At 38.0% G+C, this 115,343-nt stretch carries 105 protein-coding genes and 2 riboswitches (1 of these 107 running past the window's edge); of the genes, 73 read left to right on the top strand and 32 right to left on the bottom strand.

Annotation, left to right across the window (positions count from 1 at the left end; genetic code table 11):
• Together OSO01_RS15535 and OSO01_RS15530 are read left to right on the top strand one after the other, a co-directional pair.
• Window positions 1–127: the 3' portion of a glycoside-pentoside-hexuronide (GPH):cation symporter gene (locus tag OSO01_RS15535; protein WP_147211386.1), read on the top strand. It extends 1,256 nt beyond the left edge of the window; only the last 127 of its 1,383 coding nucleotides appear in the window; its start codon lies beyond the left edge, outside the window; its stop codon occupies window positions 125–127.
• Between the two features lie 63 nt (window positions 128–190).
• Window positions 191–1,294: a Gfo/Idh/MocA family protein gene (locus tag OSO01_RS15530; protein WP_147211385.1), complete on the top strand. Its 1,104-nt coding sequence runs from the start codon at window positions 191–193 to the stop codon at window positions 1,292–1,294.
• A 100-nt stretch (window positions 1,295–1,394) separates the two neighbouring features.
• On the opposite strand, the gene OSO01_RS15525 is transcribed toward OSO01_RS15530, so the two are convergent.
• From OSO01_RS15525 to OSO01_RS15495, 7 genes are all read right to left on the bottom strand, one after another.
• Complete coding sequence (locus tag OSO01_RS15525) at window positions 1,395–1,928, bottom strand: phosphoribosyltransferase family protein (protein WP_147211384.1); 534 nt, start codon at window positions 1,926–1,928, stop codon at window positions 1,395–1,397.
• 18 nt (window positions 1,929–1,946) lie between these two features.
• Window positions 1,947–3,017, bottom strand: a complete 1,071-nt coding sequence (locus OSO01_RS15520; RefSeq protein WP_147211383.1) for a solute carrier family 23 protein — start codon at window positions 3,015–3,017, stop codon at window positions 1,947–1,949.
• A 208-nt stretch (window positions 3,018–3,225) separates the two neighbouring features.
• Window positions 3,226–3,327: riboswitch (purine riboswitch) on the bottom strand.
• Window positions 3,328–3,435: 108 nt separating this feature from the next.
• On the bottom strand, window positions 3,436–4,488 hold the full coding sequence (locus OSO01_RS15515; protein ID WP_147211382.1) for a YkvI family membrane protein: 1,053 nt from the start codon (window positions 4,486–4,488) through the stop codon (window positions 3,436–3,438).
• A gap of 13 nt (window positions 4,489–4,501) precedes the next feature.
• Window positions 4,502–5,608, bottom strand: a complete 1,107-nt coding sequence (gene menC / locus OSO01_RS15510; protein ID WP_147211381.1) for an o-succinylbenzoate synthase — start codon at window positions 5,606–5,608, stop codon at window positions 4,502–4,504.
• Window positions 5,605–6,423, bottom strand: a complete 819-nt coding sequence (locus OSO01_RS15505) for a GNAT family N-acetyltransferase (protein WP_147211380.1) — start codon at window positions 6,421–6,423, stop codon at window positions 5,605–5,607. Before OSO01_RS15505 ends, menC begins: the two co-directional genes overlap by 4 nt.
• Entirely contained in the window at window positions 6,410–7,558 is a 1,149-nt protein-coding gene (locus tag OSO01_RS15500) for an amidohydrolase (RefSeq protein ID WP_147211379.1), read from the bottom strand. The genes OSO01_RS15505 and OSO01_RS15500 overlap by 14 nt, the downstream gene beginning before the upstream one ends.
• A 5-nt stretch (window positions 7,559–7,563) precedes the next feature.
• The gene (locus tag OSO01_RS15495) at window positions 7,564–8,433 is read right to left on the bottom strand and encodes a MurR/RpiR family transcriptional regulator (RefSeq protein ID WP_246145185.1); all 870 of its coding nucleotides are present in this window, start codon (window positions 8,431–8,433) and stop codon (window positions 7,564–7,566) included.
• Between the two features lie 361 nt (window positions 8,434–8,794).
• Between OSO01_RS15495 and OSO01_RS15490 the strand changes: the two genes are divergently transcribed.
• Window positions 8,795–10,003 carry a CDP-diacylglycerol diphosphatase gene (locus OSO01_RS15490; RefSeq protein ID WP_147211378.1) on the top strand — a complete coding sequence of 403 codons (1,209 nt, stop codon included), beginning with the start codon at window positions 8,795–8,797 and terminating at the stop codon, window positions 10,001–10,003.
• Window positions 10,004–10,177: 174 nt separating this feature from the next.
• On the opposite strand, the gene OSO01_RS15485 is transcribed toward OSO01_RS15490, so the two are convergent.
• Window positions 10,178–10,936: a MurR/RpiR family transcriptional regulator gene (locus OSO01_RS15485; protein WP_147211377.1), complete on the bottom strand. Its 759-nt coding sequence runs from the start codon at window positions 10,934–10,936 to the stop codon at window positions 10,178–10,180.
• Between the two features lie 150 nt (window positions 10,937–11,086).
• Between OSO01_RS15485 and OSO01_RS15480 the strand changes: the two genes are divergently transcribed.
• From OSO01_RS15480 to OSO01_RS15465, 4 genes are all read left to right on the top strand, one after another.
• Window positions 11,087–12,667, top strand: coding sequence for an alpha-glucoside-specific PTS transporter subunit IIBC (locus tag OSO01_RS15480; protein WP_147211376.1), 1,581 nt, complete (start codon window positions 11,087–11,089; stop codon window positions 12,665–12,667).
• 24 nt (window positions 12,668–12,691) lie between these two features.
• The gene (locus OSO01_RS15475) at window positions 12,692–14,017 is read left to right on the top strand and encodes a 6-phospho-alpha-glucosidase (protein WP_147211375.1); all 1,326 of its coding nucleotides are present in this window, start codon (window positions 12,692–12,694) and stop codon (window positions 14,015–14,017) included.
• Window positions 14,018–14,256: 239 nt separating this feature from the next.
• The gene (locus tag OSO01_RS15470; protein ID WP_147211374.1) at window positions 14,257–16,650 is read left to right on the top strand and encodes a penicillin acylase family protein; all 2,394 of its coding nucleotides are present in this window, start codon (window positions 14,257–14,259) and stop codon (window positions 16,648–16,650) included.
• Window positions 16,651–16,915: 265 nt separating this feature from the next.
• The gene (locus OSO01_RS15465) at window positions 16,916–17,482 is read left to right on the top strand and encodes a hypothetical protein (RefSeq protein ID WP_147211373.1); all 567 of its coding nucleotides are present in this window, start codon (window positions 16,916–16,918) and stop codon (window positions 17,480–17,482) included.
• A gap of 57 nt (window positions 17,483–17,539) precedes the next feature.
• Here OSO01_RS15465 and OSO01_RS15460 read toward each other — a convergent pair whose 3' ends face one another.
• A complete protein-coding gene (locus tag OSO01_RS15460) occupies window positions 17,540–18,304 on the bottom strand; it encodes a DeoR/GlpR family DNA-binding transcription regulator (RefSeq protein WP_147211432.1) in 765 nt (254 codons plus the stop codon).
• A gap of 248 nt (window positions 18,305–18,552) precedes the next feature.
• On the opposite strand from OSO01_RS15460, the gene OSO01_RS15455 reads away from it, so the two are divergent.
• From OSO01_RS15455 to phnX, 5 genes are all read left to right on the top strand, one after another.
• The gene (locus OSO01_RS15455; protein ID WP_147211372.1) at window positions 18,553–19,305 is read left to right on the top strand and encodes an ABC transporter ATP-binding protein; all 753 of its coding nucleotides are present in this window, start codon (window positions 18,553–18,555) and stop codon (window positions 19,303–19,305) included.
• Window positions 19,298–20,923: an ABC transporter permease subunit gene (locus tag OSO01_RS23570; protein WP_222595739.1), complete on the top strand. Its 1,626-nt coding sequence runs from the start codon at window positions 19,298–19,300 to the stop codon at window positions 20,921–20,923. Before OSO01_RS15455 ends, OSO01_RS23570 begins: the two co-directional genes overlap by 8 nt.
• A 9-nt stretch (window positions 20,924–20,932) precedes the next feature.
• Complete coding sequence (locus OSO01_RS23565) at window positions 20,933–21,916, top strand: extracellular solute-binding protein (RefSeq protein WP_222595738.1); 984 nt, start codon at window positions 20,933–20,935, stop codon at window positions 21,914–21,916.
• 77 nt (window positions 21,917–21,993) lie between these two features.
• Window positions 21,994–23,088 carry a 2-aminoethylphosphonate--pyruvate transaminase gene (phnW, locus tag OSO01_RS15445; protein ID WP_147211371.1) on the top strand — a complete coding sequence of 365 codons (1,095 nt, stop codon included), beginning with the start codon at window positions 21,994–21,996 and terminating at the stop codon, window positions 23,086–23,088.
• Window positions 23,085–23,879 carry a phosphonoacetaldehyde hydrolase gene (phnX, locus tag OSO01_RS15440; protein ID WP_147211370.1) on the top strand — a complete coding sequence of 265 codons (795 nt, stop codon included), beginning with the start codon at window positions 23,085–23,087 and terminating at the stop codon, window positions 23,877–23,879. The genes phnW and phnX overlap by 4 nt, the downstream gene beginning before the upstream one ends.
• Window positions 23,880–23,992: 113 nt before the next feature.
• On the opposite strand, the gene OSO01_RS15435 is transcribed toward phnX, so the two are convergent.
• The gene (locus OSO01_RS15435; protein WP_147211369.1) at window positions 23,993–25,546 is read right to left on the bottom strand and encodes a histidine kinase N-terminal 7TM domain-containing diguanylate cyclase; all 1,554 of its coding nucleotides are present in this window, start codon (window positions 25,544–25,546) and stop codon (window positions 23,993–23,995) included.
• 739 nt (window positions 25,547–26,285) lie between these two features.
• Between OSO01_RS15435 and OSO01_RS15430 the strand changes: the two genes are divergently transcribed.
• Genes OSO01_RS15430 through OSO01_RS15415 form a run of 4 tightly spaced genes read left to right on the top strand, consistent with a single transcriptional unit; the run spans window position 26,286 to window position 30,402 of the window.
• Window positions 26,286–27,515, top strand: coding sequence for a hypothetical protein (locus OSO01_RS15430; RefSeq protein WP_147211368.1), 1,230 nt, complete (start codon window positions 26,286–26,288; stop codon window positions 27,513–27,515).
• Between the two features lie 59 nt (window positions 27,516–27,574).
• On the top strand, window positions 27,575–28,735 hold the full coding sequence (locus OSO01_RS15425; RefSeq protein WP_186813677.1) for a hypothetical protein: 1,161 nt from the start codon (window positions 27,575–27,577) through the stop codon (window positions 28,733–28,735).
• A gap of 27 nt (window positions 28,736–28,762) precedes the next feature.
• Entirely contained in the window at window positions 28,763–29,662 is a 900-nt protein-coding gene (locus OSO01_RS15420) for an ATP-binding cassette domain-containing protein (protein WP_147211366.1), read from the top strand.
• A gap of 17 nt (window positions 29,663–29,679) precedes the next feature.
• Window positions 29,680–30,402, top strand: a complete 723-nt coding sequence (locus OSO01_RS15415; RefSeq protein ID WP_147211365.1) for a hypothetical protein — start codon at window positions 29,680–29,682, stop codon at window positions 30,400–30,402.
• A 276-nt stretch (window positions 30,403–30,678) separates the two neighbouring features.
• Here the strand turns inward: OSO01_RS15415 and OSO01_RS15410 are convergent, their stop codons facing one another.
• The gene (locus tag OSO01_RS15410; protein WP_147211364.1) at window positions 30,679–32,283 is read right to left on the bottom strand and encodes an FMN-binding glutamate synthase family protein; all 1,605 of its coding nucleotides are present in this window, start codon (window positions 32,281–32,283) and stop codon (window positions 30,679–30,681) included.
• Between the two features lie 431 nt (window positions 32,284–32,714).
• Here OSO01_RS15410 and OSO01_RS15405 point away from each other — a divergent pair, with 431 nt between their 5' ends.
• The 6 genes from OSO01_RS15405 to OSO01_RS15380 all read left to right on the top strand — a co-directional run bounded on the left by OSO01_RS15405 (window position 32,715) and on the right by OSO01_RS15380 (window position 37,632).
• The gene (locus OSO01_RS15405; RefSeq protein ID WP_147211363.1) at window positions 32,715–33,425 is read left to right on the top strand and encodes a Crp/Fnr family transcriptional regulator; all 711 of its coding nucleotides are present in this window, start codon (window positions 32,715–32,717) and stop codon (window positions 33,423–33,425) included.
• A gap of 297 nt (window positions 33,426–33,722) precedes the next feature.
• On the top strand, window positions 33,723–34,331 hold the full coding sequence (locus OSO01_RS15400; protein ID WP_147211362.1) for an ECF transporter S component: 609 nt from the start codon (window positions 33,723–33,725) through the stop codon (window positions 34,329–34,331).
• Window positions 34,324–35,064 carry an energy-coupling factor transporter transmembrane component T gene (locus OSO01_RS15395; RefSeq protein ID WP_147211361.1) on the top strand — a complete coding sequence of 247 codons (741 nt, stop codon included), beginning with the start codon at window positions 34,324–34,326 and terminating at the stop codon, window positions 35,062–35,064. Before OSO01_RS15400 ends, OSO01_RS15395 begins: the two co-directional genes overlap by 8 nt.
• The gene (locus OSO01_RS15390; protein WP_147211360.1) at window positions 35,061–35,912 is read left to right on the top strand and encodes an energy-coupling factor ABC transporter ATP-binding protein; all 852 of its coding nucleotides are present in this window, start codon (window positions 35,061–35,063) and stop codon (window positions 35,910–35,912) included. Before OSO01_RS15395 ends, OSO01_RS15390 begins: the two co-directional genes overlap by 4 nt.
• Window positions 35,913–36,725 carry an energy-coupling factor ABC transporter ATP-binding protein gene (locus OSO01_RS15385; protein WP_147211359.1) on the top strand — a complete coding sequence of 271 codons (813 nt, stop codon included), beginning with the start codon at window positions 35,913–35,915 and terminating at the stop codon, window positions 36,723–36,725.
• Window positions 36,706–37,632: a nucleoside hydrolase gene (locus OSO01_RS15380; RefSeq protein ID WP_147211358.1), complete on the top strand. Its 927-nt coding sequence runs from the start codon at window positions 36,706–36,708 to the stop codon at window positions 37,630–37,632. The genes OSO01_RS15385 and OSO01_RS15380 overlap by 20 nt, the downstream gene beginning before the upstream one ends.
• 221 nt (window positions 37,633–37,853) lie before the next feature.
• Here the strand turns inward: OSO01_RS15380 and OSO01_RS15375 are convergent, their stop codons facing one another.
• Both OSO01_RS15375 and OSO01_RS15370 read right to left on the bottom strand, forming a co-directional pair.
• The gene (locus OSO01_RS15375) at window positions 37,854–38,768 is read right to left on the bottom strand and encodes a carbohydrate kinase family protein (protein WP_147211357.1); all 915 of its coding nucleotides are present in this window, start codon (window positions 38,766–38,768) and stop codon (window positions 37,854–37,856) included.
• Window positions 38,769–38,885: 117 nt separating this feature from the next.
• Window positions 38,886–39,632 carry a MurR/RpiR family transcriptional regulator gene (locus tag OSO01_RS15370; protein WP_147211356.1) on the bottom strand — a complete coding sequence of 249 codons (747 nt, stop codon included), beginning with the start codon at window positions 39,630–39,632 and terminating at the stop codon, window positions 38,886–38,888.
• A 260-nt stretch (window positions 39,633–39,892) separates the two neighbouring features.
• Between OSO01_RS15370 and OSO01_RS15365 the strand changes: the two genes are divergently transcribed.
• The 8 genes from OSO01_RS15365 to OSO01_RS15330 are packed head-to-tail and all read left to right on the top strand — an operon-like array spanning window position 39,893 to window position 46,522.
• Window positions 39,893–40,741 carry a class II fructose-bisphosphate aldolase gene (locus OSO01_RS15365; RefSeq protein ID WP_147211355.1) on the top strand — a complete coding sequence of 283 codons (849 nt, stop codon included), beginning with the start codon at window positions 39,893–39,895 and terminating at the stop codon, window positions 40,739–40,741.
• An 11-nt stretch (window positions 40,742–40,752) separates the two neighbouring features.
• Window positions 40,753–41,757, top strand: coding sequence for a zinc-dependent alcohol dehydrogenase family protein (locus OSO01_RS15360; RefSeq protein WP_147211354.1), 1,005 nt, complete (start codon window positions 40,753–40,755; stop codon window positions 41,755–41,757).
• Between the two features lie 26 nt (window positions 41,758–41,783).
• Window positions 41,784–43,436 carry a PTS system mannose/fructose/sorbose family transporter subunit IID gene (locus OSO01_RS15355; protein WP_147211353.1) on the top strand — a complete coding sequence of 551 codons (1,653 nt, stop codon included), beginning with the start codon at window positions 41,784–41,786 and terminating at the stop codon, window positions 43,434–43,436.
• 15 nt (window positions 43,437–43,451) lie between these two features.
• Window positions 43,452–43,898 (top strand): PTS sugar transporter subunit IIA, encoded by a 447-nt coding sequence (locus OSO01_RS15350; RefSeq protein ID WP_147211352.1) that lies wholly within the window; start codon window positions 43,452–43,454, stop codon window positions 43,896–43,898.
• On the top strand, window positions 43,867–44,340 hold the full coding sequence (locus OSO01_RS15345) for a PTS sugar transporter subunit IIB (protein WP_147211351.1): 474 nt from the start codon (window positions 43,867–43,869) through the stop codon (window positions 44,338–44,340). Before OSO01_RS15350 ends, OSO01_RS15345 begins: the two co-directional genes overlap by 32 nt.
• Before the next feature lie 13 nt (window positions 44,341–44,353).
• Window positions 44,354–45,139 carry an SDR family NAD(P)-dependent oxidoreductase gene (locus OSO01_RS15340; protein WP_147211350.1) on the top strand — a complete coding sequence of 262 codons (786 nt, stop codon included), beginning with the start codon at window positions 44,354–44,356 and terminating at the stop codon, window positions 45,137–45,139.
• 23 nt (window positions 45,140–45,162) lie between these two features.
• Complete coding sequence (locus tag OSO01_RS15335; RefSeq protein WP_147211349.1) at window positions 45,163–45,894, top strand: GntR family transcriptional regulator; 732 nt, start codon at window positions 45,163–45,165, stop codon at window positions 45,892–45,894.
• Window positions 45,895–45,910: 16 nt separating this feature from the next.
• Window positions 45,911–46,522, top strand: coding sequence for a P-loop nucleotide/nucleoside kinase family protein (locus OSO01_RS15330; protein WP_147211348.1), 612 nt, complete (start codon window positions 45,911–45,913; stop codon window positions 46,520–46,522).
• A 327-nt stretch (window positions 46,523–46,849) separates the two neighbouring features.
• Here the strand turns inward: OSO01_RS15330 and OSO01_RS15325 are convergent, their stop codons facing one another.
• Complete coding sequence (locus OSO01_RS15325; protein WP_147211347.1) at window positions 46,850–47,536, bottom strand: RraA family protein; 687 nt, start codon at window positions 47,534–47,536, stop codon at window positions 46,850–46,852.
• A gap of 21 nt (window positions 47,537–47,557) precedes the next feature.
• Window positions 47,558–48,490, bottom strand: a complete 933-nt coding sequence (locus tag OSO01_RS15320) for a hydroxyacid dehydrogenase (protein WP_186813676.1) — start codon at window positions 48,488–48,490, stop codon at window positions 47,558–47,560.
• A gap of 142 nt (window positions 48,491–48,632) precedes the next feature.
• Here OSO01_RS15320 and OSO01_RS15315 point away from each other — a divergent pair, with 142 nt between their 5' ends.
• On the top strand, window positions 48,633–49,496 hold the full coding sequence (locus tag OSO01_RS15315; RefSeq protein WP_147211345.1) for a LysR family transcriptional regulator: 864 nt from the start codon (window positions 48,633–48,635) through the stop codon (window positions 49,494–49,496).
• Between the two features lie 34 nt (window positions 49,497–49,530).
• Here the strand turns inward: OSO01_RS15315 and OSO01_RS15310 are convergent, their stop codons facing one another.
• Window positions 49,531–50,859 carry a 2-hydroxycarboxylate transporter family protein gene (locus OSO01_RS15310; protein WP_147211344.1) on the bottom strand — a complete coding sequence of 443 codons (1,329 nt, stop codon included), beginning with the start codon at window positions 50,857–50,859 and terminating at the stop codon, window positions 49,531–49,533.
• A 1,113-nt stretch (window positions 50,860–51,972) separates the two neighbouring features.
• Here OSO01_RS15310 and OSO01_RS15300 point away from each other — a divergent pair.
• From OSO01_RS15300 to OSO01_RS15265, 8 genes are all read left to right on the top strand, one after another.
• Window positions 51,973–53,967, top strand: a complete 1,995-nt coding sequence (locus OSO01_RS15300) for a BglG family transcription antiterminator (protein ID WP_186813675.1) — start codon at window positions 51,973–51,975, stop codon at window positions 53,965–53,967.
• The gene (locus OSO01_RS15295) at window positions 53,945–54,418 is read left to right on the top strand and encodes a PTS sugar transporter subunit IIA (RefSeq protein WP_147211341.1); all 474 of its coding nucleotides are present in this window, start codon (window positions 53,945–53,947) and stop codon (window positions 54,416–54,418) included. Before OSO01_RS15300 ends, OSO01_RS15295 begins: the two co-directional genes overlap by 23 nt.
• A gap of 1 nt (window position 54,419) precedes the next feature.
• On the top strand, window positions 54,420–54,698 hold the full coding sequence (locus tag OSO01_RS15290; RefSeq protein WP_077602637.1) for a PTS sugar transporter subunit IIB: 279 nt from the start codon (window positions 54,420–54,422) through the stop codon (window positions 54,696–54,698).
• A 23-nt stretch (window positions 54,699–54,721) separates the two neighbouring features.
• Window positions 54,722–56,074 (top strand): PTS galactitol transporter subunit IIC, encoded by a 1,353-nt coding sequence (locus OSO01_RS15285; RefSeq protein WP_147211340.1) that lies wholly within the window; start codon window positions 54,722–54,724, stop codon window positions 56,072–56,074.
• Window positions 56,075–56,259: 185 nt separating this feature from the next.
• Window positions 56,260–56,478, top strand: a complete 219-nt coding sequence (locus OSO01_RS15280; protein WP_147211339.1) for a hypothetical protein — start codon at window positions 56,260–56,262, stop codon at window positions 56,476–56,478.
• Between the two features lies 1 nt (window position 56,479).
• A complete protein-coding gene (locus tag OSO01_RS15275) occupies window positions 56,480–57,400 on the top strand; it encodes a 1-phosphofructokinase family hexose kinase (RefSeq protein ID WP_147211338.1) in 921 nt (306 codons plus the stop codon).
• On the top strand, window positions 57,400–58,047 hold the full coding sequence (locus OSO01_RS15270) for a class II aldolase/adducin family protein (protein WP_147211337.1): 648 nt from the start codon (window positions 57,400–57,402) through the stop codon (window positions 58,045–58,047). Before OSO01_RS15275 ends, OSO01_RS15270 begins: the two co-directional genes overlap by 1 nt.
• Before the next feature lie 28 nt (window positions 58,048–58,075).
• Window positions 58,076–58,705 (top strand): class II aldolase/adducin family protein, encoded by a 630-nt coding sequence (locus OSO01_RS15265; RefSeq protein WP_186813674.1) that lies wholly within the window; start codon window positions 58,076–58,078, stop codon window positions 58,703–58,705.
• Window positions 58,706–59,187: 482 nt separating this feature from the next.
• Here the strand turns inward: OSO01_RS15265 and OSO01_RS15260 are convergent, their stop codons facing one another.
• The 9 genes from OSO01_RS15260 to OSO01_RS15220 all read right to left on the bottom strand — a co-directional run bounded on the left by OSO01_RS15260 (window position 59,188) and on the right by OSO01_RS15220 (window position 67,607).
• A complete protein-coding gene (locus tag OSO01_RS15260; protein WP_147211335.1) occupies window positions 59,188–59,979 on the bottom strand; it encodes a Cof-type HAD-IIB family hydrolase in 792 nt (263 codons plus the stop codon).
• A gap of 9 nt (window positions 59,980–59,988) precedes the next feature.
• Window positions 59,989–61,083 (bottom strand): M42 family metallopeptidase, encoded by a 1,095-nt coding sequence (locus tag OSO01_RS15255; RefSeq protein WP_147211334.1) that lies wholly within the window; start codon window positions 61,081–61,083, stop codon window positions 59,989–59,991.
• A complete protein-coding gene (gene rpe / locus OSO01_RS15250; RefSeq protein WP_147211333.1) occupies window positions 61,080–61,763 on the bottom strand; it encodes a ribulose-phosphate 3-epimerase in 684 nt (227 codons plus the stop codon). The genes OSO01_RS15255 and rpe overlap by 4 nt, the downstream gene beginning before the upstream one ends.
• A gap of 23 nt (window positions 61,764–61,786) precedes the next feature.
• Window positions 61,787–62,275, bottom strand: a complete 489-nt coding sequence (locus tag OSO01_RS15245) for a PTS sugar transporter subunit IIA (protein ID WP_147211332.1) — start codon at window positions 62,273–62,275, stop codon at window positions 61,787–61,789.
• 36 nt (window positions 62,276–62,311) lie between these two features.
• Entirely contained in the window at window positions 62,312–63,655 is a 1,344-nt protein-coding gene (locus OSO01_RS15240) for a PTS galactitol transporter subunit IIC (RefSeq protein WP_147211331.1), read from the bottom strand.
• A gap of 20 nt (window positions 63,656–63,675) precedes the next feature.
• Window positions 63,676–63,954, bottom strand: a complete 279-nt coding sequence (locus tag OSO01_RS15235; protein ID WP_147211330.1) for a PTS sugar transporter subunit IIB — start codon at window positions 63,952–63,954, stop codon at window positions 63,676–63,678.
• A gap of 58 nt (window positions 63,955–64,012) precedes the next feature.
• On the bottom strand, window positions 64,013–64,834 hold the full coding sequence (locus OSO01_RS15230; protein WP_147211329.1) for a BtpA/SgcQ family protein: 822 nt from the start codon (window positions 64,832–64,834) through the stop codon (window positions 64,013–64,015).
• 18 nt (window positions 64,835–64,852) lie between these two features.
• Complete coding sequence (locus OSO01_RS15225) at window positions 64,853–65,644, bottom strand: DeoR/GlpR family DNA-binding transcription regulator (protein WP_147211328.1); 792 nt, start codon at window positions 65,642–65,644, stop codon at window positions 64,853–64,855.
• 253 nt (window positions 65,645–65,897) lie between these two features.
• Complete coding sequence (locus OSO01_RS15220) at window positions 65,898–67,607, bottom strand: ABC transporter ATP-binding protein (RefSeq protein ID WP_147211327.1); 1,710 nt, start codon at window positions 67,605–67,607, stop codon at window positions 65,898–65,900.
• Window positions 67,608–67,987: 380 nt separating this feature from the next.
• On the opposite strand from OSO01_RS15220, the gene OSO01_RS15215 reads away from it, so the two are divergent.
• The 30 genes from OSO01_RS15215 to pdxA all read left to right on the top strand — a co-directional run bounded on the left by OSO01_RS15215 (window position 67,988) and on the right by pdxA (window position 102,223).
• Window positions 67,988–69,400 carry an ABC transporter permease gene (locus tag OSO01_RS15215; RefSeq protein ID WP_246145182.1) on the top strand — a complete coding sequence of 471 codons (1,413 nt, stop codon included), beginning with the start codon at window positions 67,988–67,990 and terminating at the stop codon, window positions 69,398–69,400.
• Between the two features lie 17 nt (window positions 69,401–69,417).
• A complete protein-coding gene (locus OSO01_RS15210) occupies window positions 69,418–70,911 on the top strand; it encodes an ABC transporter permease (protein ID WP_147211326.1) in 1,494 nt (497 codons plus the stop codon).
• 319 nt (window positions 70,912–71,230) lie between these two features.
• Window positions 71,231–73,033, top strand: coding sequence for an ABC transporter substrate-binding protein (locus OSO01_RS15205; RefSeq protein ID WP_147211325.1), 1,803 nt, complete (start codon window positions 71,231–71,233; stop codon window positions 73,031–73,033).
• Window positions 73,034–73,345: 312 nt separating this feature from the next.
• Window positions 73,346–74,470, top strand: a complete 1,125-nt coding sequence (locus OSO01_RS15200) for a M20 peptidase aminoacylase family protein (RefSeq protein ID WP_147211324.1) — start codon at window positions 73,346–73,348, stop codon at window positions 74,468–74,470.
• A gap of 665 nt (window positions 74,471–75,135) precedes the next feature.
• Window positions 75,136–76,236: an AAA family ATPase gene (locus OSO01_RS15195; protein WP_147211323.1), complete on the top strand. Its 1,101-nt coding sequence runs from the start codon at window positions 75,136–75,138 to the stop codon at window positions 76,234–76,236.
• Between the two features lie 106 nt (window positions 76,237–76,342).
• Window positions 76,343–77,530: a TadA family conjugal transfer-associated ATPase gene (locus OSO01_RS15190; protein ID WP_147211430.1), complete on the top strand. Its 1,188-nt coding sequence runs from the start codon at window positions 76,343–76,345 to the stop codon at window positions 77,528–77,530.
• An 18-nt stretch (window positions 77,531–77,548) separates the two neighbouring features.
• On the top strand, window positions 77,549–78,478 hold the full coding sequence (locus tag OSO01_RS15185; RefSeq protein ID WP_147211322.1) for a type II secretion system F family protein: 930 nt from the start codon (window positions 77,549–77,551) through the stop codon (window positions 78,476–78,478).
• Window positions 78,479–78,508: 30 nt separating this feature from the next.
• The gene (locus OSO01_RS15180) at window positions 78,509–79,375 is read left to right on the top strand and encodes a type II secretion system F family protein (RefSeq protein ID WP_147211321.1); all 867 of its coding nucleotides are present in this window, start codon (window positions 78,509–78,511) and stop codon (window positions 79,373–79,375) included.
• Window positions 79,376–79,398: 23 nt separating this feature from the next.
• The gene (locus OSO01_RS15175; RefSeq protein WP_147211320.1) at window positions 79,399–79,575 is read left to right on the top strand and encodes a Flp1 family type IVb pilin; all 177 of its coding nucleotides are present in this window, start codon (window positions 79,399–79,401) and stop codon (window positions 79,573–79,575) included.
• A 253-nt stretch (window positions 79,576–79,828) separates the two neighbouring features.
• Window positions 79,829–80,485, top strand: a complete 657-nt coding sequence (locus OSO01_RS15170) for a DUF4352 domain-containing protein (protein WP_147211319.1) — start codon at window positions 79,829–79,831, stop codon at window positions 80,483–80,485.
• Window positions 80,486–80,512: 27 nt separating this feature from the next.
• A complete protein-coding gene (locus OSO01_RS15165) occupies window positions 80,513–81,136 on the top strand; it encodes a TadE/TadG family type IV pilus assembly protein (protein ID WP_147211318.1) in 624 nt (207 codons plus the stop codon).
• A gap of 1 nt (window position 81,137) precedes the next feature.
• Window positions 81,138–83,285, top strand: a complete 2,148-nt coding sequence (locus tag OSO01_RS15160) for a hypothetical protein (protein ID WP_147211317.1) — start codon at window positions 81,138–81,140, stop codon at window positions 83,283–83,285.
• Between the two features lie 16 nt (window positions 83,286–83,301).
• Window positions 83,302–83,883 (top strand): DUF4352 domain-containing protein, encoded by a 582-nt coding sequence (locus OSO01_RS15155; RefSeq protein ID WP_147211316.1) that lies wholly within the window; start codon window positions 83,302–83,304, stop codon window positions 83,881–83,883.
• Window positions 83,884–84,401: 518 nt separating this feature from the next.
• Window positions 84,402–84,995, top strand: a complete 594-nt coding sequence (locus OSO01_RS15150) for a TadE/TadG family type IV pilus assembly protein (protein WP_147211315.1) — start codon at window positions 84,402–84,404, stop codon at window positions 84,993–84,995.
• A gap of 20 nt (window positions 84,996–85,015) precedes the next feature.
• A complete protein-coding gene (locus OSO01_RS15145; RefSeq protein WP_147211314.1) occupies window positions 85,016–85,534 on the top strand; it encodes an A24 family peptidase in 519 nt (172 codons plus the stop codon).
• A 37-nt stretch (window positions 85,535–85,571) separates the two neighbouring features.
• Complete coding sequence (locus OSO01_RS15140) at window positions 85,572–87,005, top strand: DUF6382 domain-containing protein (protein WP_147211313.1); 1,434 nt, start codon at window positions 85,572–85,574, stop codon at window positions 87,003–87,005.
• Complete coding sequence (locus tag OSO01_RS15135; RefSeq protein WP_147211312.1) at window positions 87,002–87,862, top strand: PP2C family protein-serine/threonine phosphatase; 861 nt, start codon at window positions 87,002–87,004, stop codon at window positions 87,860–87,862. The genes OSO01_RS15140 and OSO01_RS15135 overlap by 4 nt, the downstream gene beginning before the upstream one ends.
• 2 nt (window positions 87,863–87,864) lie before the next feature.
• Entirely contained in the window at window positions 87,865–88,677 is an 813-nt protein-coding gene (locus OSO01_RS15130) for a serine/threonine-protein kinase (RefSeq protein WP_147211311.1), read from the top strand.
• Between the two features lie 22 nt (window positions 88,678–88,699).
• Window positions 88,700–90,058 carry a type VII secretion protein EssB/YukC gene (locus tag OSO01_RS15125; RefSeq protein WP_147211310.1) on the top strand — a complete coding sequence of 453 codons (1,359 nt, stop codon included), beginning with the start codon at window positions 88,700–88,702 and terminating at the stop codon, window positions 90,056–90,058.
• Between the two features lie 245 nt (window positions 90,059–90,303).
• Entirely contained in the window at window positions 90,304–91,407 is a 1,104-nt protein-coding gene (locus tag OSO01_RS15120) for an amidohydrolase/deacetylase family metallohydrolase (protein ID WP_147211309.1), read from the top strand.
• Window positions 91,385–92,491, top strand: a complete 1,107-nt coding sequence (locus OSO01_RS15115) for a DgaE family pyridoxal phosphate-dependent ammonia lyase (protein WP_147211308.1) — start codon at window positions 91,385–91,387, stop codon at window positions 92,489–92,491. The genes OSO01_RS15120 and OSO01_RS15115 overlap by 23 nt, the downstream gene beginning before the upstream one ends.
• A complete protein-coding gene (gene dagF, locus OSO01_RS15110) occupies window positions 92,491–93,243 on the top strand; it encodes a 2-dehydro-3-deoxy-phosphogluconate aldolase (protein WP_371863305.1) in 753 nt (250 codons plus the stop codon). Before OSO01_RS15115 ends, dagF begins: the two co-directional genes overlap by 1 nt.
• Window positions 93,236–94,249, top strand: a complete 1,014-nt coding sequence (locus tag OSO01_RS15105) for a sugar kinase (RefSeq protein WP_147211306.1) — start codon at window positions 93,236–93,238, stop codon at window positions 94,247–94,249. The genes dagF and OSO01_RS15105 overlap by 8 nt, the downstream gene beginning before the upstream one ends.
• Window positions 94,250–94,543: 294 nt before the next feature.
• Window positions 94,544–95,053 carry a DinB family protein gene (locus tag OSO01_RS15100; RefSeq protein ID WP_246145181.1) on the top strand — a complete coding sequence of 170 codons (510 nt, stop codon included), beginning with the start codon at window positions 94,544–94,546 and terminating at the stop codon, window positions 95,051–95,053.
• The gene (locus OSO01_RS15095) at window positions 95,053–96,051 is read left to right on the top strand and encodes an asparaginase (RefSeq protein ID WP_147211304.1); all 999 of its coding nucleotides are present in this window, start codon (window positions 95,053–95,055) and stop codon (window positions 96,049–96,051) included. The genes OSO01_RS15100 and OSO01_RS15095 overlap by 1 nt, the downstream gene beginning before the upstream one ends.
• Before the next feature lie 64 nt (window positions 96,052–96,115).
• Window positions 96,116–96,802 (top strand): copper homeostasis protein CutC, encoded by a 687-nt coding sequence (locus OSO01_RS15090; protein ID WP_147211303.1) that lies wholly within the window; start codon window positions 96,116–96,118, stop codon window positions 96,800–96,802.
• Between the two features lie 213 nt (window positions 96,803–97,015).
• Window positions 97,016–98,689 (top strand): PrpR N-terminal domain-containing protein, encoded by a 1,674-nt coding sequence (locus OSO01_RS15085; RefSeq protein ID WP_147211302.1) that lies wholly within the window; start codon window positions 97,016–97,018, stop codon window positions 98,687–98,689.
• 200 nt (window positions 98,690–98,889) lie between these two features.
• On the top strand, window positions 98,890–99,876 hold the full coding sequence (locus tag OSO01_RS15080) for a 2-keto-3-deoxygluconate permease (RefSeq protein ID WP_147211301.1): 987 nt from the start codon (window positions 98,890–98,892) through the stop codon (window positions 99,874–99,876).
• A 55-nt stretch (window positions 99,877–99,931) separates the two neighbouring features.
• Window positions 99,932–101,215, top strand: coding sequence for a four-carbon acid sugar kinase family protein (locus tag OSO01_RS15075; protein WP_147211300.1), 1,284 nt, complete (start codon window positions 99,932–99,934; stop codon window positions 101,213–101,215).
• Window positions 101,216–101,218: 3 nt separating this feature from the next.
• Window positions 101,219–102,223, top strand: a complete 1,005-nt coding sequence (gene pdxA, locus OSO01_RS15070; protein ID WP_147211299.1) for a 4-hydroxythreonine-4-phosphate dehydrogenase PdxA — start codon at window positions 101,219–101,221, stop codon at window positions 102,221–102,223.
• Window positions 102,224–102,318: 95 nt separating this feature from the next.
• On the opposite strand, the gene OSO01_RS15065 is transcribed toward pdxA, so the two are convergent.
• From OSO01_RS15065 to OSO01_RS15055, 3 genes are all read right to left on the bottom strand, one after another.
• Complete coding sequence (locus tag OSO01_RS15065) at window positions 102,319–103,638, bottom strand: GntP family permease (protein WP_186813673.1); 1,320 nt, start codon at window positions 103,636–103,638, stop codon at window positions 102,319–102,321.
• 33 nt (window positions 103,639–103,671) lie between these two features.
• On the bottom strand, window positions 103,672–104,955 hold the full coding sequence (hisD, locus tag OSO01_RS15060; RefSeq protein WP_147211298.1) for a histidinol dehydrogenase: 1,284 nt from the start codon (window positions 104,953–104,955) through the stop codon (window positions 103,672–103,674).
• A gap of 150 nt (window positions 104,956–105,105) precedes the next feature.
• Window positions 105,106–106,092, bottom strand: a complete 987-nt coding sequence (locus tag OSO01_RS15055; protein WP_147211297.1) for a LacI family DNA-binding transcriptional regulator — start codon at window positions 106,090–106,092, stop codon at window positions 105,106–105,108.
• A 479-nt stretch (window positions 106,093–106,571) separates the two neighbouring features.
• Here OSO01_RS15055 and codB point away from each other — a divergent pair, with 479 nt between their 5' ends.
• Window positions 106,572–107,846 carry a cytosine permease gene (gene codB, locus OSO01_RS15050; RefSeq protein WP_147211296.1) on the top strand — a complete coding sequence of 425 codons (1,275 nt, stop codon included), beginning with the start codon at window positions 106,572–106,574 and terminating at the stop codon, window positions 107,844–107,846.
• Window positions 107,836–109,104 carry a cytosine deaminase gene (locus OSO01_RS15045; RefSeq protein ID WP_147211295.1) on the top strand — a complete coding sequence of 423 codons (1,269 nt, stop codon included), beginning with the start codon at window positions 107,836–107,838 and terminating at the stop codon, window positions 109,102–109,104. Before codB ends, OSO01_RS15045 begins: the two co-directional genes overlap by 11 nt.
• A gap of 30 nt (window positions 109,105–109,134) precedes the next feature.
• On the opposite strand, the gene OSO01_RS15040 is transcribed toward OSO01_RS15045, so the two are convergent.
• From OSO01_RS15040 to OSO01_RS15025, 4 genes are all read right to left on the bottom strand, one after another.
• On the bottom strand, window positions 109,135–109,911 hold the full coding sequence (locus OSO01_RS15040; RefSeq protein WP_147211294.1) for a sulfite exporter TauE/SafE family protein: 777 nt from the start codon (window positions 109,909–109,911) through the stop codon (window positions 109,135–109,137).
• 119 nt (window positions 109,912–110,030) lie between these two features.
• Window positions 110,031–111,359, bottom strand: coding sequence for an amidohydrolase family protein (locus OSO01_RS15035; RefSeq protein ID WP_147211293.1), 1,329 nt, complete (start codon window positions 111,357–111,359; stop codon window positions 110,031–110,033).
• A 72-nt stretch (window positions 111,360–111,431) separates the two neighbouring features.
• On the bottom strand, window positions 111,432–111,881 hold the full coding sequence (locus OSO01_RS15030; RefSeq protein WP_147211292.1) for a hypothetical protein: 450 nt from the start codon (window positions 111,879–111,881) through the stop codon (window positions 111,432–111,434).
• A complete protein-coding gene (locus tag OSO01_RS15025; RefSeq protein ID WP_147211291.1) occupies window positions 111,878–112,741 on the bottom strand; it encodes a DUF3100 domain-containing protein in 864 nt (287 codons plus the stop codon). Before OSO01_RS15025 ends, OSO01_RS15030 begins: the two co-directional genes overlap by 4 nt.
• 283 nt (window positions 112,742–113,024) lie before the next feature.
• A riboswitch (purine riboswitch) is annotated at window positions 113,025–113,126 on the bottom strand.
• Window positions 113,127–113,542: 416 nt separating this feature from the next.
• Between OSO01_RS15025 and clpP the strand changes: the two genes are divergently transcribed.
• Complete coding sequence (gene clpP, locus OSO01_RS15020; RefSeq protein ID WP_147211290.1) at window positions 113,543–114,115, top strand: ATP-dependent Clp endopeptidase proteolytic subunit ClpP; 573 nt, start codon at window positions 113,543–113,545, stop codon at window positions 114,113–114,115.
• Window positions 114,116–114,321: 206 nt separating this feature from the next.
• Window positions 114,322–115,278 carry a mannose-6-phosphate isomerase, class I gene (gene manA, locus OSO01_RS15015; RefSeq protein ID WP_147211289.1) on the top strand — a complete coding sequence of 319 codons (957 nt, stop codon included), beginning with the start codon at window positions 114,322–114,324 and terminating at the stop codon, window positions 115,276–115,278.
• The last annotated feature ends 65 nt before the right edge of the window (window positions 115,279–115,343 follow it).

The raw sequence follows: 115,343 nt of genomic DNA, 5'->3' as shown, positions 1-115,343 counted from the left end.
TATGATAAGAGTTATTATGTATGCTGGTTTGATTGTCCTGACTATTGCTCAAATTATAGCTCTCTTTTTTTACAAATTGGATAAATTTCACGCTTCTATTGTTGCTGATTTAAGGAACAGGGACTAAAATAATTAGATTATGAAGAGTTTAAAATAGGCTTTTTAAAAGTAGAAAGAAAGGATCTTAAATATGCAAAAAATAAATGTGGGAATTATCGGTTGTGGAAATATTAGTTCTATTTATTTTGAGAATTTGAAAGCGTTTTATAACATAGAGGTATTAGCTTGTGCTGATTTAGATATTTCCAGAGCTGAGGAGAAAGCACAGGAATTTAGTATACCGGCAGCTTGTACGGTTGAAGAGCTCTTAGCTAATCCGGATATTGAATTAGTAGTTAATTTGACCAATCCGAATTCACATGCGGAAATTCATCTTAAAACACTTGATGCTGGCAAGCATAGCTATAGTGAAAAACCTTTAGCAACAGAATTAAAAGATGGCGAAGAGATTATGCGTTTGGCAAAAGAAAAGAATCTGTTAGTTGGGGTAGCTCCAGATACTTTTTTAGGTGCCGGAATTCAAACAGCACGTAAATTAATTGATGACGGATGGATAGGCGCTCCCCTTGCTGCTACTGCATTTATGATGTACCGTGGACCGGAAAGCTTTCATCCAAGCCCGGGATTTTTATATCAGCAAGGGGCGGGACCGCTATTTGATATGGGACCTTATTATTTAACTGCACTAGCTGCTTTGTTAGGGCCGATAAAGAGTGTGGCAGGTATGGCAAAGATATCCTCTCCTAAGCGGGTAATTACTGGAGAAATTAACTACGGTGAAGAAATCGATGTCGATGTACCGACACATGTAGCAGGTTTATTGGATTTCCAAAACGGAGCGATAGGTACACTTATTACGAGTTTTGATGTGTGGGGAACGAGAAGCTCTAATATTGAAATTCATGGTACCACCGGCAGTCTTATCGTTCCGGATCCTAATAATTTTTCTGGTTCAGTTTACGTGAAAAAACAGGGCCAATTAGATTTTGAAGAAGTACCGCTTACACATAGCTTCAGAGGAAATAGCAGGGGAATAGGAGTTTTAGACATGGCTGATGCTATCCTCAGGCAAAGGCAGCATCGGGCAGATGGTTTACTTGGCCTTCATGTATTAGAAGCAATGCAGGGATTATATACTTCCAGCAAGGATCAGAAATATTATAATATGAAATCGAATTTTGAGACGCCTTCTACTTTACCAATGGATATTTTAAAGAGCGGGAAAGGTATCTAAAGGCAAGCCGGCAAATAATTCAGGCTTATCATTCTAATCAAAAACATCCGGATCTAAAACAAAATTTCGTTTTAGGATTCGGATGTTTTTATATTCTTACCTAAAATAAAGGCAATTCCTCTAAAAAGATAATATCTTTCCTTTCGGCAGCACTGCCCTCTGCTAAAAGAGCAGCTTTTGCTGTAACATTTGCACCTGCTCCTTCCAAAAGCTCCTCCAGAGCACGTACAGATTCACCTGTACTGATTACATCATCGATAATGGCAACTCTTTTTCCATGAAGTAAATCAGCATCTTTTCCATCAAGACACAAGGTCTGTTCCTTTTGTGTTGTAATGGAGGTTACCTTTTTAATCAGCGGGTTCTGCATATAAGGTTTAATGCTTTTTCTCGCAACAATGTATTTATCCATTTTTAACACTTTTGAAATTTCATGAATTAACGGGATACCTTTTGCTTCAGCTGTTACGATATAGTCAATTTCCGGCAGCTTTTCTGCTAATAATGGAGCAAGATAAGTGACTAATTCCGTATCTCCCAGAATATCAAAACTGGCAATCTTTAAATCCTCTGCTACAGCAACTATTGGCAATACTCTTTTCAAGCCTTTTATATCAATCTCAAATGTTTTCATTCTGTCCACCTCGTTTTATTAGAATCCGAATAAATTAATTAAGAACTGCATGACGACACCTGCGACCATACCGACAAAAGGATCGGTGATGGATGTTACCACAATCGTAGTTGCTCCGACGATGCCGCCAGAACCATCTGCTGTTAAAGATTCGATTGCATTACCCGGTAATGTAACGATTGCTCCCAGAACAAACAAGAAGCCTGCAATCGATGCGGTCGGTATGTATTTCCCTATTTTCGGCAGGATGCCAAAAAGAAGAATAATTGCCATGATAACCATCATTAAGACGCCTGACCAGACGGCATGAGGAGCGCTGGCTGTGGCAGAAATAACAACTTCAACAGGACCGCCGCCGAATAGAGCAGAGACCATAGAAGCAACACCGCTGATGACAGTAAGAACATCAAGATTTAAGCTTTTTTCAGCAATCGCACTATTAATATTACCAAAGGCGATATTAGCACCAATGTTTAAACAGGCCAATGCCAGAGCTCCACGGATAACAGCTGGATTAAAAACAAAGGGCTGGAGTGCTATCTTCTCTTTAGGAAGAGATTGAGCTGCGCCGGCAGTATCATTTTTGTGAACAAAATAGTAAATCAAGCTGGAAAGAATCACTGAAACGGCGATGGTATAAACGAGATCCTGCGTCGCAATATAAGTAACCAGTGCACTGGCAAAGGAGATAATTCCAGCCAGTCTATCTTTCTTAGCCATATCCCAGGCTACCTTTGTCAGCATCAGACCAACTCCTGCCATCATACCTGTTGTAACAACGGGGCCAATCCATTCCACGATGCGCTCCAGTAAACCGAAGGCACCAATGATCACCATGAAACAGGCTCCAAAGAAAAGCATAGACAGCCTTTCCTTCATATTTTTCCCTAACGTACCGGCAACAGTAATAGACTCTGCTTGAAATGAAATGACTGCTACTGTTCCAGTAAAGGCATTTCCCACAGCTCCGACAATAAATGCTAAAGCAGTAGGGACTGAAGCAAAGCCGAATGCTAATGCTAACAGGCCTTGAGGCAGTCCATTCAGCACACCGCTTAATGCTGCCAGAATATCCTTTAAAATATCCATGCATTTCCTCCATTTGCACCCGCATATCTGCATTAATTAAATAGAGGTTGGTTTTATCAGTAATTATAATAGAATGATCCCAGCCGCCAATTAGATGTAATCAGGTTGTATATAGAAAAAGCCGCCTATTTTAGATAGACGACCAGATAACTAGAATCAACAACAAAAAATCAGTACACTCCGTGTGTACTTGCTCAGTCAGTGTGTTCTATTATAATTAACCGTCCATAGTAGAGTAATTATCGGTTACTCTGTAGAGACTCCCGGACCATATTACCAGGAATATACGGGGTGCTATTTATTTTTTGATTACGAATAAAATTTATCACAATAAAATGATAAAGACAATAAGAATTGATAATTACTTTAAAAGAAGATATTTTAAATAGCTTTGTTTTGAGAATGCCGCTTCAAATATTTATACCTTGGCCTTACCTCTTCTGAACCAGGCAATAATCGCTGCAATAATCAAAGCAAATCCCAGATAACCCATCGTAGAATATACCTTTCCGACAAGTGTTGTAAATCCGGCAAAACTTGCCACAAATCCAAGTAACCCAATAATAACCACAGCAGGCTTATAGGCTTTTCTATCAGGTGCGATAAATCGTACGGTAAAGGAGTAAAACATACCAACTGCCGTATTATACATCATACCAAGCAGGGCAATGGCCATCAGAATACCAACAATAGGGTGAATTTGTTCCGCTAATGCAAGGGTTGGCATGTCCATTCCCGCAACTACATCTATTTTTACGAACATACCGATGTGAATCAGGATAATTAAACCGCCAAGCATAACGCCTCCTAAAATACCTCCAAGACCGGCAATTTTACGGTCTTTCTCGCCGCCGCTCATAACGATTAGCAATGCTGCACCTGCTGCCAGGTTGTAAGATACATAGAGAAAAGCACTTAACAGCCAGTTCGATGCTGCAGAAGTTTGTTCTTTTGCTATGGCATCTGCTTCAGTAAGGGATAAATCCATTGTGAAAATAGAATAGATTAAAATGATAAAGATAATCGCAATTAAATAAGGTGTAATGGCTGCGATGATGCCGATAATCTTTTGTGTATTTAATAGTAATGTCAGAATAGTCAATGCCACCATAATGATGCTTCCTGCCATTGTATTAATTCCAAACATTTGCTCAAAGGTGGATCCGGAGCCAGCAAACATAACGACGGCTACACCGAATAAGAAAAAGGTAATCAAGATATCCAATATTGCTCCGATATAACGTCCGCCTATATAATAAATAACGCCTTTATGGGAGGCTGCCTGCAGGTCGGTTCCCAGCTGGGCAAAGGTGTAGCCTAAAAAGACGAAGAGAAGGGTGGCGATAATTCCGCCGACTGTTCCCCAAATACCAAAACTGGTAAAGTATTGCATAACTTCCTGCCCTGATGCAAATCCAGCTCCGACAATAAGACCAACAAAGGCGCTTCCTATTTGAAAACTCTTTTTCATCTGACTATCTCCCTTATCTGTAATCTTTCTTTGCTACGGTGTAAGCCTCTACAGCTTCCCGGTCTACTTCATAACCAATTCCAGCTTCTGTTGGAACGGTAATATAACCATTTTCTGCAACAACTTCCGGTGTAATAATATCTTTTTCCCAGTAGCGGCTGGATCCGGCAGTATCACCAGGTAAAATAAAGTTTGGCAGAGTTGTTAAGGCAACATTATGTGAACGGCCGATTCCTGATTCCAGCATACCGCCGCACCACACTGGAATACCGTTTTCTGCACAGTAATCGTGGATTTTCTTCGCTTCAGTTAATCCGCCGACCCGGCCGATTTTAATATTAATAATTTTTGTGCTTCCGAGCTCGACTGCTTTACGTGCATCTTCTAATGAGTGAATGCTTTCGTCTAGGCAGATTGGTGTTTTGAGTTCCTTTTGCAATTTTGCATGATCAATAATATCGTCGGATGCTAATGGCTGTTCAATCATAGTCAGGTCAAAGTCATCTAACTGTTTTAACAGGTCAATATCCGCTAAACGATAGGCAGAATTAGCATCTGCCATAATGGCTGTGTCCGGGAATTTTTCACGTAATGTACGCATCACATCTACATCCCAGCCGGGCTTAATTTTTACTTTCATGCGTTTATAGCCTTCTTGAATGTAGCCATCTACTAATTTGACGAGATCATTAATGGATTTTTGAATGCCGATACTGATACCGACCTCAATTTTTTCTTTTGCTCCGCCTAATACTTTTGCGAGAGGCTGGTTGGTCTGCTGTGCATAAATGTCCCAGACGGCTCCTTCGAGTGTTGATTTTGCCATGTTATTTTTCCGGATGGCTGAAAAGATTTCATTTACTTCATCAGGGTGTTTTAATTCTTTATTTAAAATAAGCGGGATTAGAAAATCCTCCAGCATGTGCCAGTTGGTTTGCAATGTTTCCTCATTATACCAAGGTGCGTGAAATGCAACAGATTCCCCCCAGCCGATGGTGCCATCCTCATCTTTTGCTTCCAGTAATAAAAAGTCCCGGTTCGTAAATGTGCCAAAGCTTGTAGTGAAAGGTGCTTTTAATTTCATTTGCAAATGACGAATAGTAATTTCTTTTATTTTCATGATTGATCTCCTCCAAGGTCTAAGTTTTCTTTCCTTACAAAAATATATTTTCCGTAGTTTTCAAGGGCTTTCAGTCGTACAGCTGCGTAGCCAGCCTTAAAAAGTTTCTGAAACAATTCCCTTGTCTGCAGTCTCCAATCCATCGCTAAATCTTGACTTGCTGCTTTTAGACCTTGAAAATCCTTAGGTATATTTATGGAATAGGAATATTCAGTTAATTCAGGTGGTTGTTTTCCTTTGTGAAAGGCGGGTAAGCCTGCCTGATTATAGGTTAGTGTATTTAAAGCTATCGGGTTTTCTGGGTTTACCAATTGTTTTTCAACCACGTATGGGCTTTTCAGATGCCAATGGATTTCAAAGCGGTCTGAAGGAAGCCCTTTATTAAAGCCATCCTGCATTTCGCCGTAACAATTTTCAATATAGGTGTTGCAAATACCGTTCAGCTTGGTGAGATTAAGATAGGCATTACGTGTTTCCAGCGGATCATATGTCCACTTCATCATGTCATAACCTTTCTGGATGGCGATTTCCCGTTGTCTTTGCTTCAGCGTTTCTCCGATACCCTGGGAACGGTATGCCGAGTCAATACCAAGCATATGAGAGCATAGATAGCTTTTGCCGTTATCGAAGCCTGCAAATCCATAGCTGAAGCCGACTAGTTTGCTGTCTGCATAAGCTCCGACAATGATGCCTCCGTTTTTGACTGCGGTAAGCGTCTGGTGGGTGGGGAGAGTTGCCATTCCCCACACTCTTCCTTCAAGCTCTTGCATTTGTTCCATTTCTGCCATTGTTTTCAGTTCTTTATATTGAATCATTTTGGATCGCTTCTTTCTTTGTCTGTTGTAATGCCAGAACAAGTGCCCGTGTAATAATTTCAGCTCCGGTCGGCAGGCGTTTTCGATTAAATGTCATTTTTGGATGATGGAGTCCTGGTGTAACCCCGCATCCGAGACCAAGCATCGTTGTTTGCAGCTGCGGCTTGGAATACGTATAAAAATGAAAATCTTCTCCACCTGGTGTAATGACTTCCGGCACGCAATTTTCTTCTCCTGCCACATCGATAATTGCCTGCTTCATAATGGATTTGGCTGTGTCGTCCACTTGAGCTGCAGCAATATGTGCATCTACTTTGTAATCAATGGAAACATCATACAGTGTACTGACAGCTTTAACAGCCTTTTCAAAGCCTGCGGTCAAAGCATCCATTGTTTCATTTGTTTGTGCCCGTGCATCAATACTGAATGCTGCACTGCCCGGAATGATATTTGTTGATGTTCCGCCTGCCTGTATTTGTGTCATTTTGATAGAAGCAGATTCAGCAGGGCTGATCCAAATACGCTTAAGGCCGTCAATCAGCGCTGCTGCAGCCTCAATAGCATTTGCTCCCTGCTCCGGTCTTGCACCGTGTGCTTCTGCACCATGGATCTCTCCAGTGAAAAGCTTAGCTGCGCCATGATGCAGTGCTGGTGCGTAGGTTCCATCTTCTAATTCTATGAGAGGGCGGACATGTGTACCGAATAAAAACTGGAGCGGATCGATAACACCCTGATCAACAAAAGCCTTTGCCCCCTGTGCCTTTTCTTCGGCCGGTTGGAAAAGGATGCGAACAGCTCCTGGCAAGGTAGGCTCGAGCTCTTTTAATAAAAGGACAGCACCGAGAGCTACGGTCATATGACCATCATGACCGCATGAATGGTTTGCCTGGAATGCTCCATCGACCTCTTGCCATAAAGCATCTATATCGGTTCTGAACCCAACCTTGGGAGTCCCTTTCCCGATGTCTACATATAATCCTGTCATATTATCAAATGTATGCGGTTCTAAACCCTGCTGGCGCAAAAAACGCACCAGATATGCTGTTGTTTCTACTTCGTTCCAGCTTATTTCCGGGTTCTTATGAAAATGCTCAAAGATTGGCTGTAATCGTTCTGCTAATTGTTGATTTGTCATTACTCTCAACTCCATCTGTCAGAAATAAAACTATTGTTAAAATCATCGAAGTTCACGCGCTGCTTATCATAATAATCCGGATCAAATGTCATCATTCCTGTTACCATTAAATTAAGGAAGGAAATAAGTGATGGCATTAAATCAATTGTTGATTTTTCGGTTTGCTCCAATATAAAAGCATGGGTACAGTGTTTTTGAATCGGCGCCAGCTTGGAATCAGTTATGGCAAGCACAGTTACTCCCTGATTATGAAGGGCTTCCGCGATATGAATCGGTTCTTTAAAGTAGCGGTGTAAGGAAATAACGATGACGACAGAGTCCTCATCTATTTCCTGCATTGTCCGAATAAGCTCCGGTGTATCTGTTTGAATAATTGATACATTTGGCCTCAGGATATTTAATGTAAAATGGAGCCACTGGACAGGGAACTGTGATGCACCGGCTCCGATAATATATATTTTTTTTGCTTGATGTAATTGATGAGTGGCTTTATAGAATAATTCTTTATCTATTTGTTTAGCAATTCTGTCAATTTGCGCTATATCTTTTTCCATTGCTTTCTCAATCAGATGGTGATCATTAAACAGCTTCCTTTTAGCTGAAAAATAATTCCCCAGTGTACTGACACTATTTTGGTTAAAAACAAATAAGGTGATTTTCTTTTGCAGCTGCGCGTAGCCCTCAAGCCCAAGTGCATAACAGAAGCGAATAACTGTTGTTTCACTTGTGTCGGCCTTCTTTCCAACCTCAGCTGCGGAATGTGTACCAACAAAGGTTGGATTATTTAATACGAAATTCGCTACCTTTTGCTGTTTTTTTGATAAGGTATTAAAATGCATTTCAATTAATTCTTTAATTGGTTGGTCATTTTCCAAAAAGAAGTCCCTCCTTCATTTTTAAGAAAAAGAAGTTTAAACTTTTTAAAACTTTAACATAAATATAGAGGGATAACAAGTAATTTTCAGAAAAAATAATATAGAGTTATTATTATGACAGCGTATCCAGATGCTGATGAATTATGAGGAAAAGGGCAAATTCAGGTTAGTAGAAGTTTTATTTTTAATAAAGATGTATTTTTTCAAGGTTAATTAATATTTATTACATGATGGGTAAGGTTAGACAGAAGTCAGATTCATTTTAATTCTAGGAGTGAAGTGTTTAATCTTTCCGTTTTTCGGTTAAAGGAACATAGTTATACCAGAAGATAGCAGACAAAAAAATAGAGGTGAAACTAATTTGAGTGAAACAACAGAATATATCGGTCTAATAACTGCACCTGGTTATCCAAAAGAAATAGGAGCAAGGCTGCAAAATGAATTGCCATCATTGCTGGATTATTATGTAAAAGAAGAAGTAGAATGGAAAATTGATTATATAGAAGATCCCTTGCTCGGCGGGGGAGCAAATTCTAAAGAAATACTGGAGGCAACAAAGGAAAAGAAAGAGGAGAAGGAATGGGATTATGCGGTCTGTCTGACGGACATTCCATTGTTTATAGAAAATCGAATGATTGTGGCTGAGGCAAATGAGGATGAAAATATAGCGCTGATTAGCATGCCCAGCTTTGGCTCTACCTTTATGATCAGGCGTTTGCGGGAATCTATCATGCAGCTCGTTAATGAAATGTACTATGGGAGCTCAGAGGAGAGCCGGGAGCGTTCTGCATTGCGTATTGAGTCAAAGAGAAGCAAGCATAAAGGGATTGATGTGGATGATTCGAAAAATCTAATGACGAGCAGATTTCTTGGCTGGCTGTCTCCGCTTAAGCGTGAAACACCAAATGATGGGGAAGAGGAATACCTGGATGTGCGTTTTACAGTCGGACGCAGAGGAAGTATTTCTATCCGTTTATTGGCTGGAATGGTACGAGCCAATCGGCCCTGGTCTCTGTTTCCGTCGTTTATGAAAATCCTGATCATTGCTTTTGCTACGGGTTCTTATGCACTTGTTTTTCCAACCCTGTGGCTATTAAGCGAGCATTATACGATTTTCAGAATGTGTTTGCTTACTGTCTTTTCTATATTGGCGATGACAGTATGGATTATTTTGATTCATCGGTTATGGGAGAGGAAGCGGGATCAGAATATCAGCTATGTGCGAAGGCTGTATAATGCGACGACATTTTTTACTTTATTGATTACGGTGTGTATTTACTATGTCATGCTGTTTGGTTTATTCCTTGTCGGTGTATTTGTTTTTATTCCAATGGGGATGCTGGAGGATCAGCTTACGGGGACCCCAGGGCTAAGTAATTATTTCTATATTGCCTGGATTGCTGCCAGTGTGGCTACAGTTATTGGTGCGCTGGGTACAGCGTTAGAGGATGAAGATGTTGTGCTGAATGCGACTTATGGCTATCGGCAGCGTCAGCGCCAGGAGCGGTTGAAAAAGGAAAGGGAGAAGGAAGAGGAGGAGAATAAGGAGAAAGAATCATTTACCAACTAACATAAAAAGGAAGAACAGCTTTTCTGTCATGCTGTTCTTCTATTTCTTTCTAATAATTGACCTCCTGCATAATAATGGAGCACATCAGCAGTGCAAATTTATTATGCAGGAGGTTCTTTGGTTTAAATAAGGAGGATACAGGGCTCCTCCTAAGCGCTGCTTGTTAATTAATTTTTATTTCTTCAGCTGTTCCATCTTCCACTCACTAAACTTTCTGAGAATAATATCAAAAACAATATAGAACGGCAGAAAGCTCGAGTTGTCCACTTTATTATACAGATAAAATGGTGTGCTGTTTACATAGATATTAAACATTGCGTTTTGAGCAAGTAAATTATTACGCAATGTTGTTACGCTGATATATTTAATATTTCTTGTTTTAATCATATGAATGATTTCATCCAGGTTTTTCGATTCTCCAGATAAAGAAATAATAAATAACAGATCGTCCTTATCAATTTCCCCAAGTCCATCTGTAAAGTCCCGCTCACTTCGCATTACCTGGGATTTCTTATGGAGCGACCATAATTGCCTCTGTACATCATTGGCTAAATCCAGCTGTGCCGTTCCTGTGCCGTAAATATAGATATAAGGAGCGCGATCAATCAGCTGATTTAGCTGGTAAAAGTCCAGCTGCTCCATGTACTTCATTGTCTGCTGTATATCCTGGTTGAGCAGCTCCATTAAATCCTGAGTTGTCTCTTCGGTGAAACTATTTAATTTAATATAAGATTTTAAATCGCTATAGCCATCTAAACCTATCTTTCTGGTAAGGCGATGGATGGAAGAGATGGAAGTATGAGCATAGTTAGCCAGATCCTGAATTTTCATCGTCTTCATTTCATCAATATGTTCATGAATCGTTTTAATAATATGTAAGTCGTTCTCATTTAAATCATCAAAGTATTGGTTTACCAGTTTATCTAAAATCATCTCGTTCACCCCTTCTGCTGAAAATATTTTCGTTCTATGAAAATATAATCTAATGTTACTATGCTATTTCTAAACACGTCAAACCTATTGGAATTTGTAAGCGCTGCCTATATATTGGAATTACAGATTAAGACGAAGGAGTTTTTGTTTATGAATGCAATTAAGCGGTTTGGCAGTGCGATGATTGTTCCTGTTCTTTTATTTGCGTTCTTTGGTATTGTTGTCGGACTTGCAACTTTATTTAAAAATCCGGCTATCATGGGGAGCATCGCTGAAGAGGGTACGATGTGGTATAACATCTGGTCGATTATTGAAAGTGGAGGATGGACAATTTTTGATCATATGGAGCTGGCTTTTGTTATTGGGCTGCCCATTTCACTTGCTAAGAAAGCGCAAGCACGTGCAACACTTGCGGCGTTGATGGTTTATCTGGTTTTTAACAATTATATCAATGCTATTTTAACCCTTTGGCCATCTACCTTTGGAGTAGATTTATCCCAGGGAGTTGAAAACTTAACAGGTGTAAAAGAGATTGCAGGTATCCCGACTTTGGATACAAATATTATTGGTGCTATTGCAATATCAGGCATTGTCATTTGGATTCACAATCATTTTTATGATAAAAAATTGCCTGAAATGCTGGGAATTTTCCAAGGCCTTGTATTCGTTACCATTATTGGCTTTTTTGTAATGATCCCTTTTGCTTTTCTTATTGCATTTGTATGGCCGTATGTGCAGCAGGGAATCGGCTCATTACAAGGATTCATTACACAGGCTGGTTATCTCGGTGTCTGGCTATTTCATTTCCTGGAACGAGTTTTAATTCCAACGGGTCTGCATCATTTTATCTATACACCGTTTGAATATGGACCGGCAGCTGTCAATGAAGGGTTAAAGCCATACTGGATTACCCATTTAAATGAATTTGCTAACTCAACAGCAGCCTTAAAGGATCTCTATCCATATGGATTCTTAATGCATGGAAACATTAAAATGTTTGGCTGTTTAGGTATTGCCCTCGCCATGTACTATTCAACACCTAAAGAAAACAGAAAGAAAGTACTTGCGTTAATATTGCCGGCTACATTAACAGCAGTATTTGCAGGCATTACCGAACCGCTTGAATTTACATTCTTATTTATTGCGCCATACCTATTTGTTATCCATGCGCTTCTTGGAGCGACAATGGTGACGATTATGAACATGTTTGGTGTCGTTGGCATGATGGGCTCCGGCTTTATTGAGATAGCTGCATTGAACTGGATTCCGCTCTCTTCCAATCATGGAGGAATTTATATAGTCCAAGCTATTATAGGGTTTATTTTTGTAGCATTGTACTTTGTCATATTCAGATGGCTTATTGTTAAATTCGATATTCCATTGCCAGGCCGTAAAAACGAGAAGGAGGTTAAATTATACACAAAACAGGATTATCAAAATGCGAAACATGATGGTAATCATGCAGAGGAAGCTCCTAAATATGATTCTGAGTATGAAGAGAAGGCGGTCTATTACTTAGAAGGACTTGGCGGCAAAGAAAATATTAAAGATGTTACAAACTGTGCAACACGACTGCGTGTGACAGTCAATGACCCTGATTTGGTCAAAGGAAATGATTACTTTACAAATAATCAAATGGCGCACGGAATAGCTCAAAGCGGTCAAAGTATACAGGTGATTGTTGGCCTGAGTGTACCGCAAGTAAGAGATTATTTTGAAGCGAAACTTTAAACATATATGAGGAGGAGTTTTATTATGAAAAAGTTTAACATTACCATTGCTGGAGGCGGAAGTACATTTACACCGGGAATTATTTTGATGCTGTTGGATTATCTGGATGAGTTCCCGATTGATACGATTAAACTCTATGATAATGATGGGGACAGACAAAAAACGATTGCAGATGCTTGTGAGATTTTATTAAAAGAACGTGCACCGGAAATAAGCTTACTGGCCAGCACAAATCCTGAAGAAGCATTTACTAACGTAGACTTTGTCATGGCACATATTCGTGTCGGCAAATATGCCATGCGTGAACAGGATGAGAAAATCCCATTGAAGCATGGGGTTGTAGGGCAGGAAACATGCGGTCCAGGCGGAATTGCTTATGGTATGCGTTCCATCCCGGGAGTGCTGGAATTGGTAGACTACATGGAAAAGTATTCCCCAGAAGCCTGGATGTTAAATTATTCTAACCCGGCAGCTATTGTTGCAGAGGCAACACGTAAATTAAGACCAAACTCTAAGATCTTAAATATTTGTGATATGCCAATTGGTATTGAAGAATTGATTGCGAAAAACTTAGGGTTATCATCACGTAAAGAGATGGAAGTAGATTACTATGGATTGAATCACTTTGGCTGGTGGACAGATATCCGTGACAAGCAAGGAAACAGCCTGATGTCCAAAGTGACAGAGCATGTGAGTCAGCATGGTTACGCAACGGATGGAACGTCTGAATTGGAACAGCAGGAGAGCTGGAACAGTACACTTAAAAAAGCAAAGGATGTTCAAGTGCTTGATCCTTCAACAGTACCAAACACGTATTTAAAATACTATCTGTATCCAGACTATGAAGTTGCTCATTCCAATAAAGAATATACACGTGCTAATGAAGTAATGGCAGGCCGTGAGAAATTTATTTTTGGTGAGTGCCGGGATATTATCGAGAAAGGTTCAGCGGAGGAAACAAAGCTGACCATCGATGAGCATGCTTCTTACATTGTTGACTTGGCAAAAGCGATTGCCTTTAATACAAAAGAACGTATGCTGATGATTGTAGAGAACAATGGGGCAATTATTAACTTTGACCCGACAGCAATGGTGGAGGTTCCTTGTATCGTCGGCAGCAAAGGGCCGGAAAAGCTGGTTGTAGGTGAAATACCGAGATTCCAAAAAAGCCTGATGGAACAGCAGGTTGGCGTGGAAAAATTAGTAGTAGAAGCGTTTGAAGAAGGCTCTTATCAAAAATTATGGCAGGCTATCACTTTATCTAAAACTGTGCCGAGTGCAAAAGTAGCAAAAGATATTTTAGATGACTTAATCGAGGTGAATAAAGCATTCTGGCCGGAGCTGAAATAGATTTTTTAAACAGTGCAATATGGGTGAAACTGCTCATATTGCACTGTTTGTTTGATTTCCAGATATACCTTTAAATGAAGCTGTGCGTCTCTTACCTTTTTAACCAGTTTCCGGGATATAAAAATGAATCAGGCAGCATATATTCCATAATATAGCAATCTTGACATCCCAATCCAACATGCTATGCTTCTCATTAGAGACAGACATTAAAAAGAGAGTTACTAAGGGGGATTTTGTAATTGGGAAAGAAAGTCTATGAAACATCGCCTAAGAAAAATAGATTCAGTAAAAAGAAAATCCTGCTCAGCATATTTGGATTTATTGTTATTCTTGGACTTGCTGCGTTTTTGTTTGTAAACGGGTACATAAATAAATCCCTTCCGATAACAGAAGGAACAGTAGAGCTTTCTGTACTTGAGAATGAAGTTACGGTTATAACGGATGAAGACGGAGTACCGCATATTCAGGCGGATAATGCCCGGGATTTGTATATTGCGCAGGGATACATCCAGGCAGACCGGCGGATGTTTCAAATGGAGCTCTCGCGAAGACAGGCTTCGGGAATGTTGAGTGAAGTGATTGGCGAGGATGCTGTCAATCAGGATAAATATTTCCGGACACTCGGTTTAAGACGTGCTGCAGAGGAATCCTATGAGGTTTATTCTGAAGAATCCATAGAAGTTCTGGAGGACTTTGCTACAGGTGTAAATGCTTATATAGAGGAAGCGAAGGCAAATAACAGCTTACCAATTGAATTTAAATTAATGGGGTTTGAGCCGGAGGAATGGACGCCGGTGGATTCATTGACGATAGGAAAATTTATGGCATTTGATCTTGGCGGACATTGGGAACAGCAGGCCTTTAATTATTATCTGCTCAATGAATATGATGAGGAAAAAGCATATGAATTATTCCCGGCATACCCAGAAAACAGACCGGCAATTATTAAAGAGGAGGAGCTGGATATTGCGGCAAGCTTTGAGGATGCAATTATTCCTCATCCTTTTAATGGCAGTAATAACTGGGTTGTCAGTGGTGATAAAACAGCGTCAGGGATGCCTCTTTTGGCAGATGATCCGCATCTTGGACTGGCTACTCCATCCATTTGGCTGCAAATGCATTTGGAATCAGAGGATGGGCTGAATGTGAGCGGGGTTATTTTCGCCGGTGTGCCTGGGATTATTCTTGGTCATAATGATCAGATAGCATGGGGCGTAACCAATACGGGTCCAGATGTACAGCAATTATATATTGAGAAGCGGAATCCGGATAATGCTAATGAGTTTTTATATGAGGATGAGTGGGAAGAGGCTGCAATCATTGAGGAGCCGATTAAAGTAAAGGATGGAGAAACGATTCATTATGAAGTGACAGAAACGCGCCATGGACCTGTTATTTCAGAGTTTGCTGAAGATACCGGGAAAGAGACGGTACTTTCTTTAAGATGGACAGCGCTTGATGCGAGTACGGAATTAGAGGCAATTATGGAGATGAATCGTGCAGCTGATTGGGAGGAATTTGAAGAAGGTCTGGAGAAGTTTCTAGTTCCGGCACAAAATTTCGTGTTTGCATCTCAGGATGGAACCATTGCCTATAAAGCAAATGGTAAAATCCCGATTTATGAGGATGGAAAAGATGCTCTATTACCGTTAAACGGCTGGGAAGCAGAGAATGATTGGCAGGATTTTATCCCATTTGATGAGCTTCCTGCTGTTGTGAACCCGGAGAAAGGCTTCATTGCAACTGCCAATAACAAAATTGCGCCGGATAGCTACTCTTATCATATCAGCAATGTGTGGGCGCAGCCATATCGCTATGAACGGATTGAGGAAGTGCTGGAATCCGGAGATAATTTTACAGTGGAAGATATGCAGAATCTGCAAATGGATCAGACGGATTTAAGAGCACGGGAATTTGTTCCTTTCTTTCAGGAAACTTTGAATGATGCGGAATTGACAGAACAGGAACAAGAAGCTCTAAAGCTGCTGGCAGATTGGAACTTTACAGCAGATAAAGATAAGCCGCAGCCGCTGATTTTTGAGCATTGGATGCAGGAGATTCAAAATGAAATCTATGAAGGGAAAATCCCTGATACGATGAGAAGCTTATTTTCAACAGAGTCCCAATCGATAGATAATATGCTGCGATTGGCTAGAGATGGAGAGCAGTCGATCTGGCTGGGTGAAAATGGCGGGGTAGAAAATGTATTGCATGGATCTTTGCAAGCAGCCTTAGAAAAGCTGGCAGAAGATTATGGAGAGGATATGGCGGCCTGGACATGGGGCGACTACCATCAGGTTGAATTCAATCATCCATTATCAGGAGTCAGCCCATTTTTAGCATTTTTCTTTAATAATGAAGATGCTATACCAGTTGGAGGAAGTAGTGTGACACCAATGGCTGCCAGTTATAATTCCAAAACAGGTGTAGTAGATCACGGCGCTTCCTGGCGCTTTGTGATAGATGCCGGAGATATGAATGCAGGATATCATATTGTCGGGCCTGGGCAGGACGGACATTTCAGAAGTGAGTGGTATCATGACCAGATGAGTGATTGGGTTGATGGGAATTATCATGAAACGAGGATGGATAATGCGGAAGGTTTGGAATTGAAGCTGATGCCGCAGAAATGAATAGATGAGGATGAAAAATAATGGTTTTCCGCATGCAGTTTAAGGCGGGAGTCATTATTTTTTATTTTCAGATATAGACCAAAAAACGTTTGTGGTTTTTAATAACTTGTTTATTAGATAACGGTATAGTTATAATGGCTCGATTTATAAAAATGATGAAATAAATTACATGCTTTGTAGTATAATTGTATCAGGTCATTAGTTTCAGTTTATGAACTGATATAAATAATTACCCTATGCTTTTATAGGGAGAAAGGAGAGAAGAATGGAGATTTGGCCAATATTTTTGCTCGTGGCAGGTCTGGTGGCATTTCTTGTTTATTTATTCGTAGTGGTCAACAGGTTATTTTTTATAAAAAAAGAAGCAATTACATTTGGTACAGCAAGTTTATTATTCATTAGTTTTATTTTGGTAGCGAGCAGTTTTTATATGGTTTTGACAGAGAAAAATGGCGTTTTTCCAATTGAGAACATGGTTTTGTCTAAAACGGAGCAACTGGATGCAGATGGGGGAAAGATACAGGAGCTGACAAGTGGTAACAATAAAATGAAAGCGGATTCGTTAGAGGCGTGTCTGCAAAGTGAAAGAACAGATATGCTTTTTGAAGAATCCCCTTTCCAAATAATAGATGTTTCTTTGTTAGAAGAATTGGAAGATCAGAAAGGTAGCCTATTTACAGAATCAAATATATTAGCCAGGTTTTCTTTAGGGGAGGACGATTTTATCATAATGGAAAGCTTCGAAGGATTTCCTGCGGAACAATCCGAGCTTGATATGCTGGATAAAGATGCTCTTAAGTCTTGTTTATCTGAAGCTGATGAAATGGAATAGTTATCGAGGATTACATATCAGAATGATCTGTATATGCATTCTGATATGTAATCTCAATTATTCCTCTGAAACAACCAGCTCCGTCTCCACCTCATCAAATTGCTTGATAACCTCTTGATCCACCTTTTGATCTGTTACAACATAATCAATCTCATCCAGCCCGGCAATATTCACCGTAACATTCTTTCCAAATTTGGAGCTGTCCGCAGCAACATAGACCTCATGGGAAAGCGCAACAATCTTTTTGCGGGCAAGGGCCTCCTCCACGTTATAATCCGAAATCCCCTTATCCATCGTAATTCCGCTTGCACAGATAAAGGCTTTCTGGATGTTTAATTGATGAAAGTTAAATAAGTAATCATAGGTTACAACAGATCGCTCCTTTTTTCTGACCTTTCCGCCTATTACAATGAGTTCAATAGCACTGTTCATTAATTCCAGGATGACAGGAACAGAGTTTGTAATGACTGTCAGATTCCTTTTTTCCTTAATATATTTTGCAATTTGATAAGTCGTCGAGCCACTGTCTAAATAAATGCAGTCCCCATCCTCAATAAATGCATCACATTTTTTTGCAATGGCAGTTTTCTCGTCCAAATGGGTGATCATCCGCTCTTCCATGGATGCTTCGCCAAACTTAGGCTCGACCAATTTAATGCCTCCATATATCTTTTTAAGTTTTCCTTGTTCAGCAAGAGCATTTATATCTCTGCGCAGTGTGTCTATTGAGATACCTAATTCTTCCCGAAGCTCTGGCATCTTCATCACTTTTTTAATCGTTAATAAATCAATCATTTTCTTCTGTCTCTCAACTGGAAGCATTTTATCCTCCTCATATAACGTTTTGATTGGATTATTCTTTATACCAAGTTTACGGGCAATTTGCAGTATAATCAATCTATTTACATAAAATTTAGAATGAATCATGCATAAATGCAAGTATATAAAATTATATTTTATGCATAAGTTATGCTTAATATATTCATAATTTACATATTCTTAACACGATAAGTGATTTATCTTAATATTCGTTTTATATGATGGAGGTAATTCAGGAGGAGGTGGTCAGTTTGTTGGAGCTACAAAATATTAGTAAACAATTCGACCAGAAAGTTGTTTTAGAAAATATTGATCTTAAGATTAACAGCGGTGAAATTGTATCGCTACTTGGACCCAGCGGAAGCGGGAAGACAACCTTATTGAATATTATCTTGGGACTGACCAGGATTGACCAGGGAAAAGTTATCTTTAATAACGAGGATTTGAGTAATGTAGATATGAAAAATCGTGGATTTAATATAGTATTTCAAGATTATGCGCTGTTTCCCCATTTAAATGCATATGAAAATATTGTTTATGGACTGCGAAATAAAAAAGATACTGCATCGGCAGAGGAAGTCAGGGAATATATTGAATTTCTGGAGCTAAAGCCGCATTTGAAAAAGAGAATTGGAGAGTTGTCAGGCGGACAGAAGCAGCGGGTTGCCTTGGCTAGAACTTTAGTTACGAAACCAAAGCTGCTGCTTTTGGATGAACCTTTAAGTGCGTTAGACGGTGTGATTAAGGAATCGATAAAAGAAAGAATTAAGTCGATTGCCAAGGAGTTTAACCTGACAACGATTATTGTGACACATGACCCGGAGGAAGCTTTAACCATATCGGATAAAATCTTGATTATTAATCAGGGAAATATTTCGCAGTTTGGCACACCATTTGAAATTATTAATCAGCCAAAAAATGATTTTGTAAAGGAATTTATTTTAAGACAGCTGCAGATTAAACGGCAAAATATCTATAATTTATTTGGTGAAAAATATGCGTAATGCAAAACCGGAAATGCGGGTTATCTTTATCATTATCTTAATACTGTTTTTTGCCTTTCTGATAGCTCCGCTGCTTGTCTTATTTTTCCGCTCATTTGTCACCGACGATGGAGGAGCAGGGTTTTCAAATTATATGGAAGCTTTGTCAAATAACACATTAATCAGTGCAATAGGCAATAGCATCAAGGTTTCAGGGGCTACAGCCATTATTACTACGATGCTGGCATTTACTTTAGCATATGCCGTCAATTTTACAAGAATTTATCAGCCTTTAAAAAGTGCTGTGAAAGTTGGAATTCTCATCCCGATGCTGATTCCCACAATTACTTACGGGTTTGCAATTATGTACACCTTTGGAAATCAGGGATTATTGACAAAGCTTTTTGGGAGAAATTTATTTGAAATCTATGGATTTAACGGACTGCTGATTGGATATGTTATCTATACGTTGCCGGCAGCGTTCCTGCTAATCCATAATTCTTTCAAATATATTGATAAGAAATTTATCATTGTGTCTAAGCTGATGGGGGACAGGACATTAAGGAGTTTTCTGAACACCGTTGTCCGTCCATTATTAGGAGCTTTGGGAGGAGCATTTGTTTTATCCTTTATCCTCAGCTTCACAGATTTTGGGATACCAGCATCCGTAGGCGGGACATATGACGTTGTTGCAACGCAGCTTTATCAGGCAATGCTTGGTTCGATTCCGGACTTCAGTCAGGGTGCTGTGATTGCTGTAATGATGTTATTTCCGGCAGTCGCAGGTGTTATTCTATTGAACTATCTCGAAAGATTTAATTTTCATTATGATAAGTTCAGTGAAACAGAACTGACACCAAGTAAATTCAGAGACAGTTTTTTTGGAGTTACCTCTGCTGTTGTTCTGCTGGCAATGCTTTCTGTGTTTGTGGTAATGTTCATTGCGCCATTTGTGACGGCTTTCCCTTACGATTTAAGCTTTACATGGCAGCATATTACAGGTATCTTCCAATCGAATGATCTGGTATCGGTTTACAGAAATTCACTTATTGTGGCGGTATTAACTGCTGTGTTAGGAACGATTATTACGTACGGATCAGCGCTTCTTAATGCACGTACACCGATAAAAGGGAAACAAACTGTAGATATTTTTTCGATGATTACCAATACAGTTCCTGGTATGGTGCTGGGATTATCCTATCTACTGCTTTTTAATGACAGCAGTTTAAAGGGAACCTTTATCATTATTGTTTTATGTAATATCATGCATTACTTTACAACACCATATTTAATGGCAAAAAATGCTTTAACAAAGATGAATCCGGACTGGGAAACTTCAGGGGAATTACTGGGGGATAACTGGATTAAAACGGTCTATCGTGTTATTTTACCGAACTCTGTATCTACGGTTTTAGAGATGTTCAGCTACTATTTCATCAATGCGATGGTAACAATCAGCGGCGTTATCTTCCTGGTATCTGCCCAGACCACTGTTGTAGCAAGCAAAATTAATGAACTGCAGCATTTTGCAAAGTTCAATGAAATATTTGTTTTGTCCGTACTGATTTTCTTAACCAATTTATTGGTCAGAGCTGTGTGTGATGCTCTTCAGAAAAGAGCTGCAATCTATAAAAAGTGAGGGAAAAACATGTTGAAATCAATGAAAAAGTCAATCATAGGAGCAGGAATTGGTTTAGCGTTTGTCTTAGCAGGATGCGGTACTCAAAGCAGTGATGATGTCGTCATTTATACCAATGCAGATGAAGAAGCAACGTCAGCAATGGAGGCTGCATTAGATGATGCAGGCTATGAAGGGGAATATATTTTGCAGTCTCAGGGGACATCTGAATTAGGAGGTAAACTGCTGGCAGAAGGAGACAAAATTGAAGCAGATGTAGTAACCATGAGCTCTTATTTCCTGGACAGTGCCCAGGAACAGAATGATATGTTTGAAGATTTAACTTATGAAACAAGTGCACTCGAAGAACATCCTCCATATTATACCCCGATTTTGGGAAATACAGGTGCCATTTTTGTAAATACCGAGGTACTGAAGCAGCATGGATTAGCAACTCCAGAAAGCATTGCTGACTTAGCAAAGCCTGAATACGAAGGACTTGTATCGATTCCAAATATTGATGATTCTTCGACAGCATGGCTGATGGTACAGGCAGTAATCAGTGAGTATGGAGAAGAAGAAGGGAAAGAAATTTTCCAAAAGCTAATCGCGAATGTAGGACCGCATCTGGAGAGCTCTGGTTCCGGTCCAATCAGCAAGGTGCAGGCCGGAGAAGCGGCTGCCGGTTTCGGGCTTAGGCATCAGGCAGTTGTAGCAAAAGAATCAGGAGCACCAATTGCCTTTGTTGATCCGACAGAAGGGAACTTCTCACTAATGGAAGCAGTAGCAGTAGTGAAAAAGGATAATGATGAAAAAACGCAGAAGGCAATGGATATGGCAGAGGTTATCTCGACAGACGCAAGAGAAGAGCTGTTAACCTACTATCCTGTCGCTCTTTATGAAGGAGAAACAGTTGACGAGGCACATAAACCCGCACATTCCAAAACATTTGAACAGCCGCTAGATGTAGAGTTATTGGAACAGCACCAGGAATTCTTTCATTCAGCAAAATAAGTGGCAGGATGAGGCTATTAAAATGTTTTTATCGGAATCTTTAAACCTTCCTATTTTATAAAAAGGAGCGATATATTTTGGAACAATATAAACTATTAACACCAGGTCCATTAACAACAACGGCCGCAGTGAAGGAGGAAATGCTCTTTGATCGCTGTACATGGGATCAGGATTACAAGAAGATTACCCAGAAAATCCGGGCGCAGCTGCTTGATTTGGCGAAAGCTTCCCCAGAGGATTATACAGCTGTACTGATGCAGGGAAGCGGTACATTTACTGTTGAATCTGTCATGACAACTGCAATAAGTAAGAAGGAAAAAGCATTAATTATCACGAATGGTACCTATGGGGAACGAATTGTAGAAATGGCTGATTATATCGGTTTAAATTATAAGCATTACAGTGTGGCATATAATGCTTATCCTGATGAATTGGAATTAAGGTATATTTTAGAAAATGATTCTGCGATTACCCACCTGGTAATGGTGCATTGTGAAACAACAACAGGTATATTGAACCCGGTTGAAATGATTTCCCGACTTGCTAAGGCCTATCAGAAGACACTGATTGTTGATGCAATGAGCAGTTTCGGCGGTGTAGAAATGGATATTCCAGATCTGGGCATCGATTATTTAATCAGTAGTGCGAATAAATGCATCCAGGGGGTGCCGGGCTTCGGTTTTGTCATTGCAAGGCTGAACAAACTGCAGGCTTGTGAGGGAAATGCAAGCAGTCTTTCCTTAGATTTATATGATCAGTGGAAGACAATGAATAAGGATGGGAAATGGCGTTATACTTCGCCGACTCATGTGGTAGCAGCATTTTCTAAAGCAATTGATGAATTAATTGCAGAAGGAGGGATTCCGGCAAGATTTCAGCGTTATCAGCGTAATAATCAGCTGCTGCGGGAGGGCTTGGAAAAGCTGGGATTCCGAGCTTATATAACGAATAAGAGACAGTCGCCGATTATTACGACATTCCTGTTCCCGGAAGACACGTTTGTATTTGAAGATTTTTATCATTATGTGAAGGAAAGAGGCTTTGTTCTTTACCCAGGCAAGCTGACAGAAATCGATACGTTCCGGATCGGCAATATTGGAGAAGTCTATGAAGAAGATATAGAAAGATTATGCAATGTAATCCAAGAATATATAGGAGTGGTGGTTAAATGAGTAAAGTAGAAGGCGTCATCTTTGATTGGGCAGGAACAACAGTTGATTTTGGCTGTTTCGCCCCGGTAAATGCATTTGTTACGGTATTTAAAAAGGCAGGAATAGAAGTAACTATTGAAGAAGCAAGAGAGCCGATGGGACTGACGAAGATTGATCATATCCGGACAATGCTGTCTATGCCGAGAATTTCAGCTTTATGGAAAAAGGAATATGGACGAGAGTTTACGGAGCAGGATGTAGAGAACTTAAATGCTGATTTTGAAACTGCTCTCCTGGAAACATTGGCAGCATATACAGATCCAAAGCCAGAGGTATTGGAAACGATAGAGCAGTTAAGGAAGCAAGGCTTGAAAATTGGCTCCAGCTCAGGCTATACGCAAAAGATGATGGAAGTGGTTGTTCCAGAAGCGGAGAAAAAAGGATATCGGCCGGACTTTTATATTACCGCTGACGGAACAAGTGGATTGGGACGAGCATATCCATATATGATTTATCGGAATATGGAAGCTTTGAAACTCACAGCTGCCCGCTATGTGGTTAAGATTGGAGATACTGTTCCAGATATAGATGAAGCACTAAACGCAGAAGTCTGGTCTGTAGCGGTCGTTATCGGCAGCTCGGAAATGGGATTAAGTGAAGAAGAATTTCATGCGTTATCAGAACCAGAGCAGGAGGAATTGATTAGTGGAATAGAGAGGACTTTTATAGAGCATGGAGCTGATTTTACGATCCGGACTCTTGGGGAGCTGCCTGGAATTATTGAGGAAATTGACCAGCGGCTTGAGAAATAAGTACATTCTTTTTTTGCAAAATAATGTATTTGTATTTTATGATGAAAATAGCTGTGCTGTACTTTTTACAAAGTATCAGGTACAGCTATTTATTTGTTTTAAGCATCAGCCTTTTAAAACACATCTTTATCAACCTGTACTTGATTGCGGCCGCTCTCTTTAGCGATATACAACGCTTTATCAGCTCTATTCAGGAGTTCTTCCAGCGTGAATTCTCCAGCCGGCAGGTTAGTTCCCGCTACTCCCATACTGATGGTAATAGTGATAGACCCGTCTTCAATGGAAAATAGATGTACTTCTATTTTTTTTCGAATCATTTCAGCTAATTGCAGTCCTTCTTCCACACTTCTTCCAGGCAGAGCGAGTATAAATTCTTCTCCGCCATAACGGGCAAAAATACATTGTGCAGGTGTTATTTCCTGAATCCGCCGGCTTAGTTCACTTAAAACCAAATCGCCGCTATAGTGACCATACGTATCATTAACATATTTAAAATAATCAATATCAAAGAGAATCACCGTAAACTGCTTTTTCTCTTCCATGAAAGCGGATTTCGTATACTTGAAAAATGCTCTGCGGTTAAATATATTTGTTAATTCATCATAGTAAGCGAAATACTCCAATTGATTTTGCAGCTTTTTCATCTCTGTAATATCTGTGAAGATAAGCAAACTTCCACTATTTTTCTGAGAGATAGATAGGTTAGATATGCGTAAATGAAAAACATAGTTTTTTTGATGAAGTGTTTGCGTCATTTCCACAGTAAGCGGAGCGCTGGAAAGATCATATGAAAAATCTGTATCTGTAAGTCCTTTCCAAAAAGAATAAAAGTCCTGTCCATACATGTTTTTATGAATATCCGTAAACAAGTGTTTAGCAGCCTGATTAAATTCGATTAACCGCTGGGAGTCATCCAGAACAATAACAGCATCTGCTATTCTTTGGAAAATAACATCTTTGGCAACGGGGACAAGGGTAAACATAGAAGAACTGTTGATTGCCCAGAAATATAGTATGGATGTCAGCCATAAATATAGTGGAACGGAGTCAATTCCTGCAGGAGACAGCCCAGTTAAATAGAAAAAAGCAAGCAAAATCGGTATACATTGACCAAATGCTAAAATAATAATTTGTTTACGGTAAATCGGAGCTGCAGACCGAAGCTGTAATAGAGTCAGACAAAGCGCCGTGAACATACAGGCAAAGATGAACATGCCATGTATGATATACCATGGACCAATAACCAGCTCAATATAGGGTGCGCCTAAGACAGGGTGGGTATCTATTGAACGGTAATGAAGATGATGAAAATCGTTGGTAGCTACCATCGCAACTGTAACAGCCGGGATAGTAAGTAAAAGACTTGTCCGCTTAAAAGCCTTCTCCATTCCAAAATAGCGCAGAATAAATAGAAGTCCGAGTAATGGGGCAAAAGCAATCCCGATATATTGAATAACGGTCCATATTTTTATTTGTTCAAGGCTTGTTGCAAGCAGACCAAATGCAGCTGCGAAGCAATAAACTGTCACCGTGCCGGTATAAAGAATAAATATGGGAGCGATGCGTTTGTAATAATGTCTTCGGACGTAGGAGAATATAGCCAGATATAAATTAAAAACACCTGAAGCTGACATAATAGCGATATAAGCTGTGACTGTTGCTCCCATAGGCTTCCCCCGTTTTTGCTTTTATTTATCGCAGTGTAACTGGCTGGGACTGGGACTGCGATTACTCGTCCCACCGGAAACATTTACGATTACTCGCCCCATCGAAGAGCTTTTGTAAGACTCCCACTTCAAGAAATGGAGGAAACATGTTATTTCTAAGTGGGAGATCCAACAGCCAGTAACAGCCCGATTGGTTCAACTAACCCTCAGTGGAGGATGAAAGAAAACCCTACTGAGGGAAGTTTCACTTTATATAATGTAGCATAAATGTGCGGAAAGGAGGAGGATTTTATATTCGTTTATGGAGAATATTTCGGAAAATATCAGATAGTATTACCTATTTTTTCTAAGGAATGTTAAATACGCTTTAGTTTCTCGTGGCAATTATGTAAAAAATTTAGAGTTTTTTCAATCCTATTTACAATTAATAGGCATTAAGCTACACTATAGAAGATAATTAAAATTTCTATAATTTAAAATTTTTACATAAAAATAGTATGCAGAAAGGATCGAATTAGAAGTAGCTAGTTGAAGTTATAATGATTTTTAGCAAAGCAGGTAATTATGATTCAAGCTCCAGTCTTACCAGAAAAAGCCTGCCACCCAGACTCCATAAATTGTGGTGACTTCCAGGTTGCTGCACTCCACGACGTGAGCGGTTCTCACCATTTATCATTCAGTACTTTTTAAACGCATATTAAAATGCATTCATTAATTTGTATCAAAAGGGGAATTATGAATGACTATATCCATGATAATACATGAATTTAAAATGATGCTCCGAAGCAAAAAGAATGTTTTATTTATTATCGCATTGATTAGTCTTATCGTTGCTTATTGTTTTTTAATTTTACCTAATAGGGAAACAGCTGATTCCTTTGATATAGAAGAGAAGGAGGCTGAAATGGAGAACTTGGGAGCTATGCGGCAGGGGATGATTGATAGAGGAGGAACCGGCTTCAATCGTATGACCGGAACCCCATATGCCCAAAATACATATGAATTTCAAGTGAAAAGCCGGCTGGTGCATGCTTTCAAAGACCAGAATTTCCACCGTTTTGTTCAATTGAAAATGAAAGAAAACGATTATGACACGCGTATAGCAAGTCTGGATTGGAATCTGATTGCCGATGCGCCTTATCCAAGTCTGGATATGGAACGTAATATTGAATTAACAAAGCTTCGTTATCAAGGTTATTTAGATGCAGACGTATCGATTACATATGAAATGATTGAACAAAAAACAGCCTTGCAGACGTCTGTGAAATTTATCCTTGATACGACTGCTGCTATCCTACTATTTTGTGCAATTTATTTCAGCAGTGACATGATAACGAGGAATAAAGAACATCGCAGTGTCTTGCAGGGAGTACCGGTTGGCTGGTATCGTCTGATTAATGTGAAGTCATTCGTTGCTTTCCTGTATACACTTGTCATTTTGCTTGGATTATTCCTGCTGGCAATGCTTCTGATTGCTATCCAGAATGGCTTTGGTTCGTTCAAGCTGCCGGTGCCGATTACATTGCCGAGCTCACAGCCGGATGATTATATGGGCTACCGGTTCAGTGAATTTGATAACATGACGATTGCAAAATTTCTACTTTTGTCACTGGGCATTATCCCGGTTCTTATTTACCTGTTCATCCGGTTAAATGCTATTTTCAGTCTATTATTTAAGAACCCCTGGATTGTTATCATGGTCAGTACAGTTCTTCTGTTTGTGGAGAGAATCTACTATTCCAGGACAACAACAGAGCTTTTTGGAATCGATCTGAGTTATTTCCCGCAGACCTATTTTGATTTTGGACGGGTCATTTCCGGTGAAAAATATTACTTGATACATTTAGAGTCCATTACCTATCAGCAGGGGATTATTGTCTTGTTAAGCAGCATTGTCGTACTGGAAATCATTCTGTTTGTAATTTCCCGAGCGATAAACAAACGTAAATTTTATCGCAAAGCGGCATAATTGGAAGATATGTTCATCGGACAATGATGAAATCACACTAGCCGGAGAGGATAATTCATATGTTTCGGAAATTTAGCCTTTTTGAAATCAAGCTATTATTGAGAAATCGGAAAAGCGCCTTTATCGCTCTATTTCTGCTGCTCTTCTTCCCTTTGTTTTTTATGTACTATAGTCAGGAGGAGCCGGAAACCTTAACAGAGCAGAAAAGAGCAGAAACACAGGCCTCCTATGCCATTTTTTATCATCTCGATCAAAAGCGTCATGATATGCCAGAGGTAGCGGAGGTATATGATTATCATACACAAATTCAAAGTCTGCTCGGTATGCAGGTGTGGAATATTGGCAGCGGAAAAGATGGAGAGCAATACGTTGAAGACGGGCTTGAGATTAATCAATTAAGACTGAAGGTGCATGAGTTAGGAAATGAAGGTATTCCAGATTATTTAATCATTCCAGAGGAAGAAATATTAAAGGAAAATGCATTGCTGGAGTATATTAAACAGAACGATTTACCAATTGATTCAGAATCATTTATGACCAACAATTATTTTGCAGATGCCTTTGCAATGGTGTCCGGTCTGGTGTTTTTGGTTATTATGTTAATAAGCGGGAATGAATTACTTGTTTATGAGCTGAAGCACCAGTCAGTGATGCGCGGCTTACCTTTAGCATTTATGCGGAAGGTAACAAGCAAGATTATGGTTTATGGCATATTTATTTACTTGCTTCTTCTCCTCGGATTTTCGATAGGCAGTCTGTATCTATCGTCGAAAATGGAAGGAAATGAATTCTCCTTTCCCATACTTATCTATCAAAATGAGGAATATACAGCGATTTCAGCCAGCCAGTACCTTCTTTATCTCTTTTTAGGGATGGCTCTGGTTATCATTCTCTTATTATTGCTATCTATTTTGTTAAACATGCTTTTCAAGAATGCTTTTGCAAATATACTGGTCGGCCTCGGTATTTATCTATTACCTGATATTGCAATGGCTGCCGGGTTCAATTGGAACTTCTTGCATCCAGTTAAATTTATTGATATGAGCAAGGTCCTGTCCGGTGAACTTGCTGTTGAACTGGAGAACAGCTTTATTGATTATTGGAATGCAATGGCTGTATTAGGTGGTCTCAGTCTACTCTTAATCGGTGTAATTTATGCTATTAATAAAATTAATTACCAGAGAGTGCCTAAGGATATGCCGCTGGAAAAAACATTCTAAAATAAACAAAGAGAAAAGAGGTTTATCATGCTGAAGCTGAAAAATATTTCTGTAAGCTATAAAGATAAAGTAGTATTAGATAACCTTTCACTTACGGCAGAAAGCGGAGAAATCATCGGTTTAGTAGCTCCAAATGGAACTGGGAAGACAACCTTATTTCATGTGATTTCTAACTTCTTAAAGCCCAATAATGGTACAGTTATCTTTCATGACAAGCTGCAATATAAAACGGAAAGAAATGAAATAGCGATTCATAAGCAGCTGACGACCTTTCCGGAACAGAGAGATTTATTTGAAGAGCTGAGCGGTATAGATCATATGAAGCTGTATGCAAATATGTGGAAGGGAAGCACGGGGAATGTTCAGAAGATTTGTAAACAGCTCCATATGGAAGGGTACGTAAAAAAGAAGGTAAAAACATATTCCCTGGGGATGCGTCAGCGATTATGTTTTGCTATGGTTGCTGCTGCAGATACACCTGTTATGCTGATGGATGAATTAATGAATGGGCTGGATGTAGCGAATGTTGCCCTTATTTCAGAGTATCTGATGGAGATGAAAAAAGAAGGAAAGCTGATATTTGTAGCATCGCATTTGCTTTCCAACCTAGATTTATATGCAGATCGTGTTCTTTATTTAAAAGATGGTAATATTATTCATCAGCAGGATTTCAGCCGTGCAGATGAGAAATTTATCAAAATAGATCTATCCTCTGAGGAGTATGGAGCATTAAAGGAATCTTTGCCGGAGGACCATCTTTATATTGCGAACCATCTATGCTGTATTCCTCTTGCAAAATTGGATGAAGCTGAAAAGAATGCCTGGATTACCAGACTGTCTTCTTATGAAGATAAAGAATTAACAATTGGACCGCTCGGAACAGCTGAATACTACGAAAAATACTATCATGAAGATAGTAAGCTGTAATGCTATGAGGAAGGAGCGTGGATGTAGTGAAACAGATGTATTTCCTCATTATTGTTCTAATTTGTTTGTTTGTGCTGGCTGGATGCAGTCAAAACTCCCCTAAATCAAAGAAGGTATTAAGCTATCAGGAAAATAGTGAAATTATTGGAGAAGAAAAGGAAGAGATTATTGGAGAAATCAGTGATACGATGTATGAATCTATTGACCGCAGTAATGCAGAAGCAGAAGAAATTGTCATCGGTCCACTCCCAAGAGAGGGAGAAGAAATTACTCCACCGGAAGGCAGATACAGCATTGGTATAAGCCCCGAAGATTATTATCAATCTGGCCGCGTGCTTGTATATGATGAGGAGGATATGCTTCTGATAGAGGCGTTGGTGGATGGTTATTATGGAGTGAGCAGCATAACTGTAGATTTAAATGGTTCTCATACTGTCTATGCAGATGGAATTGACGAGCTTATCCTGATTCCAGAAGAGACAAATAGTTCCAATGAATTAACAGCGGGTATTTCGGAAGTCGGGAAAGATATTGAACCTGGAAATTATTCTGTTGTAACAGACTCGGAGTATGGAATGGGCTACCTGGAGATTTTTGAAGAAGGAGAGCAGCCGCAGGTTTTTGAAGTTTTGATTGATCCGCTGGAGCCGGATATTGATGTGGAATTGAAGGAAGGACAGAAGGTGAAGATTACCGGTTGGAATGGTTTGTATACTCTGCAGTTTGAACCGCAGTTTTAAAGAAATATTATGGGGATTTGAATGTATTCGAAGTTCTTTTTTCATAGAGAATTATTTGAAACTCTCCCGGCTAAAAAGAGTGACTGATAATAAATTTATGAAGCCGGGAGATATTGAACACTAATCCTATGAGCCTTTCAACTAACAAAAACCTTAATGGAGTGAAAAAATCACGAGACTTTGTGAGAGAAAAGCAATCATTCCTACAAAAAGGAATTTTCGTTTTATAATAATAAAAGAAGGCTGCGCTAAAAGCTCTACATGAAAAAAGCCTGACTAACTAGAAACCGAAACGGGAAAATCTTTCGCAATTAAATCATCCAATGAACAAACGCGCTGATAGTCATCTTTATATTGAATATGTGATGATTGAATCAGTATTGGTGAAGTGACACCCGCAGCTGCCGATATACGAAACAGGCTTTCACGGAGAGTAACGAGATAGTTCAATGCCCGGTAAGCCTTTTCATCGACAACAAGTGCTTTTTGTAGCTTTGGGTCTGTGGTGGCTACACCGACAGGACAGCGATTGGTATGACAGATTTGCGCCATAATACAGCCGACTGTAATCATGAATGCACGCGCAATCTGAACGAGATCTGCGCCCATACCAAGAATGACGGCAATCCGATCTGCCGTAAAAAGCTTTCCGGAAGCGATTAATTTAACGCGGTCGCGAATCCCGTACTTTTTCAATGTCTGGTCTGCAATGATAACCGCAGATTTAATGGGAAGACCAACCCGGTCTGCCAGTTCCTGAAAGGTTGCACCTGTTCCTCCTTCTGAACCATCTACCGTAATAAAATCAGGACCTGTACCGGATTCTCTCATATAACTGGCAATGTCTTCTAATGCGTCCGGGCTGCCGATAACTAATTTAATGCCAACGGGTAACCCAGTATGATTACGAATCTGCTCGATAAAAGAGAACATAGACGGAACATCATCAAATTCATGGAAGCGATTCGGACTGTTTATCTCCTGATAGGGCGCAACATTACGTATAGCAGCAATTTTTTCTGTTACTTTTTCTGCATCGACATGCCCTCCACGGGTTTTTGCTCCTTGCGCAAGCTTAAGCTCAAAAGCTTTGACCTGCGTGATTTCGCTCTTTTCCTTTAGTAAATCCCAGCTGAAATCGCCTGCTCTTGTACGGACACCAAAAAGCCCGGGACCAATTTGGGCAATGATATCTGTATTCCCGGCTAAATGATAATCAGACAAACCCCCTTCACCAGTATTCATCCAGGAGCCCCCAGCCATTCCAATCCCTTTAGACAAGGCAGAAATTGCATTTTCACCTAATGCGCCATAGCTCATCGCAGACATACCAATCAGTCCCTTTACACGAAAAGGTTCTCTACAGTGTGGGCCAATAACTACTGCATGTTTGTCGTTTAAAAGCCAGGGCTGAATTTGTTTATTCTCTAATTTTTCTTTGCGGCTTAATAAATTATCTTCTTGTACGGCGTAAATTTTTGAATCAATCTGTTTTGTATTATCTACATCTAATTCCTCCTGCTGTTTAGGAAACACAGCATTTTTTACATAAAAATCCGCCTTCTCAAAATCACGCCGGGAACCAAAGCCGATCATATTTTTATGATATTTGGCAGGCATAATAATATCGCGATAATCATCACGGGAGAATGGTTTACCAGAGGTGTCTGCATCAAATAAATACTGTCTGAGCTCTGGACCTGCTTTTTCCAGTACATATCGTATCTTGCCAAGCAGCGGGAAATTGCGCAAAATGGCATGTTGTTTTTGCTTTCGATCCTTCCAGTATATGTAGATAAATAAGACGATTGGAACAAAAATAATAGCAAAAACCAAAACGGCTAAAGAAAGCAGAATAAATATCAGAGAAGAAAATTCCATGTTGAATACCTCCTTTACTTGCTTTGCTAAAAAGATAAAGATGTTAATGAATATGGAAATTTTCTAAAGTGCTATAGTATCTTGATACCCTTTTTGAGAAGGATTACACGTATATTTTAGAGGACAGGTAATCGTAGTTTCAGGCCCATTCACAGGAGGATAAAGAGAAAAAATCCCATTGAATAAAAGCCCACTTTACCAGGAAAATTGCAGTACAACCAAAAAAGAGTATGATAAAATAAAAAACTAAAATTAATATGCGATATATATCCTAAGATAGGTATACGCATCTTAGTGTATTTTTTTCTGGATCGAAATTGGCCAATGTTCCATCAAGCGTATACTCTTGTAATATAATTATTCATTTATTAGTGTCGACCCACTGATATAAACATAAAACCATTTAGTATAGAGTACAGGAGAGATATCGAATGAAATTAAAGAGAGTGTGGGATAAGTACGCAGACGAAACCAAGTTTAATTTTTCAATTATCTCGGAATTCCTTGATGAGTTTGGCAAGGAGATGGTTTTGAAACCAGATACTGTCATTGTCTCCAGGGGTGATTTCCCGACACATGTTTACTTTATTAAAGAGGGAGTAGCTACCGGTTTAAGAGATTATGAGGATGGAAAGGACTATAATTATTTTCAGGTGGACCAGACGAACGGGAATATAGGATTGCTTGAAGTCATTTCCAGGAGGGAAAAGTATATTGCTACCATTACATGTTTAACCAAAGTTACATTAATCAAGGTTGATTCTGCAATGGTCTATCAATTAATAATGTCTGATATTTCACTATTGCGAAGGTGTTCTGTCCTGCTGGCGGAAGATTTATATAGCAGATCTGGAAATGATGGTCTGTTTTATCATTATCAGGGGATTGATCGAGTCCGGTATTATTTAACCCGATATTATGAAGATAAAGCGATGAAACAAGCAACGGATAGCATTTATATCGGTGATTATTATAAAGATATTGCCAGCCAAACAGGGATAAGTCTTCGCACTGTGGGGAGAAGTATACAAAAATTAAAAGCACTTGATGAGATAACTGGTTTAAATAGAAAATTAATGATGACAAAACAGCAGTATATTAAGATGAAACAGCATATTTGGGTTAGCGAAGATAAGTTATAACATTAACAAATACTTATATCAGGATTAAATACAGACGATTCACAAATTGGCAGGGCATATTTCCTGCTTATCCCAATGCCATTTTACTTGAATAGTGAAGATAAAAGTTACATCTGAAAGGACATTTGACCTTTCAGTTTTTTTCTATAGGAGGATATACTGGGGTTAAACATAGAGAACCTTCCAGGAAATGAGAGCGCTTTAAGTATATTCAATTACAAATCTTTGGCAAGGAGATTATCCTGGATGCCATTGATGGATATACATTATAAAATCTAATAAAAAAGGAGCAGGATGATGAAAAGAGGGATAAAGCATGATTTCTCGTTACTGGCACTGTTATTAATTCCAGTAGGTGTTTCATTGAATGTGGTAGGGTATCAACTATCAACCATTCTTAAGCTGCCTGTGTTTATTGATCAAATCGGAACCATCATGGTATCAATGATTGCAGGTCCATGGATTGGACTTTTAGCGGGACTTTTAGGGAATGTTGTTAATGGAATGCTGAATCCAATTGCAATAGGCTTTAGCATTGTGTCAGTAAGTGTTGGCCTTGTATCAGGATACTTTTCCAAATGGAGATTCTATACAAATATTTTCGGAATCATTATAGCCTGTGTTCTTTTGACCATTGTACAGGCATTTTCTGCAGCTATTGTAACTGTTTTTCTTTTTGGTGGTGTGACCGGTGCGGGAACAGATTTAATTACAGCAACATTTCTTGCAACAGGCAGGGAATTATGGAATTCCGTTGTATCTACAAATCTCATTTCAGGAGCAGTCAATACCATTATTAATTTTGGAATCAGCTGGCTGATTATCAGAAAAGTACCAGACAGATTTTTAATTAAATTAAATTACGGTGCACCTTATATTAAGAAAGAGGTGAACGTAAATGGATAGCCGCATAGGGAATTTGTATCCTTCTTCCAAATTTACTTTTATAATACTGATTATTCTGTTGAGCATGTTTGTACCCGGATTTATATTTCAGTATATGATTTTTCTATTCATCTTTCTAATAAGTCTCTTTTCAGGGACAGCGATAAAATTTTTAGCAACGTTTATGAAATCTATTCCAATTCTTATAATATTTATTTTTATCTTTCAGGTTTTTCTTATTGTGAATGAGGATTCTCAACAAATATGGGCATTTATCCATTTCTCTCAAATAGGCTTAATGACAAGTTTAACGATGACATCCAAAATCGTTGCCATCAGTTCAAGCATCATTTGGTTTTTCCAGGTCACACGAGTTAAAGATATCGTTTATGCTTTAGAGCAATCAGGTGTTTCGCAAAAGGTAACCTTTGTGATTGCTTCTACGATTCAACTTATTCCTCAGATGCTGAACTTATCTAGAACCATTGCAGATGCTCAGAAATCACGGGGAATTGAAACGGAAGGAAACCTGTTCGTCAGAGCGAAGGCATTTATTCCTATGATTGGCCCTCTAGTTCTGTCTTCTATTCAGCAAATCGAAGAAAGAGTACTTGCTTTAGAGTCACGTGCATTTTCTTCAAAAGCCAAAAAGACATCGATTTATGAGTTGAAAAAACAAAAATTCGATTATATTATCATGATATTTTGTATACTTGTTCTCATCGTGTATATTGTTTGGAGGATAAAATTATGAGTATTATATCATTAAAAAATATTAACTACACTTATCCCTTAGAAGAAAAACAGACCATCCATTCCTTTTCTCTGGACTTGGAAAAAGGATGTGTTTACGGTTTAACAGGGGCAAATGAATCCGGAAAAACAACAATATGCAATATCATCAGAGGGTTTATACCTGAGTTATATAAAGGGGAATTGACTGGAGAGGTTATGATAAAGGGGAAAAATATCAATGATTATAACATTGGTGATCTGGCAACTATTATTGGTTATTCATTCCAAAACCCTTTCACACAATTATCCGGAGTAAAAGATACTGTCTATGAAGAAATCGCCTATGGCATGGAGAATATAGGTGTCTCACGTGACAAGATGATCCAGAAAGTTAATGAGATTTTGAAAATGTTCCAATTAGAAGACTTAATAGATAAAAACCCTTTTGAACTATCCGGAGGACAGAAACAAAGGGTAGCTATTGCATCAGTTGTTGCACTTGATCCAGAAATAATTATTTTAGATGAACCAACTTCACAATTGGATCCTAAAAGTACCGAAGATATTTTTGAAATCATTCAGTTATTAAAAAAACAAGGTAAAACAATCTTACTGGTAGAACATAAGGTAGATTTACTGGCTGCATATTGTGATGAAATTTTATTAATTAGTTGTGGAGAACTTGTTATGCAGGGGCCGGTGAAAGAGATACTATCGGATCCCAAAGTAGTAGAGTATGGGGGACAATTACCTCAAGTGGCTTTATATTTTATCAAAAAAGCAGAGGCGAATGGTTCATCAGCAAGTCAGGTACCATTAACGGTTCAAGAAGTTTATGATCATTTAAATAAGGATGGTGAAGCATAAATGTCCTACCTTTCTCTAAAAAATGTATCGTATTCTTATGCGAATGGGTATGAAGCTGTCCAAAATATGAATTTAGATTTTGATTTAGGTGAATCAGCCGCTATTATCGGACAGAATGGTGCTGGTAAAACAACAGCAGTTAAATTAATGAACAGGCTGCTGATACCAACAGAAGGCGAGGTATTCGTCAATAACCTTTCTACAAAAAAAGCGACAACAGCAGAGATTTCTAAAATGATCGGTTATGTATTCCAAAACCCGGATGATCAAATTTTTCAAGATACTATTTATAAAGAAATTGCGTATGGCCTGAAAAATCAAAAGCTAGAATCAGCTGTGATGAAGAACAAAGTGGAGGCTGCAGCCGAAATTTGCGGATTGAAAGAATCCTTAAATGAACATCCATATAATCTGCCATATTCTAAAAGGAAATTCATTACCATTGCAGCAGTGTTGGCTACTGATCCAAATGTAATTATTTTAGATGAACCCACGGCAGGGCAGGATAGAGAATCAATAGAACGCTTAGGCAAGCTGATTAGTCATTTAGCAAATCAAAACAAGACAGTTATTACAATTACACATGATATGGAATTTGTTGTTCGTGAATTTAAGCGAGTTATTGTTTTGGCAAATAAGCAAAAAAGAAGAGATGCTTCGCCAAGAGAAATTTTCTGGGATAAAGAACTTCTGAAATTAAGTGATTTAAAACAACCGTTTATATGTCAATTAGCAGATACCTTGGGATATAAAGGAATTCTCACGATAGAAGAACTGCTGGAAAGGGATAAAAATGAAACATATTATAATTGATTGCGACCCGGGACACGATGACGCATTAGCCATCATAACTGCGATTGCTAATAAAAAGAAAATAAATATTCTAGGTGTGACAACCATTGGTGGAAATCAGACATTAGAAAAAGTCACTGCTAATGCAAAAAATATATTGGAGTATGTTGATTCTAGTATCCCTTTAGCGACCGGGCAAGCAGAACCTCTAACGAAAAGTTTACGTATTGCTCCGGAAGCACATGGAGACAGCGGAATGGATGGCCCTTACTTTCATGGTGAAAAATACCCGATTGCTTCCGATAATGCTGTTCTATTTATGTACAATAAAATTATGGAATGTGATCACAAGGTGATTTTAGTCGGGTTAGGTCCTTTGACAAATATAGCATTGCTGCTAAAAGTGTTTCCTCAGATAAAAAATAAAATAGAATATATCAGCATTATGGGGGGAGGGCTGGATCATGGTAATATAACCCCCCTTGCTGAATTTAATATCTATGTAGATCCGGAAGCAGCGAGGATTATATTTCAATCAGATCTTCCCATTGTCATGTCTGGATTGGATGTTACCGAGAAAGCAGAAATAACAGTAGATGAAATTGAATCATTGCAGCATAAAGGCAGAGTGAGTCATCTGGCCTATGAACTGCTCCATTTCTATAATCAATCTGGGAGACAATTTGGCTTTACTAACAGTCCGATACATGATCTATGTGCTATCGCATATATATTAAATCCGGACATATTTTCTGGATGCTTCTATTCAGTTGATGTTGTGACAGATGGAACCGCAAGAGGTTTGACCTTTGCCGATAAAAGATTCGTTTCCGATAAAACAAAAAACACTTTGGTATTGGACGAAGTAGATAGAGATAAGTTTGTAGATTTGCTGATAGAGGCCTTAGCAGTGTTGGATAAGAATTAGTAGATGGATAAATGGAAAATCACAGGAAAACAGTGTATTTTCATTGTTTTTCTGTGATTTTTATGAGGGCGTTTGAACTTTGAGTTTCTATACTAATAATTTTCATTATAAAAAATAGCCATTTCTACTAAATATAAACACTTTCTTGCTCATGCAGTTTTTATTGTAATTCTTGGTCAATATAACCCTTTCAACATTTTACCTTGATAAATGGAAGTTTATCAAATATTTATTTCTATTCCCCTTTCTCTTTTTCGATTCCGAACGTTCTCTAAAGTTGGAATGGAGAGCTGTCCCCCAAGCGATTCCACAGAAATGGAAGAGGTTAGTGAAGAAATCAGTATAGTATCTTCTAAAGAATAATTATTATCTAAGCAATAGGCAAAAGCCCCATGGAATATATCTCCTGCCCCCGTAGTATCAACAGCCTCTGTGGTAAAAGGGGGAATATGATAAATATTTTCTCCCTTTTTGTAGATAGACCCATAACTCCCAAGGGTAATTACGATCGTATTTGCGTTTATTTCCTCCAGTCTGGAAAAGGTGTCCTTCCAGGTTTGATCATCATTCATATCGATAGTTACTCCAGAATATTGATAGGCGAAGTCTTTGGAACAGACCAGATAATCAACAGCTTTAATAATATCTAAAAGTTCCGGTTTAAAAGTTCCGGCGTCCATTAGCGTAATTGCCTGCGGGTATCTTTCGACTGCTTTAAGAATACTTTCTTTTTCATGCCCGTCAATGAGAATGACGTCTGGTGAGTGATCCGGCCATTTTATCTCAAAATTTTCCTGAGGCAAAGGATTATTTAGAATGGTCCGGTGACCATTTTGCTGATTAACAATGATACAGCTGATACTGGTAGCCAGCTGATTATCCATTTTTAATGAGCCAGTATCAACTCCGGCAGTCCTTAATTGCCCCATTATTTTCTGGCCGAATAAATCCTCTCCAATACGTGCTATAAGTGAAGTCCTGCTTCCCCACAGTGCGCACAGATAAGCTGCATTTGCAGCAGGTCCTCCCATACATTCTATTCTTTGCGGAATACGGTATTTTTGATTTTCAACAATCGGTGTATCGGCAGGGAATGTTATATCGTAAACTGCCTGGCCGATAGAAAGAATACTCATTTGATTACCTCCTTGCCATTCATATTGAGAATTTCATTACTAATATAATTGTACTCAATTTTGCAATGTAAATGGTTCCATAAATAGAAGGAATAAGAAAGCATTATGAAAATCTATTCATTTACTGATATATTCTATAATTGTCCGGGTAATGATGTTTAAAGGGATTCTGGAATAAACATCCAATCCTTTAATCTTCATAATATTTTCGGTATGTCCAAGAATGGTTATATCTGATAGTTCCTCTAATTTTGTTCCCGGTTTACAACAGATAGTAACTATTTTGGCATTATTAGTCTTAATAGCCTTTGCAGCACGTGCTAATTCAGGAGTGGTACTTTGAATCGTAATAAAAATGGCTAAATCTCCTTCTTTGACAATTTTCCCTGCATTAAGCATCCACATAACATCCTTGACAATTACCGTATTAAATCCTACCAGCTGTAAATACATTTGGAACTCTTCTGCTACCAGAGCTGTAAATCCTCTTGAAAAAATATATACACGATTGGCGTTTTCTATGAATTTAATCGTATCGAGTATGGCAGTGGTGCTTATATTGTCTATCGTATAAGTACATTCACGAAAAGACTTTGCCAAAATTTTATTGACTTCATAAGGAGAATGGTTTTCTCCTTTTTTTTGTTTTTGTTCTGAAATTTTGAACTTTAACTCTGAAATTCCTGAAAAGCCGCATTTTTGTATGGTCCTGGAAACGGTAGCTGAAGAGGTGAACGATTTTTCAGCAATACTGGTAATCGACATTACAGGAATTTTATCTTCATTTTGATTTATATAATCTATTACAAGAGCTTCAGATTCTGAAAGTCTTTCGTAAATTTCTTTATCCAGCTGGATAATCATCTTAAATCCTCCTAATTCTGTAATCAGCAATCTATGAAAAACAAAGGTGCTATATGATGAATAAGTTTTCAAAATTGCCTGCTTTAGCTGATTTTTCGGGAAACATTTTCACTTAATCAGCGACTGAAAGCGTTTTTATTACTATATAATGAAATTAATAAATATACGTATATTTAAATATTATAACATCCGGATGTTTAGGTCTATCCGGGATTTAGAGAGTATCTGAAGTAAATAAGCAGGTTGGAGGATTATAAATCATGTATGTCACATTAAAAGAAGTTTTACAAGAAGCTGATGACTTAAATATGGCAATAGGGGCTTTTAACACGCATAATTTAGAAATGTTTCCATCAATTATCAAGGCTGCATATAGACAGAAATCACCAGTCATTGTTCAAGTCAGCAGCGGAACTGCCAATTATATCGGCTATCAAAATTTGGTGGCTGTATGTAAATCGATGACAGAAGAATATGGTGTCGATGCAGTATTGCATCTGGATCATGCTAAAGAATTTGATGATATTCGTAAGGCAATTGATTCGGGATTCAGCTCTGTAATGTATGATGGTTCTTCCTTTCCCTTAAAAGAAAATATTCTGGGGACAAAGCGCGTGGTAGAGTATGCTAAAAGATTTGGCGTAAGTGTGGAAGCCGAATTAGGAACGATTGGTGGCGCAGAGGAGGGCATTATCGTTAATCAGGATGAGGTGCAATTAACGAATCCTAAGGACGCAGCTGACTTTGTCAAACTGACAGGGATTGATGCACTTGCTGTCGCTATCGGCACCAATCACGGGCAATACAAATCAAAAACATCTATCCATTTTGAGCAGCTTGAAATGATAAAAGATGCAGTAAGTATCCCATTAGTTATTCATGGAGGAACAGGAGTTAAAGATGAAGACGTTAAAAAAGTCATTGATTTAGGTATTAGAAAATTTAATGTAGGAACCGAATTATTAGTTGGATGGAATCAAAAATCAAAGGAATTGTACGATAAGAATAAAGAAAATGTATCGAGCAGAAATAATATTATTCCCGGATTAGAAGTGATTGAAGAAATTGTTGAGAGGAAGATACAGCTATTCAAAAATATAGAAGGGTGAGGTAATACATCGTGAAGGCTGGATTTTATATTGGAGATTATAAATATGAAGTAAGAGATATTCCAAATCGGGAACCAAAAGAGTCTGAGGTGAAAATCAAAGTCGCCTGGTGCGGACTCTGTGGCACGGATATTCATAAATTCCAGGGGATGAACGGTGCAAGTGTGGTCATCCCTCCCATTATCCTGGGGCACGAATGCTCAGGCGTCGTTGAAGCAGTTGGACCTGATTGTACTTTATTTAAACCGGGAGATCGTGTAGCCTGTGATCCGAGCTATGGATGTGGAAAATGTAATTGGTGCAAGCAGGGATTCCCTAACTTTTGCCATGAACGGCACGGGGTAGCAAAGGGGTTTAGTGAGTATGTATACCCTCCTGAGAAAAATGTCTACCTTATATCAGATTCGCTTGATTTGAAAAGTGCTGCTTTTACAGAGCCGCTATCATGCGCTGTCCATGGACTGGATCTAATAGAAATGGAAAGCGGGAAAACAGTTGTCATGTATGGTATGGGCGCAATAGGCTCTTTAATGCTGCAGTTGCTCTCCCTTTCTGGGGCAGCAAAAATTATTGTAGTGGAGAAAGAAGCAGAGAAGCGAAAGCTGGCAATCGAGTTAGGAGCTTCAGAAGCAGTAAATGATATGGAAATTGAAGATATCAGTCAAGAGATAAATGTTGATTATGTCATTGAATGTATCGGCTTGAAAAAGACAATGGAGCAGGCGATAAGAATAGCAGGTAAGAAAGGGAAGGTACTCCTATTTGGATTAGGTAATCCAGATGAATTCGTAAGTTTTAATCAATTTGAAGCTTATAAAAAAGAGGTAAGTATTTATACTTCCTATTTAAATCCTCATACCTCCCAAAGAGCAATTAACTTATTAGAAGAAGGAAAAATTGATACAAAGAAAATTATTAGTGCCGAGCTTAACTTAGATGAAATTGGAACCGAATTACAGAACCTGACACATTCAAAAAAAGGTAAAGTAATGGTTTATCTGAGCGGAGAATATTAAATTAATCCATTAGAGGGGTGAATCAAATGGTTTTATCGGGGATATTGATAGCTTTACTGGCAACATTAGGACAATGGTGGTTTTTCGGGCCTATCACAAAATGTCTGGTATATCCATTAGTAACAGGGACGCTTGTCGGAGTATTTATGGGCGATCCGATGGTGGGAATGTTAGCCGGAGCAAATATACAATTGATTTATCTGGGCTGGATTTCCGCAGGCGGGACAATGCCCAGCAATACAATCGTTGCAGGTGTATTCGGTACAGCTATGACATTATTATCTGGAGCAGAGCCTACACTGGCTATTACATTTGCTATACCATTCAGTATGTTTGGCTTATTGTTAAACCAGGTGTATATGACTGTAAATGCTGCATGGATTCATCGGGCAGATAAATTGCTGGAAAAAGGTAATCTGCGTGGAGTGCGGCTGATGAATTATGTACCTTCGTTTTTTGTAGCTTTTATATTATATGGTGTGCCGGCATACTTATTGGTTGTTTCAGGAAGCAGCTGGGCACAGAATTTAATAGAAACTGTTCCCGAAAGTGTTATCAGTGCTTTAGAGGTTGTCGGGGGAATCATGCCAGCTCTTGGTATTGCCATGCTTTTGAATTATTTAGGAAAGAAAAAGCTTCTTCCATGGTTTATCGGCGGTTTCTTCCTTACTGTATACTCCGGCCTGGGAATAACGGGAGTCTCAATATTCGCAGCGGTTATAGCTATTATCTTATATTATAATAGCAGCAAGCCTGCAGAAGAAAAGAAAGGAAAAACAGTAAAACGGCTGACTGTAGATAAAAAAATCAATCCAGTTACCGTTACTGGCGATGCAAATGCGATACAGCCGGCAGAGGAATATACGAAGAGGTTATCGAAAGCGACCTTGGTTAAAACATGGTTATGGTCTACCTCTGCAGAATCTTGTTATAATTATGAGAGATTACAAGCCTTGGGATCTGCCAATCTCATGTTAACACCGATACGAAAATTATATGATACCAAGGATGAGCAAGTAGAAGAGCTGAAAAAGTATATGATCTTTTATAATACGGAGCCTCATACAATTGGCCCGATTATTAACGGTATAGCTTGTTCGATGGAGGAAGCACGTGCCAATGGGCAGGATATAGGTGAAAATGATATTAATTCAGTGCGGACAGGACTAATGGGACCTGTAGCTGGTATTGGAGACACGGTGATGCAAGGAATTCTTTTCCCTGTTATCTTCGGGATTGGCGTTTCGCTGGCCTTGGAAGGAAGTTATCTAGGTCCAATTCTGGCAGTGTTAATTTTTGAATTACTCATTTATGGATGCGGTTACATGATGTTCTTCACTGGATATAAGCAAGGAAAGACATCATTGCTTAAAATACTGAAAAGCGGGACGATTGATCGTATCATTAATTCCTTCAGCATAGTGGGATTAATGGTAGTCGGAGCTTTAGCAGCCAGTCTGGTCAAAGTGATGACACCTTTATCAATAGATATTGGAGAAGGAACGACCACCTTTCAAAGTGTTTTAGATTCCCTTGCACCGGGATTGATCCCGTTAGGAATTACACTATTTGTCTGGTGGATGTTGAAAAGAAAAGTCAATACTGGCTGGATTATACTGGCAATATTCGTACTGGGGATTGCCGGCTATTATTTAGGGATTTTAGGATATAACGGATAACAATGAGGTGAATGTATGGTCAATGTTATATTAATCAGTCATGGAGCTTTTTGCCAAGGTTTATTACAAAGCTTAAAAATGGTGGCAGGAGAGGACTTTGGTGTTAAAGCGGTCTCTTTAAATGAAGGAGAAGCGCCGGAAGAGTTTAGGGTAAAGCTGGCGGAGGCCATCAAAGAGAATCATACAGATAGTGAACAAGAAACAATTATATTATCTGATATTCCAGGAGGCACTCCTTTTCAAAGTGCGGCATATTTGGCGAAGCAGTATAAGATCGGTTTAATTTCAGGGATGAATTTACCGATGCTGCTGACGCTGTGTTTTGAAAAATCACGAGATAAAAGCTTAGAAGAATTGGTCAATAAAGTAACAAGTGAAGGCTCATTAGGTGTTCAGGCGAAATTATTTAAAGAAGGGGAGAAAAGTAAACGTGAAAAACTTAGTGTTGACAAGAATCGATGATAGGCTTATTCATGGGCAGGTTATGACAGCCTGGATAAAAAACAGAGGAGCAGAGCAGGTAGTTATTGTAGACGATGACACGGCAAATGATGAATACATGATTGAAGTGCTTGAAATGGCTGTGCCGGAAGAAATAGCAATCGGCATTTTTACAAAAGAGGATGGCGTGCGATTTTTTGAGCAGGGTTTAGATGCACCCACTATCCTGCTGGTAAAAGGCCCGAAAGTATTAAATTATTTAGTGGATAACGGTATTAATATTGATGAAATAGACGTAGGAGGAATGGGAGCAAGAAAGGATAGAACCGTTTTATATAAAAATATTTCAACAAACGGTGAAGAAAAGGAACAATTTAATGAGCTCCTGGACAAAAAGGTAAATGTATATATACAGGTGATGCCGCAGGATAATCCTGTCAGTATTTCCGAGTACTTGAGATAGGCAGTGTGAGCATATGAATACAGAGAGATTAGACGGAAAAGTATTTGTAATCACTGGTGGAAGCAGTGGCATGGGAGCAGCACTGGCTAAAGATTTTTGTAATAGAGGTGCAAAGGCAGCAATCTTTGATCTAGATGAAGTAAAAGGAACAGAAGTCGTTGAAGAGATAAGAGCTTCAGGAGGAAGTGCCGAGTTTTTTCCGTGCGATGTGACAAGTAAAAAGCAGATTCATGAGCGGACAAATGAAGTGGAGGAGAAACTGGGATTGATTACTTCGTGGATTAACTCTGCTGGAGTCTCTCAAATGAAACCATTTCTTGAAAGTGAAGAGGAATTTTGGGACTTAACCTTAAATGTAAATCTGAAAGCGACATTTTTATGCTGCCAGGTTGCAGTAGAAAAAATGTTGGAAAACGGGGGTGGGGAAATCCTGAATATGGCTTCCCTGTCCGGGAAAAAAGCCAGCTCCTGGCAGACGGTATATTGCGCAAGTAAATTTGGAGTCATGGGGTTAACACAGTCTATTGCAAAAGAATTCGCCGACAAAGGCATTCGTATAAATTCCCTCTGTCCAGGTATTGTTCATACAGAGATGTGGGAAAAATTAAAATATGATTATGCAAAAAAACGGGATATTGAACCAGATGAAGTAATGGATTATTTTAAGAAAAATATTCCGATGCATCGACTGGTAGAAATAAAAGATGTAATAAACGCTGCCATATTTCTTTTAACGGATAATTCAAGTTATTTAACTGGTCAATCTATTAATCTGGCAGGTGGTGAATGGATGGATTAGTAGATGGCCAGGGAGGTTGGAATATGAATAAATTAGATTTCAGTGGAAGAGAACAATTATATTATCAAATATACAGTTTATTATTTCAGGATATCATGAATGGGAAATATCGTGTCGGTGATATGATTCCTGCTGAAAGTGAACTGATGGAAAGCTACCATGTGAGCAGAGCAACTGCCAGAAAAGCAATGGAGATGCTGGCAAACGACGGATTAGTCAAAAAAAGAAGAGGAATAGGAACATTTGTTACAGCCTTGAAACCTAAAAATGATTTGAACAGAGTAATCAGCTACAGTAAGAAGAATCAGGCGGATTCAACAATAGTAAGTAAGCATACGGTTGATGTGAATATTCAGCCGGCAGATGATGAACTTGCATTAAGACTGAAGGTTGAGGTAAATACTCCTTTAATTTGCTTGAAGAGGTTACGGTGCGCAGACAAAGAACCGTCCTATCTGGAATTAAATTATTACGAGTATAACTTTGTTCCAGAAGTATATAATCGGGACTTTTCAAAAGAGTCATTGAGAGCATTCTTGAAAAACTTTTATAATATACAATGGTCCTATGCTCAACAGGAAATTTATTCTATTCTGGCTGAAGAGAAGCTGTCCGATCTTCTTCAGGTAGATATAGGCAGCCCTATCATTCAAATAAAACGTGTCTCCTATGATATTAATAATGTGCCCAGAGAATTTGTTTCCACATTTTACAGAGCAGACAGGCATCACCTGGAAATCGAGCTATCTATATGAGTAAAGGATAGATAAAATGAGTCAACTTATTTTAATAGGCGGTTATCCTGGAACAGGGAAGACCTATTTATCAAAAAAAATACAACAGAGGTTTCCTATTTTTCAAATGTTATCACTGGATGAAATGAAGGAGGAGAATTGGGGTTTGTTCGGGTTTAATAACCTGGAGGAAAAAGAAGTACTTAATAAAAAAAGTGTTGATGACTATTACACAAAAATGGAGGAACATTTTCAACAGAGGGATTATGTATTATCAGATTATCCGTTCAGTGAAAAGCAAAAGAACCGTTTGGAATTTCTGGTTCAACATTATAATTACCAAGTAATGACCATTCGTCTGACAGCGGATTTAAATGTTTTATTCGACAGACAGAAAAAAAGAGATCTGGAGGATGACAGGCACCCGGGGCATTTACTGACGGTATACCGTAAAGGAGATGTGCTTTCTGAGGGTTTGCGAAGAGATAATTTGCTGGAGTATAGCGAGTTTGTAGAAAGATGTAAAACGAGAGGATATGATCGTTTCTCTCTTGGATATTTATATGAGGTGGATGTTACTGATTTTGCGGATATTGATTATGAAGGATTGTTTTCAAGGATTTCGGGGTGCATTCAAGCAAATGAATAATTTTTGGATTTACCATGTAATATCTTAAATATTAATAGAGAGATGGAAAGCAACGATGTAAAAGATTGTTTTCGTCTGTAATTGCGTGTTATAAACGCATATTCTATAAAAAAAGCCCTTGTCTTTTTTTATCACAACTATCGAGATTTAAGTTTAATAAGCTGTATAGGAAAAATCCTATTTATGCTCTTCACTCCTAACAAAAAATAAGGAATGAGGCTGTATATAATATAAATAGCCCCGTTCCTTATTATTGAAGAAAATACAGATATCATCACACAATATACCGTATAGTTTTAAAAGAAAAGGAGAGAGAATCTTACAAAATTATAAAAACAAGTACCCATCCTTTTTTAATTGTTCACCAACTTGCGTAGCCAGCTTACTGCTCTCCCATTGACCATTTTTTATTTGGGCTAAAGAATTCTCTTCATTAGTTTTTAAAATGGCTACCTTTTCAAGAATCTGACCAGCTTCATTTGGAGGAATTACAACTATCCCGTCCTCATCACCTAATATAATATCACCTGGATGTACGACTTGGCCTCCGCATGAAATATCAACATTGATCTCACCAGGCCCTTTTTTGTAGGGACCTCTACCTGTAATTCCAGCTGCAAATACAGGGAAATCTTCTGCTAACAGATAATCCACATCACGTACACAACCATCTACAATAAATCCGGCTATTTTTTTGCTTTTGGCATAGGAATACATAATTTCTCCACAGACACTATAATTCATATCTCTGCCGGAATCTACCACAATCACATCACCTGGATCAGCCATTAACAGGGCTTGGTGGAATAATAGATTATCGGCAAGGGCTGCCTTGATAGTTACAGCCTGTCCAACTATTTTTCTCCCTGTACCTATTGGTCTGATATAAGCGTTCATACTGTATAAGCGCTCCATGCAATCAGATACATTTGCGCTATTACAATGTCGGAATGCTTCTATTAAACTTTCTTCCTTTCTTTGCTTATGATTTATGATACGTTTTCCAATTGTCATAATATGCTTCCTTTCTTTGGCTTAAATTACTCTATATTTCGGTTCTTTATTTTCTAAAACTAACAGTACTTCTTGAACAATAGTTAACCCTACTAATTTTGCCGCTTCTTTAGTGTTTGCTCCAATATGGGGGGTACCAATAAAATTTTCTAAATGAAGTAGAGGATTGGCACCCGTTGGGGGTTCATTTACAAAAACATCGCTGGCAGCGGCAAAGATTTTATTCTCTTTCAGCGCATCGTATAGAGCTGTCTCGTCAACGACTCCTCCTCTGGAAGTATTTATTAAAATGGCATTTGATTTCATATAACTGAGATTATCTTTATTTATTAAATGCTTTGTACCTTTGTTTAATGGGACACTGATAGATACAAAATCTGATAATTTTAAGAGATCATTCAGATTATCTATTTTCTCAATGCCTAGCTCCTCGCATTGTTCTCTACTGATGAGTGGATCGAATGCAATAATTTTCATGTTAAAACCATTTTTAGCTATTCTCGCTGTATTTAATCCAATTTTTCCAGCACCAACTAATCCTAATATTTTTTTGTTTAATTGATAGCCTATAAGATTTTTGGGACCAATCGATGTTAATTGATTATTTTTTCCTTTTTCAAAACTTAAGCTAATTCGGCGTGCTGCATTTGTCATCAATGCAATAATTAATTCAGATACGGATTGAATATTCGCTTCCGGGGTGTAGACTACTTTGACTCCGTGTTCTTTAGCGGCTTCTATATCTATGGAATCATAGCCGACCCCGTGTTTTCCGATTACCTTTAATTTTGGAGCGTTTTCAATAAGCTTGCGAGAAACAGGGAAGGTACGCAGAATAATTGCATCAATCTCACTTATTTTCTCTAAATTATTTGTAATATCAGCGTGTTTTTCTAGAAGTTCTATAGCTTCTTCATCAATATATTCATTAAGAAAGACCTTATATTTTGCCAATAGACACACTTCCCTTCCATCATGTTAGTTGTTATATCTAATTATTCGAATCATAAGATTAGTGTAAATATTATATTTATAGCGTAAAATAGATATATAGATTATTAAATAGCATTTTTTTGATATTAAGGAGGCATAAAAAATGAATTTGAATTTTATCCCGACGTTCTTGACCATTGTTCGAAAAAAGTCTATCAGTGCAGCAGCTGAGCATATGTATGTTGCTCAGACAACTGTAAGTCAACGATTAAATGTTGCCGAAAAAGAGCTGGGCTTTAAATTAATCGAACGCGGCAAAGGAGTGAAGAATATTGTTTTGACTCCTGCCGGTGAAGAGTTTTTAAGGTTAGCTGAACAATGGGAAAACATTTATAATGACCTGCAAATATTGAAAAAAGATGGTCCAAAGTTAGATCTCAATATAGGATCTATAGATAGCTTTAATACATTCTTTTTGCATAATATCTATAAAGAGATTAATAATACGCCTTCCATATATCTTAATTGTCATACCCTCCATTCCAGTGAAATTTATGCTGGTGTTGATAATAAAACATTGGATATCGGTTATGCTTTGATTCATAGAAACTTTGAAAATGTGCATGTCAAGAAATGCTTTGAATCTGATTTGGTACTTATTCGTTCTGGTTCTATTAAAAATGCAACAGTACATCCTTTAGAGTTAGATCCGCAATATGAATTATTTATGCCATGGGGCGAAGAATTTAAAGGATGGCATAATTATTGGTGGGACCCTTTAAGTATTCAAAAAATCAGAATAGACGATATTCATTTGCTGTTAGATATTTTAAAGAATCCAGTTTATTGGGCTATTGTACCTGAATGGATTGCCAAAACATCCAGCCGCAATCATGATGTATCTATTCAACATTTTTCTGAATCTCCTCCACCGTATACTTGCTATGAGCTTACTCATAAAAATCCAAGCTCATCCAAACGTTCTGCTATCGATCATTTTCATACCTATTTTCAAAATGTGAAATAAAGGGAGATGCTGTTCCTGCAGCATCTCTTTTCTACTAAATAGAAGCTACAATCCCCATCACAATAAGCGTTAGTACACCCCCGATACGAGTCGTTACTTGTAAAAATGGATATAGCTGAATTCGATCACTTGCTTTTAATACAGCTATATCTCCGGTTCCTCCCATATCGGCTAGAGCAAGCCCGGAAATAATGGAGGATTCAATAAAGTAAAAGCCAATTAGCCAGCCGGCAAATCCGGCAATAGTAGCTAAAACAATAACAATGATAGTAACTAAGAACATATGAGATGGATTCAGTATCAAAGAAATAACACGATTAATATCTATTAAACTTGCGCTTATTGCTACAAGTATAGCTGGTACCCAAAGTTTAGTGATGAAGTTAAACCAGACTTCTGCCCCGATATTAATATATTCCGGAAGAATGTTCGTTACTTTTAGGATGGCAGCTATGATAATAATCCAAACAAAAGTATGGAATGTAGGGATTAATTCACTTAAAAGGGAGCCTGATACATATAATCCCCCAGCTATCATCATCCCTATGCCGACATTACGGAGAGATTCTATCAGATTTTTTTCTTTGTTATGCTGGAAATTATTTGCGCTTTTTCGTAGTGGATTTCCTTCCCCGGAAAAACCTTTTACGAACATATTTTTATTTCTTTTTCCTAAATAATTTAATACTGCAGCAAGAAGGATACAAATAATATTAGAGACCATCACAGCTGGAGCCAAAATATCAAAATAATCTGCTGGAGTTCCGCCTAAGTTACTGGCATATATCTCTGATAATGGGATAGCACCTGTTGTTATACCACTGGCCATAATCGGCGCAACCATCATCAGAATAGTGTATTTAAATCCAAATCCGAATACTTGTCCTAAAATACCTGCAACTAATGCTCCCAGTAATATAGTTGCTAATAAAGGAATGAGCATTTTAACCGCTACAGTAATCAGAACTTCCTTCTTAATTCCTAATATACTCCCTACGATTAAGCCAGCTACAATGAAATCTGAGAAACCAAATTGGCTGTAAAAGCTTTCTGCCAGCTCCGACGTATTTTCTGGCAGAATACCTGCATATACTAAGACGGCAGGAAGCAGGATACAGAGAATAGTACCGCCGCCAAAGTCAGAAAAAATAGGGATGACATTACCTATCCAAATCAATAATCCGCCTAACCCCATCATAATCATTAAGGATGTAACAATATTTATCGGTATGAGGTCCATATAAAGAGCTGTAAAAGCTGGTAATAATATAATCAAGAATAATGGAAATTTAATCCCATAGATTTCCTCATGGAAAATACTTTTCTTTTCCAGAGTATTATTTATTTTCTTAGTCTCTGTCATTTCTTCATCTCCTTCTGTCTGAAACAAATAGTTGATAAGATATCCATTTAAATGATAACGCTTTCTTTAGGTTGCTCAGCTGATTACTAAATGAAAGATTATTCATACTATTAATCATAATATTAAAATTAATAATGTAAAACGAATAAAAATTGTATTTTATAGCACTTTTATTGCTATATAGAAGTTGAAGTTAATATATTTTTAAGTTTGGAATGTATTATTTAAGCTAGAGATGCTGGTCTATACTGAAAATGAGAAAAGTGTCAATCATAATCCAGGGTAATGCTAAGTTAATATGAAGAATAACTTTATACATTAATAATGATAAGAGTTGTTTAACAGAAAAAACATTGGCAATGAAAAGTAGAATGTTTTTGCAAGTATCTGTATTACACAATGTTACTAGAAGCACAATTTTATGTAAGCGCATTATTTACTGGTATAATTACAATACACAACTTTAGATGCAGCTTATTTGTAAAAAATAATTCTTCTATTAGAAAGGAAGATAAAAAATAGGCAGATTACAGGATGCCAACTGGGCCAAATTCAACACATTTCTTTGCCATTTCGTTAAATCTATCATCAGGAATATCTAATTGTGACAGATTTGTCGGCATACCAATTTCACTTAAGAACTTCTCAAAGTGTCTAATTCTTTCTAAAGCAATTGCTTGCTGCTCCGTTACTTTATCATTTTTATATAGTACTAGGTTAAAGTAAATACCGAATAAGTCATTATGGTTTCTATGAGGCTATCAATTAAATTATTACTAGAAATAAACCGGGCGGGCTGCCCGGTTTTTCTTTTGCGTAGGGAAGAAAGTAGAGCTTTCTTCTAACCTGTATGTTTGTGGGGAACTACTTTACCTGAGCTATAGTCATGAATGGAAACCAGATGGAGTGAAAAAAATCTCTGCTATCAATCTGCTAGTTCAGTTGGCATAATTACAGGGCATCAGAAGCTAATAAGCTATTCTCTATGAAGAAACAAAAGTCCAGACTTCATCACAAAAATAAAACAGCCAAAATCAAAGTTGTGATGAATAGTCACGTATGGCGAAATATTCTGTCTTATAATGAGGTTGTGCACAAATGGGAGGTGGCGGAATGAAGTACTCAGAGAAACAAATTATAAGTGACTTGTTAAAAGAGAACCATCTCAGCATCCGACAGCTTTTAACTTCTTATAATTTAACCTATGAAGAATTGAAGCAGCTGAAAAGTAAAATCAATTCACAATTCCATCAAGATATTATTTTAAGCAATGATGAAATTATCTATATTCCCCACAAACACAGTAAAAATATTGCCAGTCATTATCATATTCCCATTGATGAAATGACTCCAATATTCAAACCAGAAGTAAGGAGAGATATAGCATTTTTAAAGATTGCGCTGGATGACAGTGAATATTTATCTTTATTAGAGCTATCAGATCATTGCTTGGCCAGCAAAAATACTCTAACGAATGATATCAAAGCAATTAACAGTGATATAAAAGATGATGGAATTTCTATTCAATACACAAGAAAAGATGGTTTTTATTTAGCGGGAGATGAAGTCAGAATCCGAGCTGAGCTGATTAATATTATAGACAGATTATTTTTATATCCAAACGGAAGGAGTCTTTTAGAAGATAAAGCAATTCATGCCAAAGGTGAATATTTTCTGCTCACGGAAAGAATCAGAAAGCTCGAAAGAAAGATAAACATTACGCTCAGTGATGAATATCTTTCAAAGCTGCCCTATATTATTCTGATCATGATTAAACGGGCAAGCGTTATAAAAGAAGAATGGAGCCTGTCTATTAAGTATCAAGAATTGAATCAGACGAGTGAGTTCAAAAAAATTCAAGAATTATTTTGGGAATATCCCAATTTATCAATGCAGGATTTGACCTATTTATCTTTAATCTTCCTGGGAGCTAATCGAATTGACCTGGATTCAAGTCTCGCAAGTGAAACGGAAGTAGAAGAATTTGTTTTCTTTATTATTAAAAAGCTGGAGGACAGGCTGGCATTCAACTTCCAGGATAATCAATTTAAGAAAAAATTAATGCAGCATCTAAGCCCTGCTTTAATCAGGAAACGATTGGGTTTAACCCTTGAAAATCCTATACAAAAGGACTTTATTAATCGATATTATCCCGTCTATGAAGTAATTAAGGAAATTGTAGATGAGTATAAAAAGATAACTCTTAGTGAAGCTGAAATTGTTTACCTTTCTATGATTGTGCTTGGACATATGTATCAGGTCAACAATGATGCTTATCAGAATAATAAAGAAGTCACAGCAATTGTCGTATGTCAGAGTGGTCACTCCATATCTGAATTAATGAATGTACAGCTGAAGGATATGTTCCCAAATATCAATTTCCTGGGAACATATAGCGAGCGGCGATTTTATCAGGAGAATCCAGATATCGATATTGTTTTTACTACCGCTCCGCTTCAGACAGATAAGAAAATTTTTGTTATGGTCAATCTTTTCGATGAAAAAAAGCGAAAAGAATTTATCAATAAGGTAGAGAACCATATTGTTGCCAATCCAAGTATTAAAACAAAACAATTAATGAATTTTCTGCGTGACGTCATACCAGAAGAAAAGTTTGAGGATATCAAGGAGAAAGCACATCGTTTCTTTCAGGATGACAAAGAAAATACAGATACAAGCTATTCAATTTTAAGACAGGAACAGGTCAGCATTGTCCACGTGAATAATATTTTTGAAATGGCGCAAATTGGCTTGGAGAAAATGCAGGAACGAGAATCCATTGCACCTGCGTATACAGGTGCAGCCTTGCACATCTTCAAACAGAAATATGAATCTATGCTGATTGGTCCGGAAGTCTACTTGCCTCATGCACATCATAACGATGGTGCATATTGTGAAGACTTTCAGCTTGTGGTCAATCCCAGGATAAAGACTTGTGTTTTATGTTTATCTCCTAATAAAGATAACTCTCATGTGAAAAAATTATTACAGTTAAATAGTCTTTTTATGGATATTGAGTTTATGGATACTTTATATAATTCTACCGATAAAGACGCATTTAAGCTCATCGAAAGGAGATGCAAAGATGGAATTCAAGAGCTTATTTAGCTCCAGATTAATGAAATTGAATCACCCTTATCCAAGCAGGGAAAAGCTTTTTGAAGAGGTAGCTCAGGACCTAGTGTCACAGGGATATGTAAAAGGTTCTTATCAGGATGCCCTGATTCAAAGAGAGCGTAGTTTTCCTACCGGTTTAAGAACAAATTACTGTAATATTGCTATCCCGCATACGGATGCTGTTCATGTAAAAACTCCTTTTATTTACCTTGTTCAACTGCGGGATGAGCTGGAATTTCAAAACATGGGAAATGCCAGTGAGGAATTAAGTGTAAAGCTTATTTTCTTCCTTGGAATTACAGAACCAAAGAACCAGACGATATTGCTTTCAACATTAATGGAGCTTTTCCAGACAGAGGAGTTCTCCAAAATAATTTTCGAGGAAAAAGATACAAAACAGCTTGAGAAAAAACTAAATACTTTTTTAACAGGAGGAAATTAAAATGAAAAATGTTATCGTAGCTTGCGGAAGTGGTGTAGCAACAAGTCAGACAGTAGCTTCAAAGGTAAAAAGAATTTTAGATGAAAATAAAATCAAAGCAAATGTTGAGGCAGTCGATATTAAGTCTCTAAACAGCTATATTAAATCGGCGGATGTCTATATCTCTATTACAAAGGGTGGTAAAGAATATGATATTCCAATGTTAAACGGAATTGCTTTCCTGACTGGTATGGGGATTCAGGAAGAGACAGAAAAGCTGATTCAAATCCTTAAAAATTAAAATGTAAAGGAAGGAGAAGACAGATGGACTTTTTGCAAAATATTGTTGAATATATTTTAGACATGGGTGCTCCCGTGTTTGTCCCTTTAATTATGCTAGTTATTGGACTCATTGCGCGGATGAAGTTTAAAGATGCATTAAGCGCAGCAATCATTTTTGGAGTAGCCTTTTCAGGTATGTCATTAGTTGTTGATTTTATGCTGGCTTCCATCAGTCCTGCTGCGCAATCATTTGCTGAAAATACAGGTATTAATTTAAATGCCGTTGACGGTGGATGGACGACAGCTGCAGCCATTACTTGGTCGTGGCCTTTAGCATTTCTTATGTTCCCAATTACGGTAGGGATTAATATTGTTATGCTGGCCTTCAAACTGACTAAAACACTTAATGTAGATATGTGGAATGTATGGGGAAAAATATTCACTGCCATTTTGGTTATGTTTCTTTCCGGCAGCGTGGTTTTAGGTTTCGTTGTTGCCAGCATCCAGGTTATTATCGAGCTGAAGATCGGCGACATCTGGGGAAAGGAAATAGAAGATCTTACTGGAATACCAGGAGTTACTGTACCACACCATATGACAATTATTGCTTCGTTACTTTATCCAATCGATAAATTAATGGACAAAGTACCTTTCTTAAATAAAAAGATGGATGCAGAGGCATTAAGAGATAAGCTTGGCGTATTTGCGGAAAACCACATTATGGGTGGTCTCATAGGCTTCTTATTGGGGCTGGCAGCAAACTATGGAATACAGGATTCACTTGTTTTAGGTATTCAAGCTGCCACAGCTTTAACTTTATTTCCAATGGTTTCTAAGTTGTTTATGCAAGCGTTGTCACCTATTTCCGACGCAATTTCAGAGTTTATGAAGAGGCGTTTTGGTGATAGAGAGATATTTATTGGTTTAGATTGGCCGATTCTAGCGGGCAGGAACGAAATTTGGGTATCTGCAATCGTTATTATCCCTGTATTGCTGTTGTTCTCCGTCATATTACCGGGAAATGCTGTATTGCCGTTTGGGGGTATCGTTAACCTTTCAGTATGTGTTGCAGTAGTCCTGCTGACTAGAGGAAACCTTGTGAGATCCATTATATACGGGGTCATTACAGCGCCTGTTTTCTTATATATTTCCACATACTTTGCCCCTTATATAACAAGGCTGGCAAATGAAACGGGTTCGGTAAATGTAGAAGCCGGAAGTATGTTGACATGGAGCACAATTGAAAATGGTGAATTTAAATTAGTGTTTGCGAATGCAATGGCTGGAGAATGGTGGGGAATCTTAGGGGCCATCGTCTGGCTTGGACTGTTCATCATATTCTATTTTGGAAGAAAGAGAGATAATGAAAAATATTTTAATGAAGCAGAAAAATAATATAAGAGGATGTTCAAAAAGTCACCAAATGATAAGCGGCGAATCTCTGCGTTGACGTGTTCTTTCCGATACTCACGTATTTGGAAGCATACGCTCCGTTCGTAAAAACCACGTCGCCTTGATCTTCTTGCTTCTAATTTACCGACTTTTTGAACCCATAATATAAACATGAAAGAGTGAGACCATTGAATTTTATTTTAAAATCGAAACTGTTTTGGTCCTTTATGGTTGTCTTAGCGTTTCTGCTAATGGTAATTGGTTTCTTCACAAAAGATTTAAGTATGTGGGTTACGGCTTTTATTATTAGCATTCTAGTGAAGTTATATGCAGAGGATATTTTATTCTCAGCATATAAAAATAGATTAGGGAAGATGAGAGAAAAGCTGGCAAGAAAGGAGGGATAATTTGATTTATACAATTACACCAAATCCGGCAATAGACAGAATTGTTTACCTTGAGGGTGATCTGACTCCTGAAAAAAACAATATAACCAAAGAAAGATATGTTGATCTTGGCGGAAAGCCAACTCATGTATCAGCTATATTGGAACAGCTTGGAGATACACCTAATAGGGCCACCGGATTTTCAGGAGAGTTAAACAAAGCAGAGTTAGTATCCATCTTTGATAAATACCACATGAATCATGAATTTATCAACATACCTGATCAACGAACCAGGGAAAGTATTATTGTGATTAATAACAGCGGCGGCAGCTATATGATAACAGAAAGAGGATTAAAGGTTTCAGATAGCGATAAAGCAAAACTGTATTCATATATCAAAGAAAACATTCATTCGGAGGATATTGCTGTTGTTGGAAAGCCGGCACAAGGATTTTCTGTTGAGGATTTCAGGTATCTTATTCGCCTGTTGAAAGAGCAAAATGCTTATGTTGCATGTGATGTGGCAGGTGAGTACTTGACTGTAGCTATCGAGGAAAAGATAGATTTTATTAAACCAAATAAGCACGAGATGAATGATTTATTTCCTGGAGATGAGCCGATCCATCAAAAGTTTAACCGTATTTGCGAAAAAGTGCCAAATGCGGTATGCAGTTTAGGCTCTGAAGGTGCATTGTATAAAGTCGAGAACACATTCTATCAGGCTGTCCCTCCTAAAGTCGAGGTTCAGAGTGATACAGGAGCAGGGGACGCATTTGTGACCGGTTATATTTATGGTGTTGCCAATGGATATGATATTTCAGACAGGGTTAAGTGGGGAATTCTCTGTTCTGCCAGCAAAGTACAGCATTACAGCAGCTGTCAAATTAATAAGGAAGACTTTAATTTTATTGAAAATAATTTAAAAATACATGAGGTGATATAATGCTATATTCAGAAGAGAGAAAGAAAATGTGTGAGATTGTAAAGACCATGTTTGATAGATTTCAAACGAATGCGGCCGGTGGAAATCTCAGTTTAAAGGTTAGTGATAAACATTTTATTATGACACCTACTTTAATGTCTCAAAACTACCGCTGTGATTTAAGTCCATTTCAAATTTTAGTAGTAGATAAGGAATTAAATATTATCGAGGGTGAAGGAAGACTGACAAGAGAAATCAATATGCACATGGCTTGTTATGAAGAGAATCCTGCTATTAACTGTGTTATTCATGCGCATGCAAAAGAATCTATGGTTTGGGCAAGCATGGGGAAAGATATGCCAAATATTACAGAAGCTACTCAAAAAATCGGTGATATCCCATGTTTAGACTATCGGCCGGCAACTTCTCCGGAATTAGCAGCTTTAGTCAGAGACACAATTGCAGAACGGGATGCAGATAAAATACCTGCCGGACTATTATTAGAAAGACATGGTCTGGTGGTGGCAGATAAGTCATTGGAAAAAGCATACGATATGGTTGAAAGAATAGAATACAATGCTTATGTTGCCTACAAAATGTATCTTCTTTCAAAAGTTGGCGAGAATATCGATTTTCAGAAGGATTATCATTATAATTTGGATGAATAAAACAAAAGCGAAGGAAGTGAGAGAAATTATGTCTATTCAAAATGAAATAGTAAAAATAGCAAAGCAGTGCTATGAAACAGGACTGGTAGTGGGGACAGCTGGAAATGTAAGTGTGAGAGAAGGAGATATGATGTACATTACACCTTCTGCACTTCCTTATAATGAAATGACAGAGGAAGATGTATTGAAAGTAGATCTTACAACAGGAAAAGTCATAGAGGGCAATCGTAAACCATCCTCTGAAACACCAATGCATACCAATATCTATTTACAAAAAGAAGAAATAAAAGCGATTGTTCACACGCATTCTACTTATGCAACTATTTTTGCTTGTGCACATAAAGCTATTCCTCCGGTTCATTATGTCATTGCAGATATTGGCAGAGAAGTTTCTGTTGCGCCATATGCCAGGTATGGATCTGAATCGCTTGCCGGGTATGCTGTAGAGACATTAGGAGATGCAAACGGTGTATTGTTAGCTAATCATGGAGTTGTAGCTGTCGGAGATACATTAGCTGATGCTTATAGAAGGGCGGAAGCAATTGAAGAGCTGGCATTACTTTCCTATGGAAGTCATGTATTGAATAGTGTCAATCCATTAACGGAAGAAGAGTTGGATGAAGCGTTAGAAGGTTTTAAAACGTATACTAGTAACTAAGGGAAGACAAACAAATTTTAAAAACAGATATAAAGGACAAACATTTACAAGCAGCAATTTTTTAATGAAACTGTGATTATTCACTTCATTAAAAATTGCTGCTTGTTGTATACGAGCTTAGCTCTGAAAAAATCAGGACATATAGTTGGTTATTTGTCAGCATTGTATATGAAGGATGTAAACTTGGACGGAATTCCATCAGCTCCGATATTTAAAAGCTTACATAAAGAGAGCACAAGCGTTTAAATTAGATTTTCCCGAAAATATTTTGGAAGATAGCATGTCAAATAATGCAACGTACTCGTAGAGAAAAAATTAGTCATTCGTTCATAGCGAGTCTTGGAGGGCCTGTGCTAACATAAAGCCTTTAAGCTAAGCATAGATAAATTAGGTAAAGTGATGCAATTAGTATCTAACGTAAATGGAAAAAATATAAAATAATCCCTATCTGCCATGTGTATTTGGGATTATTTTATATTTATCTATATTAATTTTAACAGCTTTAAACCATGTGTGATTCCTTCATTTTCATTTGATTTTGTAATGATATCTGCATAAGGATAGAGTTCTTCATGTGCATTCTCCATAGCAATCCCTACACCTACAAAATCTAGCATTTCCTTATCATTCAGTCCGTCTCCAAAAGCTATAGCCTCGTCGGGAGCTACATTTAAAAACGAAAGCATTTCTTTAATGCCAGATGCTTTTGAAATAGATTGGGGCATGACATCAATAGCGAATTCATGCCATCTGACAAAAGATAACTCTGGAAATTTTTGAATATAATCAATTTCTTCTCTGTTTTTACAATATACCATTGCTTGAAACAAGGTTGCTTGTTTCCAAAAATCAGGATGAAATTCTGGTGTATAATTCAAATGTAAGTCTTTAAAGGTTTGTATAATTTCACGATGATTAAGTGTATTACTGACAGACTTCTTTTCACTTGAAAAAACTAATGGATGTTGTTTCATGCCGGCATATTCAATAAGTTCTTGCAGAGCGGATGCATCCATTCCGTGCTTATGAACGACTTCTCCTTTATAAACAGAATAAGCACCGTTAAAACTGACAAATGAATTAATCTTTAGTTCCTCTGCAATGCTGGAAAAGTGGTAGGGAGGACGCCCGGTAGCGATAATCACTTCTACGCCTCTATTTCTTATTTGATCCAGAGATTTCTTCGTTTGGTTAGAAATTTGCTTATTGTTATCAACCAGTGTGCCATCAATATCCAAAAAACAAACTTTATAATCACGGTTCTTTGTCTGCATATCTATAACCTACCTTGCTTTTCCGAAAGTACTTTTTTCTGTTAAGCTTGTCAAAAATTCATATAATAAGTGAATGGTTTGTTTGACGTCCCGAAGACTGACTGTTTCTACTGGTGTATGTGTATAGCGTGTCGGGATGGAAATATTGGCAGTAGCGATGCCTGCTTCTTCAAAAACAATAAAAGCATTTTCTGTGATGACGCCTACTGCTACCTCTCTCTGATAGTTAATTTTATTTGCTTGGCATGTTTTTATTAGAGATTGTATTAATTTGGAATCTGGCAAAACACCAGCAAGTGTTCCTTTTCCATGATAGTTAAGAAATGTAAGTGCAGGGCCTTTATCTAAGCCAACATCAGAATAATTTGTCAGTTCGGGTGTATCACATGCTGGTGTCACATCTAAGCCGATAGAGACATGGGGTTTTATCTTCCTGACTGCTGGCAGGACACCTCTGATATTAAATTCCTCCTGGACACATGCAACCAGATATATATCCCACTCTAAGGATGCTTGAGCTGAAATTAATTGTTCTGCTAATTCTAATAAGACTGTGCAGGCAACCCGGTTATCCATCGCTTTTCCTGTCACCCGGCCATTTTCTCTTTCCAGATAGCTTGCTTGAAAGCAGATAGTGCTTCCAACCCGTATTCCTTTTTGATATGCTTCCTCTTTAGAGACTGCTCCAATATCAATATATAGCTGATCTTGTGCGGGAAACTTCCCTTTTTCTTCGGGTTTTAAGAAGTGATATGCTTTTGTTCCAACAACTCCGGTGACCGTTCCTTTATCCCCCAGTACTTGAAGCTGATTACCTGGAAGAACATTCACATTAGCACCGCCGATTCGTTCGAAAAATAAGAAACCATTTTCATCAATATGTCTTACTATAAACCCTACTTCATCCATGTGGGCAAAAATCATTATTCTTTTGCTGTTTGGCTTGTTAGAAGGTAAGAACCCGATCACATTGCCTATTGTATCCACTTCAACGTACTCCATTTGTTTAGAAAAATAATGATACATATAATCAATCACTGCATCTTCTTGTGAACTGACAGCATTTATCATGGATAATGCCTTCAGATGTTCGTTCATATTCATTTTGAATCACCTGTTTCTAAAGACTTTTTTATATTTTTCATTGCCTGTAATTTTTCTGTTTCGGTTGCTTTATAATAGATATACGATCCGACAACAAAGATATTTGCTCCTCGTTGAGAGCACCATAATGCTTCTTGCGGTGTAATTCCGCCATCAACTTCGATAGCAAAGGAATACGCTCTGCTGGATTTTAAATGGCTCAGCATTGTTATTTTTGATAAAACTTCTTTAATAAAGGGCTGCCCTCCGAAACCGGGATTTACGGTCATTAGAAGTACCATATCAATATCTGATAAGATGGGTTCTATCAAAGAAATGGGTGTCGCCGGGTTTAAAGCAACGCCTGCTTTTATACCGTGCTCTTTTATTTGATAGATTAGCCGGTGCAGATGAATGGCTCCCTCTGCATGAACAGTAATGCTGTCAGCACCAGCATGGACAAAATCAGCTATATATTGACTTGGATTTTTAATCATTAAATGAACATCCAAAAACAGATCAGTATAGGTTCTTATCGAGTAGATTATATTAGCTCCAAATGAAATACTGGGCGCAAATATACCATCAATCACATCCAAGTGTAAAAATTCCGCTCCGCCTTTTTCAGCAATATCAATTTCACTGCTTAAATGTAAAAAATCAGCGTTTAAAATGGACGGAGCCAGGATTTGTTTTTTCAACTTTATTCAAGCCTCCTGCTTGTTTATTCTAATAATTCGCTTATATAAGGAAGGATACATTGATAGACTTCCTCTTTTGTAGCTGCATATCGAATGTTCGATAATTTTTCTTTATCTCTCAATATTTCAGAAATTGCCTTCAGCATGATTAAATGTTGACCCGAATCAGTAATTCCTAACATAAAAACGATTTCCACGTTTAGAGGTTCACCTGAAGTCATTTCATTAAAGGTAACTGCATCCTTTAAGATTCCTACAGCTAAGCTTTCCTGCTTCACATGGACTGGATCTGCATGTGGAATAGCAACACCTATGGAAGTTGTCTTCAGCCCGGTCGGATATTGTTCTTCACGTTTTATAATTGCTTGTTTAAAAGAATCATGGACGTAATCTTTGTCATAGAATAATTGACTTATTTCCTTCAGTAATTCATCCGATGAACTGGCACGGATATTCAGCATAATCATATCTTTATCAAATTTTAATTTATCTCCGTTTTTATTGTGATTCATTCCAGAACCTCCAGTAGTGCTTTTAGATAATAATATTTATGATGTCTCTTCGGGCTCTTCTTTTCTATTTATCTTTTTAAATACGAAGTAGTACAACACGATAATAAATAGTGCCAGGATAATAAATCCTAATACTTCCATTCTCATTAAAATGGTAATAATAAAGTTAAACACATTTCCAATATATAATGCAGATACTTCTGTTCCGCCCACAGATTCGATAAATCCGCCAGCGCTGGCTAAGTCTGTATAATAAGAAGAAAAGAAGGTAGCTATATAAAGCACTAATACCATATTGAAGGTAGAGCTGATCAGCGTTCTGATAACATCCCCCTTATGCATGATCGTTGCCATACAGATAAAAAAAGGAGCAAAAGCTAAATCTGCGAGAGGAAGCACTTTATTGCCCGGCAGGATGGCGGCTAAGACGAGTGTAATAGGAATAATTAAGATTCCTACTGTAATGGTTGTCGGATGGCCTAATGTAACTGCTGAGTCTAGTCCTATAAAGAATTCTTTGCCTTTAAATTTTGTTTGAAAGAATTTTTTCGCAGCATCTGAAATGGGCATCAGCCCTTCTACAATAATCCGGATAACACGCGGGAAAAGGATCATAATACCTGTGATTACAATGACCAGCTGACTGCCATCCACGAAGCTTGTGCCTGCCAATATAGCAATAATTACGCCCAGGATAACTCCGATAATCACTGGATCTCCAAACATTCCAAACTTCTTTTGAATAAAGTTCGTATCCATTTTCCGGTTGTTTAGAGCCGGTATTTTATCGAATATCTTATCCATCAGGGCATAAAAAGGGACGGTAGAAGTAGCGAATCCCTGACTGATAGATATCCCTTCAATGCCAATAACCCTTTGAACTTTTTTGGCTGTTAAATCAGCAACGAAAAGTGAGAAGATAGCGTGCGAAATTGCAGCCATAATACCGTAAAATAAGTTTGAGGTAATGAGAGCAACTACAGATCCCGTCAGTGCATAATGAGAGTAGTTGAAAATATCAATATTCATCGTTTTGGTCAGCTTGCTGATTAATAGAAGTACGTTCAGGCCAAAAATAACCGGGATGATAAGAGCTCCTACAGTAGTTGAAAAAGCAATCCCGGCGGAGGTTCCTGACCCTAAATCAATAACAGATAAATTTAAGCCGAACCGCTCAACCATGGTTTGTACAGATGGTGAAAGATAATCACCTATTAAGCTGACGACTAAATTGAGACCTAAAAATCCGACACCGACAGTTACAGCCGCTTTAATTGCCCTCAGTACGCTTAAACGGAATGCTAAACCAACTATAAAAAGAACAATAGGGACAAAAATAGTTGCTCCTAAGGATAATATATAATCGACAACACTTTGCATGTTAAGCTCTCCTTTATGCTTTAGTCGGATAAAGCGCTAATAATTTGTTCCTTAATAGCTTCCTCGTTAATCCCGGTTAAGAATCCGGCTCCTGAGAGGGAGGGGACTCCGAAGTCGGATTCTACCCTCATGCTTGTCACGATTAGATCTGCATCGCTGTTCTCATAAACTAATTCAGATAAGGTAGTCTGTGTGAGTTGATAATCAATTCCTGCTTCGTCCAATGTCTGGCGGACTTTATCCGCTATTAATGTTGAAGTTGCAATTCCGCCGCCGCATGCTACGATTACTTTTTTCATATATTGACCTCTCCTTTAATTGAAAATGATTTATTATGAAGTAGACCTCTATCTATTGTTAAGCTTGAATAGCTATCTCCCGAAAGGCTTTTACTCTATTCATAAATTCTTCTACACGCTTTTGATCAACCCTGTTTTCAAATTTCCCATCATATTTGAATGCTGTTCCAACTACTGCACCATCCGCAATTGCCAGCTGCTGCTCTAAGTTCTCAATACGTACTCCCGTATTTGCCAGTATCACGCAATCAGGGACAGTTTCCTTTACTTTTTTCAAGATTTGAGAATCTGTCTGTTCTCCAGCTGTTAGTCCAGAAACACAAAGCGCATCGGGACGGTTGTTAAATACAGTAGATTTGGCAATATCTTTGATATCTCGGTCAGCAACATATTTTGCTGCTTCAGGCAGAATATTAAACAGCAGTTTTACATCCTGGGCATGCAGGTGATACTGATGTCTGATGGTTTCACCGACATTTGTGTCCCATAATCCAAAGTCACTGGCATATACGCCGGTAAATATTTCACGTACAAATTGAGCCCCGGTGGCAGCGGCTAAGTCAAGGGAGCGTTTCGCATCCCATAATACGTTAACGCCATAAGGTATTCTTATATCATTCATCAGTTCTCCGATTACTCTGGCCATCGCAGAAACTGTTTCGGTTTTTACTTCTGTTAAATAAGGAAGACTGAATTCATTGGAAAACATAACAGCATCTACACCGCCATCCTGTAATGCCTTTAAATCTTTGCGTGCTTCTTCAATGACATAATCCATTCCTTTTTTATAGTCATAGGATGGATCTCCGGGTAAGGGCTGCAGGTGACACATTGCGATAATTGCTTTTTCTGTTCCAATTACTTCTTTTAACCAAGTCATCAATAACTTCCTTTCTCTTCAGTTTTTTGCTTTAGGGGTATCTATTGAGATCCCCGCTTTTTTGTAATCCTTCATTTCTGTATCGGATAAAGGTTTATTTGTTATAATTCTATCTAGTGCATCTATTCCGGCGACGGATGAAAATGCTACCTGGTTGAACTTTCTGTCATCTGCCAGTAAGATAATTTCATTGGCAATGTCTATCATTGTTTTTTTTATGTTGGTTTCATCAATGTTGGAATTGGTTAATCCTTTATCCGCGTTAATAGCATCTGTTCCTAAAAATACTTTATCTACATTGAGCTGACGCAGCATATCTTCTGCAAATGGTCCATTTAAGCTATACACCCCCTTTCTCTTTTGCCCGCCGATAACAACGATGTCTATGAGGTCATTTTCACTGAGAACCATGGCGTTTTTAATGTCATTCGTAATGGCTGTTATATTTTCAGTGCAGTGTGATGCTAGTTTTTTAGCGAGCAGCAAGGTTGTTGTACCGGAATCCAGAAGAACGGTTTCCCCAGGCTGGATATGTTTGAAAGCCAGTTCCGCAATTTCTTCTTTCTCCTGGATGGCTTCCTGCTCTTTGATAACATGACGGGGCTCAAATCGGGTTCCTTTCAATTTTTTACTTTTAGCTCCTCCATGAATCCGGATAATAAGATTCTGTTTCTCTAATTCTTTTAAATCGCGTAAGATAGTTGGTTTGGAAACATTAAATTTATTTGTTAAATCGATGATATTTACTGTTCCTTTATCATCTATAAACTCCAGTAATGACTCTAATCTTTCTGCTGGTAAAATCTCCATCCACTCCTTGTTTAATGTATGATTTCATTTGATTGTTTATGATTTTTTATGGCAGGAACATGAGGTGTTTTGTACCGTGATAGTAATTTTTATTTTTTGTTAATGCTTTTTATGCCTGTTTTTCTAAAAAAGTTAAATGATATTAAAAAATACTTCACAAAAAATCATGATCAGCTTTATAAATCCATGAAAACAAAAAAATCTCCAGCTATTCTGTGCAGAATAGCTGGAGATTTTTTATGATTATCTGTCTTTATACAAGCATCCAATGCTCCGGTCTTACTTCTTCTAACCAATTTCTTTCAAAATGATAGGTTTCTGTCTTGATATTATGTTCCCGAATCTTTTTCGCTTCAATTCCCGGATCTGGAATAGGCACCGCATCCAGCAGTGATTTAGTATAGGGGTGAAGTGGATTTTCATAAAGCTCCTCGCTTTCTGCCACCTCAATAATTTTGCCGGAATACATGACTGCAATCCGGTCACATATATGCTTTACCATTGCCAGGTCATGTGCAATAAATAGATAGGTTAAACCAAGCTTTTCCTGTAATTCCTCTAATAAATCCACAATCTGTGATTGAATGGAAACGTCCAGAGCGGATAACGGCTCGTCGCAAACAATAAATTTCGGTTTTACAGCCAGCGCCCGGGCGATACCAATACGCTGCTGCTGTCCTCCTGAAAATTCATGCGGATACCTGTTGGCGTGTTCCTTTGTCAGACCTACCAGCTCTAATAATTCCTCGACTCGGGCTCGCCTCTCAGCTTTTGTTTTGCATAGCTTATGAATATCCAGCGGCTGACCGATAATATCAAGTACCTTCATTCTCGGATTTAACGAGGCTTGAGGATCCTGGAAAATAATTTGAACGTCTCTGCGGAGCTTTTTGAGTTCTTTGCGATTAAAGTCATGGATTCCCATTCCACCGAAAAGAATTTCTCCTTCTGTTGCCTGCTGTAATTGCAGAATAAGGCGTCCAGTCGTTGATTTTCCAGAGCCGGATTCTCCTACTAATCCTAATGTTTCACCGGGTCTGATGTGAAAGTCAATATCATCAACTGCATGCACAAGGCCGCCTAATTTTAACGGGAAAATCTTTTTCAAATCCTTCACGTTAATTAAGGCCTCAGTATCTTGAAATGATTTCGTGTATCTGTTTGCTTTCTTTTGATCAATTCGCGGCAAGGCATGAAGCAGCCGTTGTGTATAAGGGTGCTCAGGATGAGTGAAAATGGATGTTGTGTCGTTTTGTTCAACAATTTTTCCATCCTTCATGACAACAATCCGGTCACACATACCTGCAACAACCCCAAAATCATGAGTAATCAAAATGATGCTCATATTAAATTTCTCCTGCAGGTTTTTCATTAATTGCAGAATTTGTGCCTGAATACGTACATCTAATGCAGTCGTCGGTTCATCAGCAATTAATAGCTTTGGCCGGCAGATTAAGGCCATTGCTATCATTGCACGCTGCAGCATACCACCTGAGAATTCATGTGGATATTGATGATACCGTTCTTCAGGTGAGGTTATCCCGACCAGCTTCAGCATTTCAATCGTTTCTTCTTTCGCTTTATGTGCAGAAATCCTACGGTGTTTGCTGACTACTTCATCAATTTGCTTACCGATTTTCATTGTCGGGTTAAAAGAGCTCATTGGGTCCTGAAATATCATACTGATTTCCTGACCGCGAATTTTTTGCATATCATGGTCAGAATAATTTGCCAGATTATTTCCTTCATATTCTATTGTTTCCGCTTGGATATGTGCGGACTGGCCGGGAAGCAGCTGCATAATTGTTTTTGCTGTAACGCTTTTTCCTGACCCGGACTCACCAACAATCCCTAAGGTTTCTCCTTTTTTGACGGAGAAAGAAATTTGGTTAACGGACTGAACCTTCTGCTCCGTAGTCTGAAAATGAACAGATAAATTTTTAACACTTAATATGTCTTTCATTATCATATCTCCATTTAATTATATATTTGACTTATTATATATTCCTGTACACCAGAGCAGCAGAACATTTAACCTGATAAAAATGTAAGACAAATTGTCATTTCAATAAAATATATAAGAATAAATTTTTTCAGGGTGAATAAACAAGACTCTGAATATATACATATATATAACAGGAAGTGTGTAATGTTATTACAATTAATTTTAAGACTTTAAAATATAGTAAACTCTTACTCTGTGAAATCTAAAACGGTAAGGAACTCAAAGTCAGTAAAATTAATTTGACAATTACATCATTCCTTTCTATAATTCCTAATAAGCATATTCTATACTAAAAAGGTAGGAATTATCAAGATTTTAAGAAGGGAGTAAGAAACTTATTGCAAAATTCATCATCCGAGAATGTGTTATCCCGCGGGTTTTTGATTGTTTATCGTCAGGTTTTCCTGAGGTGGATTCAATTTTTAATCGGGTTTCCAATTCATATTATTGCTCTCTGTATCTATTTCAGTAAAAGAAAGTCTAATACATATGATGCTTTGTTTAAGGAAAAAATGCATACTTTTATACAATCAGAAGCATATGCAGCTTTAAAAAGTGATTATGAAAAGCAATATGATAAAAAGCAGGCATACTTCCAGCGCCCGATAAAAGAGACAGAAAAAGAAAAATTTGTTCAGCAGCAGCTCAAGAAGCGCTCCGAAGCAATTGTGGAGGAAGAACTGGGATTAGAGACAAGAAAGCCGATGAACTATATGGAATTTTTCCATGGTCTTTTGCTGGATAAGCGTTTCCTCATACCTACATTTATTCCTGGAATTTTAGCTTACAGTATGTACTTTATTTATCAAGGTGCTTTTCGGCGTTTTGTATTTGAACGGGTCGTTATGACGTTCTTTGTAATTATTTCTGTTATCGTGATTGTATTTACCATTCTGTATATTTCGCCGTCTGATGCAGCTGCCAATATATTGGGTGAGTCTGCTACACAGGCGCAGCGTGATGCTTTTAATATTCAGTATGGCCTGGATCAGTCTTATTTCGTTCAGTTATGGCATGCGTTAAGCGGCATTCTGACGTTTGATTTAGGGCATTCTTATACAGGCAATGAAGTGATTATGAATAGTATTTCAAATCGTTTTCCTGTGACACTGATTTTAGCGATTTCTTCTCTTATTCTGGCAGTTATTATCGCTGTGCCGGTAGGGATGATTTCGGCAGCACGTGTTAATTCTTTTTGGGATTATACGTTTATGTTCATTGCCTTGATTGGCTTGTCTATCCCGAGCTTTTGGCAAGGTCTTATTTTCATTCTTACCTTTTCGATTCAGGGAGATCTCCTGCCGTCGAGTTATTCACCAGGAAACTTTTTATCGTTGATTATGCCAATTGTGGTACTAGGAACAGGGCTGGCTGCAGCGATTGCCAGAATGACACGCTCATCTATGCTGGAGGTCATGAATGAGGATTATATGATTACTGCAAAAGCCAAAGGGCTGACTGGAAGAGAGACATTTATTGGTCATGCGCTGAGAAATGCCTGGATTCCTATTTTAACGGTTATCGGGCTGCAGTTTGGCGGTATGCTCGGCGGAGCTGCCGTAACGGAAAAAGTTTTTAATATCAGCGGTTTAGGAAGCTATATTGTAGATAAACAATTTATTCCCGACACACCGGCAATTTTGGCAGGTGTCGTTTATATCGCTATTACCATTTCAATTGTTAATTTAATTGTAGATCTTGTTTATGCGATGCTGAATCCGCGTATCCGTTCGCAAATGAAGAATAGTTAGGAGGGTGAGAGGCTTACATGAATCATGCTAATCTACAGTCTTTAAAGCGATCCGATCTGTATAAGCACGGTCACTTTGCATTTGTTATATCGCTCGTATTAACGTTGATTTTTTTATTCAATAGCTATGATTTTGGCACGAATACATTTCACACCGTTTTCAGCATTTTTACTGTTATCTTTTTGATAAACAGCTTATATCAGCTTTTTATCGTGCTTTTATTACGTAAAGATTTATTGAAAACAGGAGAAATCGGGAATCGTACACGTATGCTGGCTGCAGTACAGGTTCTGTCGTTAGCCTGCGGAAATGTTTTTACAGCAACATTTGCCTTTCGGCTTTTAAAGAAGAACACATCTATTGAATATACATTTGCATATTATATGCTCATTACAGATTTTCTTATTATCGCGGTTACATCATTGAATTTATTTAAAGCCTATGTATCTAATAATTTCATGTTATCTATGGGTATTTTACTGGCATTATTAATTATTGATATAGCTTTGGTAATTTTCTTTCATCGGCAATATGATACCTCATTGGCCGGGAAAAAGTCATTGCGATTGCTAGCAGTGTTTTTATTTATTGCCACTTTAACAGGAAATATATTCCGATTTATTCTTGCTTACAGTATCCTGTTAAAAATCTCTAAGAAAGACCAGTCCGTGATTGATAAATGGCAGTTTTTCTGGATAAAGCTGGGTAAAAGCTTTACAGCAATGATTGGTTTATTATTTGTTATCTTTACCTTTTCAATATCCATTACCAGCTTTGGTACGTTTGTAACCAGCTTTGCAACGGCAAATGATTACAGCTCCCTGCTGCAGGAGCCGAGCTTCGTGCACCCCTTCGGAACGGATAACTTCGGCCGTGACGTATTTTCCAGAATTATTTTTGGAGCAAGGATTTCCCTGGTCATTGGTTTATTGACAACGATTATTCCAATGATTATCGGCGGGTTACTGGGGGCGCTGGCAGGCTATTATTATAAAGCTACCGATCAGGTGATTATGCGTGTGATGGATGCTTTGTATGCCATTCCGGGGATTTTATTGGCTATTGCTATTATCGCAGCATTTGGATCCAGTACGATCAATTTGATTATTGCCTTAAGTATCGGGTCGATTCCGATTTATGCAAGAACGATGCGGGCCAATATTTTAATGGTATCGAATTTAGAATATATTGAAGCAGCCAAAGCATTGGGAGAATCGGATTGGAAGATCCTGACCAAGCATGCTATTCCAAATGCTTTTGCTCCGATGATTGTCAAAGCTACCTTAACAATCGGCGGAGCAGTTATTGCAACAAGCAGTTTAAGCTTTTTGGGACTCGGTGTAGAGCCTCATGTTCCAGAGTGGGGGAATGTCCTCCGAATCGGGAGTGCTTATTTAGAAACCGAACCATATTTAGCGATTTTTCCGGGGATAGCGATTATTTTGCTGGTTTTAGCCTTTAATTTTTTAGGGGATGGCCTGCGTGATGCGTTAGATCCAAAAATAAATTAATTTTACATTATAGAGGATATTCAAAAAGTCCAATAAAGATGACACGGCGAATTTCTGCGTTGACGAGCTTTTTCCGATGGGACTGGGACTGCGATTACTCGTCCCATCGAAAACATTTGCGATTACTCGCCCCACCAAAAGCGTTACTCACGTATATAAGAGCATGGAGGAACTTCTGTTAAGACCGTCCACGTCCTGTGGACAATACAGAAGTCACCACATCCTGTGGAAGTCCGTTCGGAAACGCTAGCCGCCTTGAACTTTTTGGTTCTATTTATCGGACTTTTTGAACACACACTTATAAGGGGGAATACAGAAAATGAAGAAATGGAGTTTATCTTTTTTACTCGTACTTGCTCTGCTGTTAGCAGGGTGTGTGAGTACAGAATCTGATGTTCAGGAAGAAGGTTCAGGCGGTGGTGGTGCAGATGCAGACCAGCCGACAATTGAGATATTAGCAACAAGTACGCAGGAAAATGACGTAAATATTCTGCGTGATCAATTAACAAATACAGGCTTTAACGTAGAATTAAATATTCAGCCGGATTACGGCAGCTTTACAACACAGCGTGATGCAGGGAATTATGATATTGCCCTGAACAGCTGGACAACAGTTACTGGAAACCCGGATTATGCTGTCCGTTCTCTGTTCACCTCAGATGGTGATAATTCGTTATTCGCAGATGAAAAAGCAGATGAGCTTGTAGATAAAGCAAGTACCGAATTACCGGGCGAATATGAAGAAACATATAAAGAATTAGAGGAACAAATTGTTTTTGATCAGGCGTATATTGCACCGCTTTATATTTCTTTAAAAGCGCAGGGTGTAAATCACGATATTATTAATGAAGAAACAGTCCGTCTGCCAAAATCACGTGCGGCAGTATGGGAAAATGTAGACTATAATGATACATCCTTACGTGATAGTGAGCCTTTACTTGTTCACCAGGCAATTAGTGATTTAACTTCATTAGATCCAATTAAAGGAAATGACGGTTCTATTAATACGTTAAATACAAATATGTATGTTCGTTTAGTCAATTTAACAGATGATGATGAGGTCGTTTCCGATGGTTCGCTTTCTTTAAATCACGTGATTGCGGATGGCAGCCAGGATTTTTATTTCTTACTTCGTGACGATATTAATTTTGCAGAGGTAGACGGCGATACAGCAGTTGATACAGGTGACCGTGTAGGTGCAGAGGATGTTCAATTCAGTTTAGAACGGGCGAAAGATCCAAATTCTGTTCCGGATCATCGTACTTACAGTCTGCATGAAAGTATGGAAACGATTGAAATTGTAGATGATCTTTCTGAATTAGAGGATACTGCTTCCATAGACGGAAATACAATTAAACAGGCTTTAGAAGAAGGACTTGATACAGAGATTGATTCATTAACGACGGATAAAACAGAGGCGGATAATGATGCAGGAACCTATCAGGTTGTAAAAATTACAACAGCAGATCCGTTCCCGCAGGTACTAAACTATCTTGCACATCAGTCAGCCGGTATTGTATCAAAGGATCAGGTGGAAAGCATCAATACGTTTGATGTAGAAGACTATGATGTCAATGAAGATGTTGCTTATGGTGACCAGCGGACTGTGCTGGAAGATAGTAATGAAGAAAACACGCTTTATGCAAGTGGACCGTACATTATGGTTTCTAAAAATGACTATGAAGCAGATTTCGTGAAGAATCCCGGGTATATGCCTGGATCAGAATATGAGCCTAAAATCAGCGAAGTAGTAGTGAAATTCATTCAGGACCCGGAAAGTGCATTATCTGCGCTCCGTAATAATGAGATTCACATCCTGAATGGTGTGGCTGAAAACCGTTATGACACAGTGGAAGAGGATGATAGTTTAACCTTACAGCAAAACGAGAGTAATGGTGTTTCCTATCTGAGCTTTAATTTGGAAGATAGCGAGCTTGCTGATAATGTAGCATTACGCCAAGCGGTACTATATTCTATTAATCAGGAAGAATTTATCTCCTTCTATGAAGGCAATAAATTACCGGCTGTTTCTACTCTTAGTTCATTAGTAGATACCGGGCTGGAGCTGAAAGCAGATCCTGAGCAGGCGCAGAGCCTGTTACAAGAAGGTTTATCAGAGTAATATAAAAAGAGGCAAAGTCAGGATTTTTCTTCATCCTGACTTTGCTTTTTTTTGATCTATGACTGCAACAACAAGGATGTTTTATCCATTATAATGAGTCCTCAAGGAAGAAAGTTTCTTTTTATAACTGCTTTCCCTTTACCAAAAAGTAATTCCCCATCAAGATTTGTACGATAAAAGCACTCTCTTTGGAATTTCAATAACTTGAAATTGCCTATAGTAGCGTTTATACTTCAAATCAATACGAAATAATAAGAATACTTAAAAAATGTAATTTATTTACTTTCAATACCAAGAAGGATGGGAAGACAAATGGGAGAAAACATAGAAAAAAGCGTGTTAGAAACTTTTCAGTACCTGCATACACATGCAGAAATCAGCTGGGAAGAAGTAGAGACTACCAAATATATAAAAGAAAGATTAGAAGAAGCAGGCTGTGAAACAATTACCTTTCCAGACCACACCGGCGTCATTGGAAAGCTTGGAAATTTTGATGAAGGTTTGCCAGTAATAGGTGTCCGTGCAGATATGGATGCATTATGGCAGGAAGTGAACGGGAAATTTCAGCCAAACCATTCCTGTGGGCATGATGCACATATGTCAATTGTATTAGGTGTGCTATGGACATTACAGCAAATCCCGGGGATCCAGGATAAAGTTGCAATTAAGTTTATTTATCAGCCTGCTGAAGAAGCAGGCGGCGGTGCGCTGAAAATGGTAGAGGAGAAGGTTGTAGAAGACGTGGATTACCTGTTTGGCGTTCATCTCAGACCTAAGCAGGAAGCCGCTGCAGGACAGGCTGCTCCAGTTATTGTTCATGGTGCAACGAAAACATATGAAGCGGTCATTAAAGGAGAAGATGCACATGGCGCACGCCCGCATTTGAATGATAATGCGATTGAAGTCGGCATGCAGATTGTCAATATGCTGGGGCAGATCCATATGGACCCAAGAGTCCCGCATTCAGCGAAAATGACGAAATTTCAGGCAGGTGCTAAGAGCTCTAATATTATTCCGGGAAATGCATCGTTCAGTTTAGATTTACGTGCGCAGACGAATGAAGTGATGGACCTGCTGGTGAAGAAAGTAGATGGTATTCTAGATTCTGTCCGAAATCTTTATGATGTTGATATTGATATCTCCGATTTTCATGGTGTGCCGGCAGCTGAAACAAATGAGGAAGCAACAAGCTTTATGCGTGCAGCAGTGAAGGATGTGCTGGGCGAGGAAAATATTGTAGAGCCGCTTCTCACTCCGGGCGGAGATGATTTCCATTTCTATACTGTGAAAAAACCAGAATTAAAGGCAACGATGCTCGGATTAGGATGTGATTTAGGGCCTGGATTACATCATCCAGATATGGCCTTTGATAAGGATGCGCTTCAAACGGGTGTAGATATTTTAACAAAAGCTATTTTGAAAGTATATCAGGATTAATGATAGGAAGTTAGATTGTTAGGATGAAAATAGTCGGTTTTTACTGCATTTGCGGTAGAAATCGGCTTTTTAGGTTGGTATATAAGATAGATATGTATAAAGAGGAACTTAAGTCAAGGGTAAACTTCGGCTCTTAGATATTTTTATAGAAAGAGTGAAAGAAATAATTTTAGTATGATTTTTAATCTAATATGAACCATTTATGGAATATTAAACCAGTAATAAGGAAGTATTCAACTATGCTAAATACCCTTATCGCTTTTTTATTATTTGTATCTGTATAGACTGTTTTTCAATAAATTTATCAAAAGACAAGACAATTTTAGTAGAATCTACTTCCTCAGGCCTGCCCATTTTACCAGACCTTTTTAAAAAGCTGCTTTTTATTTTTATATGCTTTATTTCCTGCGAGAATGTATTGTCTTATCAATAAAACCTGCTATCTATGCTTCTTCAAAAAATAGCTCAGTCTTTCCCAAATGTTTTTAATAATGTTCATATGAAAGGTATAGAAGAGAGGCATAAGTAGGATAACTTGTATTAAAAATGAAGGCATATCCTAAAAATAGGCGAAATTAACTGTTTTTCTCTTAAAAGGTTAACAATATATCATATATTTAGTATTCTTATAAAAAATAAAGATTAGCAGAAAAAAGGTGAGCAAGATGCACAAAATTAATCTCGTACTTTATACTTCTGATCAATCGTATGCTGATTATTTTTCCAACTATATTAGAAACCCAGAGAATGGGATGAGATTTTCAGCGAAGATATACACAGATTCGGAGGCGTTTCATAAGCATATCCGTAATCAAAAGCAGCACATTTTATTAACAGATATGCAGGTGACGGAAGAGGATGGTGCTAATTTCGATATGGTTATTCGCCTATCAGAGGGGCAGGAGATGACTCAGGAAGAGGCGGGCATTTTTAAATATCAACCATTGAAGGAATCATTGTCTCAAGTGATGGCGATATACTTCGAAGCAAATGACAAGATTAGTACGTTAATGAATAAGAAACAGAAAGAAAAAGTAGTCAGCTTCTATAGCGGTAGTGCTGGATCAGGGAAGACACTAGCTTCTCTTTGTCTGGCGAAATATTTGACACAACAGGGTAAACGAACCTTCTATCTTAATTTAGAACAATTACATAGCACCTATTTATTTTTTCAAGAAGAAAAGGCGTCTTCTGTTGAAGTATTCTACTATTTAAAAAATAATATTAATAAATTAGTTGCAAAAGTTGAATCCTTAAAATCTACCGACAGCTTAACAAATATTGATTACTTCTCTTTGCCCGTCTTACCGGAGGAAATGGAACATATCACGGGTGAGGAAGTAGAATTGTTGATTCAAGCTTTAAAAGATTCGCAAAGTTACGACTATATAATTGTCGATCTGGATGATTCCTTGCATGAGCGAAACCAGGCGGCAATGCGGGTTAGTGATGAGGTTGTATGGCTATTAAGCTCTGATCAGAATAGCTTTGCCAGATCGCAATATAAACTAAATCAAAGTATCCTGGACAAGCATATTGATAACAATAAGCTTCATTTTGTATTGAATAAAGTCGGAGCGAGGCCTTTTGCAGGGTTTAATAACTATAACTTCAGTATTGAAATACATATTCCATTTCATTCTCACTGGTTATTGGAAAATGAACAGACCAAGATGTTAGAAGATACCATTATCGGTGAGAAGTTATTTCAATCTGTTGCAGAGGAGATAGACATCAATATGGAGGTGTCCCTTGTTGAAGGTTAGTGATAAAGAACAGAAGAATAATCAACAAATAGAAGAAGTTACTGCGCAGACAGAGGATGAGATAACGGCTTTATTAATTGAAAAATTGCGTGAGGTTTTAGATTTTATGCATTCCACTACGAATGAAGAGCTTTTGGAAATGGTGGAGGATACTGTAATAGAGTATGCGAAGGAGCATAAAATGACTTCGCAAATGATTAAGCGTATTGTCGATAGAATGTATCATGCCTTTCGAGGGTTGGGCGTACTGCAACCCATCTTGGATGACCCTACAATTACAGAAATTATGATCAATAATCATGAAGAAATTTTTATTGAGCGCGATGGCCAAGTTTTGAATGCAAAAGTTAAATTTGAAAGCCGCCAAAAGCTTGAGGATACCATTCAGACCATTGTATCAAAGGTAAATCGGGTGGTAAATGAGTCAAGCCCTATTGTGGACGCAAGGCTGGAGGACGGATCTCGTGTAAATGTCGTCTTACCCCCAATTGCATTGAAAGGGCCAGCTATGACAATCCGAAAGTTTCCAGAACGACCATTGATGATTGAGGACTTAATCCGGTTTGGTGCACTCGATGAAGAGGTTGCCAGTTTTCTGCAACAGTTAGTAGAAGCCAAGTATAATATTTTCATTGGCGGAGGGACTGGTTCAGGAAAAACAACATTTTTGAATGTCCTATCGAATTTTATCCCGAAAGATGAGCGGTTGATCTCTATTGAGGATTCCGCTGAATTACAAATTGTCAATATTCCCAATCTTGTTAGTTTAGAGACAAGGAATAAAAACACGGAAGGAAAAGGAGAAGTTACAATTCGTGACTTAATCAAGGCCTCATTGCGGATGAGACCATCACGTATTATTGTCGGGGAGGTTCGTGGAGCAGAGGCGTTAGATATGCTGCAGGCCATGAATACTGGTCATGATGGGTCTTTATCTACTGGTCATGCGAACTCAATTAATGATATGTTAAGCCGTTTAGAGACAATGGTGCTCAGTGGTGCCGAATTACCGATTGATGTGATTCGTAAACAAATCAGTTCTGCGATTGATATCATGGTCCATTTAACAAGATTTCGCGATCATTCCAGAAGAGTAGTACAGATCTCCGAAGTATTAGGGATGGAGGATGGTGAAATTATTACCGCTCCCCTTTACGTGTTTGAAGAGGACGGTGAGGATTACCGCGGTAAAATTATCGGTAAACTGAAAAAAACAGAGCATTCTTTGCAGTCTATTAACAAATTGAAGTTAGCAGGCAAGAATGATGTGGTAGAACAGTTTACCAAAGCGTAATGGAAAGTGGGTCAAAGGATGAATGTTGAACAAATAATTGGCTCTGTTGTAATTGTTATCTTGATAGGTGTATTAGTAGGGCGTCGTGTAATCAAGGGAAGAAAGGCCAGACAGTTGGAACGGGAACTGGAGAAAAGAGAAGGAGAAATAAGAGAGAAGAGCATAGCAGCGATCCGAAAGAGAAACATCGGCGGAGAGACACTGATTGACTATGCTGTTTATGAGATGAGCTTTCAAGAGAAGGTGAAGTATTCCCTTATCGCAGGTATCGTAATTTTCGGTATTTCTTATCTATTCTACGATCATCTCATTCTTTCGTTCATAGTTGCGTGTTTGGGGATAATCTATCCGAAATTTAAGAAGAATGATTTAAAAAATAAACGTAAAGATGAACTAAGTTTACAGTTTAAAGAGGCTATTTCCTCTCTTGCCTCTTCTTTAGCGGCGGGGCAGTCAATTGAGAATGCCTTCCGTGATGTGTTGAGAGACTTGAAGCTTCTTTACCCAGATGAAAACACCTACATCATTAAGGAATTTCAGCTGATTAATCGGAGAATTGAAAATGGAGAGATTGTCGAACGAGCTATTGCAGATTTTGCCAACCGTTCAGATATTGATGATATTAAGAATTTCTCTGATGTATTTATTACCTGTAAACGTACAGGGGGAGACTTAGTAGAGATTATTAAACGAACGGCTGATATCATTACCGATAAAATTGAGATACAGCAGGACATCAAAGTTTTGGTTTCTCAGAAAAAGTTTGAGTCGAAAATAATGGCGATAGCCCCTTTAGGCATTACCTTATTTCTGAAAATGTCATCGCCAGATTTTGTAGCTCCATTATATGAATTTGGCACACCTGGTCCTATTATTATGACTGTCGTATTGATTTGTGTAGGCTGTAGTTTGTTAATCAGTCAGAAAATCATGGATATCAAGGTATAGCAGTAAGCAGATAAGAAAGGAGCAGCGATTATGACATTGAAAATCATTATTCTCAGCATTGTAATAGTAACATTATTAGGCGTTTTAAGGAATAAAAGGGTCTATGCTGCTTTTATTGAGCAATATAAAGATGAAATTACCTTACCAGCTTTAGCGCCGTTTGCTTTTGGCATTATAGATCGATTGAACCTTTATAAGCGGATGCCGAAATTAATCAATGCTATCCATCAGAAAATGATTATTCTGCGAGGAAGTAAACTATCTGGGGATTATACGAAAATATATTTAGCAAAAATGATTACCTTAATTAACTTGATGCTCTTTTTTACCTTTGTCTTAGTAGAGGTCAGCGACGAGGGAAATAGTAATCTGATTTATGGATTTCTATTGATGATAGTAGTAAGCGTCTTTCTAGTGAAGGATTTGGAAAAAAAAGTGAAGCAAAGGAAGGATTCGATTATTATTGAACTTCCGGAATTTGTCAATAAAATTATTTTATTGGTAAATGCTGGTGAAACTGTTCAGGGAGCTATGAAAAAAAGTGTCGATCAGAAGAAGAATCAGATTTATGATTCTCCATTATATTTTGAGCTGAATGAGGCTGTAAATAAGATGTCTGCGAATACTTCTTTCCAAGAGGTTATGAAGGATCTTAATTACCGCTGCGGTATTCAGGAAGTATCGATTTTTACGACCACAGTAATGATGAATTACCGCAAAGGCGGGGCACTATTAGTGCAATCATTAAATGAATTATCTGTATCACTATGGGACAAACGAAAAACTGTTACAAGGATAAAAGGTGAGGAAGCATCGTCTAAGTTGGTATTTCCGATTATTTTTATATTTGCCGCAGTTCTTCTGATTGTTATATATCCTGCAATAGCAGTATTTTAAGAAAAAAGAAGGAGAGATTTATAATGGAACAGTTAACAACATTTTTTAAAAATTTCTGGAATGACGAAGAAGGATTGGAAACCATTGAAATTCTATTGATTTTATCTGTACTTATTGTTATTGCAATTATGTTTAAAGATAAAATTATGGAATGGGCAAATAAATTATTTAACGATATTGATACCGAAATTATGAACTAATTTAAATGGAAAATAGCTTGGTTGAACAAGTTTTTCAATCAAGCTATGTATTCTCCATGAGGAACATCATTCCATAAGATAAATCAATTTATCAATACCGTAAGCTTTTCTAAAAGTGTCAATGAAGAAAGATCTCATTATAAATATTCAAAATGATGAGTTGAAAACATAATAAAAGGAAAATAAAGAGATTGGGTTAGCTGAAAAAACTTTAATAAGCTACGTGTGAATTTCTGAGGAGGACCGGACCATAATGATTAAAAATAAACAAATAGCTATTCTATTATTGTTAATCACAGGTTTGCTGCTGGCAGCTTGTTCGAATGACAATGAACAACCTGAAGAGTCAGAGCCGGCTGAAACAGAGCAAACCGAAACAGATATCCAGGAGGAAGGTACTGAATCAGAATCAGCTGATGAAGCTTCTACAGAAGAAGAGGATGAATCATCAATTAATGATGAGTATATCGAGCATCAATTGGGATTGAGTATCGGTGACACAGCAATCGTTGTTAGCTCAGAGGAGGACTATAAGTATGAAGTGACAGTGAATGAAGTGAGCTATCGTGATGAACTTGAAAATGTTACTTTATATGAAGATACCTTTGTCCTAGCTGATGTGACTGTAAAAAATGTGGATGAAAAGGCATTTAATGCTGCTGATATTTTTACACCTGCCCTTGGTGAATTGGATTCTAATAAATATACACCAGCAATCAGCCCTGATTATTTGGGAAACACGTCAGAAATAACATTAGTGGAGGGTGAGTTAGCCCCTGGAGATTCCGTTGAGGGTACGTTTGTATTTGATGTAGCACAAGCAAAGCAATATAACCTTGCTTTTGGTCATGCCGGGGATCAAATTAAGACGAGAGCGGAATGGGAATTTAGCGAAGATGAAATACAATAAACAACAGCATAAGAAGGAGCAACTAATATGAAGACCTTTCTAAAAGAGGATCGTGGAAGTTTTACACTTGAATCTACCTTGGTTTTTCCTGCTCTTCTAATGTTTACCTTAGTCGGCGTATTCTTTTGTATTGTTATCTTCCAAATGGGTACAGCAAGCTATATGGCACACAAAGTATCTGATGAACTTGCTTATACATGGAACAGTACAAAAAAAGATATTAAAACAGGTGATATAGCTGTACAAGAATACACCGGTTTACCGGACGGTGATGGATTATATTGGCGAATTACCGATAATGATATTTTGGGCTTTTTTAATTTAAGCGGTTTTACTCAAGATGATATTGTTGGTGACAAAAAAAGAAAAGCAGACATATACAATGGTGCAATAACACTCAGTGTAGATTACAATAATACGCTGATTTACAGTGAGGTAGAAGTGAGCGCTGAATCGAGCTTATTTATCCCTTCTTTTCTAAAAAATATGATTGGCAGCAAGGTACAAGCAACATCCAGCCATGTAGTTACCGAGACAACGGAATTAGTCAGAACAGCTAATTTTGCCAAGTATTTATGGAGTGAGTTTGGCAAAGATGGGGCAGTAGGTGATGCAGTGAACTCCATTAAGAAGTTCTTTGGTGGTGAATAATTTGAAAAAGAAAATAAAACGGTTGTTTTTAAAGGATAAAGGATCCGTTTCGATTTATGCCATTATAATTATCTTGCCCATCTTTGTGCTAAACGCACTACTAATCGATACACTGCGTATCCTCAGTGCTGAGCGTCAAATAGATAGTGCAATGGAGACTGCATTACGTTCGACTATGTCGCATTTTAGTTCTGACTTGGCAGATGTTGGCTTGTTTGCATACGGTGGTGAGGATGCAGGAACTGACTTTACTACATATATGAATAATCAGTTTTATTCTTCCTCTGAGCTAAGTGGTACACAGAATTTATCCAGACCAATGATTACAAGTGCAACAGCCAGCTTTGATACGTCAAGAAACCTGGTTGATTATAGTGTTTTTAGGCATCAGGTTGTAGAGAGCATGAAGTATCAGGCACCGGTACAAATGGGTACAGATTTATTTGATTTACTGACAAATAATGATATTTCGGTAGAAGATGTAGAAAAAGCAGAAGAACTAGTAGAAAACTATGAAGAGATTCTGGATTTAATGAAAAAACGAAATGCAGAAATTGATAAGGCAATTGAACAGTTAACCCCTTATAATAAACTGATTAAAGAGGATATAGGTGCTGAAGTTATTGGTAAAAAAGTAACTTCAGATGAGGAAACCATCCCTGAAGGTATTGAAACATTTCAACAGCTTGTTTTCTATCTTGATAGATATCAAGAATTAAAGGAAAAAAAAGAAAATGAAGAAGAATTGACCTCTGATGAGGAAAAGGAAATTACAAGCTATGAAGATGGAGTAAAAGAAAAACCATATAAAAGTGTTATCGATATGGAAATATACCATACGGACATACCGAAGCATCTGGTTGGTTCCAATCGAGATGTGAATAATCCGGCAAGTGGTTCAGCCAAAGATTATAATGACCAGATTAATGAATTAATGGGAGGTAGTGAATCCTTAGAAGAATTAGAGGAATTTACATTAAACGATGAATTTTTTACTGATATTCTGGATAATGAGGATCAAATCTATGAAAATATCCGGTTTGACAAGTCTTTGGAAGGCAGTCCGGAACAAGGAAACTTGGGGAATTTCAGTGTAGGCCAATTATTTTTAGCTTTTTATGTAGCGATAGAAGATGGTGACAAAGCGCTTGCTGATGCGATCGTTCAGTCGATAGAAAATAAATTAGGTAATCTGAAAAAAGGGCAAGTGAAAAAAATAGAAGATCAAATGCAAAAATATGATAAAGTAAAAAAAGCATTAGAGAATGTGGATATTCAGGCAGAAGAAGAAAAAGCTGATGAAAGCTTTGGCAGTTTATGGGCGGAATTGAACAAGTACAATGATATTAAAAATCAAATATCAGGTGATAATCAATTGTATGCCGAACTGGATAGTATTATTGCAGAGTATGATGGAGTGACAGGTCAAGGTGGAGATGATGGAGAATCCAGCCGCCTGCAATTTATCAAAGATGCATTCGAGCGGTTTAAAGAATTTGTTGAATTTATGCAAGGTTTTCCGACATCAGTTCGTAACGAGTTGTATATTAATGAATATATTATGGCGAACTATGGATCTAAAGCACCTTATGAGTTAGCCAGTGCGGAATCTTATGCATTTTCTACCAAAAAAGCACAATATATCACCTATGGCTATAATGTAGCTGGAATGAATTATTTTATGTTTATGAAGGACATTGCGTTGATTTTATTTGTGGGAAATTTGATTGGTCAAGGTTTACAGGGAGGATTTGCCGGACCATTAGGTTTCTTTAAAGCACTGTCAGGAGCGCTTATAACCACTTTGCAGGACGTGAACACTCTTACTACTGGTAAATATACTTTACAATGGAACCCATTTAAAACGTTTGGCGGAAAAGGTGTTCCAATCAATATGCCGATGTTCCTGCGTATTATAATGGCAATGAAGTCAACAAATGAAACATATAATAACGAAAAAGCGAGAAGGCTGCAGGCAGTGATAACGAAAGAAACTGGTGTTCATTTAAATAACAGCCCATCTTATATTGAAGGGAATGTACAAGGCAGAGTAAAGCTATGGTTTATACCTCAATTAGCGGAAGTTTTGCCAGGTAATGTAGAGGGCAGTTATTATATTTTTGATAGACGAAAAGTATATTCGTATTAACTAGGAGGAATTTCAAATGAAGAAAATATTTATTTTATTATTTGCCATCTTGTTATTAGCGGCTTGTAGTGATGAGGGAGAAGCAACGGAAAATACTGGGGAAGAAAATACAGATAACACAACAGAAAATGAAACTGACGCAGATACTTCTGAAGAAGCGGAGCAGAAAAAAGTCTATCAAATCGGGGAAACAGCAGTAATTACAAGTGATTTATATGAATTTGATTATGAAGTAACGGTAAACGATTTTCAGTTAACGAAAGAGGTTGATGGCAGTACGATTGATGATTATCTTTCGGGAGCTCGTGAGGAAGATGTATTTGCTGTTGTGGATATTACAATTAAAAATATTAGTGATGAGAGCTATGTTCCTAACCAAATGTTTTCTGCCAATTTTTCAGGTATTGATGAAGATGGTGGGCACACATCCTATGATGAATTCTTCCCTGAAGGAGATGAAGAGTTAGCTCCAGGTGATGAAGTGGAAGGACATCTGGTTTATACAACAACAACAGATTATGCTGATGCATTTTTATTGAAATATGAATTTACATCAGATACAGAAACACATTTTGAATTACCAAACCCAGAAAAATAAATGATAAATCAGGTGAGGAGAAATTACTTCTCCTCACAAATAATCTCCATTATATTCAAGTTTGCATAATCATTTTGTTTCAAAAATAGGATTTGCTTGGATTCAAGAAAACATTCATGATATTAGGTGCTTGCTTTTTATTACTTGCCGAATGGGAGAGAGTGAGACAAAATCAGAGGGTCACAGCGAACCACAAATGTTTATAGAAGATTTAGATTAGGCAAAGGTTAAGGAAGCAATTATAGAAGAAGCACTGAGCATGAATTTCGCAAAAGGAACGTATCAAGCAAATTATATCGTTAATATAGAGGTCTGTGAAGCATTACATATAGACTAGAAAAGCAATAGTTTTACAAGGGATTTATTACATTTTTTGAAACAAGTGATGGAAATCACAAGGAGCACTTTTTAATCAATGATTAATATGAAATAGAAAAAATAGTTAATTATGAGAGGATTCCCGATCAATGTGTGAACATTAACTAAGGCAAGCCCCAAAAGATGAAGTGGAGGGAGTTATGTTGAGATTTCTAAAAAAGGATAATGGAAGCATTACAGTGGAAGCAGCATTAATCATCCCTCTTTTGCTAACTTTTATACTATTTCTGACTTCATTAGTGAAAATATCGATCGCTGAGATGGCCTTACAAGAAGCTGTAAATGAGACAGCACAGTCGGTAGCACATTATTCTTATCTAGCGATGCTGGCACAAAATCAGATTCAGAGTCAGACAGATGGATTTGTTGATTCATTGACAGATAATGCTGCTGGTAAGCTTGGAAATGATGAAGTAGCTGAATATATTTTAAACAAATTAGGTGAAGTGGGAAAAGATGTAATTCCTACATCTGGAGAAGCACTTAACCATTTCTCTGATAGTGTATATCAAGATATTGTAAAAGGAATGTACCAAGAAAATGTGCCCTCTTCAAGCTTTTTCAGCCCTGAGAATATTCGTGTAACCAATTCTTCCTTCCCGCATGGTACAAGCGGGGATGCTGCAGATGTCAAGATTGAAGCCGAGAATACGATGCAAATGGTACTCCCCTTCTTTGAGAAAGAGATTAAAATTAAAAAAGTGGCAGTGGAGCGTGGCTGGGTTGGAAATTAGGAAGGAAGGTGATCTGAACATTGCAGGGAAATTTTATTCTATTAATTATCTTTCTGTCTGTTGTAGCTTATTTCGATATCAGTAAACAGCGGATTCCCAATTGGCTTAACGTAACAGGGGTTCTGGCGGGCATTTTATATCACTTGTTTGTACATCAAATCGATGGTTTATTGCAGTCTGTGTTTGGAGTATTAGCTGGCGGCGGAATTATGCTTGTATTATATATATTTAAAGCAATTGGCGCGGGAGATGTAAAATTGTTTGCAGCGATTGGTGCGATTACCGGAGTGTTATTTACCTTATATGCGACGATGTATTCCATTGTTTTTGCCGGTATTATTGGGGTTATTATTTTATTGTTTACCAAAACGATCTTTATTAACATGTTGTTGGCTTTTATACATATCAAAGAGAGTATCCAGAAGCGGTCACTAACGCCACTAGACACTTTTAAAAAAAATGTGTCTAATCGTTTTCCATTTATATATGCAGTTGTACCTGGCGTAATTACTGCATTTTATTATATGTATATCTCTTAAAGAATAGAAACAGCATCAAACAAAGGAGGAATAGCTCGTGTCTAATCCATTGGAGCTATACCATATAGACCAAATAACATCAAATGGCGGTTATATGAAACTTAAGCAAACAAGCGAAAAAGGTTTCACCGCGGATGATTTTCAAGAATTGCAATTAAAAATGATTCAATCTAATGATATCCCAAGATTATTACCAATAAGCTTGGAAGAAATGAATGAAGAAATCACTGTATTTTATAAGACGGAGGGATTGCGCAAATTACGTCCTTTTGCTAAGGAACGTCCTCTCTCGATGCAAAACTATTATGCGTTGTTTATTAATATTATTCAAGCGTTACAAGATTCAAATAATAATATGCTAAGTGAAGATCATTTTGTTCTCGATGAGGAGTATATCTATATTGGCGACGGATATCATCAGGTTTATTTAATGTATGTCCCATTAAAAGAGGGAGTGGCTAATTCAGCTCTTTACGAGAGCCTGAAGAAATTATTACTAAATATGGCGAGTGAAGTTAAAGGGTTGAATGGTGTGCAATTTAAAACGATTCTAAACTATATCAAAGACCCGGGTTTTAGCTTGCATGGTATTAAGCAGTTGTTGAGCCAATTGCAAAAACAGAGCCGCCAGGGGGAAGACGAGGAATCAGACTATCAAAAAGAAGCTTCCCAGCCTAAAGAAATCATAAAGATAAAAAAGGTACGCAAAATGCCGCCTCTTGCCAGTAAGGTAAAGACATACTCTATTTTGATTGGTCTGTTATTATTAGCAGGAGTATGGCGATTATATATGGATGCAGGCAATACTCCTATGCTGATTGTTTCCATTATATTATCCCTAATCATTATTTCTGGAGTGTATGTGTATTGGTTTGTTTGGAGGCCGGGTGTCAAACCGATTATTACGGAAAAAGAGGTCAAGGTAAAAAGTAAGCCAGCCAAACAGATGATTTCCTATAAAAATAATAAAGAAACAAATATAGAAGAGCAACAAACAGTAGAAGAAATATCAGCTACGGAAATCTTTACTAATCAGCAGGTGCAGAGCCAGGATACTGCGGAGGTTGAGCCAATAACTTCCACAGATGATGACATTCAGGAAGAAACAAATGACCAAACGATGTTATTAGATGAAACCGAAATGATACCAGAGAAAAGCAGGAAGAAGATTAGAAATTATTTAGTGATTGATCGTGATGGAACAGAGGAAGAAATTCAACTGGAGAAGGATAACTTTATCATCGGACGGGCAGAAAAGGGAACCGACCTTATCGAAAAGGCTGTAGGTATTTCCCGATTACATGTGGAGCTGGTCAAATTATCGGATACTTATGGTATTAAAGATTTAGGAGCAAAAAACGGAACTTATATTAATAATGAAAAAATTATTCCTTATAAAATTTATGAGCTATCAAGTGAGGATACCATCCAAATTGGAAAAACAGTCTACACTTATAAGGTGTCTGAATGAATAACGCAAAGCTTAGCAACGTCATACAGATGGAGAAATTCAGTTTAACACCTTCCCTGGAGAAATCGAATCAAGATGCATTTGGTTACTCCAGTAATAGGCTGTCGTCTGAACAGGAAGTGCATCTGGCAGTTATTGCAGATGGGATGGGGGGGCACTCTTTAGGCGATGTTGCCAGCCGTTTTGCTGTTGATTATGTGTTGAAATGGTGGCGTAGCACCATTTGGATGAATGAAGAACCAGCATCTTTTCTATCGACTTGCAAAGAGCAATTAATTACCCTTTTCCATGAGATTAATGACCGTTTGATTGAGATTAGTAGATTAGAACAGACAGAAATAGGTACTACCTTAAGTGTTCTCTTATTTATCGAGAATCAATACTTTATTTGCCACATTGGCGATAGCCGGATATATCGTTATCGGGAGAATATTATCGAGCTGGAAGAGTCCAATGGTGACACGATTGATTTGAATAAAGAAAAGGTGTTTCTCCAGTTAACGGTTGATCATTCATTTGCTTCCATGCAAGTGGAGGAAGGCTTGATGACGGTGGAAGAAGCTGAATCTCATAACAAGGCCCACTATTTAACACAATGTATGGGAGTGAAAGGTGAAGTGGAACCATATACAGCCTCTGGTACTTTTACCGTTTCAGATTCATTTTTGTTGTGTACGGATGGATTTCATACTTTATTTACAAATAATGAGTTAAATAAGGAGTGGACAGCACAGATAGAGAAAAAGCAGTCGCTGCAGGCGATTATTTCTCACTTTTATGCATTAACAAAAGCAAAGAAACGTACGGATGATGCGTCGGTCTTAGCGGTTAATTTTAACCAAAGAACTGAGGAATAGCTATGTGGAAGAAGCATGAGATAGTTCAGCATAAATATGAAATTATCGACTATGTAGCAGAAGGCGGGACATCTTTATTATATGAGGTGAAATTGAATCATGGTGAACATGCTTTGCTGAAGGTGGTAAAGAGTCCAGATACTTTGTTGAACAACCAAGTAAATAATGAAGCAGCCATTCTTGCTTCATTAAATCATGACCGAATCCCGAAACTATATGATAAATTGACGGTAAATCAATATTATAATGCTATTGTAATAGAGAAATTAACGGCGAATGACCTTTCTAGCATGATAGAGAAAGGAAAGGAATTTACTTGGGAGGAAATATTGGATATTGCAAAACAGTTGGCTGATACCATCCGGGCCTTTCATCAGAATAAACCGGCAATCGTGATTAGAGATATTAAACCATCTAATATAATGCTCACGGAGGATCAGAGGGTATATTTGGTTGATTTTGGTATATCCGCCACTGTTGAACAGGCAGGGCAGGTGAATGCGTTAGGCACAATTGGTTACGCTGCTCCAGAGCAGTTTGAGAATGGTGTAGTGGATCTGCGCTCGGATTTATTTTCATTAGGTGCAGTCTTATTTTATCTAGCGAGTAATGGTAAGAATATTTATACGAGTGACCATGAGAAGATTCTTTATAATCGTCTTCCCAAGACTTTTGCCAATGTAATAAGGAAACTGACAGCTACCAATCCAGATAAACGCTTTACTAATATTGAAAAAGTGATTTCCGCTTTTGCCAAAGTAAACAGACCCTACCGGGAGAGAATGAAAGAGTTTATCTATTCCCAAAACAAATAATATGTCATGGAGGTGAGCAGGATTGAATGAGGAGAAATACGGATCAATTAAAGAAGTAGCTGATCAAGTCATTTATGAAATTCCAAAATCCAAAACCAATTTAATGGACGCAGAACAATTGGAAGAGCTGAATAGAAGAGACGATCTTTTCTTCGATTTTAAGCGGTATTCATTAGAAGGTGATGTTGTCCGTATTTATTATCAAAAGCCTCAAGGATATAGGTCGTTATCCAGTTTTAAGGCTAAGAGTAATGATTTGAAAGTTAATGCAGCGTTAAATATATTAGCTGTAGAAAAATTAGTTGGTACGCAATATACGACACTTATTCATCCAGATAATATCTATGTCAATGAACAAGGGGACATAAAATTTGCACAACGTGGTATTCGCTTTGTATTATCAGCTGACGAGTTTACGAGACGACAAGTAATACATGAAGTAAAGCCGATAATAATCGGACTTTTTAGCGCAGTGAACTATGCAGACATAAACAAGATTAACATTGATGAATTGGCACAAGAACAGCCGCTTATCAGAGAAATACAGGAAGCTGTTACGATAAAAGAGTTAAGAAATGTGATTAGTCAGTTTGCAACAGTGACTAATACTATCAAAACTGATGGCCTACTAAAGAAAAGTTTCCAAAAATATAATAAGTCGAAAATAGTTGTGCCAGCTGGATTAGTGCTTGGGATGGTTTTAGGAATGCTTCTGCTTTATATGATTAAAGTTGTACCGATGACAGAAGCCTCTACCGCAGAAGCGGATCAACAAAAAGAGCTCACGGAAGTAAAAGAAGCATTAGAAGCGGAAATTGCGGAAAATGATAAATTAATCGAAAGTTATCATTTAGCAGTAACAGGTCGGGTAGAAGAAGCCATTGCCAGCTTTGAAGGTATAGAGAAGTTAGATGAAGAGGCGCAGCATACCTTAATAGAGCAATATATCAAATTAGGAACTGTCGACAGCTTAATCAAGGCTAGTAAATTGGACCCTGCCTATAATGTTAAGGTGGTTAATGAGTTGAGATCAATAGAAGGAGAGGAAGCACAACAAGCTATTCTCGATATTGAATCCGAGGCCCCGGAGGTCACGATTGAACAGGCATGGATTAACGAAGATTTTGAGCGTGTTATAGATATTTATGGTGATCTTTCTGATAATGATCGAGCTAAATATCTCGCTGGAAGCAGTTATCTGGAGCTTGATAATCACAAAGAAGCTCTGAAGCTTGGAGAAGAGCTTAATAATAAGGATATGCAAATTAACAGTTTGGAGCTGAAAAAAGAAGAAATTGAATCTAAAGATATGAAGAAGAAGAAAAAAGAGGATGAAATTAAGAAAATAAATAAACAGATTAAAGAAATTAAGGAAAGTTAATGGACTGTATCATTAGATGCAGTTTTTTTATGAAGAAAAGATTCTGTGAATCCATCCATATCAATTTATATAGTTTATTGTTCTATCAACTTTAAACATTATAACGTTATTTTGACTGCGCGAAAAATTAATGTTAATCTATTTCATATAGGATTAAAAAAAGTATGAGCGTGATGGAACTTTTATACTGTTATATTTAAAGCTATTACTTTAATGACTAGAGCTGACCAAAAAGGATGATGGGAATGGCAAACAATGTAGTTTTGCAGAATATAAAAATGCTGGGGAGTACTTCTGCGGATATTGTGATAAAGAATAGGAGAATTGTGGACATTGCTTCACCAGGAACAGCAATTGGTGAGAGAATAATTGATTATCAAAATAAAGTGTATGCTTCCAGCGGCTGGATTGATATGCATGTACATGCCTTTCCAGAGTTCGATCCATATGGAGATGATATCGATGAGATTGGTTTTAAAACAGGGGTAACGACAATTGTAGATGCGGGAAGCACGGGGGCTGATCGGATTCATGACCTGGTTGAAAATTCCCGGAATTCTAAGACAAATGTATTCGCTTTCCTGAATATCTCACGAATCGGATTAAAGAGAGTGGATGAATTATCGGACTTGTCTTTGTTGAATAAAGAGGAAGTAAAGCGTGCTGTCAGGGAGAATAGAGACTTTATCGTTGGTTTAAAAGCGAGAATCAGCAATAGTGTAGTAGGAGCGAACGATATAGAGCCTTTAAAAATGGCACGTGCGTTTTCCAGAGAGACGGGATTACCGTTAATGGTTCATATTGGATCCGGGCCTCCAGATATTAATGATGTATTGGATTTATTGGAGAAAAATGATGTGATTACACACTTTTTGAACGGAAAGGCGAATAATTTATTTGATAATCAGGGAAAACCGCTTCCTAAGTTTTTAAAAGCAATGGAGCGCGGTATCCATTTAGATGTTGGTCATGGTAATGCAAGCTTTTCTTTTAAGACAGCTGAGCAAGCCAAGAAGTATGGCATCCATTTTAATACCATCAGCACAGATATTTACCGGAAAAACCGGCTGCATGGACCGGTGTACAATATGGCAAATGTTTTAAATAAATTTTTATGTTTAGGTTATTCCCTGAAGGAAGTTATTTCTGCTGTAACAGCTGACGCTGCTGCGTGGTTAAATAAACCAGAACTTGGACGAATTGCGAAAGGAGATATTGCAAATCTTACCCTATTTTCTGTGGAAGATGAGACAATAGATTTAATTGACTCAGACGGCGAGAAGCGGAAGGCTGATCAGAGAATTGAAGTAAAAGGAGTGGTTGTTAATGGCGAATACAATGAATGCTAAGTATGGGTTGAAGCGGGTTATTAATGCAAGTGGAAGAATGAGTATTTTAGGGGTTTCCGCTCCAACAAATACCGTTATGGAAGCGATGAAATACGGCGGACAGAATTATGTGGAAATCTCAGATCTGGTAGATAAAGCAGGAGAACATATTGCCGGATTGCTTCAATCAGAAGCTGCTGTAGTCGTCAATTCTGCTTCGAGTGGTATCGCACTTTCTGTTGCAGCGGTTGTAACAGGAGGAAACCGGAGAAAAAGTGAAAAACTGCATCAGGAAGGCATCTCCAAAAATGAGATTGTGATGCTGAAAGGCCATAATGTGCAATATGGCGCTCCAGTAGAAACAATGGTTGCTCTTGGCGGAGGAAAGCTTGTGGAAACAGGCTATGCCAATGAAGGAAGAAAAGAGCATATAGCAGATGCTATTAATGAAAATACCGCAGCAATTTTATTTGTAAAATCCCATCACGCTGTCCAAAAAAATATGATTTCTGTGGAAGAGGCCTGGGAAGTCGCGCAGGCAAAAAATGTTCCGTTAATTGTTGATGCAGCGGCGGAAGAGGATTTGAAAAAATATGTAAGGGTTTCCGATTTAGTCATCTATAGTGGAGCGAAGGCCATTGAAGGGCCAACATCTGGAATAGTAGCTGGAAAGAAAGATTATGTGGAGTGGGTAAAAACACAGCTGCACTATATTGGAAGAAGCATGAAGGTAGGAAAGGAAAATACATTTGGCCTGCTGCAGGCATTGGATGAGTATTTTGTGAAAACAGATCATAGTGAAGCTGAAAAGAGAAGCTTAGAAGTGTTGGAATCACTAAATGTATTCCAAGGAGTAACTGTAACCGTTGTGCAGGATGAAGCAGGGCGTGCTATTTTCAGAGCCCGGATTCAAATTGATTCTGAAGCAGCAGGGATAACTGCCAAAGAGGTAAATGACAAACTCCGCAATGGTGAAATAGCAATTTATACACGTGATTACGGAATCCGCCAGGGTTTCTTTGATATTGATCCTCGCCCATTACAGGGTGACGACATTCATATTATTGAATCAGAATTAAAATCCATTTTAGGAGGAAATAGATAATGAATATGGATCAGCGTTTTTATAAAAATAGAATCGCGTTAAATGTGTTAGCCAATAGTATTGAAAATGCAAAGGAAGTTTTTGATGCAGCGGAGGGTCATGTACTGGTAGGTGTACTTTCCAAGGACTACCCGACGGTTGATACAGCTGTCACAGCTATGAAGAAATATGGAGAGGCAATTGAAGAAGCTGTTTCCATAGGGTTAGGTGCAGGTGATAACAGACAGGCAGCAGTTGTTGCAGAAATCGCAAAGTATTATCCTGGATCTCATATTAATCAGGTTTTTCCTGCTGTGGGAGCAACACGGGCTAATCTGAGAGAAAAAGATAGCTGGATTAACGCACTTGTATCGCCTGCCGGTAAAGTGGGATATGTTAATATTTCTACTGGTCCAATTAGCGCAGAAGCGGGTGAGATGGCTATTGTTCCCGTTAAGGCTGCCATTGCACTTGTTCGTGATATGGGAGGAAACGCATTGAAATATTTTCCGATGAAAGGGTTACAAACAGAAAAAGAATTTCGTGCAGTTGCCAAAGCCTGTGGGGAGGAAGGCTTTGCATTAGAACCAACAGGCGGTATTGATTTGGACAATTTCGCGACTATCTTAGAAATAGCATTAGAAGCAAAAGTGCCAAAAGTGATTCCTCATGTGTATTCTTCGATTATTAACAAGCAGACTGGAAAAACCAATGAGGAAGATGTTAAAAAGCTTCTCACTATCAGTAAAGATCTGGTTGATAAATATGCCTAAGAATATTGTTGCGTTTGGAGAAGTAATGATGCGATTGCAGGTGCCTGGATATGAATTACTCACTCAGGCAAGCAATTTACAGTATTCCTTTTCGGGCACAGGGGTAAATGTTGCTTCGGCCATGACAAAACTTGGGCACAACGGTTATCTGATTACAAAATTGCCGGACAATCCGCTGGGGGATGCAGCAATGTCCTTCCTGCAGCGCTTGGGAATAGAACGCAATTTTATTGTAAGGGACGGTAAATATATCGGGATGTATTTTTTAGAAAATGGTTTTGGGCAGCGTGCGAGCCGAGTCACATATACAAATCGCTTAGAAAGTACATTTAATACGGCCGATATTTCCGATTATGATCTGGCATCGATTGCAGCAACAACGGATGTTATTCATTTTTGCGGAATCAGCCTTGCAATGACAGATAAAGTTCGTGCAAATATGAAAGCCATTGCTGAAAAGGTAAAGGAGAACGGTGGAATAGTCTGCTTTGATTGTAATTACCGCCCTTCTTTATGGGATGGAGACTACGAGAAAGCAAAGCCGCATTATGAGGATATGTTTTCATTGGCTGATATCGTAATGATGAATGAAAAAGATGCCATGTATATATTGGGGATGGAAACAGAGAAGCTGGAAAGAAAAGAACAGCTTCAGGAGTTAATCCCTCAGGTTGCTGAGAAGTACAACATTCAAACGATTGCGGGTACACATCGAAATATTAATGAGGGTAACGCGCATTCTTTAGAAGGCTATATGTATAAAAAAGATAGCTTTGTATTTTCCAAAAGGATTACCTTTTCTGTATATGATCGTATTGGTGCGGGTGATGCGTATACAAGCGGAATTCTGCATGGTGAATTATCAGGTTATGAACCTGATAAAACTGTTGAATTTGCAGCTGCAGCAGGTATGCTGGCGTGTACGGTTTCAGGAGATACGCCAATGTCAACGGAGGCGGAGATTTTAGCTGCTGTTTCAGGAGCTAAGGAGGATGTAAAGCGTTAATTGTAGAGGCCAGATGTTAAAATAAGCCCTGCTATGTCTCTGGATTAAATAGATATTGAATAATCTTATATCAAACAACGGAAAATGTCAGAAGGTTTCCTGTATCAAGTGAGTTACGATGCAGAAAGCCTTCTTTTTTTATAGATTTATTTAGTAAACATTAAACAGAAAAAGAAGCTTCCCGCTCCTTCTCTGTGATAGAGTAGAAGAAACAGTTTTCTGAACAAAAATAATTCTGGCCAGGTGATCATAATGTACAAAGGTATTTCCCCTCTTTTTGAAGAAATCCAGATAATGAGAGATAAATATTTTAATACAGCTATTTTCAAATCAGCGATTCATACAAGATCAGTACCTGATAAATGGAGTGTTGCAGAGTCAATCTACCACTGTTATTTATTATTGAAGCTTACCCGAATTACGTCAGCCTGTTATTTGCCTATAGCTTGTTTTTATATGCAGCTTCGCCGGCCCGAAATAAAACGGTATATAGATAATATGGAGAATATATATCGTGGAAAGACAATGAAGGCTCCCTTTATTTTAAAACCGAAGATGAAGCGGGAATATACGCTTGAGGAGCTAAGGGATTTACTGGAGGAGGAGACAGAAAAGATGAAATTCTGTGTAGAGCCTCTTACGAAAGAACAATGCTACTGGATAAGGTATCCGGACCCTGTACCTAAATATCCGAATGTTGTACAGGTGGTGAAACTTTTAAGGATTCATGAGGAGCACCATTATACGGTAGTGACAGAAAGGGAGCGTCAGTATAGAGAGAAGAATAAGGAGGAGTCTTTTTAATGAGTAAAAGTACGATTATTGCAGAAGAATACCGTGGCGGAAGTTTAGAAAATGAGCATAATGGAATAATATGCGTGCTAAATGAACAGAAAGAAGTGATTTATTCAAAGGGAGATGTGGAGCATACACCTGTCTTTTACCGATCTGCCATGAAGCCGATCCAGGCAATACCTGTATTTGACACAGGTATTGAAAGAAAATATAACCTTGCGACTGATGAAATGGCATTGTTTTGCGCCTCTCAGCGAGGAGAAAGCTATCATCAGAAAAGTTTGAAATCTTTAATAGAAAAATTAGATTTAAGTGAAGAATCACTTATATGCAATGAGAGTTATCCTTTAAATGAATCTCCAAAAATTGATTATATTTGTAAAGGGCATGAAAAACGGAAATTGCTGCATAATTGTGCGGGTAAACATCTTGGATTCCTGGCTTATTCAAGAGAACTGGGATATAGCATCGCAGACTATGGAGAGTTTAATCACCCAATTCAAGAACGAATTAGAGAGGAAATAGAGGTTTTAAGTGAATACCCCAAAGAAAAAATGAATGCAGGAAAAGATGGTTGTGGAGTGCCGGTGTACGGCATTCCATTAAGAAACATGGCTCTATCTTATCTTAAGTTTGTGAAGCCGGAAATGATTAATGATAAGAAAAAAGAGAAGGTACTGAAGAGAATTTCTGATACAATGCAGGCTTATCCAGAGATTATTGCCTCTCATGATTTTATATGTACGGTATTGCTGGAGGATGAGAATATTATTGCAAAGGGCGGAGCGCAGGGAGTATATTGTCTTGCTCTGAAAGAAGAAAAAATCAGTATTGCTTTAAAGGTTCAAAGTGGAACCGAATTGCTATGGCCATTAGTTGTTGCTGAAATTTTAAAGAAAATAAATTATAAAAATAAGCAAACAATTGATAATCTATATAAGCTGCGTTCTACAAAGATATTGAGTGATGCTGGGGAGGTAGTAGGAGAAACAAAAATTATCTTATAGGGTTAACGTGAAAGCAAAACAAAACTGCTTTATGAATTCGTTGTTCAACAGGAGGAACTTTGGAATGATTGAATGTATTGTACAAAATGCAAAAGATGCAAAGGATGCTGAAAAATTAGGAGTTACAAGATTAGAATTGGTTTCAGCAATCGAATTAGGCGGCTTAACGCCAACTTATGGAACCTTCAAAAGTGTCATTGACAGTGTTCAAATCCCCGTGCAGGTAATGATCAGACCTCATGATTATGGATTTATATATAATCAGGATGATAAAGAGGTTATGAAGAAGGATATTTCTTTACTATTCGAAATGAGACATAATCGAATTGTCATTGGAGCGTTGAATGAAAATAAAACGATAGATACAGCTTTTCTGGATGATTTATTCAGGGAATTTCCTAAATTGAATGTTACTTTTCATCGTGCTTTTGATGAGGTTAGGGATCAGACAGAGGCCTATCAGACTTTAGCGGCTTATCGGAAAAATATTAAAAGAATCTTAACCTCTGGCGGTGAGGATAATTGTGCGGCAGGAGTGGATTCTCTGCGTATGCTAGTTCAATTACAGCATAAATTACAAGGGCCGGGTATCTTGCCTGGAAGTGGATTGAATGTAGATAATATACAAACGTTACATAATACAATCCAAGCAGATGAATATCATTTTGGCAGCGGAGTCAGGAGGAAACAGTCTTTTGAAGAAAATATCGATAGAGACAAAGTAGACGGGATAAGAAATATTTTAGGATAAAAATGTATCTAAATTGTATAACCATTGGGCTTTAAAATACGGAAGAAATACCATTATCAAGCAGCGGTTTAAAAGGATTAAGATTACAGAGGAGTGAAAGTTTTTTGAGAGATACTTACTTCAAATAGTTATTAAAGCAATCTATACGACTACCTTTTTTCTGCGGAATATGATTCAATAATGACATGAATCGATTCATGAAGGGAGAAGATTATGTTACATTTTCATATTATTGCCCCTTATCAAGCAATGATTCCTATTATAGAAGAATGTCAGCAAATGTTTTCAAATATTAAAATTACCTATTCTGTTGGAGATTTACAGGAGGGTGTAAAGGTAGCAGCACAAAAAGAAAAGGAAGATGTCGATATATTTATCAGCCGTGGAGGGACGGCAAGAATATTAAAGGAGCACATGACGCTTCCTGTTGTAGACATCCACTTATCTGGTTATGACTTAACACGCTCTCTAACATTAGCTAGTCAAATTCATGAGAAAACAGCTGTGGTCGGCTTTTCTAATATTACAACAGGTGCCAGCTCTATTATTGAATTGTTGAACCTGCCATTAAAGGTTTTTACTGTTACCAGGTCAGAAGAAGTAGCTCCCTTATTACTACGTTTAAAGGAAGAGGGGTATTACCATATTCTTGGAGATGTCATTACAGTTAAGACCTCTGAAGCGATTGGATTAAGAGGAATGCTGCTGCAATCAGGGAAAGAGTCTATCATCCGGGCAATCGAAGAAGCTGCCTTTTTAGCAGAACAGCTGCAAAAACAAACACATTTTAAAAACCTATTTGAAGATATACTAGTTAAAGAGCATCGCAATATCATTGTATTTAACCAGTATAATGAAATGGTATATAAGCATTTTGAAGATTTTACTGATAATCCTTTATCTCAGCAGGATTGGTATGTGTTGCATAGCTCGATTCAATCAGAAAACTATCAGTTAACGAAGTATTATCCATTTGGTGAGGAGCAGATACGGATTACAGGCTATCAGGGAAAAGAGCAATTTAAGCTGTACTTCTTAGAAAAATACTCTCTAAACAGGCTTCAAGAGCAGGGGATTAGACTGAAATCAGAACTTCAGAAGGAACCTGTTGCCAGTCAATCTGAACAAATAAAAAAACATATGAAAACGATGATTGCTTTATATAAAAAGAATAAACCAATTTTAATAACGGGAGAAAAGGGCACGGGAAAAAAGTTTTTAGCGACACAGGTTCATATAGATATCGCACCAAATGATTTAGTAATGGAAATTGACGCTGCTTTATGTAATATGAAAAAAGCGAATGATTTATTTTTCTTAAAACCAGAGTGTTTGATTTTGTACAATGTGATTCCTAACCAGGAAACGCTGGGGTGGATAAGAGATATAAAAAATCTATGTGAACAGAATGATGTACAGCTGTTTATTACCTCGGAGCATAGCTGGTCGCATGAGACTGTTGAACAGGAAAAGCTCCATCAGATTCATCTTCCCAAGCTTGTTGAACGAATAGATGATTTACAAGAGCTGGTTATTTACTTTTTAGCTGACTACCATCAAAAATACGGGACTACTGCGATGAAAATTTCAGAGGAGGCTCTCACCTATTTAAAAGGATTATCCTATCAAAATCATGTAGACAGCCTTAGAGATTTAATTAAACAAGCTACGTTAAATGAAAAGGACTACATTCTTCATAAAAAAACACTCGAAGCCATATCAGAACAAAATCAATTACCTCAGATCTTTCCAATTAACGGAACTCTGAAAGAAATGGAAGCGGCAATTATTGCACAAGTTTTACGAGAAGAGGACAATAATCAAACGAAAGCGGCGAAACGATTAGGAATTAATCGTGCTACATTATGGAGAAAATTAAAAGAGTGAATACAAGAAGCCTATTAATGCCATCATATAAGGTATTGATAGGCTTTTTTTATCAAAAGAGGAATATAAATTATTTTTGTTGCAATATTAAACAATTTTATTTAATTTAAATTTAAGTGTTGCATTATAAATCGATTTGGTCTAATCTAATGATAGGGCGGTTGCTGAAAACGCTTTATAAAAATGTGGGGGAGATAGTAATGAAAATTAAAGCAACTTTAGATCGTATTCCTGGTGGAATGATGGTTGTGCCATTATTATTGGCTGCAACTATTAATACATTTTTTCCAAATATATTAAGAATTGGCGGTTTTACAGAGGCGCTATTTGTTGATAGCTCCAGTGCGCTTATTTCTTTATTTCTTTTAATTGCCGGTACTCAGATCACGTTTAAAACGGCAGGAACATCAGTTAAAAAAGGTTTGACGTTATTAGCGTTTAAATGGGGCATTGGAGCAGTAATTGGTCTAATTGCTATTATGCTAGCTGATTCCAATGGTTTATTTTTGGGCCTTGCTCCAATTGCTATTGTGGCAGCTATGACGAACTCAAATGGAGGTCTTTATATTGCCTTTGCAGGTCAATACGGGAAAGAGGATGATAAAGCAGCTTATCCGTTTTTAGCTTTAAGTGATGGGCCGTTCTTAACCATGGTTGCCTTAGCTATTTTTGGTACGATGGGATATGCTGAAGGAATGTTCTCGCCAACAGATTTTATTGCAGTATTACTTCCGTTGGCAGTAGGTATTGCTATTGGGAACCTGGATAAGGAAATGGGGGACTTTCTTTATAAAGGAAGTGACAAATTAGTTCCATTCTTTGCATTTTCATTGGGAATGAGTATTAATTTTACTGCGATTATTAAAGGTGGATTGAGCGGTGTATTATTAGGAGTAATAACGGTATTAATCACCGGAGGAGTCGGGTATCTTCTCTTTAAATGGATTGGCTGGAATCCAATTGTTGGAGCCTCAGAAGGATCAACGGCGGGAAATGCTGTTGGAACACCAATGGCTATTGCAGCTGCGAATGCGTCCTTTATGCCAGTTGCAGAATTAGCAACAGTACAAGTAGCGGCAAGTGTTGTAACAACTGCGATATTATTACCAATATTTATCGGGATACTGGCAAAGCGTTTAGAGAAGAAAACGGGTAAGCCGATTAAAGAGATAAATCCGACGATGTAAACAATTAAAAAAGCCATATACTTATGGCTTTTTTAATGATGGAAGGAGAGGTATGATGAATTTAGCAATAATCGCAGATGATTTGACAGGTGCGAATGATAGTGGTGTGCAGCTGGCGAAATATGGATTACAGACATCTGTGTTTTTTAAAATGGATAAAGGTAATGTACAGAGTAATGAGGCCATTGTATTCGACACAGATAGCAGAGCAATGGCTCCAGCTGAGGCGAAGAAATTAGTAGCTAAGGTTACTCGTTTCTTATTAGATGAAGGAATTAATAATATTTATAAAAAGATTGATTCAACAATGAGAGGCAGTATTGGTGCAGAATTAGCAGGGATGCAGCAGGAGCTCCAAGCCGATTTTATTTTTATTGCTCCAGGATATCCATCAAATAACCGCAAAGTAATCGACGGCTACCACTATTTGAATGGAAAGCTTTTGGGAGAAACAGAAATCTCACTTGATCCGGTAACCCCTGTTGCAGAATCTTACCTGCCTGCATTATTGGAGAGTCAAATTGGTGAAGAGACTGGTTTAATCAGTCTTGCAGAATTGCGCTCTTCTGAGAAGTTTATTCAGAAGCTAAATGTATTAAAAGAGCAGGGGATTACGTATATCATCGTTGATTCCGAAAAAGAGGAAGATTTGCAATTATTTCTATCAGAAGTAAAAAAATTATCTGCAGCTGCCGGGTTAGTAGGATCAGCAGGATTGGCTAATTACTTACCTGCTTATTTTGGGTTAGAAGCGAAAGAACAGACCTATCAAATAGTTAATCAAAACAAGCCAATCTTAACAGTCGTAGGCAGTGTCAATGTTAATTCTCGAAATCAGTTAAACAAGCTGCTTGCTGATAAGAGTGCGTATGCGATAGAAATTGATTCGTATAAAGCTGTTTCTTCTTTGGGTGAGAGAAAAGAAGAAGAGCAACGTGTTTATAATGAAGTGAAAAAACAAGTGGCAAGTGGACATGATATTGTTTTATACTCTTCCGGTGAACGTGACGACATCGATTATGCACGAAAAATTGGCGAAAGTAATGGTTACAATTTTACTGAAACAAGCCGGGAGATTGTGAAGATGATTGGCGCAGTTGCTGCTCAACTATTAAAAGAAGGTATTTTTCAAGGAATTATTATGACCGGCGGAGATACTGCCAAGAAAATTTGTGAGCATTGGGATATTACAGGGTTTACTCTGTACGATGAGTTGGAGGTTGGTGTACCAATTTCAAGCTTTATTGGAATAGAAAATTTATTTGCAATAACGAAGGCTGGTGGATTCGGTCAAGATGATGTTTTAATTGATGCTAGTAAGAAATTGAGAGGAGAGTAAAAAATGAAACAAAAACCGATTATTGGAATCACAATGGGGGATGCTGCGGGCGTCGGACCGGAAATTATTGTGAAAGCATTAAATCATGAAGAAATTTATAAGAATTGTCGTCCTATTGTAATTGGAGATAAGGAAATTCTTGAAAGAGTTTTACCAATTGTTGAATCTAAGCAGAAAATTCATAGCGTAGAAGGACCAGAGCAAGCCATTTTCAGCTATGGAACAATCGATGTGATTGATTTAAACTTATTATCCGCTGACCTGCCTTTCGGAAAAGTATCAGCAGATGCTGGAAATGCTGCTTATCAATATTTAGCGAAAGCAGTTGAGCTTGCAAAGGAAAAACGCATTAATTCTATTTGCACGGCTCCATTGAATAAGGAAGCCTTACACAAGGGAGGTCATATGTATCCAGGGCACACTGAAATTTTAGCTGAGTTAACAGATACAGAAGATTTCTCTATGATGCTGACTACGCCTAATTTACGGGTGATTCATTTAACAACCCATATGGGCTTAATTAAAGCAATTGAAAGTATTACACCTGAAAGAACTTATAAGGTAGTCAAGCTGGCATACGATACATTGCGTAATGCTGGAATGGAGAATCCACGAATTGCCGTATGTGGCATTAATCCGCATGCAGGTGAGAACGGCTTATTTGGTAATGGAGAAGAGGAAGAAAAGCTGGAGCCAGGTATTCAGCGTGCGCAAAAAGAGGGAATCGACGTGACTGGTCCTCTTCCGGCAGATACGCTATTTTTCAGAGCTGGCCGCGGAGATTTCGATATGGTTGTTGCCTGCTACCATGATCAAGGGCATGCTCCGATTAAAGTAATGGGAATTGAAGAAGGCGTAAATATAACAGTAGGCTTAAAAGGGGGTATCGTTCGTACCTCTGTCGATCACGGTACAGCATTTGATATTGCAGGTGAAAATATTGCTGATGAGAAAAGTATGATTGCAGCAATTCGATCTGCATATGAGTTAGCGCCAAAATATGAATAAATAACAAAACCATCCTGTTGCTCATGTGAAATGGAGTGATAAGGATGGTTTTGTTATTATCTAGCTTTTTCAGTAAAATTAATAAAGGAAATACATTAATTACCCAACCCTAATGAAAATAGGATAACTGCCAGAATTACTCCAATGAGTGGAACGAGCACAGTTACTACACCAAAAGATGGGTAGGCGCTTTTATGTGTTTCACCACAAATAGAGCGTATCGTTGTGACTGCATATCCACCGTGAGGCAGAGAATCCAATGTTCCTGATGAAAGTGAAACAGTCCGGTGAAGCGCTTCAGCATCTACACCCATATCTAAATAGTGGGGGGCTAAGATAGGTAATGCAATCGTCTGACCTCCGGAAGAAGATCCTGTTAAGCCGGCGATAACCATTACTGCTATAGCACCGCCAATTAAAGGGCTTCCTGGAATATCTGTCATAAAATTAACAGCTGTTTCAAATGCTGGTGTGACTTTTGCGACGCCGCCAAACCCAACAACTGCAGCAGTATTTCCAATAGCAATTAAAGCTCCCATTGTTCCATCCCCAACCGCTGACCAAAAATCTCTGAAATATTTTCGGTTTAATAACCAAGTGGTGATAATACCACTAAGCAAGGCGATAATAAGTGCTGATTGTTCTAAAGAATCATGGAAAATAAATGATACAACAAGAACTGCCAGCAAAGGAATTAAACTCAACAAGGGATACGGTAAACGGTTTCTTTTTTCTTTATTATCCGTCTCTCTTTCAACAAAATGTTCTCCTTTTGCAACGGCTTTGCGAATCATTTTCATTAGCAGCCATTGGCCCAAGATTAATATGAAAATTGCTACAATCAAGCTGACCTGCCAGCCCGCGTAAGGGCTCGTCCCTAAATAAGGAATGGGAATCCAGTTTTGAATTTCCGGCGAACCAGCTGATGTCATCGTAAATGTAGTTGAGCCAAAGGCTAATGCAGCCGGGATAAATCTTCTTGGCAAATTTGCTTCTTTAAACAAGCTGATAGCCATTGGGTAGACTGCAAAAGCAACAACAAACAGGCTGACTCCGCCATAGGTTAATACTGCACAGGCAAGAACAACTGCTAGAACAGCATGCTTCATACCTATTTTTGATACAATCCAGTTAGAAACACTTTCTGCTGCACCGCTATCTTCCATGACTTTACCAAAAATTGCGCCTGCTAAGAACATAAGATACCAGGACGTAATAAAGCCGGCAAATCCATCCATATAGCCAGTAACAAAGTCTGCTTGTCCCTCAGCAGCAAGCTGAGGGAACAAAGGTAATCCATTTAGTACTGCAACAAAAAGGGCTGAAAGTGGAGCAACAACTAACAGATTCATTCCTCTCATCACTAAAAAGGTTAATAGTGCCAGCCCGCCAATTAATCCAATCATACTTATCATATCTTCACCCGCCTATATTGAGGTATGAATAAATCATGACTTTTTACCGTATTTCCGAACACGCAATAAGGCTTGTTCTGCATGACCGGCAAAGTTTTCTAATTGACAAAGCCGTGCAGCATATTCTCCAAGGTAAGCACTTTGTTCTTTAGAGGTAACCTTTTGATAAGTTACTGTTTTTAGGAATTTGCCGACCCAAAGTCCTCCAGTGTATCTTGCTGCTCCTTTTGTCGGCAGGGTATGATTTGTTCCAATTACTTTATCTCCGTAAGCAACATTTGTTTCTGGTCCAAGGAATAAACAGCCATAATTCGTCATGTTTTCTAAGAAGAAATCAGGATTTTTTGTCAAGATTTCAACATGCTCGAAAGCTAATCGATTCGCTTCTTCTAAAGCCTCTTGTTCATCGTCAACCAGAATAATTTGTCCGTAATCCTCCCAGGAAACACGTGCTACATCAGCAGTAGGCAAGATTTTCAGTTGTCTCTCAATTTCTTTGACAGTCTCCTCTGCAATTGCTTTAGAAGTAGTAATTAAAGCTCCCGGCGATGTAGGGCCATGTTCTCCCTGACCCAGGATATCTGTAGCAATCATTTCTGGGTCACTTGTCTCATCTGCAACCACGAGTGTTTCAGTTGGCCCGGCGAATAAATCTATTCCAACTCGTCCATATAATTGGCGTTTAGCTTCTGCAACAAAAGCATTTCCTGGTCCTACAATCATATCTACAGCTTCTATTGTTTCTGTTCCAATTGCCATTCCAGCCATTGCCTGAATCCCGCCTAGAATATAAATTTCATCAGCTCCAGCCTTGTGCATAGCATAAACAGTTGTTGCCGGGATTTCTCCATTTATCGGAGGAGTACAAGCAATCACGCGTTTCACTCCGGCTACTTTAGCGGTTAAAACACTCATATGTGCCGAAGCGACCATTGGATAACGTCCTCCGGGAATATAACAGCCTACACTATCTACGGGAATATTTTTATGACCAAGAATCACACCAGGCATTGTTTCAACTTCGATATCTTTCATGGAGTTTCTTTGATGTTCAGCAAAGTTACGGATATTATTTTGTGCAAATTCAATATCTTTTACAGTTTGTTCAGGAATTGATTCGCAAATTTCTTCGATCTCTTTTTTAGTTAATTGAAAGCTTTTTGGACTCCAATTATCAAATTTTTCGGAAAGCTCACGAATTGCTTTATCTCCTTTATCTTCAATTTCCTTAATAGTAGAACGAACAATATCAGCAACCTTAGCGTCATCCTGCTGAATATCTGCAGTAATTTTTCCTTCTTTTAAATATATTGACATATAATTCCTCTCCTTCATTTGCATACGTATGCAAAATACATCATATTGAATACGTATGCAATAATATTAAAATAAAAAAGCTACGGCTAATAGCTTTAAAAAAATAATAAACGAAAACGGTTTCAAATGTCAAGAGGAATTTAATATTTATTATTTTGTTGTATTCCTATGAATGAATTTTCCTTTTAATTTCACCGCTTTTGGAGAATTAACCCTGTCATTATTTAAGAGCAAGTGAATAGCTTCATCCACCATTTTTTCTATTGGCTGAACCCAAGTGGATAGCATATATGAAGGCCAGGAGGCCATTTTTATATTATCGAACCCAATAACAGCTGTTTCCTCTGGTACAGAAATATTTTTTTCGCGTAAAGCATCTAAAGCCCCAATAGCAGTAATATCATTTGCGCCGAAGATTGCTTCCGGACGATGTCCATTTTCAATCATTTTTTTAGTGAGGTAATAAGATTTTTCGTAAGTATAGTTTCCTTCTAAAATAGTAACCTCAATTTTTTTTTCTTTTAGATATTCTATAAACCCTTTTTGCCTATCCTTATTCGTAGATGTATTTATTTTTCCTGTGATGTAGACAATATCTCGATATCCCTGTTCATAGAAATAGGATGCAATTTCTTTTGAGGCGTTTATATTATCACTGGAAACAGAGTTACACGGAATATCTTTATGGTATCGGTTAAATAGAGTTATAGGGATATTGTTGTCATGAATTTTGGCTACAACATTAGAGGAAAGGAGCGCATCAGTAATAATAATTCCTTCTACATTGTATTCCAGAAAATGATTGATTTCTTCCTGCTGGATTTCTTCATTTTTCGTATATACAAATAATACATTATATCCTTTTTCTCTTAATTTCATTGAAAACATCCCAAGCACTTCATGGTAAAAAGGATTTTGAATGTCTTTCATTGCTAGACCGACAATATTGGTTTTTTTGTTAATTAATCCTCTTGCAAGGGCGTTTGGCCGGTAATTTAATTCTTCTGCTACTTCTAACACTTTTCTTCTTACTTTTTCAGAAACACTGGCTCCAGGAGTAAAGACTCTTGAAACAGTGGATTGTGACACATTTGCTAATTTAGCTACGTCCTTTGCAGAAACAAATTTCTTTTCCATTGTTCTACCCCAATCAAATTTTTCAATAATTCGTTGTTACCTTGTTATTTTAGCATATTAGTAAGGAAGAGAGTAGGTCAATTCTTTTATGAAGAAATAGAAGACTTTAAGCTTTTTTGGAGGGAATAGAATGGGTTGATAAATATATCTGGTTAGCCGTAGCCTTTAATTATTTTAAAGTCTGTAAATAATAACTTCAAACCTGAAATTTCCAGGATGACAAATCAAGAATTTTGTGCCATAATATATTTTGATAAACATACTGGTACCTTTAAATCAGTCCAGAGAGGCTGACAAGGACAGCGCGAACATAATGAATACCTGTGGATACCCTGTGTGTGAGGTGTCTTCAGGTGTGCATTATATAGGGGAAAGCTTCTTGTCAGGGATTGGACAGGGAGCTTTTTTCTTGTCTATAATCTCGAAAGAATAAGTTTTTCGGTGCCAGTTTCTTATATTAAAACACTGGAGGAATTGGTATGTCACAAATAGATAAAGAGTTTTCATTACAGGCAGTGCCGCAATCACATCGAAACGGGTTTTGGAAGATTTTAGCGGTAATGCTGTCGCTCAGCTTTTTCTCAGCCAGTATGATGTCTGGAGGAACATTGGGGACAGGATTAAACTTTTCTAAATTTATCTGGATTGTACTGGCCGGTAACCTTATCCTTGGACTTTATACAGGGTCCCTGGCTTATATTGCTTCCAAAACCGGATTATCTACACATTTATTAGCACGTTATGCATTTGGAGAAAAAGGATCTTACCTGACTTCCTTTTTACTTGCTTCTACACAAGTGTGCTGGTTTGGAGTAGGGCTGGCGATGTTTGCTATTCCAGTTGCCACAGCAACAGGATGGAACGTCTACTTGCTTATCGCAGTTTTTGGCCTGCTAATGACTGTTTCAGCGATTTTTGGAATGAAAACTTTAACCATATTAGGATTTATTGCGGTACCGGCGATTGCTATTTTTGGAAGCTATTCCATGTCTAACTCGGCGCAGGAAATTGGAGGGCTGCAAGGGTTATTCGCTTATGAACCAACACAGATAATGAGTGTGGGATTGGCATTAACTATTTGTGTGGGATCATTTATCAGTGCGGGAACACTGACCCCTGATTTTGCACGCTTTGCAAAGTCAGCGAAATCAGCAGTGTGGGCAAATATTATTGCTTTCTTCCTTGGGAATTCATTGATGTTTTTATTCGGGGCAGTCGGTGCGATGGCTTTTGGAATCGCAGATATTTCGGACGTGATGTTTTTACAAGGACTGATGATTCCTGCTATTATTGTGTTAGGCTTAAATATTTGGACAACGAATGATAGTGCTCTATATGCATCCGGTTTAGGGTTTGCTAATATTACAAAATTACCGAAGAAAAAAATTGTGGTGTTCAATGGAATTGTCGGGACACTTGCCGCGATATGGCTGTACAATAACTTTGTTGGATTCTTAAACATTCTGGGGTCTGCATTGCCGTCTATTGGAGCGATTATCCTGGCAGATTACTTCCTGGTCCGCCGCAGAAAGTATGAGCCTTTTAAAACAATGAAGTTTAAGGCTGTAAACTGGGTAGCAATTATTGCCTGGGCCGGAGGGGTAGCAGCTGCAAACTTTGCGCCGGGAATTCCGCCGATTAATGCATTAGTAGGAACATCTATCATTTATGTTGCCGGAATGAAAATAATGTCTCAAAAAGAAACGGTCACCGTACCATTAAAAGAGAAGGATGAGGTAGTCAGTGATTATTAAAAATGCAAAGCTAAGAGGAAAAAATGGCCTTTGGAATATTGTTATAGAAAATGGTAAGTTTAGTGCGGTAACAGAGGAGTTGCCATCATCTGAAGATAAAGAGATTATGGATGTAAATGGCGCGCTGGTTCTCCCGCCTTTTATTGAACCACATATCCATTTAGATACGACTTTAACAGCAGGAGAACCTGCCTGGAATCAAAGCGGAACTTTATTTGAAGGGATTCAGCGCTGGTCGGAAAGAAAAGAAACGTTAACGATGGAAGATGTGAAAAAAAGGTCCAAAACAGCATTGAAATGGCAAATTGCTCAGGGAATCCAGAATGTCCGTACACATGTGGACGTAACTGATCCAGAGCTGACGGCTTTAAAAGCAATGCTGGAAGTTAAGGAAGAGATGGCTCCTTATGTAGATATTCAGCTGGTAGCTTTCCCGCAAGAGGGAATTCATTCTTATCCAAATGGCAAGGAGCTTTTGGAGGAAGCATTGAAAATGGGTGCTGATGTTGTAGGAGGCATCCCGCATTTCGAATTCACAAGAGAATACGGCGTAGATTCTATGAGAGTCGCGTTCGATCTTGCGGAGAAATACGATAAATTAGTGGATATTCATTGTGATGAAATTGATGATGAACAGTCCCGCTTTGTTGAAGTAGTTGCAAAAGAAGCCTATGAACGCGGCTGGGGCGAGCGTACGACAGCCAGCCATACGACAGCAATGGGATCTTATAATGATGCGTATACATCGAAGCTGTTCCGGTTGCTGAAGATGTCTAACATTAATTTTGTATCGAACCCGCTTGTAAATATTCATCTTCAGGGCAGATTTGATACGTATCCAAAACGCCGCGGCTTAACCCGTGTGAAAGAGATTCAGGAAGCAGGGATGAATATCTGCTTTGGCCATGATGATATTTTTGACCCTTGGTATCCGCTGGGAACGGGCAATATGCTGCAGGTGCTGCATATGGGTATTCATGCTTCCCAATTGATGGGCTATGAGCAGATTGTTAACTCCATCGACTTAATTACAAAAAACAGTGCCAAAACACTGCATATTGAAGAGAATTACGGCATTGAAGCAGGCAAGCCTGCGAATTTCATCGTTTTGTCCGCTGATAATGAATACGATGCAATCCGTAAGCAGGCTGTTGTGACACACTCCTTCAGAAATGGAAAAATGATTGCTCACACAAAACCAAGTGAGGCGTCCATTTTGTTAAATGATACGGAAGAAAGAGTAACCTTTAATAGATAAAGAAAAAGCGCAGCCGCATGCTGCGCTTTTCTAATTTCCTAATGCTAGACTGATAAGCATGTAAATGGAAGAAATAATAGTAATCACTGCAATAAAAATCTTTAATTGTTCCACAGGAACCTTATTGGCAACTCGGGAACCTGTTAAGATTCCTATCGTTGTACCAATTAAACTAAAGAGAATAAACAGATGCATATTGTCGATGCTTGCATATGTGAAATATCCGAATATAGATGGAAGAGCAATGATAATCGAGTTTAACAGCCCGACACCCACTGCTGTCCGGATATTTACACCAAGAGCTGCAAGTAATGGCACAATTAAAATTGGACCTCCTGCACCAGTCAGAGCACAGATAGCTGCGGTAAACAGCCCGAGAACCATAATCCATATAGGCTTTTTTAAAATAACGGACTGGTCAGTTTCTGTTTCATTATCAGCTGGAGCTTTATTTTTCTTCAGTATAATGGAAAGTCCCGCGAACAAAACAAATAAATAAAGCAGCAGCTTCGCCAATGTTTCGGAAATAAGCACATTAATTTGTACACCGAGAAAAGCTCCTGGAAGACTGCCGATGCTTAAATAAAGTGCTAATTTTAAATCCATAAATTTCAGCTTCCAATAAGAATAAGCACCAATGATACCGGCAACCAAAAAAGCGAGGAAGCTGAGAGCCAGAGAATCGTGTATGGGCAGCCCAAAAAAGCCGACATAAATAATTGGTAGCAAAAAGCCTGAGACGCCTGATAATCCTACTAATATCCCGATAATTAAATTTGCGATAAATACAATAAAAAACGTTAACATCTAAGTGACCTCAACTTTCTAAGTGCTTTTTCCTGAATACTATGTTTGTTAATTTGTCCTGAACAAAGAGAAGAGCGCTTCAACATTGCGTTAAATCGCTCGTATACTTTGTTCAATATCTAAATTTTAGCACGAATAATGAGGGCGTCCATAGCTTTTTTACTTTCATATTTAATTCTTTCTTCATCCAAGGTAAGTACTTCTCTATCCTTCATCAAAATACGTCCATTAACAATCACATCCGAAACGTCATTGCTGTTTGCAGATTCAATTAAGGTATTTGTCAGCTGATGAGTCGGTGCAATATGCGGCTGATCCGTGTTTATTAAGATCATATCCGCTTTCTTACCAACTTCGATCGTTCCAAGCTGTTCATCCTGCAGCATAGCTTTTGCCCCGCCAAGTGTCGCCATTTCTAAGATGTTCTTCGAAGGCATTACAACAGGATCAAAAATCGGTACTCCCCAGAAGGCACGCATTAAGGATTTGAAGACCTTCATTTGATCAAACAAGCTTAGGCCTGAGTGGGCAGAGCCGTCTGTCCCTAAACCGATACTTATGCCTTTTTGCATCAGACCGGGAGTTTTGGTAACCCCTTTTCCCGCATTGCTGATAGGGCTGTGAGCTACCTTGCTATCGTATTTCTGAATGAGATCCATCTCATTCTCGGATAAGAGGATACTGTGAGCACCTAAGAAATTTTCGTCCAGCACGCCTAAGGACTCCAGGTATTCGTATGGGCGCATTTGGAAGTTTTCCAGACAATAGCTGATTTCATTTGTATACTCATTCATATGTGTCTGCATACCTGTTCCAGCAGCATTTGCTGTTTCATAGACCTTTTGAATGAGTTCAGGTGTACATGTAATCAGTGATCGTAAGGAATACCACACCTTGATTCGTCCATCTGCTTTTCCGTGATAAGCATTAAACAGGTCTTTATTTCTCTCGATATTATTTTCAATCGTTGTTTTCATCGATTCTGGTATAGCAGCTCCTGTATCCATTGTGGAACAGGTAAGCACACCGCGTAAACCAGAAGTCTCTACAGCTTCTGCGACCTTGTGCATATAGCTCCCGCCTGCATCAATAAAGCCGGTGGTTCCAGCCTTCAGCATTTCCAGACAGCTCAGCTCTGCACTGATTGCTACATCTTCTTCCTTGAGATTGCTTTCAAATGGAACCATTATACGAGTCCAAATCATCGGATATTCATCTGAAATCCTGCCGCGCAAAAGCTGCTGGTTGGTATGTGTATGCGCATCAATAAAGCCTGGCATCACAAGCTTGCCTTTTCCATCCAGAGATTCTTTTACATCATATGTTTCTGTGCGTTCTTTCTCGATTGCTATGATTGTTTGTTCCTTGATGACAATATTTTGATCATGAATAATTTCAAAGTCAGGGGTTAGTATAGAACAATTTTTAATTATTAAATCTGCATTCATCGTATTTCTCCTTTTAGAACACGTTGAAAAAGACTGTATTATCAGCCTTTTTCAACATAGTTTTATTCTTATTTAAAAAGCATTCGTCACTGTTAAAAATACTTGTGCAAAGACTGCCTGAAGCAGGAATGTTCCTGTAAATACAAATACAGCAATAATAATCATTTTCCAGCTTTGGCTCATAAAGGCTTTAAAATCCAATCCTATTCCTGCCAGAGTACCAACGACAGTGAGTGGTGCTGTAAAAGAAATCAAAGATGTATAGTAAATAATTGGATCAGAGATTGGTGAAATCGGGCTGGCTAAAAGTAAGCCAGTTAAAGCAACATACACAACAGCAGGTATTTTAAAAGGAACGAGCTTCGCTATGAATATCCCGATAAATGCAATACTGGATAAAATTAATACACCAGGGATAGACTCTATAATTGAAACATCATTTTGAAAAAAGTTTGCAATAATCGCTGTAAGGACAGAGGTAAATAAAAGAGAGATTGTCCAGTCTTTCATACTCATATTCATTGTGAAATCCTGCTTTCTGTTGATTTATTATGAGAAATGTTTTTTCCTCGTCGTCCGATTTTAGGCTCTAACCAGGTATACATTTTATTTACAAGCGGCAGTGAAATAAATAGTGTAAAGTAAATACCGGTAATCGCTGATAACATATCACTCATTCCGGCAAGCATAACGATCTGATCTGCATAGGCCGGATAAATTGTTGCCAGCGTACTTGAGGCGGCCGCCATCATAACACCGCTTCCGATGCCGCTTGCCATTGCCAGAGCCAGCGGATGAAAGAAATCAAACGATGCAACAATACTTGCTAATAAACCGAGATAAGTTGTCCCAATCAGAAATCCAATGATATAAATAGAAAGGGAGCCGCGGGCTTCAGGAGAGTTTGCTCCGTATTTGCTGCAGATTAGTCCATAGTCTTTATCGCGGTTGGTAGAGCTGGTTGCACCGATTGCTTCTCGTTTAAGACCGAGCAGTAGAGCGATAGGAAGAGCAAACAGCATCGTACCAATTGTTCCAAATTCCTGAAAAACCAGTGCTGGACCGACATTGACAAGCTCAGGAAGGTTAGATCCTGCCATAACGCCTATTTTTGCCATGAATGGGGAGATAGCAACAAGAACGAGCTGTGATGCTTTTTTGGCTTCCTTCTTTTTTAGAAATCCAAGTACATCTTTTCCGAATAGAATACTGATAATAATAGCGAATAACATTGGGTAAAGCACAATTAGTGCGGAGCCGACGCTGAATTGGATTGTGCCGATAAGCTCAGCAATAATAACAATCCCAAATGCGATAGCATACAGACGGTAATTCTCTTTTAAATGTCCAATAATAGTTGTTTTTTGTGGTGCTTTTTCCATGTTGTGTTTTTCCTCCTTAGATGTATTGCCAAGTCAATGGTCAGATGCAAATAAAAAAACTCCAGTAAGTTTCCTTTACTAGAGTTTCAAGCTTGGCATATGAAAAACACAAAAAAGACCAATGTAAACGGGGCGACATTCGCTTGTATATCACTTCAGCTGAAGCGTCCATTAAATACGCTGTGAAAATAACTGAACAGCTATCTATTGTTCAGTCACAAAAAAACAGCGATACATCCACCCGAAAGATGAAATAGATACATGTTATTCTATCTTATTCTATTGATCATTTGTGATTTTCTATAGTCAAACCATTTACGGTAGTTTGGTAGAAACTTTTGGACCATATTTCCAAATTTATATAGATAATCAAAATACGAATATTAAATTGTTTTTTAATTTAAATGTTCGTGTATTAGTAACTTACATCAATATTATAAGAATGTCAAAGGTTTTTTTGCGGGAATTGTCATAATGAAACAATAATATAAGAAATAGAACCGCTGGATTTAAGAGGTGATTTAAAATTTTCAAACTCCCGTATCTTTTTGGGATCAGTAATCGTTTATGTGATAGAGAAGCGTAAAAGGAAGGAATGACATGTGTGCTGGGCCTGGCACGAATAAAAATAAAGAAGATACGACCTTCCGAACGACTTACAGTCAGCTTTGCATTATTGCTTTTCTTGTCACAAAATAAACGGGATAAAGGTTATGTCAGCAAATATATCGTTCTTTTCCTTACGCTCTCTCGATGGCAGCATAGACTGTCAAAATTCATGCGTTTACAAGGAGGATGCATATGAATACAGTTCCTTATGTTATTGAGCAGTCAGATCGCGGAGAGCGGTCTTATGATATTTTTTCCAGATTGTTAAAAGACCGGATTATTATGGTTAGTGATGAAATTAATGATCAGATGGCGAATAGCATTGTTGCCCAGTTGTTATTTTTGGCTGCGGAGGATGAGAAGAAGGATATCTCTATTTATATCAACAGCCCTGGAGGCTCGACTTCTGCAGGCTTCGCCATTTTTGATACGATACAATTTATTAAACCTGATGTTTGTACTATATGCACTGGCTTGGCAGCTTCGTTTGGAGCTATGCTATTGCTTTCTGGAACGAAAGGGAAACGTTTTTCGCTTCCAAATAGTGAGATTATGCTTCATCAACCGCTGGGAGGAGCCCGCGGGCAGGCGACAGAAATTGATATTTCAGCGAAGAGAATTATCAAGCTTCGGGAAAAAATTAATCATATTATTGCGGAGCATTCAGGTCAGCCTGTTGAAAAGGTGGCGGAAGATACGGAGCGTGATTATTTTTTAAGTGCAGAAGAGGCAAAAGAATATGGGTTAATTGATAAAATCATTTAACTATAAAAGCGGGCTGTCATGCAAATTTGGCAGTCTGTTTTTATGGTGGAAATAAAGTGCGCAAGACAGGGGGAGAGAGGAGTTTTTCATGGAGAGAAGTTACTCTGACAAATAAATTTTGATAATAGAGGTTCTTCTTTTATTACTTTATATATTTGTAGTAAAGTTAATAGAGGGAAAGAGAATGTTTTCTTAGGAGGATCTGTATGTATAATGAACCTATTTTTTTAGAGCCGGTATTGCAGGAAAGGATTTGGGGAGGAAATAAGCTGTCTACGGAATTTGGGTACCAGACCCCTTATGAGCACACAGGAGAAGCATGGGTTATTTCTGCTCATCCAAATGGTCCAAGTAAAATCAAAAACGGACCGTTGGAAGGTAATACACTCCAAGACGCATGGGAAAAACATGGCAAATTATTTAATCGGGCAGGAGCTGCCAGCGAGAGTTACCCGCTGCTTGTAAAGATCTTGGATGCGAATGAAAATTTGTCTGTACAGGTTCATCCTGATGATAGCTATGCACAAGAAAAAGAAGATGTTCCTTATGGAAAGACAGAGTGCTGGTATGTGCTGGATGCAGAAGAAGGCGCTGAGTTAATTTTAGGTCATCATGCCAAGAACCGTAAAGAATTGCAAAAAGCAATGGAGAACGGAGAATGGGACAGCTTATTAAAGCGTGTACCTGTAACAGCAGGAGATTTTGTCTATGTGCCAAGCGGAACGATTCATGCTATTGGGGCAGGAATCGTGATTTTAGAGACACAGCAGAGCTCAGACATTACCTATCGTGTATATGATTATAACCGGACCGATGTAAATGGGAATCCAAGAGATTTGCACCTGAAGCAAGCTGCTGAAGTGACCAATATACCTCATGAAGCTCCGAAAGAGGAAATTGTTCAAGAAACAATAGAGGATTTGACTATCCGCAAATTGGTTGAAGAAGCTTATTTTACGGTCTATCATTGGGACTTGCGAGGGAATGCTATTTTGGAAAGAAAAGGAGATTTCCTGCAGGTGAGTGTTATAAAGGGGAAAGCCGAAATTGTGATAGATAATAAAACGTTCCCTCTCGAAAAAGGAGTGCATTTTATTATTCCAAATACGATAAAGGATTTTTCTTTGCAAGGCAATGCGGAGATGATTGTATCGCATACTTAGAAAGAAAGACCACCAATTAGTGGTGGTCTTTTGATAAATGTATTTATTACATTAAATGAATTACG

The sequence above is a fragment of the Oceanobacillus sojae genome (genome assembly GCF_007991515.1).
In the GTDB taxonomy this organism is placed as follows: Bacteria; Bacillota; Bacilli; order Bacillales; family Amphibacillaceae; genus Oceanobacillus; species Oceanobacillus sojae.
The sequence above is the reverse complement of the archived record's forward strand: the minus strand, read 5'-3'. Positions and strand labels throughout refer to the sequence as shown.

Excerpts from the sequence above, each read along its gene's own strand:
- OSO01_RS15530 (WP_147211385.1), top strand. The coding sequence starts at position 191 with ATGCAAAAAATAAATGTGGGAATTATCGGTTGTGGAAATATTAGTTCT.
- OSO01_RS15525 (WP_147211384.1), bottom strand. The coding sequence starts at position 1,928 with ATGAAAACATTTGAGATTGATATAAAAGGCTTGAAAAGAGTATTGCCA.
- OSO01_RS15520 (WP_147211383.1), bottom strand. The coding sequence starts at position 3,017 with ATGGATATTTTAAAGGATATTCTGGCAGCATTAAGCGGTGTGCTGAAT.
- OSO01_RS15515 (WP_147211382.1), bottom strand. The coding sequence starts at position 4,488 with ATGAAAAAGAGTTTTCAAATAGGAAGCGCCTTTGTTGGTCTTATTGTC.
- menC (WP_147211381.1), bottom strand. The coding sequence starts at position 5,608 with ATGAAAATAAAAGAAATTACTATTCGTCATTTGCAAATGAAATTAAAA.
- OSO01_RS15505 (WP_147211380.1), bottom strand. The coding sequence starts at position 6,423 with ATGATTCAATATAAAGAACTGAAAACAATGGCAGAAATGGAACAAATG.
- OSO01_RS15500 (WP_147211379.1), bottom strand. The coding sequence starts at position 7,558 with ATGACAAATCAACAATTAGCAGAACGATTACAGCCAATCTTTGAGCAT.
- OSO01_RS15485 (WP_147211377.1), bottom strand. The coding sequence starts at position 10,936 with ATGATTTTAGATAAACTGGTAAACCAATACTTTGATGATTTAAATGAG.
- OSO01_RS15480 (WP_147211376.1), top strand. The coding sequence starts at position 11,087 with ATGAATGCAATTAAGCGGTTTGGCAGTGCGATGATTGTTCCTGTTCTT.
- OSO01_RS15475 (WP_147211375.1), top strand. The coding sequence starts at position 12,692 with ATGAAAAAGTTTAACATTACCATTGCTGGAGGCGGAAGTACATTTACA.
- OSO01_RS15465 (WP_147211373.1), top strand. The coding sequence starts at position 16,916 with ATGGAGATTTGGCCAATATTTTTGCTCGTGGCAGGTCTGGTGGCATTT.
- OSO01_RS15460 (WP_147211432.1), bottom strand. The coding sequence starts at position 18,304 with ATGCTTCCAGTTGAGAGACAGAAGAAAATGATTGATTTATTAACGATT.
- OSO01_RS23570 (WP_222595739.1), top strand. The coding sequence starts at position 19,298 with ATGCGTAATGCAAAACCGGAAATGCGGGTTATCTTTATCATTATCTTA.
- OSO01_RS23565 (WP_222595738.1), top strand. The coding sequence starts at position 20,933 with ATGTTGAAATCAATGAAAAAGTCAATCATAGGAGCAGGAATTGGTTTA.
- phnX (WP_147211370.1), top strand. The coding sequence starts at position 23,085 with ATGAGTAAAGTAGAAGGCGTCATCTTTGATTGGGCAGGAACAACAGTT.
- OSO01_RS15435 (WP_147211369.1), bottom strand. The coding sequence starts at position 25,546 with ATGGGAGCAACAGTCACAGCTTATATCGCTATTATGTCAGCTTCAGGT.
- OSO01_RS15430 (WP_147211368.1), top strand. The coding sequence starts at position 26,286 with ATGACTATATCCATGATAATACATGAATTTAAAATGATGCTCCGAAGC.
- OSO01_RS15425 (WP_186813677.1), top strand. The coding sequence starts at position 27,575 with ATGTTTCGGAAATTTAGCCTTTTTGAAATCAAGCTATTATTGAGAAAT.
- OSO01_RS15420 (WP_147211366.1), top strand. The coding sequence starts at position 28,763 with ATGCTGAAGCTGAAAAATATTTCTGTAAGCTATAAAGATAAAGTAGTA.
- OSO01_RS15410 (WP_147211364.1), bottom strand. The coding sequence starts at position 32,283 with ATGGAATTTTCTTCTCTGATATTTATTCTGCTTTCTTTAGCCGTTTTG.
- OSO01_RS15405 (WP_147211363.1), top strand. The coding sequence starts at position 32,715 with ATGAAATTAAAGAGAGTGTGGGATAAGTACGCAGACGAAACCAAGTTT.
- OSO01_RS15400 (WP_147211362.1), top strand. The coding sequence starts at position 33,723 with ATGAAAAGAGGGATAAAGCATGATTTCTCGTTACTGGCACTGTTATTA.
- OSO01_RS15395 (WP_147211361.1), top strand. The coding sequence starts at position 34,324 with ATGGATAGCCGCATAGGGAATTTGTATCCTTCTTCCAAATTTACTTTT.
- OSO01_RS15390 (WP_147211360.1), top strand. The coding sequence starts at position 35,061 with ATGAGTATTATATCATTAAAAAATATTAACTACACTTATCCCTTAGAA.
- OSO01_RS15385 (WP_147211359.1), top strand. The coding sequence starts at position 35,913 with ATGTCCTACCTTTCTCTAAAAAATGTATCGTATTCTTATGCGAATGGG.
- OSO01_RS15380 (WP_147211358.1), top strand. The coding sequence starts at position 36,706 with ATGAAACATATTATAATTGATTGCGACCCGGGACACGATGACGCATTA.
- OSO01_RS15375 (WP_147211357.1), bottom strand. The coding sequence starts at position 38,768 with ATGAGTATTCTTTCTATCGGCCAGGCAGTTTACGATATAACATTCCCT.
- OSO01_RS15370 (WP_147211356.1), bottom strand. The coding sequence starts at position 39,632 with ATGATTATCCAGCTGGATAAAGAAATTTACGAAAGACTTTCAGAATCT.
- OSO01_RS15365 (WP_147211355.1), top strand. The coding sequence starts at position 39,893 with ATGTATGTCACATTAAAAGAAGTTTTACAAGAAGCTGATGACTTAAAT.
- OSO01_RS15355 (WP_147211353.1), top strand. The coding sequence starts at position 41,784 with ATGGTTTTATCGGGGATATTGATAGCTTTACTGGCAACATTAGGACAA.
- OSO01_RS15350 (WP_147211352.1), top strand. The coding sequence starts at position 43,452 with ATGGTCAATGTTATATTAATCAGTCATGGAGCTTTTTGCCAAGGTTTA.
- OSO01_RS15340 (WP_147211350.1), top strand. The coding sequence starts at position 44,354 with ATGAATACAGAGAGATTAGACGGAAAAGTATTTGTAATCACTGGTGGA.
- OSO01_RS15335 (WP_147211349.1), top strand. The coding sequence starts at position 45,163 with ATGAATAAATTAGATTTCAGTGGAAGAGAACAATTATATTATCAAATA.
- OSO01_RS15330 (WP_147211348.1), top strand. The coding sequence starts at position 45,911 with ATGAGTCAACTTATTTTAATAGGCGGTTATCCTGGAACAGGGAAGACC.
- OSO01_RS15325 (WP_147211347.1), bottom strand. The coding sequence starts at position 47,536 with ATGACAATTGGAAAACGTATCATAAATCATAAGCAAAGAAAGGAAGAA.
- OSO01_RS15315 (WP_147211345.1), top strand. The coding sequence starts at position 48,633 with ATGAATTTGAATTTTATCCCGACGTTCTTGACCATTGTTCGAAAAAAG.
- OSO01_RS15310 (WP_147211344.1), bottom strand. The coding sequence starts at position 50,859 with ATGACAGAGACTAAGAAAATAAATAATACTCTGGAAAAGAAAAGTATT.
- OSO01_RS15300 (WP_186813675.1), top strand. The coding sequence starts at position 51,973 with ATGAAGTACTCAGAGAAACAAATTATAAGTGACTTGTTAAAAGAGAAC.
- OSO01_RS15295 (WP_147211341.1), top strand. The coding sequence starts at position 53,945 with ATGGAATTCAAGAGCTTATTTAGCTCCAGATTAATGAAATTGAATCAC.
- OSO01_RS15290 (WP_077602637.1), top strand. The coding sequence starts at position 54,420 with ATGAAAAATGTTATCGTAGCTTGCGGAAGTGGTGTAGCAACAAGTCAG.
- OSO01_RS15285 (WP_147211340.1), top strand. The coding sequence starts at position 54,722 with ATGGACTTTTTGCAAAATATTGTTGAATATATTTTAGACATGGGTGCT.
- OSO01_RS15270 (WP_147211337.1), top strand. The coding sequence starts at position 57,400 with ATGCTATATTCAGAAGAGAGAAAGAAAATGTGTGAGATTGTAAAGACC.
- OSO01_RS15265 (WP_186813674.1), top strand. The coding sequence starts at position 58,076 with ATGTCTATTCAAAATGAAATAGTAAAAATAGCAAAGCAGTGCTATGAA.
- OSO01_RS15260 (WP_147211335.1), bottom strand. The coding sequence starts at position 59,979 with ATGCAGACAAAGAACCGTGATTATAAAGTTTGTTTTTTGGATATTGAT.
- OSO01_RS15255 (WP_147211334.1), bottom strand. The coding sequence starts at position 61,083 with ATGAATATGAACGAACATCTGAAGGCATTATCCATGATAAATGCTGTC.
- OSO01_RS15245 (WP_147211332.1), bottom strand. The coding sequence starts at position 62,275 with ATGAATCACAATAAAAACGGAGATAAATTAAAATTTGATAAAGATATG.
- OSO01_RS15240 (WP_147211331.1), bottom strand. The coding sequence starts at position 63,655 with ATGCAAAGTGTTGTCGATTATATATTATCCTTAGGAGCAACTATTTTT.
- OSO01_RS15235 (WP_147211330.1), bottom strand. The coding sequence starts at position 63,954 with ATGAAAAAAGTAATCGTAGCATGCGGCGGCGGAATTGCAACTTCAACA.
- OSO01_RS15230 (WP_147211329.1), bottom strand. The coding sequence starts at position 64,834 with ATGACTTGGTTAAAAGAAGTAATTGGAACAGAAAAAGCAATTATCGCA.
- OSO01_RS15225 (WP_147211328.1), bottom strand. The coding sequence starts at position 65,644 with ATGGAGATTTTACCAGCAGAAAGATTAGAGTCATTACTGGAGTTTATA.
- OSO01_RS15220 (WP_147211327.1), bottom strand. The coding sequence starts at position 67,607 with ATGAAAGACATATTAAGTGTTAAAAATTTATCTGTTCATTTTCAGACT.
- OSO01_RS15210 (WP_147211326.1), top strand. The coding sequence starts at position 69,418 with ATGAATCATGCTAATCTACAGTCTTTAAAGCGATCCGATCTGTATAAG.
- OSO01_RS15205 (WP_147211325.1), top strand. The coding sequence starts at position 71,231 with ATGAAGAAATGGAGTTTATCTTTTTTACTCGTACTTGCTCTGCTGTTA.
- OSO01_RS15200 (WP_147211324.1), top strand. The coding sequence starts at position 73,346 with ATGGGAGAAAACATAGAAAAAAGCGTGTTAGAAACTTTTCAGTACCTG.
- OSO01_RS15195 (WP_147211323.1), top strand. The coding sequence starts at position 75,136 with ATGCACAAAATTAATCTCGTACTTTATACTTCTGATCAATCGTATGCT.
- OSO01_RS15190 (WP_147211430.1), top strand. The coding sequence starts at position 76,343 with ATGCATTCCACTACGAATGAAGAGCTTTTGGAAATGGTGGAGGATACT.
- OSO01_RS15185 (WP_147211322.1), top strand. The coding sequence starts at position 77,549 with ATGAATGTTGAACAAATAATTGGCTCTGTTGTAATTGTTATCTTGATA.
- OSO01_RS15180 (WP_147211321.1), top strand. The coding sequence starts at position 78,509 with ATGACATTGAAAATCATTATTCTCAGCATTGTAATAGTAACATTATTA.
- OSO01_RS15175 (WP_147211320.1), top strand. The coding sequence starts at position 79,399 with ATGGAACAGTTAACAACATTTTTTAAAAATTTCTGGAATGACGAAGAA.
- OSO01_RS15170 (WP_147211319.1), top strand. The coding sequence starts at position 79,829 with ATGATTAAAAATAAACAAATAGCTATTCTATTATTGTTAATCACAGGT.
- OSO01_RS15165 (WP_147211318.1), top strand. The coding sequence starts at position 80,513 with ATGAAGACCTTTCTAAAAGAGGATCGTGGAAGTTTTACACTTGAATCT.
- OSO01_RS15155 (WP_147211316.1), top strand. The coding sequence starts at position 83,302 with ATGAAGAAAATATTTATTTTATTATTTGCCATCTTGTTATTAGCGGCT.
- OSO01_RS15150 (WP_147211315.1), top strand. The coding sequence starts at position 84,402 with ATGTTGAGATTTCTAAAAAAGGATAATGGAAGCATTACAGTGGAAGCA.
- OSO01_RS15135 (WP_147211312.1), top strand. The coding sequence starts at position 87,002 with ATGAATAACGCAAAGCTTAGCAACGTCATACAGATGGAGAAATTCAGT.
- OSO01_RS15130 (WP_147211311.1), top strand. The coding sequence starts at position 87,865 with ATGTGGAAGAAGCATGAGATAGTTCAGCATAAATATGAAATTATCGAC.
- OSO01_RS15120 (WP_147211309.1), top strand. The coding sequence starts at position 90,304 with ATGGCAAACAATGTAGTTTTGCAGAATATAAAAATGCTGGGGAGTACT.
- OSO01_RS15115 (WP_147211308.1), top strand. The coding sequence starts at position 91,385 with ATGGCGAATACAATGAATGCTAAGTATGGGTTGAAGCGGGTTATTAAT.
- dagF (WP_371863305.1), top strand. The coding sequence starts at position 92,491 with ATGAATATGGATCAGCGTTTTTATAAAAATAGAATCGCGTTAAATGTG.
- OSO01_RS15105 (WP_147211306.1), top strand. The coding sequence starts at position 93,236 with ATGCCTAAGAATATTGTTGCGTTTGGAGAAGTAATGATGCGATTGCAG.
- OSO01_RS15100 (WP_246145181.1), top strand. The coding sequence starts at position 94,544 with ATGAGAGATAAATATTTTAATACAGCTATTTTCAAATCAGCGATTCAT.
- OSO01_RS15095 (WP_147211304.1), top strand. The coding sequence starts at position 95,053 with ATGAGTAAAAGTACGATTATTGCAGAAGAATACCGTGGCGGAAGTTTA.
- OSO01_RS15090 (WP_147211303.1), top strand. The coding sequence starts at position 96,116 with ATGATTGAATGTATTGTACAAAATGCAAAAGATGCAAAGGATGCTGAA.
- OSO01_RS15085 (WP_147211302.1), top strand. The coding sequence starts at position 97,016 with ATGTTACATTTTCATATTATTGCCCCTTATCAAGCAATGATTCCTATT.
- OSO01_RS15080 (WP_147211301.1), top strand. The coding sequence starts at position 98,890 with ATGAAAATTAAAGCAACTTTAGATCGTATTCCTGGTGGAATGATGGTT.
- OSO01_RS15075 (WP_147211300.1), top strand. The coding sequence starts at position 99,932 with ATGAATTTAGCAATAATCGCAGATGATTTGACAGGTGCGAATGATAGT.
- pdxA (WP_147211299.1), top strand. The coding sequence starts at position 101,219 with ATGAAACAAAAACCGATTATTGGAATCACAATGGGGGATGCTGCGGGC.
- OSO01_RS15065 (WP_186813673.1), bottom strand. The coding sequence starts at position 103,638 with ATGATAAGTATGATTGGATTAATTGGCGGGCTGGCACTATTAACCTTT.
- hisD (WP_147211298.1), bottom strand. The coding sequence starts at position 104,955 with ATGTCAATATATTTAAAAGAAGGAAAAATTACTGCAGATATTCAGCAG.
- OSO01_RS15055 (WP_147211297.1), bottom strand. The coding sequence starts at position 106,092 with ATGGAAAAGAAATTTGTTTCTGCAAAGGACGTAGCTAAATTAGCAAAT.
- codB (WP_147211296.1), top strand. The coding sequence starts at position 106,572 with ATGTCACAAATAGATAAAGAGTTTTCATTACAGGCAGTGCCGCAATCA.
- OSO01_RS15040 (WP_147211294.1), bottom strand. The coding sequence starts at position 109,911 with ATGTTAACGTTTTTTATTGTATTTATCGCAAATTTAATTATCGGGATA.
- OSO01_RS15035 (WP_147211293.1), bottom strand. The coding sequence starts at position 111,359 with ATGAATGCAGATTTAATAATTAAAAATTGTTCTATACTAACCCCTGAC.
- OSO01_RS15030 (WP_147211292.1), bottom strand. The coding sequence starts at position 111,881 with ATGAATATGAGTATGAAAGACTGGACAATCTCTCTTTTATTTACCTCT.
- OSO01_RS15025 (WP_147211291.1), bottom strand. The coding sequence starts at position 112,741 with ATGGAAAAAGCACCACAAAAAACAACTATTATTGGACATTTAAAAGAG.
- clpP (WP_147211290.1), top strand. The coding sequence starts at position 113,543 with ATGAATACAGTTCCTTATGTTATTGAGCAGTCAGATCGCGGAGAGCGG.
- manA (WP_147211289.1), top strand. The coding sequence starts at position 114,322 with ATGTATAATGAACCTATTTTTTTAGAGCCGGTATTGCAGGAAAGGATT.